Genomic DNA, 115,343 nt, shown 5'->3' on the forward strand with positions numbered 1-115,343 from the left:
ATTTAACTCCTACTAATACCCTTTACCGGTCAACTTTTGTTAACAATACACCAACAAGTTCTAATGTATTTAACCAGCCTCTCGAGCGCCAATCCCCTCAATTAACGGTAGGTCTTATGGGGGGACCGGATATCAGCACCGTTGGTGGAATTTCGGATTTCTATGATCCCGGTTATAAAATTGGATTATCTGTGGAATACCATATTTCCAAAAATTTTGCCCTCTCGGTCGGGGCAATACATTCTAAGGTACAATACACGGCCGGCGGAAATGATTATAATCCCCCCGAGGGATATTGGTCATACGGAGGGGCACCCCAAGAAACTGTTGGGCGATGTCTTCTTATCGATATCCCGATTAGCTTAAAATACAACCTTATGCACTTCCACAATTCAAAACTTTTTGTGACCGGCGGGGCTTCTTCATACATCATGCTCAATGAAGATTATCAATTCCAATATAATAGCTACTCGACCGGACAGCAGCAACGCTGGCAAGAACGCACCGGTACCCGCCACTGGATGAGTAATGCTGTTTTATCCTTGGGATATGAAATGGATCTCAGAAAAAATATCAGTTTACGCGTTGAACCATTTATCAAAGTTCCTATGCGAGAAGTCGGCTGGGGTAATGTCAAACTCTACTCAATGGGATCATTTATCTCGGTTAATTACAACATCTTTTGATGCTATAATCACCTAAATACCATGAGTCCCAAATCGGAGGTTACCAATGGAAAAACCAAACTCATTCTACATAAATGATACATGGTTCATTAATCGTATCTCAGTTCAGTCAAGATTTCTTATTATAATTTGCATCTGCTTTTTCAGCCTTGTTTTAGCTTCCTGTGGTGGAGATGGCAACAGCACTGGTCCTGCCCCCGATCAAGATCCCGACCCTGATCCGGATCGGAAAGTAAGTTTCTCTCAGGACATCTCTCCCATTTTTCAAGCCTCTTGCGCCGGAAGTGGATGTCATGATTCCGGGACTCAAGAAAGCGGTGTCAACTTGAATTCCTATGATGATGCCATGAATAGCGTAGGAACTCAATATGAGGAAAAGGTGATTAATCCCGGCAATCCCGATGAAAGTCCGCTGGTAGATAAAATTGAGCCGGATCCACAAGAAGGCCAGCGCATGCCCTATCAGCGCGACCCATTATCTCAGGCAAATATCGATTCCATCAGGGCTTGGATTGAAGACGGTGCGCCCGACAACTAATCATTTAAAATGTAATTAACAGCTAAACAATTGATGAGCAAAGCCACTTACATATTATCCGGATTCTTTTTTGCACTCGTATTTCTTACCGCTCCTATATCGGGCTCTGCGCAGAGTTATATGACTGAATCGGGACATGTGGAATTTGACTCTTCAGTCCCCCTGCATTCTTTTACGGGAGTATCGGATTACCTGGTAGGAAAAATAGCGCTAAATGACTCCATCGTAGATTTCTATGTAGATGTGAATACCCTGGAAACCGGAATCGGAAAGCGAGACAACGATATGCTAAAAACACTCGAGGCTGAAAAATATCCCTTTGCAGAATTTTATGGCAAGATAGTATCGGATTTAAACTCCATTACTGATAAACCGCAAGAAGTTACGGTAGAAGGCGAATTCACCATTCATGGAGTATCAAAACAAACAACAATTACCGGCACGCTTCAAAAAGTACCGAAAGGAATTCATGTTGAGGCTTCGTGGACCCTTAACATGAAAGATTATAATATTGAGCCTCCCGGCATTTTGTTTTATCGCGTTAGTGAAAAAATAGACGTGTCTATTTCTGCCACATTAACCCCCAACTAATTTTCAAAACTTATGAGAGTACAACTGAAAATGTTATTGGTGCCCATTATTTTACTTCTTTTCTCAATGCAGAGCATTGCTCAGATGGAAAGAAAACGTGCAGAAACTGTAGAACCGGTTGAAACATTCTGGTCGCCAACTCTTATATCACAAGCCACTACTGAACATTTACCGGCCGGAAATCTTAATGTTACTATTATGCACAGTTTTGGAATTGCTACCACCAATCCCATCCAAAACTTTTTTGGACTGGATAATGTACAGAATGTCCGTCTGGGACTCGATTATGGCCTTACTGATCACTGGTCGGTAGGCATTGGACGGTCTTCGCTCTTCAACGTAGTTGACTTGCGAACAAAATATGCCTTAATGCGACAAAATACGGATGGATCAAAACCGATCAGCATATCTTTAAAAGGAGATCTCGGAATAGTTACCCAAGAAAACAGGCAACCTTTTAAGGATGACATAAGTACATTTACATCTGCAATTATATCAAAGAAAGTTAGTGAACAGATCCGTTTACAGTTAACTCCTATGTATGGGTATTTCGGTTCTGTCAATGGCGGAGATAACAATCATCTCGTTTCTGTTGGTATGGGAACCCAAATAAATCTGTCCGAACGTTTTGCTTTTATGGCAGAATACTATCCCATGATCGGAGAAAAGAACCCAAACACAAATAATGCCTTTTCACTGGGATTAAATATCCAGACCGGCGGACATGTATTCCAGCTGTTTTTCGCCTCTACCCGATGGCATCTGGAACAGTACACGATGGCCCAAAATCGCGAGCAATTCTGGACAGGAGATTTTCGCTTTGGTTTCAACGTCAACAGAATATTTGGCTTATAACTACTATTGGATCAGCGAAACAGCTTCCCGGGCAACCTCCCTATTATGCTCAAAAGCCAGATTCTTGTAGTTGATAACATCCACTATTGTCCCAATGAAACAGAGTCCCGCAGTAAACAGATATAACAGCCCCATCCCCAGTTGGCCAACGAGAAATCGATGAATACCTGCTACACCAAAAAAGCCAATGAGTGCCGTCAACAATATCGTCTGTGGATCTTGCCTTCGAGCTCTATAAACTTTCGCAAATCTGTCGGCTGACTTTTCATCCATAGACTCCATCACTTTTGAGATATAAGCCGCTTCGTCTCCCTCAAGTTCAGGTAAATAATCTATCATATTAGCCATAATATTTTCCAGTTTTGTTATAGTTTAAATAGTTTTGAGAAAACAGATAAAAAATCCTTCCCAATAAAGTAATCAAAGCAAAAGGACCTAACATATTTGCTTGCAATGCATTACTAAAATCTCCTCGAAATATAAAAGATATCGAATGACCCAATCCATCGCCCGGACAATACGGGAAATTCATGTTTTCTAACAAGCACAGCCCCGGACCAGTGGTCGTATACGGATCCATAAACGCCATCAACAAAAGCCCCACACAAAAGGCTGTAATTTCAAAATAATTACGGTATACATATCCTATTGATTCTTTCATCACAGTAGAAGTACGAGAGTTTATCAACTGAGGTTACAATAAAGAAGTAAATAAAAGTTAAAAGTGTAAGAAATTTTTATTTGATTGGAACTCAAAACCAGGAATTACTATCTATCTCGCTTTGTTAACACCTCTGAATTATCTGACGATTAAATCTCCAATAAACAGCATGACTAATCAAACCCAACGAAACCGTTATTCTTTTCATCTTTTAAATACGTTCGCCCGTTATCTTCTTTTATGCACAGCTTTATTTGTCTCCCTTTCAATTACCACATATGCCCAAGAGGTTGATGACAGCTTAAAGGTTGATCTTGATCCTATTGAAGTTACGGCCATGCATTCGGTTGTCAGCTCATCGGATGCTCCGGTAGCCCTGAGTACCCTCTCGAGAAATTTAGAGGAAATAAATGGCACTGCTACGCTGTCGTTGGAAGATATTAGCCAGCAAATGCCCGGCATTTGGGTTAGTGATCGTCAAAATTATGCATTGGGGGAACGCCTAACGATTCGGGGTGTGGGCTGGCGTGCTGCCTTTGGGGTTCGCGGCGTCCAGGTTGTACTCAATGATATGCCTTTAACAGTAGCCGATGGGCAGACCATGCTCAATATTGTAGATCCTTCGTTTATCCGTCGCGCTGAGCTACTCCGAGGCCCTGCAGCAGCCTATTGGGGAAACAGCAGCGGTGGTGTTTTATATTTGTCTACCAAAGCACGTTCTGAACAGGGCAATAGTTTCCGCCTTAAAACAATGGGCGGCTCCTTTGGAACGCAAAAAGTTGAAGGAGAATTTTCCGTTCGTAATTCAAAACATCAAATGACGGGCTATACCAGCTACTTGAATACCGATGGATACCGGGATTACAGTGCCGCCCAGGTATTTCGATCAGGGGTTACGGGTGCTGTTAATCTTACTTCCAAGAGTCGACTTGAATATCAGACAGCTATTATAAACATGCCCAAAGCCCAGCACCCAAGTGCCCTAACCGCGCAGGATGCTGAAAATAATCCCACCAATGCAGTATCTTCTTTCGTTGATGCGGGTGCCGGCAAACAATTAACCCAACAGCAAGCAGGATTGTCATACATGCTTGAAACCGGTGCAGGCACGTTCGATATCACCGGTTATGGCATTTATCGTGATTTGAATAACCCTCTCCCCTTTGGTATTATTACTGTTAACCGTTCCGCCGGCGGATTGCGAACGACTTTCGATAAGGAGTGGGATCAGCTTAAAATTAAAATGGGGATTGAAACCAAATTCCAAAACGACGATCGAGAAGAGTTTCAAAATACGGGAGATGCCAAACGAGGTGCTACTACGGTTGACCAAGTTGAAAAAGTGTGGAACCAAGCTGTCTTTTCTACCGCAACCTATTCATTAGGGAAATTCAATATTCTGGGTGGCCTGCGGTACGATAGAATAAACTTCAGTACGGATGCCAACACCGCATCACAATCCGGAGATCGTACTTTCAAGTCGGTAAGTCCAAGTCTGGGAATTAATTACCGCCCGGGCAATCAAAATATATTTGCGAATGTGAGCACCTCATTTGAAGCTCCCACTACCACTGAACTGGTTAACAGGCCCGGCGGCGGCAACGGTTTTAACCCCAAATTAAAACCCGAGCAAACAATCGGTTTAGAAACCGGAATCAGAGGCCATATCCAATCCAGTGCCCTTACGTACGATTTAACATTCTATCGACTATGGATTGACGATCTGCTATTCCCCTACCAACTTGAAACTGACGGGCCAACCTTTTATCGAAACCAGGGAGAAACCCGCCACACCGGTATAGAAGCACAACTCGGATGGCAAATTCATCAGGATTTAAAATTATCGGCCACTACAACGGTTACAAATGCCACATTTAAAGAGGTGCAACCTGATTCACTTAAAGGCAACGAAGTGCCGGGCATTGCTCCCTTTCGGTTGAATGGAAAAGCAAGCTGGACGCCCGGGAACTTTTTACTTTCGCTCACCTATAAGCATGTAAGCAGTTATATGGCTGATAATCGAAATACTGCCGAAAATGATGCTTACCATGTGTTCGATGGTTCATTCAGCTTTCAAAAGCTTTTTAGCACGCAAGATGTTGAGGTCCAACCCTTTATAGATATTAACAATCTATTTGATACTCGTTACAATGGATCTGTTACCGTAAATGCTTTTGGTGGCCGATATTTTGAACCGGCCCCCGGCAGAAATTGGCAGGCAGGTATTTCGTTAAACTTTTAAAAATCAATAACCTACATAAATCTTTTTTAACTTGTAACAAATGGCGCTTTTACTATCTTGATTATATAAACATGATAGTAAACAGGACCCTATTATGATTAAACACATTCTTTTTGTCATTTTACTGATTGGCGGTGTCTATTACTACTGGACCACGCATCCGGTAGAACATGGACCCGGCGTGGTAGCACCTGAAGCCCCTGTTCAGGAAGTTACCTATAATGCCGATACGTTCAATTACAAAGGTTTTGATATAACCCCCAAAGCCAATATTGATCTCGAGGCGCGGATACTTTCAATAAAAAATTACTATTTTGATCAGTATTCAGATCTCGCTCCTACTGATATTGTTGTTGGTTGGGGCCCGATGTCTGATGAGCGTAATCTAAGCTCAATGATGGTTCGTCAATCTGACCGTTCCTTTTATTATGAAATGGCGAAACCTCCCATCGAGAAAACCGAGATGTGGAAAAACGCATCCAATATGCATTTAATCGGCTCAACAAAGCAGATACGAGAGAAGATAAACACACTCAGAGAGGGACATATTATTCGCATCGAAGGATACTTGGTCAATGCCTCATCAACCAAAGAGGGATGGACCCTTAAAAGTTCGTTGAAAAGAGATGATATTGGAAAAAATGCCAGTGAATTAGTTTGGATTAAAAGCCTTACTATTCTTTAATTGGATGCTATAAAATCACATCCAATTAAGAATATATTTTTCTATGTCGTGGCTCAAAGATGTTATTGTTGATATCCTGGCAACCGCTGCCATTATCGCTGCAGTGCTAACTTCCAACTTCTTCTTAAAAGGTCTTGTTTGGGGATATACGGGACTGCTGCTTTTTGTTAAACTGCTTGTCTACTTCGGTGATGGTTTTATGAATATGATGAATAAGGCTGAAACCACCGCCCCCGATTGGTTTACCCACCTCCTTTATGCCACCAATACAGGAGTGCTTTTATATTTCCAGTGGTGGTATGCCGGCGCTGGATGGGGCGTTATCTGGTGTTTATCTTATCTAACTCAGCGTAAGCTGGATCAAAAGTAAGCCCTCCTCACTCAATGGATGGGATTGTCCGTCAATCACAACCTTATATCAACTCCCGAACTTTTTGTTTTTTTTAAGACTCCAAAATCCTTAGATGTTTTAGTTTCAATATTACGTCGGATTTGTGATGTTAAAGAAGAGATTATATTCCCATATAATCCTTTACCTTTTACAAAATGAATGAGCAGCAAAATACCGTCGTTGCAACGGCCGTTGCCAGCCTGATACTTGTGATAGTCTTTCTGTGCCCCTGGCGCATCGAATCATCCAATGAACTCAGGTGGAGTCCGATATACCAGTCACCAATGACCTACGTTCAGACCTACGATACCCAGCTAAGAGATTCAAGGATCAAATCAGAAGAAGCTCATATTGCTGTTGGGTTCCTGGCGCTGGAAGTGCTGGTTGTCATTGCCGCCGCAGGTGTTCTTTTCGTATTCTTTGCGGATCCGGATTATGATGACCGGGGACCTCCTAAAGTTTAAAACTGTTTTACATGCCTGTTAAACGTGATGCCCTCCCTCATTTTTTATGATTACAATTTTATTTTCAGATAATTTCAGCACTTTGGCACCTGCAGCTGTAACGCCAACCGCTATCCAGCACTCATCATGTACATCTGTATTACCCTAACATAAATCAAGACTATAATTCTTAAGCACAATTCTTACTATGCGTTTCCTTTTAATATTATTTTCCATTTTTAGTTTAGCTTTCTCCAATTCCGTTGTTGGCCAACCTTCAGAAGAATCATCCGCTACCGGAGACAATATTGACAAAACAAAAGTCCTTGTTTTAGCCACGCATCACATTAGCCATTATGAGGACGTTTTTTCTCCAACACTTGTTGATTCTTTAGTCAATGTTTTAGAAGACTATTCACCCACTTTAATTGGCGTAGAAGTACTGCCAGGTGCCCAAATTGCCGAGATGGAACGACGGGGCGGCCCTTATGACTCATGGCTTATTTCTTTTGCAAAGGAACAACTTAAATATGGATCAGCGGCACAAGAAGCGCTTGATATTTCTTGGCGAAAAGCGAACATGACAGCTGACTCTCTGTTGGGCAAAGCTCAACGCACACAAGAAATTACTGACAGTACAAGATTAGAACTAATCAACCATCTGCTTGCTTCTTACCGTTTGCATACGGCTGCCCTGCAATGGTCTTATTTGAGTGAAGAGACTCAATCGAATCAATCGGTTATTTCCGAAAGTGCTGTAAAAGGGCTCACTGAGACCCTCAACGCTGCAGACGAAACTGCATCGATTTCACTTCGGCTTGCTCATCTGTTAAATTTACAACGGGTATATCCCATAGATGATCATTTGGAGAAAGATAGTTATTATTCAAAAAATGACACTCAACTTGATAAAGAATTAGATGATTCTACGGTACAAGCATTAAGGAATGCTCCATATTTAGTCAAACAGGGAAATCTTTTGGAACAAGGAGTCGAAGACAGTACATGGTTCCCTTTATACCAGTATATGAATTCTCCTGCCTTTATTGATAGAGACAAAGAAAGACAATGGCGTAATATTTTTCTTGAAACTTCTAACAAAACCTTACGCTCTCGGCTTGCTCTTTGGGAAGAACGCAATCTGAGACATGCTGCTCATATTCGTTCTGCAACTGCTCGCAAGCCGGGTGGTCGCGTTTTAATTACCATAGGGGCTTCTCATAAGTCATTTCTTGATTCTTATCTAAAAGAGATGATGGGAATTGAAGTGATACATCTAAGTGATCTAATAAAAGAATAGATATAAATGTCTGCCCTACGTATTAAGCGGGGGCACTTCTCTCTTTTGCATGTTACGGATTAGAAATCTACAATGGGGTTTAGAATGAATAAACTAAGGTTAGCTGCCTTTGAATTCCAGAAAAAACCATGTTCAAAAATGACCTTCTAAATTATTCTGGAATACTGGGAGCGTTTCTATTTATGATTACCACTGCCATCGGTGGCGCTCTTTTTGATGGTTATAGCCATATCTCTCAGTATATCAGTGAATCATATGCTTATGGTACTGAATACGGGCATTTGCTGCGCTGGTTAGGCTATATTCCCAGTGGTTTATTGATTGGATTTTTCCACTTTATGGTGGCAAAAAAATTAAAAGACAATAAATACATATTTATTGGTCTTATTGGTTTTGGAATTCTTTATGGAATATTCACCTCATTAGTAAGTGTATTTCCGTGTGACTTTGGGTGTAATCGTAATTATTCGGATTCGAGTGTATCCCAATTCATTCATACCGTTCTGAGTCTTTTCACATATGCGTTAACACCATTCAGTATATATTTTACAGGAGTTGGTTTTAAGAAGTTAGCCAACTTTAAAGTGCTTTTCAGGCTTTCAACACTTCTTAGCATAGCCGTATTTACTTTTGGTATGGTATTTCTTCTTAATGCTAATAGTCCGATTGCTGGTTTACTTCAAAGGATCACAGAAGCCATGTATCTTTTTTGGATAATTTATTTTTCGGTATTCTTGATAAAATATAACAAGAGATTAAAATAATGGGATTGGCAGGGAATAATTCAATCAAATCGTAGTATTAATAGATTAAAACCTAATATAGAGGGTTTAATCTATCATTGGTTATAACCTTATCCTCTGAAACCTTTATAGTAGAATTTGCGAATACCAAATAAGCAAAATTTAATTTATTCCAGTAAATGTATTGAAAAAATATCTGCCCATTGTTACTGTATTGTGTCTATTTAAGCTGGCCGTCCATTGGTATGGGAACCAAAATTACGGATTCCATCGGGATGAGTTGCTGCATTTATCAGCAAGTGAGCATTTGGATTGGGGGTTTATAGAATTTCCCCCGTTTATTGCATTGATTGGAAAGCTCCCCTACTGGTTGTTTGACTATTCTTTAATGGGTGTACGGCTTTTCCCTACCCTGGCCGGGATAGGTATCCTGATCCTGTGTTGCTACATGGCCAAAGAACTGGGTGGTAAATATTGGGCTGTTTTACTGGCCGGATTATGTGTGTTAGCGTTTGTTTCTTTTTACCGAAACCATACCCTGTTTCAGCCGGTAGCATTCAATCAATTTTTCTGGACGTTGGGCTTTTTCGTCTTAATTAAGTACCTAAAAACCAAACGGACATCATGGCTATTTCTTCTGGGTGTGGTAGGCGGTGTCGGGCTTATGAATAAATATCTGATGCTCGTTTGGGGGTTCGGGGTTGCCGTCGGCTTGTTGTTTTATAACAAAGGGCGTCTATACAAGTCGCTCGGAATCTATGGCGCAGGGCTTATCGCCCTGCTCATCTTTCTACCGAACATCATTTGGCAGTATCAGCACGATTGGCCCGAATTACTCCACCTCGCAGAACTGCAATCCGAACAGCTGGATGGACAAGGTGCTTTCGCTTTTATCTTTGGGCAACTGGATTCAATCTTCACCTTGGCCGTATCACTTATTGGGGGAATTGCCCTTTTCAGAGGTCAACGCTTAAAAATGTATCGAAGTGTGGGTATAGCTGTTGGCATCATTTTCCTCACTTTTTGGCTTTTACAAGCCAAAGTATACTATTTTTTCGGGGCTTATCCGGTGCTGTTCGCAGCCGGTTCTGTTAAACTGGAAGCTTGGTTACAGCAAACAAAACGCCACTGGAATTATGCAGTCGCAGGTTTAATTTTTCTACCAAGCCTTCCATTTATCCCGGAGGCTACCCCCTTACTGCCCATCGAGCAGTATGTAGCTTATATGGACCTGGAAGAAGAAAACGAACGGATTGAGTTGACCGGTGATTATGCGGATATGTTCGGCTGGGAGGAACAAGTGCAACTTGTGGATAGTATTTATCAGAGCCTTGATTCATTGGAACAAGAAGACATTGTACTTTGGGCTGAAAACCATGGCGAAGCCGGGGCATTGCAGATCATCGGTAACAAATACGGGTTGCCAGATCCTATAAGTCGTCACGGTAGTTTTTGGCTTTGGGGATTTGACAATCCGAATGCAAAAGTTTGGATCAGCATAGGCAATGAAAAAGAGTCGGTAGAACAGGTATTTGAAGAAGTGAAATTGGTTAAAATGATTTATCACAAATATGCGATTGGCGAAGAAAATGGGATTCCATTATATATATGTAGAAAGCCAAAAGTGAACATCGCAGAGTGGTGGGCTGAATATGAGGAGCATGTTTTTGATTAAAGCATACCAACAACCAGCAAACCCGTACATTAATGCGGACCCCTATGGATCGGGACACCTCAAGCCTCGCCATCTGCTTGCCTCCCTTCCATTTATTAGTTAATATTTTCGTTTTAAACCAATTCGATATTCAGACACCTGCAGGTTATGTGCAATATCGTTACGCCTTTTATTTATGATTAGAGAATTTGTTCTGCTTGTTTTCCTTTGCATATACATCCCCGGCTGTCAAGACACAGGCAATATAATCGTGGATACCAAGGCACCCACTCATGAGGTACAGATAAATGGAGAGATACAATTTCATGGCGAAATCTTATGGTCTGCCTCTGATAACTCACTAAATACAAAGATAAAGGCAAAAAATATCGGTACTGATACAGCCAGAATTGAAACAGGACCCTGCGCATTCAACATTATTGCTAATAATAAAAATAGTGAACCGGTTTGGTATAACCGACCTCCAGGTAAATACGTATGTCCCGATGAGTTAATCGTTTACAGGATTGCTCCGGAAGAGACAAAAGAGCTTACTGATCAAATGTATATTAGCGGGAAAAATTGGTTCTGGGATATTCCTGATGGAGATTGGCATTTTGTAGTAGAAAGCCGAACGAAATCAGGAAGAACGATCTCATTCACTGTAGATGAAACGAAAATAAATTGACTTTGGAATGAAGGTATAACCCATGAATTAACTTGGTCCCCGATGGATTGAGCCAGCGTAGGCCTCGCCATTCCCTTGCCTCCCTTCCATTTATTGAGCATAGTATTCCCTCTTTTTTTGCATCTTATGGTTTAGATATCTACCATAGGTTTTAGGATAATAAACTAAGGTTAAGTGGCTTCACAAATTAAACTTACATAACTATGAATCAATTGACTTTAAATCGACCAAAAGAAAACATTTTTAGATTACGATCCTATTCAATTGTTGTTGATGATGAACACGTTGCAAATTTACAGAATAACAGCCAACAGAAAGTGTTGCTGGACAGCAATGAAGCCACCATTCAAGCCAAAATTGGTTGGTTCGGAAAAGGAAGTCACTCTAAAAAATTACAGCTAAATGAGAAGAATGAACTTAAAGTTAATATTCAAGGCAATCAGTTTTATAATAAAGGGTTGGTAGTTTTCTTTCTATTATTGATCGCAGAGGTTGGTTCAGAATATCTTCTTGAAGGTTTTCAAACAACTACATCCATTATCCATTTATTGACATTGATAGTGGCCATCTATGTTATTTACACCTTAACCTTTGGTAAACATTCATGGATTACCATTTCTGAAGTATAATAGCATCCACCTAACCAGCGCACGATGTGGACAGGTCTCCCTATTTCCTTGCCTCCCTGCTATTTATCAGCATAGCATTCCCTCTTTTTTGGCATCTTACGGGTTAGGTATCTACCATAGTATTTACTATGATAAACTGAGGTTAGGTGTACACTATTATCTTTATCAACAAATGAATGAATCAGATATTCTTGCCAGCGCAAAAACGATTGAAGAACATTCTCTTAGTCAATTGCAATATTGGTTGCAATACGAAAAATATAGTTGCGTTGCAGGAGCAGGAATAGTTTGGATGCCTTATGGCCTGATTATGATGGGACTCTTGATATTAGCGGTTCTTTTTACTCCATTTATGCTATGGCATTTATTCAAAGCAAAATGGTATAAATCTATCGGTATATTTCTCGCTACTGTTATTATTCCTCTAATAATCTCCCAATTATTTGATATAGGAAATACTGTTGCTGACTTTCTACTAATGGTACTTCCTCTTTTTACTTTTTATGGCTATACCTGGATTCTAAGTTATGTAATAGGCAATCATTTGAACGAAATGGAAACTGTTAAAAAGTGGCAAAAAGAGCAGTTGTTAAATGACTATTAGCTTTTTCCAAAAGTTACAGTACACCTAACCCCTTTAAAAAGAAAAATGTCAAGTCGACAGTCCTCACTTATATCTTTCGGTACAGTATTACAATAAATTCTCGTTTCAAACCTATCGCTGGCAACCGGGTTCGTTGATCAAGCTCAGATTACCTCCCCTGTTTCATCTTGCGGTTTAGATATCTACCATGGTTTTTTAATATGGATAAGCTAAGGTTAGGTGGCGAAAGCTAAATTTATTTTGTAGAATTAGTTTAACTTTCATCAAATGATTAATCCATGAAGAAATTATTTACAACATCTATTGTAATTTTATCTTTCTTAAAGATATACGACATATTAATTAATCACTTAACGCCTGCCTTATTTTCAAGTGAGTCGCTTGCATATAAATTAGGCTTTATTTGTGGCGTTAGTTTAATTTTTATCTTAGCCTTCAAAGCTTGTCAGCTACTAAATTCGATTTCTCTAAGTCAACCAACTTTAAAGAAATAAGGTTCGCCTACCGAACCACGCATCAAGGAGACGCACCTCCCTCTCTTGCTTTGTTTTATTTTCTTGTTGCCAAATAGTAAACGGGAAATTAAATTAGCGTTGACCCGTGCGGCGGTTATGTACAGCCTACGTAGCTTAGCTACTTCGGCGTAGTAGGCTACAAAGTTGTTATACTACTATTGAATACAATGAAAAATTTTGAAACATGACCAGCGCGGCGACAGCTGGCTTTGTCTCTACCCTGACACAATTAATAGTCATTAAAAAAACCAAACCGGATCTAAATATGTATGGATTAATAGGGAAAATAACTGCCAAAACTGATCAGCGAGATGACCTAATCAAAATCCTGTTAGAAGGAACAGCTGACATGCCGGATTGTCTGAGTTATATCATTTCAAAAGATCCAGAAAATGAAGATACAATTTGGGTTACTGAAGTCTGGGATAGCAAAGAGAGCCATAAAGCTTCACTTTCGCTTCCTTCGGTGCAAGAAGCTATCAACAAAGGCCGACCCTTAATAGCAGAATTTGGTGAGCAAACGGAAACGGAGCCGATCGGTGGACATGGACTAATATCCGAAGAGATCTAATGAGTGGTATACCCAGCGCTTTAACGCAGGCAGGGATCGCTGATCTCTTTGCCTCCCTTCCATTTATTGATATGGCATTCTCCCCTATTGCATCTTACGGTTTAGATATATACCATGGGTTTTAGTTTGAATAAACTAAGGTTATAGAACTTTCATTGAGTTGAAATTTACTTTTAAAAACATATTCCATGGAGATTAAAGAATTCATTTCAAACTTCAGAAATCATCCAGTTCTTTTTATCGGTACCGGAATGAGTTTAAGGTATTTAAAAAATTCATATGACTGGAATGATCTTCTAAAAAAAGTATGCCGTGATTTTAAAGGAAATGATGAATATTACCTAGACATAAAATCTGAGTGTGAACATAAAGACAGTGAGGGTGAATATAACTTTCCCAAAATAGCAACTATCATCGAAGAAGATTTTAATAACTATTTAAAAAATAATAGAAGCGGCAAGTTCGAAGAAATAAATGATATTTTTTATGAAGAAATGGAAGACGGAAATAATATTAGCCGTTTTAAAATATATTTGTCAAAAATTCTTAGTGAAGTAGAATTAAAGGAGGAAAAGAAGGAAGAAATTGACAAATTGCGCCAGATCAGAAAGAATATAGCTTCGATAGTTACTACCAACTATGATTCATTTATTGAAGAGATATTCAATTTTAATCCCTTGATAGGGAATGATATTTTATTAAGTAATCCTTACGGCGCTGTATATAAGATTCATGGCTGTGTCTCTACCCCATCAAGAATTATTATTTCTGAAGAAGATTACGATTATTTTCGAGAGAAGTACGAACTAATAAGAGCGCAACTATTATCAATATTTATTCATAATCCTATCATATTCTTAGGGTATGAAATTAGTGATGCTAATATAAAACGTTTACTGAAAACGATTTTTACTTATGTTGAGCCAAACTCTGATCAAGCGAAAAAGATTAGAGAGAATTTTTTACTAGTTGAATATGATGAAGGTTCCACATCAACCAATATTGTTGAACATGATGTAGATATAGAGGGATTAACCACTATAAGGATCTATAAAATAAAGACTGATAATTTCAGTGCTATTTATGACTCTTTAGCAGATCTAACACTGCCTGTTTCTGCTATGGATGTCAGAAAAGTTCAAACAGTAGTTAAAGAAATTAATACAGGTGGAGAGATAGAAGTAAATATATCAGATGACCTAGAAAATTTAGATAATAGAGATAAAATATTAGCTATTGGGTCAAAGAAAACTATTGAATACCGTCATCAGTCACCTTCTGAAATTATTACAAACTACTTTAGCATAGTTGAGGAATCTAAAGAGAAACTCTTAGAACTAGTTAATGACCAAACTATTCAGGTAAACAGATACTTCCCAATATTTGCATTCAGTAATATTGCTGATATCGAAGAATCTGAAAGGTTAAAAGAACAACAGATAGAGAAGGTTGAAGCCGCTTTAGATCGTGTACACGATTCATGTGAATCAGACAATCAAAGTATTGATCAAATAATGGATGATGAATCCATTTCTGATAGTAATAAATATGACGCAATTCTTTGGTCGATCATAAATGAAAGAGTGGATTTAGGAGAGGCAGAACTTTTCTTGCGAGATTTTGAAGATAAAAATGCTACACCATTTAGAAAGTTGATATGTGCATATGACTTAAAGAAATATGGTGAAGAAGAATAACTAAAGAAAGTTCCATAACCAGCCTTTAAATTACTCCTGAAAAATGTCTTACTTTGATGGCATAATCCGTCACTGGTCCCGCCATCTCCTTGTCTCCTACCCCTCAAGAAAATATCCCTATAGTAATAATTCGACTATCCCTTAAGGGATAATTGTACTAACCCTATAGGGAAAATTGGATTACCCCTTAGGGGATCGTTGCACAAACCGGTAGGTATATGGTTAAAAGCACACGGAAAGCACTGTGTATCCCATAAAAAAAATGCCGGGTCCTGAGCCAAGAACCCGGCATGTGTAAGTAACGGCCTCTTCTGGGCCTAACCCTAAGCCCACAGATACATGAAGAGGCCTCTTTCTAAGTCTCCTAAATACCTTAATATCACTTGATGATATATACTTATGATTAATGTATCATTAAGCTACCGTTAGCGTGCCCGAAAGCCTGCCTGTACGGATGGATGACCCATTTAATAGTCCCGTGCGCACTTGCAGCTCGTAGTTGCCGGCCGGCAAGGCGGGATTATTAAAGATCAGCTCGCTCGGCATATTGCGGAGCAGGCTGTTATCGAGACGGGTTTCGGTACCGTCATCGGTATTCACAAAGAAAATACCCTGGTCGGTATCCCCTTCATCAAATTTGAGCATATCACCGGTAATGCGTGCGCCCTTTTCCGGGGTGATAGACTCGTCACTGCTATCGGAGCTATTGTCATAATAATGAAACAACTTCGGCTCGCGCTTTTGAGGCGTAACTTTGGTGACCTCTATCTCATTCTCTACCGAGCGCAGGCGAAGCCCCGGCGACATATTGACCACCACTTGCTGCCTGGAGGAGTCATAGGATGACTCATCTGTTTCAAAAACGCCCTTGATATCCGACCGAATATTCACCAGCGGGGTCACGACGGAGTTGCCCCGGCGCACCAGCTTCATGATGCCATCGGTTAACGACTCGAAGGTGGCCAGTGCCTCGGCTTTGGTTATGGTAGAGCCGGGATGGACGATTTCATCAAAGACGTCTTCGATAGTATAGGTTTGCGTATTACTGCTGACGGCAATAAAGTTATCACCGTTATTACTCATTTGATTGGGTACTAAGTAATAGTTTAATGACATGGTATTTATTTTTCATTAATAGGGTTTTGGTGACGATGGGATGAATAGTTTAGCCCAACAGTGCTCTCTGTAATAACTTTGCTATACAGCCCGCTCTGCCATAGCATTTACTACCCGTATTCTCATCATCTTGATGCCGAAAAGCCTTTTATTGGGATATTCCCGACGTAACCCTGTTGTAGTTATGTAATTGAAATACCTTGCGAAAGGCATCTCTTGATGCAGGCTTTTTTAAGCCCCTGCGTTTAGTAAGACCATTATACGAGCCATTCCTTACAGTTTATTTTTCTGACCCACCTTTGTTTCCTCCCTAATTATTTAGGGAGGAAGACTTTTTTAAATAGATTACAACTTCAATCAACGCGTCTTTCTCCCTGCTTGTAGGGAGAAATCAAAAGAGGGTCGGGAGGGGGCATAAAGGAACTCCTTAGTTAAAAAGTATCAGCATGATAATAAGGCTTTACGGTTTAACCCCCGGTACTTTTTTTGATTCGTTTTTTTGGTAACAATAAAAAGGAATGGGAGAAACATGTTTTTACTGAGAATTAACACACCCCGCCTCGATCCTTGGTTCCCCTATTAATAGAGCAGAGTTATCCGTGCAAAATTTGCTTGGTTATCAGACTTACATTGTTTTTATCCAGCCTCATATGTAATGGATAAGCTACCCTGCCCTTTTAAACATCTGTGTTACTGATTTCAAAAAATTATGTTATGTTTGTAACAGTTAAGCAATTTTTATCAAAATATTATTTCTTTTATGGAAAAAATGGATCGGCTCCGAGATGCTATCACAGATTACATCAATGAAAAAGGGGTTGAATATCAGCGCCTGCTTTTGTCGAGAACATTCTATACCAAGTTAAAAAAGGAAGCTGATGAACACGATGTGCCCATCGATCTTCCGAATATGGAAATCAAAGACAATGTGGACTACGATTTTAAACTTCTTCCCTAACCCGGAATTTAATTAGGAACACCCTGATCTATTTTAGCCTATAAAACAAAAAAATTATGATCTGGATTGTTTCGGGTGCCCTGATAATCATCTTTTTTAGTTTTCGAGCTTATATAAACAATCGAAACTATTATCAAAAAAAGATAATTCGTGATCAATATACACGGTTGTATTTTTATCTGCTGCAGGGAGCAAATATTGTACTCATAATTTCCGGACTCTTGTTCCTGATGCTTGCTATCGTTAGCCACGTAAATGGTTTTGAAGTCATCTTTTCATCAGAATACAATTATCATTTAAAGATGAATAGCAGGTAGCTTTTTCAGCTATCCTTTTTAACAAACTTCCGAATAATTTTTACTTTTACACGTTCAAATTTTGTAAATAGTGAATAGAATCATTATTTACATAAGTAGTTATAATTTTAAGTAAACAAAGGTAGCAAAGCGCTATGCCAAGATGTGAAATTTACCAAGATGCCAAAGGCGAATGGAGATGGAGACAAACAGCCAAGAACGGTGATATCGAAGCCTACTCCGATGGCGGATTTGAAGACAAGGAAGAATGTAAAAAAGACGGAAAAGAAAACGGTAACTGCACAAGCTATACACGAAGTAACTCCTATTAATCACTTTTTTACTTCTATAAAGCTGCTCCCCATTCCCGGAGAGCAGCTTTTTTTATTTGATAAGTTATTCCATATAAAGTACTTGGCGGGATAACTACAAGTAACTTATTATGTAAGAAAATTTATTAGTTTTAAGTAGTTAATTTTACTATACTTAATAGCTAATAAGTACGAAGGAGTTCCCCATTTGTTAAACTCCTGATGGTTTTCTACTACCAGTTTTAATCCCCTATCTATGAAAATTCGACTCTACAAAAAAGGTGATATTGAACAGGTCGCTCACCTGTTTGGCGACACGGTAAGCATTTTAAATGCTGAAGGTTTTTCCGAAACAGAAATGCACTCATCTATTCTCAACAACATTCATTTCGGTGGTTGGGAAGAAACCTGTTTGAAAAACTTTACGGTCGTTGCAGAAATAAATGATCGTGTAATTGGCATTGGCCAACTTGATTACAATGGTCATATCAGCTGTTTTTACTGCCATCCCGATAACCGGGGTCAAGGCATAGGCAAGAAACTATACGATACACTCGAAGATTTTGCTACCGCTAAGAATATTTCTACCCTTCATACCGAATCTGATGCCTTCGATCGTCCATTCTATTTCAAAATGGGCTTTTCTACTGTTCATAAGCAGAAAGTTTTAATAGATGGGGAGGTTAAATCACTCTTTATACTGGAAAAACAGCTCTCTGTTTGACATAGCATAAGGCATGTTTTAAAATTTTAACAGATATTCCTTTATCACAATGCATTAATCTTTTGTTATGATTGAAGGATTCTACCAGTCAGAATATTGGCTCAGCGCCTTCATAATTCAGCGTGGACTGGGCTTCATCTATGCTATCGCCTTCCTGGTCGCAATAAATCAATTCAGGCCGCTATTGGGAGAAAACGGGTTGCTGCCAGTCCCCCGCTTTTTAAATCGCATCCCGTTTAAGAAATCCCCGAGCATTTTTCACTGGCATTATTCTGATCGCTTTTTTGCCGTTATCGCATGGCTGGGACTTTCCCTTGCTTTAGTTGCTGCCTTCGGTATTTCCGATCTGGGACCTTTATGGGTTTCCATGCTGATCTGGTTTTTACTTTGGATACTGTACCTCTCAATTGTTAATGTTGGTCAGCTCTTTTACGGCTTCGGATGGGAATCACTACTGCTCGAAGCTGGATTTTACGCTATTTTCCTGGGTCCCATGCAGTACGAGAGTTCCATGATAATGATATTTATCCTCCGCTGGCTGGTTTTCAGAGTTGAATTTGGGGCCGGACTTATTAAGATGCGCGGTGATAAGTGCTGGCGCAACCTAACCTGCCTCAACTACCACCACGAAACGCAGCCGATGCCCAGCCCTCTAAGCAGATTCTTCCATTTACTTCCCGGTAAACTCCACAAGTTTGAAACATTTTGTAACCATATTGTCCAATTGGGAGCCGTTTGGCTGCTGTTTTTGCCTCAACCATTTGCTACTATCGGGGCGCTGTTGATCATCTTATCTCAGCTCTACCTCATCACAAGTGGCAATTACGCTTGGCTAAACTGGCTGACGCTCCTGCTGGCATTCAGTGGCATAAGCAATCAATATTTACAACTTATCATACCTGTTTCTGCACCGGCAGAACTCTTGGGCAGTTCCATACTGGGCGTACTTACTATTATTGTTGGAATTGTTGTCGCCTATTTAAGTATTGGTCCCATTAAAAATATGATCTCTCCCAAACAGCGGATGAATGCGAGCTTTAATCCACTGCATTTAGTCAATACCTACGGTGCATTTGGATCAGTAACACGAACCCGGTATGAGATTGTACTTGAAGGAACCACTGACCATAAGCTTGACTCCGAAACAACCTGGAAAGCTTATGAGTTTAAGGGTAAGCCGGGCAATCCCACAGGTATACCTATACAGTGGGCACCATACCATCTTCGTCTTGACTGGCAGATGTGGTTTGCAGCCATGACACCCGTTCGATCTAATACCTGGCTCCTCAAATTCATTTACAAATTGTTAAAAGATAATCAGGATACGTTAAAACTGTTATCAAATAATCCTTTTAACCATAAAATTCCCAATTATATACGGGCACGACTCTTTAAATACCAATTTACTAACCACAAGGAATATAAAGAAACCGGCAACTGGTGGAAGCGGAGCTTTAAACGCATGTATTTACCTCCTCAGTCAATAGACGATCTACGGCATTTTAGTAATTAAACTTCGTATATGAATCTTAAATTCTTCATTTTTTGTTGGAAACGCCTAATCATTTACAATAAAGTATTACATCATGTTTTTCCTAAAATCAGATGAACTTGGAAACCATCTACATTCTATTATCCACAAGGACACCCAGCAGCACGAAACACATTTTGATTTAACGATAGATACAATCCACAAATTCACCAAGGCCGGTTCGCTGGACTTTGGTGGCAGTGAATTTGAAGCCGCGGAAAAGGAACTGATTAATCCCCAAAAGAGTCAGGGTGATGACTACGGATGGTGGAACCTACCGCAGGGACACTACCAAGCAACGATGAATGAGACGGTTAAAGAAGCAGAAGATACCATAACATATATTAATCTACATCCCCATGCCCGTAAAGCGGGTATAATTGCCAATACCTCGATGATGCCAAACCAACATGACGGAAAGCAAATCACCCTTAACTTTTTTGCTCCCGATCCCGGCTGCAATATTAAAGAAAATGCGCGTTTTGCTGTCTTATATTTGTTGGCCAGCTAATATTTTAGGATACTAAGGCTAATTTTTTAACACCAATTATTGATGGATACCATAACCTGGGGCATACTGAGTACCGCTAAAATAGGCGTTGATAAAGTTATCCCCGCCATACAGCAAGCTGACAACTGCATTGTGAAAGGAATTGCTTCCCGATCAAAGGAAAAAGCAGTAAAGACGGCACAAAAACTTACTATTCCTGATGCATATGGTTCCTATAAAAAGCTATTGGCAGACTCCTCCGTCGACGCTATTTATAATCCCCTGCCAAACCATTTGCATGTGCCAAAAACGTTAGAAGCCCTGGAAGCAGGCAAACATGTGCTTTGCGAGAAACCCATTGCCCTGAATACTCAGGAAGCTCGAAAATTGCTGACAAAGGCAAATGAGTATCCAAAGCTAAAAGTGATGGAAGCCTTTATGTATCGCTTTCATCCACAGTGGAAAAAAGCCAAGGCGCTGGTAACTAATGGAACGATAGGCACGCTCAAGACGGTGAACTCATTTTTCTCTTATTACAATGATGATCCCGATAATATCCGAAATAAACCAGACATAGGTGGGGGCGGACTCATGGATATCGGATGCTACTGTATCTCCCTTTCGCGATTTCTTTTTGATGAAGAACCAACAGATATAACGGGATATTGGAAAATAGATCCTGACTTTTATACAGATTATTTAGCATCCGGAACGCTCAGATTTAACTCCGGAACCGCCACCTTTACTTGTGCTACACAAACTGCACCTCATCAACAAGTAACCATTGTGGGAACAGACGGTAGAATAGTAATGGAAATCCCCTTTAATGCCCCACCGGATCAAACAATAAGGATTTGGTTGTATAAGAATGGAAAAAAGGAAGAGATTACTTTTCCACCGGTAAATCAATATACTCTGCAGGCAAAAGCATTCTCGGATGCTGTTATAAAAGACGATCCCGTACCAACGCCACTTACCAATGCAGTTAACAATATGACTGCCATTGATGCTTTTAGAAAAAGTGCAAAGGCCATATCAGATTAGACTTTCAGAATCTGATAAAATTGCTATCTTCAAAAATTCAAAACGTGAATTTCCAAAGAATTTATGGGTCAAAAGACAGAAAAAATATTACAACGCGCTAAAGAAAACTTAGATAAACAAAACCATGAACACGCTCTTCGCCTGTTTAATGAAGTTTTAAACAGAGAACCCGGTCATCCCCAGGCTCTACGAAATAAAGCCCTCATCAAAGTCATGAGTGGGAATAATGAAGAAGCGGAAAAGTTTCTTCTATTTGCAATAGATCAACAGCCAGAGGACGACCAGCTTTATCAGCTGTTAGGAACACTGTATCACAATAGTGAAAAACCCCAGAAAGCACTTGCACAATTTAAAAAAGCTCTCGATATAAATGCTGATAACACAGTTGCCCAACAGGGAGCTGCCATGGTTTATGCCCACGTGTTGGGAGAACATGAGAAAGCTATTACTCACTTTACCAAAGCCCTTGAAAGCAGCCCGAAAAATGCAGAGCTCCTATTTAATCGGGGATGCAGTTACATAATATCCGAGCAAATGGGTAAAGCGGAGCAAGACTTACTAAAGGCGGCCGAATTTAATCATGAAAAAGCCAAAGAAATGGTAGAAAAATACTTCTGAAGTTATCACTCTTTTGTTTTTACTGTTTGATTAAACACCCGTTTAAGAAAGGAAAACAGTGACGATACTTCACTCCCATTACTTCTTACTTGATGTCCTATTTCAAAGGCGATTTTCCACTGTTCCATCAATATTTTCTGTCCGTCAATAAAGGAATAGCCATCATCATAAATATTTATTGATTCAGAGGTTACGCCATTTACCTCAATAATTTTTAATTCTCTACCCTCTTTCAAGTTGTCGCAACTGGGAACTTTTATATCAAACCTTCCGAAGTAAAAGCCTTTTGCTGAATGGCAGATATTATTCATCCTTTTGGTTAAGGCTTTGGTAATAAGTTCTTTGCCTTCGAAGAAGATAGCACCCTGTGCATGTGTTCCTATTTCAACTAATGTTAATTGCTCTCCTTCGTCAGGTATCTCAAACAGACGATCCTCATTTCGCTTAAGATACTCTTTGCCCATATTCACGGTCTCATCGTCCGACAAAATTAACTCCTGTACTGTTTGCTGTCCGTCCCCAACGATTTGTGGCAACTTCTTTTTTGTGAGAGAGAAAATATCCCCTTGTTCATCTTGTGGCTTTTCATAATAGAAGATCCCTACTTCATTACCGTCTATAAACTCCTGTATGATGATATCCTCCGAACATTCTGAAAGATAATCCTGTAAAATATATCGATCTTTTATAACGCTAACCCCCTTTCCTCTTTCCCCTACATCCGGCTTTAGTACGATGGGAAAGCTCAAATCATTTTCTTTCATAAACTGATCGGCACCATCAAGCATATTTTCAAACTCATCATCATAAGGAATCTTCTTATACAGGGCTACCGCTGATGAATTATCAAATAGATCCAGGATGGCACTTTTGGATTCTCCAATAAACCCGCCATCCGGAATAGCCGGATTTACGGCTGTAAATAATGTCAGGCAACGATATTTTATCCCTAAACAAATAATATAAAGCGTTACGGGCGTATAGATAACAATCGGCCACCAGTACTGCCAATGCGTTAATTTTCGATATCGGGATAGTAACAGTCGCCGACCTTTATAACTAAAGGCGGGAATAATTAACTTAACAAACATAATGATACCTATCACGGCCCCCAAAAATACCCATATCGCATAATCCTGGTAGAGTGTAAAATAGCGTAGCAACTCGTTTCCAAGAAGCTTAGAGATCCCTACAAGCATGGGGGTCCAAACAAGTCCAGCAAGAATAAAATAAAAGATAAACATCCAGAAACCGGCCCTTATTACCCCCGCGCTGAAATATGTTGGCATTCTGCTGCCCGGTAAAAACCGGGTTGCTATAATAATAGCCGGACCTTTAACTTTAAACCACTGCGCACTTTTCTCGAGATCTTTTTCTGATATAATCCATTTGAAAGGCGCCCTCTTGATAGCGGGTCTTCCCAGTACTCTTCCCGCCAAATAAAGCCCTACATCACCAATAAGAATGCCGAGAAAACAAGCCAGTGTTGCCGGCCAAAATCCAATAAGACCCCGGGCTACTAACAATCCTGCTCCAATACATGTCAAGTCTTCACTAATCAGCGTACCCAGAATGATGATCAGCATAATAATCAGAAGCGAAACACCTTTAAACTTAGCGAAATCGACATTTGAAAACGACTTCTCGGCTTCTTTTATTCGTTCTTTGGAGGCATTATCTGCCGTTGTTGCCCTACCTTCTTCAACGTCAGTAATAAATGATATAATAGTCTGACTGACCGAATCGCTATGGGTCTCCAGGAGATCGTGATCCGCATCATATAGCTGTAATTTGCTATGCGGTACAATGCGATAATGCTCCTGAGCGGCAGCCAGTGGTACCAAGGGATCTTCCTTACCATGCAATATGATCATGGGCTTACCAAGCTCTTTTAGCTGGGATCTAAGCGGTCTCTGATCAGATTCGTAGTGCCTTTTCGCATAGGAAACATCAATATCAATGGCATTAAAAAGACCAAAATGTGGAATCGTATTGTGTAGCAGCCATACTGCTCCCAACTGCATACCATGCACAGCATGATTTAAACGATAGCTACCCAACAGTTCCAGCTCTTGCACTCCTACTGAGGCAATAAGTCCTATCGAAGCTATTTTTTCAGGATGGTCATGTGCCAAATGGATGGCACTGGGACCGCCCAATCCAAAACCAAACACATGAGCTCCGGAGATATCAAGCGAATCTAAAAACTGAAATGTATATATTGATGAGGTCTTGAATGAATAGCTGGGCAGATCATCATTCCCACTTCCGTAACCCGGCAAATGAGGTACTAAGATCCTCATTTCTGAGGACAAATCCGGTATTATCTCTTGAAATACCTCAGGACCTTCGGGACCACCGGGCAACAGTAATAAAATGGGAGGATTTTCTTCTGATCCGCTGTATATATCCTCATAACCAATGGTTATTTCTTTATCAGAAAGCGACTGATCAGCTTTAACTACAGTTAATTGTACCGTCTTGTTGGGATCTTCCTGATCAGGTAGCGGATTCTGAAAAATACTTATAACAAGATGAGAAAGTGCCAGAGCAACAATATAAATAAGTACGTATCTTTTCCACCCTGTTATGTTCTTTATCATCTAATTAATCTCTGCCATTAATTCTGTGAACCAACAATCGGAACAAACAATTGTGATACTTCTTTGTGTAACTGTTTTGAGAGTTCCTTTCTGTCATTATCTATAATCTCGCCACCAAATCTGACCCTAACATCAACCTGTTTTATTTTCAGGAGCTCCCAAAAATGAGGAAAGAAATCCATGTCTCCCCACCAGCAAACGTGTGACCATGCCGGCCGTTTGGCATCCAACGAACGGTATGTAATAGCCACACTACTCACCGGCATTTCTTTTTCCGCCGGATAGTTTAACAAAGAGGAATTAAAAGGTAAAATTCTTTCCCCTTTCGAACTTGTCCCCTCGGGAAATAAAATAATACCCTGTGAATCAGAGATTGACTCCGCAATGCGATTATTCATCCGATGAACATCACCCTGTAGCTTTCTATCAATAAAAAGAACGCCAAGGGTTTGGGTTCCCCATCCAAAAAACGGCCATGACGCTACTTCACTTTTCGCAATAAATGTCCCATCCAAAAAATACCAAAGCGGCACAACATCGATATAGCTTACATGATTGGATACCAGAAAAAAAGGAGGTTTCGGCGGTGATCCTTCAGAAGAAATTTTAAGCCCCAGTATGTTAGCTGTTAATGAGGCCCAAATAGTTATTATGTTATTTTTCCATTTGACAACCATTAATGGTTTTATAAAACGAAAAACCACATTGCCCGCAGCAACCAAAATTACCGTACAAAAAGAAACTAAAAAGAAAAATACGAGACGTATAAATGCCCTTACATGATCAATTATATTTTTCATATCTATCTGAAAAACAGTTTCCTTGAGCGCTCATCAAGGTTTTCAAGATCTACCAAGATTAAAAAATCAATCGTTTTAAAGGCCTTATCTAATGCTGGTTTAGATAAAGTTTTGGCTCCTAAATCGAGATAAAGATTAAATAGTTCAGGTAATGTTACATTTTTCCACGCTTCTGTATCCCTCTCAACAGCAGGACAGCAATAATCATCTCTCGCATCTATACTTAAGGAGCTGTGAAGGTGATCATTCTCACGCAAATAATCCCATACCTCCCAACCTTCGGCGGGATCAGTACTTTTGATAGAACAGCATCCTAACAGGTAGCGCTGTCCGGTTATTTCCATATACTTTGCTATCCCCCGCCACAACAAGTAAAGCACACGTCCGTTGCGGTGTTCTTTTTGGATACAAGCTCGGCCTACCTCCACCGCCTCATTTAGAATTTCCTTAGGTAGTGTAGACAAATCAAATTCATCAGATGTATATAGTCCATGCCTCTGAATTGCTTTTTGGTACGTCTGCAATCGATAGGTACCTATCACACAGTCTGTCTTACGATCTACAACGATAAGGTGGTTACACTGCAAATCGTACCGATCAACATCGAGATGGTGCTGATGGGATTCTTCCAATCCTTCACCAAGCTCCACATTAAATACGCGATATCGCAACGATTGGGCAGCCCGCAAGTCGGCTTCTGTCTTGGCAAAACCCAACTTATACTGATTAGTGGTAAGTAGTTGTCCGGTTAGTGCTCGTTCCACAGGATTAAAACATCTTTTATAATTAGCAAACCCTTAGAATAAGCAACAAAATAGAAAAAAGAATCAAAAACTTGTTATTTCTTTGTAATCAATAATACTCGGAAAGTAATAGCAAGATATCAGTTTTTTTTAGCCATCCAGTCTTTTAGAGCAGACGTTACCAAAGCTGAGTAATACATATCGTTGTTATCAGCCATTGATTTAACTTTATCAATTAAATCAATTTCCAAATAGTAGCTTACAATTTTCTTTTTGGTCTTTTCTTCGTTTTTGGATGTCGTATTCTTGCCCCTGTCTTTCTCCTTTTCATCCCGATCTTGCTTTGTAGTTACAACAGCTGTATCTGTATCCTTTTTATTATCTGAAACCCCTCGATCAGGAATAAATCCCATAGTACTTTTTTTTGATTTAAAGGCAATAGGACTACTTCCTAAACTCTTCTTCTTTGACATAATAAGCTAATCCCTATTAATATTCTACGCGTGCTGCAACTGACCATTTCTTATTTCCTGAGCCAGCGCCTTGTAATCTTTTGCTCCATGGCTGTCAGGCGCATACTCAAAGATTGTTTTGTGATGACTCGGTGCCTCTGCCAACGCAACATTATCTCTAATGATCGTATCAAAAACTTTATCACCAAAGTAATCCTGAATATGATCCACCACTTCCTTATTCAGATTTTTCCGCCCGTCAAATAACGTGCAGATAATACCACTGATTTCTATATCAGGATTTAATCGTTCTTTAACAATCTGGATAACATCCATCAGCTTTGACAGACCGTGCAGCGCCAAATATTCGGATTGCAGTACAATAAATATTTCCTTAACAGCTGTAAAGGCATTAAGCGTTAACAACCCCAAGTTGGGTGGACAATCAATTAAGATATAATCGTAATCCTTTGATAAGCTGCTCAACGAATTTTTAAGCAACATCTCCCGAGCGGGCTCATTGGCAAACTCCATTTCAGCTCCTGAGAGGTCAATCGAAGAAGGCATTATATCAAATCCATTATGACTTATAACTGCCTCATCAGCCTGAATATCTCCTTTTAGCACCTCGTAGATGCTATTTTCTAAACGATTGGAACTAAGCCGCAACGAATAGGTAAGGTTAGCCTGTGGATCCAAATCTACCAATAAAACCTTGAATCCCTCCTGGGCAAGTCCAGCCCCCACATTAATCGTTGAGGTCGTTTTTCCCACTCCTCCTTTCTGATTGGTAAAAGCTATTGTTTTCATACGTACATACCGTTTGTTGATTCCCGAAATCAATTAATAATTATTAATCAGGGTAAAACCCCTTTATTTAATAGAGAACTTCATGGAGGGTTTGTTACAGAAATATTAAATATTTTTAATATTATTTCTTGTATGCACTTTTAGTGCTTAGAGAGGATATTTAAAAGAAAAAAAACGGATAGGAATTTCTTTAATACTATTTTAAATCAGTATCAAAGAACAATCTGTTCGAGTGGAATTATAAATTTGGGAAGAAAAAGCCAATAATAAACTGGATGGCATAAATAAGTGCAACCAGCCCGGCAGCAAATAAAATAACGGCGATAGCTATTGTTTTACCTTCAGAATCTTTCTTTTTTGAAGCCATAATCTATATTTTTTTTACCGATTCTCTGATTACCTACTTTTATAGAAATCTATCAGACCAGATGTTGAGTTGCAAGTACAAATTAATATCTTATCTGTAATTTAACTGTTAACCACAAAATTGCCTAATGGATAGATCCATAACTATTTCAGAGGAAAATCATGATTTCTGGAAAACGGGGGCCATCATATCGGCAGTGTTCTCTGTCATTACCTTTGCTGTATTTTGGAATATAGAAGACCCGTTTTGGATAAGTATTATGAGGTTAGGAGCATTTATATTTTTTGCAATTACAATTCTATGCTACCTCCAAACTATGGACGGCCCTCTTGAAATAACACTGAATATCAATGACAAAAATGTTCTTGTATCGTATCAAAAAAAGGGTGAAAGGATTCACGAAGAAGAATTCAAAAAAGAAACCATCAAAGATATATTTCCTACCACAGCGGGAGTAAACTTTTTACTACTTAAACTTAAACCAACAATTAAAGCCTTTAAAGTCAGTTTTACCGACACTGATAAAGACTTATACCTTTTTGAATTTAGTGGACGCCCGCTTCTGTTCAGCAAGGAATCCCAAAAAAAAGTTCTTCAATTATTCAAGAACTCATTATAAGAGACCTCTCCGTACTTACAGTGCAAATATCGGGTACCCAGCCAGGTTTATGTTGCCCAGAAATTCACCGTTTGAACTCCCTAATTTATAATCATCTCTTTTCCCCTCTAATGATAGACTTTAAGATATCCCCTGAATACTAAATCTTATAACATTTGACAACGGTTGAAGAAGTGCTCCCAAAGAAATTTATTAAATCATAAAGATCTTATCACCATAATGTTGTAAAATGATTTTTAATATTTGCAAAGGATCATTTTTTGACCAACATTCAACCAAACTTTCAACTAAATAAATTAAAGGATGAAGAGTATAAAAAATATCAGTGTTGTCGTTTTATTGGTACTGGTTTTTGCCAGCTGTACCCAAACCAACCAGTACCAACAACAGGCAAATGATCTTGCAGAAAAAGTGATTATAGTGGACGGACATATTGATGTCCCCTATCAGTTAAAAGACGAATGGGTAAATATTTCGAAGGCAGCGCCAGAACTGGACTTTGATTATCCCCGAGCAAAGGAAGGTGGCTTAGATGCCCCGTTCATGTCTATATATATCCCGGTAGAATATCAGGAAACCGGTGGCGCTAAAGCTGCGGCCGACAGCCTTGTCGATATGATGGAGGGTATTGCCAATGATAATCCCGATAAGTTTGCTATCGCTACGTCACCTGAAGAGATACAAAACAACTTTGAAAAAGGAGTGATTTCACTGCCAATGGGGATCGAGAACGGAGCTCCTGTAGGAGAAGATTTATCTGATGTGCAATACTTCTATGATCGTGGCGTCCGCTATATTACCCTTGCTCATGCTAAGGACAACCGTCTCAGTGACTCTTCCTATGATACAACCGCTGATACTCATAATGGGTTAAGCGATTATGGTGAGGAAGTAGTGACAGAGATGAACCGATTGGGTATGATGGTAGATGTATCCCACATTACCGACAGCGCGTTTTATGACGTCATGGATGTAACAGAAGCACCGGTTGTGGCAACGCATTCTTCTTGCAGGCACTTTACCCCCGGATTTGAACGGAATATGAGTGATGACCTTATTAAGCGGCTTGGGAAAAATAATGGTGTTATCATGATTAACTTTGGGTCTACGTTTTTAGATAGTGCTTCTCAAAATAGCCAGGAAAAGGTGCGAGAGGAAATGGCACAACTAATAGAAGAAAAAGAGTTGGATCCAGAAAGTGAAGAGGCAGATAAATTCCGATCAAAATATTTTCAAGAGAACTTTCAATTTAGTACTGTAGAGAAAGTAGCTGATCATATCGATCATGTTGTTGATCTGGTAGGCGTAGATCATGTAGGACTCGGCTCAGATTACGACGGTGTTGGTCCAACACTACCAAATGGGCTTAAAGATGTATCTACCTACCCCAACCTCTTCGCTGAGCTCTTAGAACGTGGATATACGGAAGAGGAAATTGAAAAAATTGCCTCCGGTAATATTTTCAGGGTGTGGAACAAAGTAAATGAAGTTGCTGATAACATGCAGGAATCAGATAATTAATCCTTTCGTATTATATAGTAAGCCCTGGCTGGAGAATATTCAGTCGGGGCTTTTTAAATCCCAAATAAATTTATACCCATGCAAAAGATAACTACCCCTACCCTTCTGTTGGATGAAGGTATTTGCAAGGCTAACATCAGGCGGATGGCTGAAAAAGCTCAACACCACAATTTGCGTTTTAAGCCTCATATGAAGACCCATCAATCGGCACAGGTGGGAGAATGGATAAAGGATGCTGGCGTTACAGCTATTACGGTTTCTTCTATAGATATGGCACATTATTTTGCCCAAAACGGCTGGAAAGATATAACCATCGCTTTTCCCTGTAATGTTGGCCGAACTCAAGAGTTAAACAAGCTTGCGCAAAACATTACCCTCACATTACTAATTAATAAACCAGAAACGGCCCATCAGTTAGAAACCCATCTTACGAGTACACTTAATACCTACATCGAAATTGATACCGGATCAGCCAGATCAGGGTTGGCTTCTGATGATATTAGAGCAATAAAAGAACTAATAACTGTCATCCAAAAAACGAAATTTATCAACTGGGTTGGATTCTATTCCCATGCCGGCCATTCCTACAGCTGTCGTTCAGAACAGGAAATATCAGAGGTTCAACATTCTATCGTCAAACAGTTCAATAATTTAAAAAAATGTATCAACCCTGATTTTGGGACTTTTGAAATATGCTCCGGGGATACCCCTTGTTGTTCCGTTGCTAATAATTTTGGTCCTATTGACGCTATAAGTCCGGGAAATTTTGTGTTTTATGATCTCATGCAAACCCAAATTGGTAGCTGTACACCTACTGATATTGCTGTTGCAATGGTTTGCCCTGTTGTAGATAAGTATCCCAAAAGAAATGAACTCATTATTCACGGCGGAGCGGTTCACTTCTCCAAAGAATCAATGACTAAGAATGGGCTTACTCATTATGGGGCGGTCGCACAAAAGATTGACAACCATTGGAAACCCTTGGATACTGCATCACATCTTGTAAAACTCTCCCAAGAGCATGGTGTTATTTGTTGTTCTGATGTTATATTCAAGAGTTATGACATCGGTGATGCTATAACCATCCTACCCATACATTCCTGCCTTACCGCTAATCTTATGAGCCAATATCAATTAACGGATAAAAATGGAACACAGGTAAATATGATGTAATAATAAAAGCGCCTGAAATTTATTTCGCTTTATATAACCAAGCTTCAGAATTCTGAGATTGCCGGATATCTTTCATTGCCTTCTCGGCACTACCCAAATCATCAAAACCTTGGTAGGTAACCAAGTTGATATCTGTATCCGGCATCTTAATTATTGAGGAGTTAAATCCTTTTTCTGTCAGTTCCTGTTGATGGTTTTTAGCATTTTCCAATACCTCAAATGATCCGCCAACGATATAGTAGGTAGAAAGAGTGTCACTCTTTTCTTCGGCATCATTCTCAGATTCGGATGTTTCAGATTCTGAGTTTCTCGCTTGGGTTGTGGTATCTGCTCGATCCTCTACTTCTCCCCCAAGATTGAGTTCAACTTTTTCAGTCTTTACTTCCGGATCCTTAATAGCCTGTGGTGGATTCTGCTTATCATTTTCCTCATCTACCAAATCACTTTCAGTATTATCAGATTCTTGATCATTACTTTGTTCTTTTTTCTCAGATTCCGCTTTGTCTTCTTCCTGTTCTTCCTCCGGTTCACCATCAAACATTTCCTGGAGATCTTCATCTTTTTCACGATTCATGATTTCTTGTCCTTCCGAAGCCTCTTCCTGCATTCGTTTTCGTTCGTCCCGTAGAACCTCATATTTATTCCTGAAATCATCCCTGCCATACCGATCGGGTATAGTAGGTTCTAAGGAGGCCTGGATTAATATTACAAGCTCCCTCATTTGGTAATCATGGGACTCATAGCCAAAAAGGTATCGCAATCCAAAAAACCATGGCGGCAAATCTTTTAAAATGGGAATACCCCGTCGTACATCGGCTTTTTCCGTCCTATATAAACCTGCAATTACTGTTGCTTCTCCATCCAGCAAGAGAGCCTGCGTAGTGGCTTCTTGTTTGTTAATAATTGTACTTACCGGATCGGGCTGAGCTGATGATCTTTCTGCATCAATATTAAGATGAATAAAAGTCGTATCCTGCTGGGTAATTACCTGTGGTGTAACCGTAAGAATAGTACCAACCGAGAAAAAATTTTCAACAACATTGCCGGCAATATCCCGCTGTTTAATTGAAAAGTCCTGTCCTACTTGAATATTCCCTTCCTGTCCATCCATCACTTTAACAGTGGGAGAGGCAAGAATCTCACCCAGGTTATCCGCCTCAAAAGCACTGAATAGTGCTTGTACATCAATTCCGCTATTCCCAATCTCACCAACATTGACTAATGCGCTAAATACGTCCTGAGAAACGTTCTGTGCACCTTTTGAATTTACTTGTACAAAGGGGCCGTCAAACTCTGAGCTGGGAACCTGTCCCCCGCCTTGTCCGCCTTGACCGCCAACTTGACCGCCACCTTGACCGCCACCTTGACCGCCACCTTGGGCATCAAGTACAGATTCAGGCACATTTTCTGATATCGTGGACCAATCTACACCAATTTCTTGCAGGGCACGACGGTTCCCTTCAAAAAAGATAGCATTAATTCTAACTTCATGTGTTTGAGTAGTCGCTATTGGTCCCTCACCTTCTCCACCTCCCGTTGCTGTTTGAGGCGCTGCCTGGCCTTTTTCTTCGGCTTCTAAAGATTCACGGGTTACAATCTCAAAAAACTCCTGTTTGTCTATTAAGTGGAGCTCGTTAACACGCAAAATTAGCTTTAAGGCATCCATCCAATGCATAGGTGATACCGCAATACCAATTTCCCCCTCTACATTCGTACGATTAATAATCGCTTTTCCTCTGAACTTTTGTGAAAACTCGTTGATAACATCAACAGCACGAGCAAATGAGGTAGTTCTGTCAAATCGAACGAGCTCTTCAGGATTTGTATATTCTCTATACTCTGCAGGCAGATTGTCTCGATTTTGACTATTCACACTCCCAATAGCAACAAATAGAAGTGCCAGTGTAAGAAGTATCGTTTTTTGGTATCTAAAAAGTTTCATATTAATCACTGCTTTCATTTTCATCTTCATCATTATTGACCTGCAAGGTTATTCGCTCAACGATTCCACCTTTATTAAGAGTAAAAGAAGCGGTTCCTTCATCAATATTTATTGAGGAAAGTTCTCCGAGATAAACTTCGTCCCCTTCAGAAAGTCGTTGCATCATCCCCTGTTGATCCAGTAAAAAGATCTTATTAGAACTGATCGCCAAAAGCTCACTATTTTCTATATTAACAAGATTATCCTCATTTTCTTCAACTGATCTTATTAATGGATAGAATGGATTATTTACAGATCCAAGTAAATTATTTCTAATTGCTAAGTCCGCTTCACCCAATAACTTCACACGGTCATAAAAACTTTGTAGAGAAAACTGATAATTAACTTTTCCGTAGGATTCGAGTTCATTAACAGGATTAACATTAACCCCTCCAACTTTATTTAATGGCTTGCTTAATTCGATTTGACGAATAAAATTTACAAAATTACGGTAATATCCCTGTCCGGTAACCTGCATCGAAATAACCCCATATTTATCATAGGTCGTCGAATCTGAAAAACTAAACGCAAACTCCGTATATGCTGATCCGGTACTTACCCTATCCAAAAAGTCATATACTCTGTCCTCATTACTATTGGGATATAATCCTTTCTTATAATTATTGAAAAAATTTGTAGCCTCCCTGAATTGATTTTCAAGCCTTGGCAATTGATCAGCTTTTTGCTGTTTCTGTGTTAAATTCTGACGCGTTTGTTCAACGTTTTCTTCCAACTCTTCCAGCTTTGGCTGTTGATAAAAATAAATATAGCTCCATCCACCTCCTATAAAAGTGGTTAAGACGACAAGAAGAATAATTGTATTTCGTATACCGTAGGACATATATCGTATTTTACTAAATTATTTACCTATCAGACTTTTAACTTCTTCTGGAGATGAAGGGGAATAAATAGAATCAGATTTGGCAAAAGATTGTATCAGGATTGAAAATGTATATACCTGCTGTTCACGGATTTCCTCATTATCAACACTTTGCAGTGTTGCCTCATCAAATATATTTACAATTCGGGGAATTCTATTTCTATACAAAGTATATCCTTGAATAAAGGTCCCATTTCCTGACTGGGAAAAAGAGGTTATCCAGGTATTGCCTACAGATTGAATGCCTTTATTAAGCAGATCAAGTTTGGCAGACCACTCCTTACTACCTTGAGTCAGGGTATCTAACATCGTCAGCTTTTCTTTCAATACCGACAAATCTTGCTGTAAAACATCCACTTCGTTTACAATAGGCTCTAATCGTTCGAGCTGAGAGTTCATTTGATTTAATTCACTCTCATAAGAGTCTATCTGCTGGACATTCTGATTATAGAAGTAGTTGAAAGTTATTGGAGTTAAAAATATCAGAAATAGAATAAGCATTCCGTGCCACTGCAGCTGGAATATTTTTTGGCGGTCTTCAACATATTTTGGAACAAATGATAATTTTGGAAAGACCTCATCTTTTACTCCCGATGCGGCCAATGCTGAACCAATAGCAGTTGTAAAAGATGGGATACTCGAGGGATCGACGCTCTCACTGTCAATAAACTCATCTTTCAGCAACAGATTTTCAACATGGATGTCAGGAAAGTTCTGCATAAAGAAATCTACCGCATCACTTCCCCTGGTATTATTCGCCAAAAGGATGCGATCCAAACTGGGTACTTCTCCAGTGTCAAGCTGGAAAAGTATCTTACTGAATACCGTATTCATGAAGGATTTCTTCTCAGTCCCTTCATTAATTATAGGAGAAACAAGCCAAATCTCTTCTCCCTTCATAAAAACAACGCGGCAGGTTTCTTTCCCAAACTGGATAATACCAGTCATTTCATCGGGATCGAGCTCATAATTGGCTCTTACTAATCCAACAAGTGCAATCTCATCAGGGATAACATTTTGTATCGCAAGTTTTCCCGTATAAAGCTCCCGAGCCCTGTTTACAGCTTTTAAAGTAATTGACTCATCCTCAACAGAGCCCAGTAAAAGTGATCCATCCTTACGAACTTCATAAGAATAATTATCAGGGGATTTAGGAGTGCCGTAGATAGATTCAAGCTTATCTTCAAGATCTTGTCTAAGATCTTTCTTTTTAACCTCAGAAAAATCTGTATCTCTTATAACCTGAAAAATCGTATGTCCCGCAGGTATATTTAATCCCAAATATACTTTCTCATTGCTGATATCAGAGAGAATATCATAAATTAGAAGCTCATTAGACTGAGGCACGTCGGCTTCTTCCACCATATCAAGCTCCATTTCCTCATCCTCTTCCTCATCTAACCCAGATAAATCCAGTTCTTCTTCAAGATCCTTAGACTGTTCTTCATCTTCTTCTAAACCAAATATCGAATCTGCATCCTCGTCTTCTTCAAAAACATCGGTATCATCAGATTCTGCTTCAAGGTTACGTGACTGGCCCTCGATTTTTTCTACCAGTGAAAAGCGATCTAACTTAATAACTTTAACTGAATTCCCGTCTACCCGTAGTCTTGCCACACGGATGAGATCATCCTGTACTGCTAAACCAACATATTCATTTTTTCCAAACATCCCGTAAAGTTATTGGTCGTAAATTAATATTGAGCTTCTGAAATGAGCTGCTTCACTCGCTTTTTGTTATTGGCATTATTAATGGCTTCCTCCTTCGAAATTTTTCCAGCCTCATAAAGACGCTTCAGATCCTGCTCCATCGTCATCATTCCCTGTTCGCCCCCCTCCATCAGCATCTGATAGATCTCATTAACATTATTGTTTCTGATAGCAGCTTTTACTGGGCTCGTAACCATTAAAACTTCTTTAGCCAACACACGTTTACCATCAAGGCTGGGAATCAATTTTTGACTTATCACACAGGTAAGAACATCTGCCAGACGTGTTCGCACGCGATTCTGCTCATCGGGCGGCACCTCCCCGAGAATACGCTCAATACTTTCCATTGCAGAGCTTGTATGCAGCGTACCAAATGTTTTATGACCCGAATCTGTAATTTCAAGAGCAGTCATTATGGTCTCGGGGTCCCGGAGCTCACCAATAACAATAATATCAGGATCTTGACGTAGCGCCTGTATAGCCCCCTCCTTAAAAGACTTAACATCTCGTCCCACCTCACGATGGCGTACCACCGATTTTTTGGGTTCATGAACAAGTTCAACCGGAGAAGCAATTATAACGATATGTGAATCAACCGTACGGTTATTTGCATCAATTACCGTATCGAGCGTAGAAGACTTACCAGAGCCTGTAATTCCCGTTACAAGCGTCATACCGTACTTAAAATATTTTAGGCTAAGCGCTTTTGCTATTTCTGGATGCAAATTAAGTCCCTTAAACGGACGAATTTCGTTATCGATTTTACGCATATTTAATGCCAAATGCTCCAAATCAAAATACATGTCGGCACGATAACGACGAGCACCTGATATTGAATCAGAACCCGACAAAGAATAGGAAAAGTCCAAATTCCGATGTTCCAACAGATGCTCACGCTGGCTCGGCATTATTAGGTTGTGCAACAAAAAATCGGTTTCCAAAAGAGAAAACTCAGGAACACTTTTGTCAGGCGATTTATCCCCGTGGATACGATACCAAACCTTATTAGCACAGCCGGGCCCACCCAAATCGATATCAGAAGCTTCATTCTTGTACATCTTTTTGAGCAGGTTCTCAACGACATTCTGTAATTCGGCACGAGTTTCCTCATCCTGATTATCAATAATCTTGCCAATTTCTCGATGACGCTCCAATCCCTTTAAGCTATCTCTGAGCTGAGCAGAAAGCGGCTCTATAAGTTCTTTAACTCTATCCTTTTGTACCCCTACTTCCATCTATAATCTAAATTTTCATGTTAAGTCCATTAATAATGATAGTCTACTGTTAGTTAAGAACCATTACAAAGTCTTTTGTTACGAGATATTTTCATTAATGAACATACATCTGGTTATGAATCCATAACAAATGATCGGTATTCTTAATATACACCATAAAACATTAAATATTTTTAATATTTCCAAAAATATTTTGTGGATATAAAGATTAAAGAACACAAGTTAGAACAAATAGAGTCTTACCAGCTACTATCTTCTAAAAGACGTTTTTTAAGCTGTAACAACTGCACATTCATATTACTGATCTTCTTCTGCTGAATCTCAATAATATTGCGAGTGAAAATATTGAACAGTTTTTCCGGTTTTTTACGGAAAAAGTTCAATGCTTCGTATCGTTCAAACTTGAGCAATTGTGATTCCCCCTCCGAAACCACTTTAGCCATTCTGTTATTTTTGCTAAAAAGAAAGGTTTCCCCCAAAAAACTACCTTTACTGAGTGTTGCAAGCTGGATATTATCTTTCCAAATAGAAACTTCGCCCTTTGAAATCAGATAAGCAGAATTTACATATTCCTCCTCATTAATGATTACATCATCCTGAACAAACCGTTCTTCCATTCCCAAGTTCAGGAATTCCATAATATCTTCGTAATGAAAGTTCCTTAATAATAAGGGCGGTTCTTTTAAAAACTGCCGAATATATTCGGGCGTTGCCTCTTTTTCTGCTTGATTATCAGTTGCCATAACTTATCTCCAAATTTAACTTATGCTAACCCCTTATAGACATCACAATATTAACGATTATTTAGTTCTACCCTAAACGTCTAAGAGTATTTTAATCTTCGATGGTAATTGCTGCAATTTCTTCAATTGTTGTAAATCCGTTCTTTATACGTTCCCGACCAGAACCACGCAAACTCAACATTCCCTGGCTCATTGCGTACTCCTTGATGGCCACCTCATCAATCTCATTTCCTGATTCTAAAATCATTTTTCGAATTTCTTTATCAAAATACAATGCCTCCATAATAGCGGTACGCCCCTTGTACCCATTAGTGCATTTATCGCACCCCACTGCTTTATAAAATGTGGTTTCTTCGTACTCTTCTTCTGTAAACCCAATGCCTTTTGCAGTTTCAATATGGGGTCTGTACTCTTCCTTGCAATTTTTGCAAAGCGTACGTATCAGGCGCTGGGCCATTATCAAGTTAACGGCATTTGCAATCAAAAAGGTTTCAACGCCCATCTTGTAGAGTCGAGAAATAGCACTGGGGGCATCATTCGTGTGCAGTGTTGAAAAAGTCAGGTGACCCGTATTCGCCAGTTTAATAGCAATCTCGGCCGTTTTAAGGTCGCGAATCTCACCCACGAGTACAATATCCGGATCGTGACGTAAAATCCCCCTCATCGCCAGATCAAAAGTCATGTTGGTACCAATTTTAAGCTGACGGGCACCCTCAATAAGATATTCAACCGGCTCCTCAACCGTAAGTACATTCACTTCGGGAGTAATCACATAGTAAAGAGCTGCAACAAGGGTCGTTGACTTACCACTTCCCGTAGGCCCCGTAACAATGACAATACCTGAAGGTTTTTCAATCGCTTTTACAAAATCTTCTTTGGCCTTTTTCTGTAGCCCAAGTACATCTAAATCCGTAATAACTTCGCGATCATCAAGAATACGAATTACGATAGACTCAAACTTTCGATCGAACTGCGCCCCTACCATCGGCATAATGGAAACCCGGTACCGGATGTTGTGGCCATCTACCTGTCGCTGGATAAAACCATCCTGCGAGGCATCTCGCTCAAAACGATCCACATTTCGTGTTTTATCTTTAACAACGGCCGATATGGCTTCCGGTTTTACATTATTTTGTTGATGCCAGAGCTGTAACTTGCCATCGATTCGAAATCGAATATCTGTTGAAGTTTGGCCACATGGAACAATATGAATATCACTCACCCCCTTACGAACCCCCTCAACAAGAAATCCCTCAACCAGAGAGTTAAGCATACTCTGGTTGATTTCTGCATCAATCTCCTCCTCGTCAATCTCTTCGGTATCTTCCTCTAAATCCGGCTCATCATATTCAATCTCCTCGAGCAGATCAAGGAATTCATTCTTCTGTTCATATACCTGAGTTAAAATCTGTTCAACCAACTCATACCGGCAGTAAACAATATGGTGCTGCTTGAAATTTAATTTACTAACGATGTTCGAGAGTGTGGGATCGGAAGGGTCGGCCGCAGCAATTGTTAAGGTGTTCTGGCTTTCATGAAGGGGAACTGCTTTTTGATGTACCAACTCATCAACTACTTCTGTAGGAAGATCATCTATATATGCCTTAATCTCTTCGATATCCTCCTCCTCAACAGAATCCTGATCCCCAAATACCTCTTCAAAAGCATATATTGAGGCAATTTCGCTCATTACCTCATGGCGATCAATTCCAAGATCCTGATAAAGGATCTGTCCCAGGCGTCGATTCGAAGAGTCGGGCTCTTCACGTAATATTGCCAGGGCCTCATTGAGCTCATCGTTGGTAATAACATTCCTGTTTACGAGGATATCACCAATATGTCTGCGTGTATTAACTTTTCCCATTAAAAACCAAAGGTTTGCTGAGTAGTCTAATATTCATGCAAAATACTGCCACAATATACATGTTCCTTTCAGAAATGTAAGCAAAAAATAAGGGTAATCATTATTGTGCCCACATAACTATTTTAAAACAGGATTTTAACGAATTCTTCTTTTTTGGTAAGAGAAATTAATAAAGAATAAACTTTGATATCTTGTTAGTCTAAAACTCTGTTAACACCCTATTACCTCATAACTTATTTAACCTAATAACTTTTAATAAGCCTACATAGCTCCCGAATTAGGACTAACCAGAGCAGATTCTGCCGATACAATCGTAATAGCAATAAGTGCTATCATAATAAATATATTCACGCCCAAACTAATCATATCTACAATAGTATCCATTTTATAGGTCGTCTGCGTTTCATAATATTCTGCCAACTGCTTGGCATTTTGTTTCAGTGCACCCGACTCGGCCCCGAGCTTAAACCTGCTGATCGCCGTATCCGTAAACACGCCCGTAGCTTTTAGTGATTCAATAAGTCCGGCCCCCTCTTTTAACATCATTTTAATGGCCACTTCTTTAATCTGCTTCTCCATATATTTATTACGGCATGCTTCGGACGCGACTTTAATCACCTCAATATTCTGTCCCGATCCGCTGTAAAGCGTATAAAATACGCGAGCAAATATTTCGATACTGGTTTTATGAATAAGATCACCGATAACCGGAACTTTTATAATATTCTTATCCCGCCATAATTGCCCCTTAGGAGTTTGCGTAAGCCAGTACCACGCCGCAGAAATGGGAATAACATGAGCCAGCGTTAACATTAACCAGTTATCCTGCAGCCAGTAGCTAAACTCAAGGGTGGCAGCGGTCATGGGCGGTAGTGTAATATCCATCTCCACAAATGCCTCTGCGGTTGCGGGGAATATATACCCCACGTAAAACAGTATTACTCCTATCGTTGCTAATACTGTAATGGCCGGCATCAACAGTGAACGACGCAGATTGCTTTTAAATTCAGCATCACGTTCAAGAAACTTAGCAGTACTTCTGAACACCTGCGCCATATTACCACTTGTGGAAGCTACGCTTAACATATAAGAAGCAAATTCTCCAAAGACATCCTCGTGCTTACCATAGACTTCATCACCTTCTTTCCCATCCTTTAAGTCTTTCTGAATCGTGCCAATGGTTTCTTTCATCCGAGCGTTGGTGGTATCCTCATGTAACAACTCAAGAATTTCATCAAAGCTAAGCTGCTGCTCCAACAGGTCGGCACTTAAGCTAATAAAGGTAACGACTTCACTTTGAGGAACGCCTCCCTTGAAATCAAACCACTTTTTGTTGATACGGATAACCTTGTAACCAAGCTTCACCAGGGCTTTTTCAACCTCTTCTTTAGAAAAAGCCTCCTGTTCACCGGTGACGGGATCTTTATTTCCTTTTTGAACTTTATACTGGTAGGTCTCTTTTTTATCTATCCCCTTGACCTTGAGTCCATTTTTCCGGGAGATCTTCTCGACCCGTTTTTCGGCTTCTTTTTTACTGTCCGCCTCAAACTCAGATTTGATCATCTTGCCCTGAGCCGAGATAGCACGTAATCTAAACTGCGGCATAATCCCTGTTACTTATTTTTTTGTAGATGACTTTAGTAATACAATGATCAGAATAATATAGGTTTGTTACAAATTGGATTTATATTTTTGTTTTATTTATTCAGTAAATCTTTTTCAAAGCCTTTATTCCTCATATATAGATTAAGTTTACTTTGCCAAATATTCCGGGACAATCTCTTTAATTTAGATCTTAGATCATTAGCAATATTACGGATTTGCTTAGGGATCCTGATTGTATACGATCTTATAGATAGAGCAAAATATTTAATATTACATTAAACTGATTCTGGGGTACTACCGACTAATTTACTTCAAGAATTTCTTTGGCCGCCAGGTTATTTTTCTCTCCATACCCTATCCGGATCATGCGAATGGCAACTAGTATTATTTCTATTTGCCGGAATTGCAGCACTTTTTGTACTGTTCGGATACAGAACAAAATTAGCGATAATTGTAACTTTTGTTTTACTGCTTTCACTGCACAATAAGAATCCCTGGATCCTAAACAGTGGGGATGCTTATTTAAGAATGGTCGTTTTTTGGAATATTTTCTTACCTCTCAATAAATTTTATTCTTTTGATAATCTAAATAATAAAAAGCCAAAAAATACAAAATATACCTCATTCGCATCATTTGGGTTTATTTTACAGATTTTATTGCTTTATGTGATAACAGGTTTTTTAAAGTCATCACCTGAATGGCTTTGAGAGGGCACGTCTATTTATTATGCATTAAACCTCGACCAAATCGTCAAACCATTAGTAAAGTGGTTACTTCAATTTCCATATCTTCTAAAGATTTTAACTCATGGAGTAATAGTTTTAGAAGTTATCTTCCCCTTTTTCTAATAAGCCCGTTATACAATAATAAGTTTCGAATGGCTACCATAAGTATTTTTTGGCTATTCCATATAGGATTAGGACTTACAATGGCTATTGGAATATTTGTACCTGTTTGTTTAATCGCCTTGATCCCCTTAATTCCTTCTTCAGTTATTTCTGATATTATAAATTGGGTTTCAACAATTAATGTCTTTGGTATACAACTAAATAAAATTAATTCTTACGTTTGTAAAAACTACTTTAAAATCCAGCTGATCTACTTTTAATTTTTTTATATTTTTTGAAACACCAATAATAATTATTTCGATTTTGATCGTTTTTAGCTGGAATATCTCTCCCCTATTATTTGACACTAATATCCTACCTAAGCCAATTAAAAAAGTTGCTTACACCATACGATTTGATCAACAGTGGTCAATGTTTGCTCCAAGTGTTTCAAAGGATGATGGGTGGTTTGTATTTAAAACAACATTCCGAAATGGAAAAACAATAGATCTTTATTCATAAGAATGAAGTCCAAATAACAAACCCCGTTGGTATGCCCGATTATTATATTTGCGGAATATTTATTCTGAGGATAAAAATATCCTCTTTAATACTTTCATTTCAGCGCTGATAACACAAAGTGAAATTAAACCAGAATATTTACATAGTGTAGCAATTATATTTTTTGAAGAAAAACCTCTCTACCAGGTAATAGACTATCAATCACAAAAAATATTTTGCATAAAAAAAGGTTCTCGAATTAACGAGAACCTTTTTTTAAAAATTCACCTTTAACAATTTAATTATCCAGAAGTATCTGTACCACCTGAGGTATAAGAAGTAGTAACTTCAGCATCATCTTGATAAATAGTATATACCATACTTCCACCAGCAGTAGAAGGAGCAGTCCCATAATTGTCATCACTAGCTGGATATGCTGTTATTTGAAATTGATCAGTGCTAGTAGAGGTAATTACGTATGTACCATTTTGATTATAAGCCGTATCGTCCGAATCAACAGTCCCACCAAATGTAAGATTGTTAAAATCCACACTTGAAAAATCTTGACCACCTCCACCAAGCGCTGTAGGCTTCATATAGTATCCCTGTGCAGAAGCAGCAATAGAAACTAAATCTTGCCGTACAGCATCCAGATTAGCTGAATCTGCCGCTGCTGAAAAAGTGTTAATAGCTACGACCGTAGCGATACCTACGATAATCGTTACCAAAATTACGAGTAAAAGTTGTTGTTGTCCCATGGTTGTTACCTATTTGTTAGATGATTGGTTATTTGTTAAATCATTTTTGAAAAGCTCCGAAGAACCCCGAATAACTTTTCCTCTTTCGTTCACCCATAAAGAGTTACTGAAAGCATGTTTGTTACAAGTTTTTATTTAAAAACAAGATTAAGCCTTCAATAAAGACGAAACAAGTTAATTTTTCTTAAACCTCATTTATAATACTTAGCACTAATATGACAGCTAACCAAGTTAAATGCAAACTAAATATTAAGATTTTCTAATGTTTAAATAGTTCTGCTTTCATTCTAAACAAATTTGGGAGCTATTCAAAATGCCCCCTCCCTCAACTACGCTTTTTACAAAAGCTTAGAAAAATAGATTTGTTTTTCCTCTTTCGCAGAGAAAAAAGTGCAACTATGAGGGGGCAAAACTAAATCTCTGCTTTTTTAATAAATAAAATCAAGAAAGAACTGTTTATTCATTAGGTAGCTGCCAACCACCTTCACAATTGCTTCCACTCAGAAGGAGCATCGGAATTCTCGTGGACCGTTCACATTGCTATCACTATATCTATATTTCACAAACCCCATAATCCCCCATCGATAAGACAGATCATTACTGATTAGAAAAAAAATAAAATTGTATTCTCACCAATCAGCAATTATTATTGTTGACAATACCATTTGATCGCCTTAAGATTAAGCTAAATATTAATTTTTTCTAATATTAGTAATAACGTTGTTGCTGGATACTCATTAAAGTGAACCCAAAGCTATTACCTTAATAACATAGTATAGATAGTGCAATGAAAAATCGTCTATTTCTCCTTTTTCCCATCGCAATTTTATTGATCCTACAGGCGTGCGGCACGGATGACTCTGTAATCATAGCGGGGCAAGTCATTGAATCCGGGTCCGGAAATCCCATCAATACAGCGGTAGTCGAGGTTGTACAACCTGAAAATATACAACAAACCGCTACTACCGACTCCTCCGGGAACTTCTCTTTTGATGTTGATCCCGGTAGTGAAACTCAAAATGTAACGCTCGAAACCTCAAAACAGGGATATGAAACCCAGACTACTGATTTTAAACTGGCTCCGGATACGGATGTAGATGATCTGGTAATTGAACTTTCGTCTCCCAATAATGATGGTAGTGGCGAAGGAAACGAAGACGAGGGAGTTGGAGGTGAATCGGGAGGTGCCTACAAGATTGAATTGACAAATCTATCAAATTCTAGCATTAGAATTGCAGAAACAGGGGGAGTAACCAATGCATCATTTACTTTTATCGTCCGTGATTCTGCAGGTCGTGCTATTAGCTCACAAAATGCGATAGACGTGGAGTTTAGTATCGTCGAAAATCCTAATGGAGTTGATGCTACAATTACTCCTGAAACGGTAAAGACGAATGCTAATGGTACTGTGACTTCCAATATTTCCTCAGGTAAGATAGCTGGTGTGGTTAAATTACAGGCTATCGCTACTCGCACCGATATTGATATGACTATACGCTCTAAACCTGTTGCTGTTGCTATTCATGGCGGGTTCCCTTATAAAGAACGATTTAGTATTTCTGCTGAAAAACTTAATTTTGAAGGTTTTAGCAAAGATGGTATTAGAAATCCTATTACTGTTATTGTAGGTGATGAATTTAGCAATCCAGTTAAGCCAGGGACAGCAGTATGGTTTGAATCTACGGCAGGAGTTATACAAGGATCTGAACCCCAACATACTGATGAAGATGGTTTTGTAACTGTTGATCTTATATCCGGTGGGGACAGAAATTTGCTCAATGATCATCCTACATTAGGCTACGGTTATGCGCAAGTAACTGCTCATACCTATAATGAAAATGATGAGAAAATTACGGAGAATATTGATATCCTTTTTTCAGGTCCCCCAAGTTATGCTAACATAGACTTGTCACCTGAACCATTTACCATTGATCCTGATGGTAGTGAAAACTTTACGGTAACAGCAACTGATATAAATGGCAATCCCCTACCTGCCGGAACAACTATTACAGTAGAAACCGCTGAAGGGTTAGAAAGCAGCCCTGCTGAATTTGAAGTCCCAAATGTTCTTCATAGTGGACCGGGAGCGACCTCTTTTGAACTCTCTGTTGCTGATACAGATGATGAATCCTCAAATGTGCAGGATACTAAAATCACTATAAAGATCGAGACTCCAGAAGGTGATATTGCAAGCCGTTCATTCTCAGGTACAAGAGCTAAAATAAGATAGTAGTTAATTTATTTCCTAAAAGCCCTGTCAAAGTTTTTGAACTTTGACAGGGCTTTTCATTTTTGGGAGGTCTCTTTTCAATCCATTAGTTAGTATTATTCGATCTTAATATTTTCTATTGATCTTGAACCAATTTATTTGTCCCGATTATTTCACTAAGCACGATAGTCTCATTATATTTGCCTTCAATTTTAATACAAAGGGATTATGTGTCATCCTATGAAAAACCTGTCAAAACTATTTAAACAGAATAAACAGTGGGCTGAAAAAATTACTAATCAGCAGCCCGACTTTTTCGAAGAATCAGCCAAGGGTCAAAGTCCAAATTATTTATGGATTGGTTGCTCCGACAGTCGCGTCCCACCCACTCAACTTACGGGACTCGGTCCCGGCGATCTATTTGTACATCGCAACATTGCCAATGTCATTTCCCATTCCGACGTCAACAGTCAATCGGTGATACAGTATGCTGTAAGCGTACTTAAGGTTGAGCACGTGGTTATTTGCGGCCATTACGGATGCGGAGGCGTGCAGGCAGCGTATGAAGATCCGGACCTCGGATTAATCGACAACTGGCTGGCAGATATTCAGGACGTCTATCGAAAACACAAAAATGAGATCGGAAATATCGGTTCGGAAGAAGAAAAACTTAACCGATTTTGTGAACTCAACGTATTGGCGCAAGTCCAAAATACCTGCCACTCCCCTTTTGTACAGCAGGCCTGGGAAGAGAGGCAAGAGCTAACTGTCCACGGTTTAATTTATGATCTTAAAACGGGACTGCTTAACGATTTGGATATACACATTACTTCGCCCGAAGAAGCCGAGGATCTGTAAAGTTAACTCTTCGGTCTAATAGATACGTTTCATATATTTAGTTGAAATTTCAAATCACTGTAACTGCTTACCTAATTTTCTTTAAAATTTTTTAGTCTGATGGATATTAAAACGCCCGAAAACAAGTTTCAGGATGTCTCTTATGGAGAAGAACTATATACCGAACTGTTGGATCACCTGGTAACCGATGTTGAAAAAGATCGGCATCACCTAAGCTTGTTTTTGGGACTTTATACGCCCAATAAACAGGAAGCGCTGCAGGAATTAGAACAAAAATTAAATCGTAAGACCCACATAGTAAATACATCAGATTTGTCATCTCGCATTGAATCTGAATCATTCGAAAAGCTGGATGACTTTTTTGATAATATGGATCAATCCGACGATATCCTCTATTTTAAAAACGGTGAAAAGCTCTGCGGCGTATATACCAGCTACTCCCATTCCCAAACGAAGTATGCCACCCCGCAGGAGCGCTATTTTCTGGAAAAGGTGAAAGCATTTAACGGACTTGTTATTGTTGATATTGAAGAGTTTTCGGACGCTGACAAAACGTTACGCCGTGCAGCACATTCGGTCGTCACCTTTACGTTGCCCGATTCTAAATTTAAACGAGCGTGGTGGCATATAAAAAATTATTCCGCCCACGGGTGTGAACTCAAGACCACTCGTCCCGAAGCATACGGCGAAACAGGATAATTTCTATTTAGATGCGTAAACCCATAAAACCCCTCCCCACTGACTGTTGCGGATCGGGGTGCCCAAAATGTATTTACGATATTTATGAGGAGCATTTGGAAAAATACAAAGAGTGGAAAAATAAGCAGCAGAAAAAACGTCAGAATAACAAAATTAAAAAGCTTTAAGGACTATTATGGCTATAAAAATCAAGTTGGATACCAGTGGACGACGCGGTAAAACGGTTACGATGATCTCGAATATTCAGCATAATCCGCAGGTAATTGAGAAGCTTGAAAAACAACTTAAGCAAAAATGTGGGGCCGGCGGAACCAGTTATGCCAAAACGATTGAGATCCAGGGGGACCACGTGGATAAAGTCAGGAATTTTCTCCAAAAAGAAGGTTATGATGTGAAATAATTAATAAAACCGCTCCTGTCCCCCTACTTTATTAGGAGGGAATTCCCAACCCCTGAAATCAAATTTGAATTACTATCCAATGTCCCCTTTAAAGGAGAGATGTAAGAGGGGTTAAAAGGAGATGAAACTTAATAACTGAAGCAAATCAACGATTATGAGCCTGAATATTTCAGAAGAAGAATACCAAGAGATTTTAGATCAAATTAAAGACGATGACAGTCCAGTAGGCATTGATGCCGGTAAAACGCATGTGCTCATCCTTCAAAAATTACTTCGGATCGAACGTCGATTAGAAGCACTTGAAATGCGCTTTTTTGAGGAGGAAGAGTAATTACCTAATCTTTATCCAAGAGACTTTTCAATAATCCGATGTGTTCTTCTTTTTCTTTATAAATTAGCACCGGTACCCCAAAATGATATTCCGCGAGATTATCTGCCATCTCATCGGTCAGTAATGCAGCCGCAGAAGTTTTACTTTTTGCTCCTACCATAATCAAATCAGCCCGAGTTCGCAGAGTCAAATCATAGATCTGGTCGGCCTCCTTTCCATCCTTATTGACTGTAAAAACGCAGTCGGGAATATCTCCCAAATCGTACTTCTTCTTAAACTTTTCAAATTTCTTGTTCAGATGCTCATTCATCCGCTCAGAATACTTCTCCGAGGGTATATAGGGGAAGAATTGTGTTGGATAGTTGTAAACATGCTGTAGATGGAGGTCCGCACCAACTGCTCCTGACATTTTTTGAGCTCGTTTTAATGCTCTTGCCGAAGCCTTTGAAAAGGTTATGGGAACATGCAGGTTTTCAAGTTTATACTGGGAGTTCTCGGCCACAAAAAGCAGAGAGCAGTGTGCATATTTCGTGATTTTTCGCGCCAATACCCCCTCTCCTTCATATCCCGTTTTTTTGCCCAATACCAACAGATCGGGATCAAATTCATTCAAAGCTGACAGCAACGTTTCCGATGTGTCACCGTCCCGAACGATAATGTTGACGTGGGGTCCCTCGGCATCAAAATGCTGGTCTACTTTTTTCTTGAGCTCTTCCCGGATAATACTTTCAAGTGATTTCGATTTCTCTACTTCAGGAAACAGCTCATTGAGTTCTTCCGAAATCCCCTCATCCTCGATTACATGAATAAAAGTAAGATGTTCGGGTTCATGAATACCGGATAAAAAATACAGATACCCTAACACAAGACCATCCATATTTGTTAAGTCGAGGCCAACCATCCAATGTTTAAAAGAATTCATAACCGGATACCTTATAATATTTTATTCAGTAGTTTCATCTTTTTGCTTGCGAACCAGGTTGGAAATCAACTCTTTATATGAATCGCGCTGTTTTTGCTCTTTGCGCTCTATTTTACGCTGATGTTCCTCGCTCAATCCCTTGTACAAGCTATAACACATCAACAGCAAGATAAACAGAAACGGAAGTCCTGTGGTTATTGAAGCGGTTTGCAGGGCATTCAGCCCCCCTCCAATAAGTAATACCGCAGCTACCGCTCCCTCAGTCTGGGCCCAAAAAATACGCTGACCGACGGGCGCATCCAGCTTACCACCGCTGGTTAAACTGTCAATGACCAACGATCCTGAATCTGATGAGGTTACAAAAAAGCTCATCACCAAAATGATGGCAACGATAGAGGTTATAAATCCTAACGGAAATTGCTCAAGCAGCACAAAAAGTGCGGTTGCTACATTCTCTTCCACAGCAGCACCGATATTGCCAATCCCCTGCATTTCCAGATTGATTGCCGTTCCACCGAATGCAGCAAGCCATAGGAAAGTCACAATGCTCGGAGCTATCAGTACTCCCAACACAAACTCTTTCACCGTTCTGCCTTTGGATATTCGAGCGATAAACATCCCTACATAGGGCGACCACGAGACCCACCATGCCCAGTAGAAAACAGTCCATCCGTTTTGCCACGTTGATCCCTCGTAGGTTTCCGTCCAAAAGCTGTAGGTTAAAATATTGTTAGCATAATGTCCGAGGTTTTGCACAAAGGAATCCATGATATAAATGGTGGGACCAACGATCAGCATAAAAATCAAAAACAATACTGCAATGCGGATATTTGCCTCGCTGAGTACCCGCACGCCCTTATCAATTCCCAAAATAACTGAACCCGTAGCCACCATGGTAATCCCTATAATTAATCCAACCTGCAACCAGACGGTGTCGGGGAATGCAAAAAGGTGATTTAGGCCGGCACTCACCTGTTTTACCCCCAGTCCGAGCGAGGTGGCTAATCCAAAAAGAGTAGCCAATACGGCCAGCGTATCAATAACATCGCCAATCCAGCCTTCAATTCGATCTCCCAGCACGGGATAAAAAACCGATCGGAATGAGAGCGGCAGTCCCCGGTTAAAAGCAAAAAAGGCTAATGAAAGCGCGACAATAGCATAGATACCCCAGGCGTGAAAACCCCAGTGAAGATAGGTCAAACTCATAGCCTGTCGTGCAGCTTCTACCGTTTCTCCCTCTGCCATGGGCGGACTCAAAAAATGATAGATGGGCTCGGCAACACTCCAGAACATGATCCCAATCCCCATTCCGGCACTAAAGAGCATGGCAAACCATGCCATGGTGCTAAACTCCGGTTTGGCATCGGCACCGCCCAGCCGAATACTTCCAAAGCGACTAAAAGCTATCGCAAGGGAAAATATCAGAAAGGCATTTACTGATAAAATAAAGAGCCATCCCATCTTGTTTGAAATATAACTCTGTACGCTCTCAAACATTTTTTGGGCCTGCTCTCCCATCACGAGTGTAATTACAATCATTGCGAGTATGAGAACAACGGATGACCAAAAGACAGGCTTATGTACGTCGAAATATTTTTTAATTCTCTCTTGCTCAGCTTTCTCTTCTGAATCTTCTGACCGTAAGCTCATTAAAATACTTTTAATTAAGCATTAATAAATCCGCACTGATTGCTTTTACCCTACTAAATTGGATTAATAAATAAAACGTTCAGTGTTAAACAAATCAATTAGCTGAACACCGGCAATAAAAAAGGGATATGGAACGACCCATATCCCCAAGAATAGAAAAAAAGTATTGCTTACAAATTCACTTTGCTTTCTCTTTTCGGATCTAAATCGTAAAGCGACGATACCGTAGCCTGCACAGTTTTATACCAGTCGTTGCCGTACTTATCATTGATCTCATAAAAATCAGAAAAATCAGGCTTGCGAACCTTCATCTTCCATTCCTGATTTTTGGCTTTGTATACAGGATCCACATGCAAGAGCTGATGAAATACGACCATCTCGCGGGTCTTCTGATCAAGCATATCCCACATTTCACCGGAAATTTCAATGAGGTAATTATGACCGGAATAATACTCTACTTCGCGGGATGCTTTTTTACACTTGGCAGCTTTGTATTTCGAAAGGTTTGGATATACCAAAAAATAGCCGATCGAGGCGGGACCAAAATCAAGGGTTTCCCGCTCTATCACTGTTTCTGCTATTTTTGCTATTTCTGGAGATTCCATTAATTGTTTGTTGCTATGGGCAACGGTATCTCCGGGCTTCAAAAAATCATTGTCTTTCATGGACGTACATCTTCTATTTTAAATTCAGAATTTCGTGGTGATCAAAGGTATGATTCTAAGGTGATCTTTTCATCCATAAAAGATGAAATAATTACCCCCCCCATCAGACCGCTGGTCTTGCGATCGGATGGGTAGAATGAAAGTATCTACATTGCCCTTTTAACCATCGGATGGCCTGCCTGCACGAAGCCTTCCGGTAGCATAGTCATTCGAAATACAAGTTTCGGCGTAGGCGCGCAACTACAGCCATCCGATGGGGATTTAAGCTGAAAACTGTAAGGATTTGAACCTTAAACAGTCTTACTGTTAGTATCTAACTAAAATAATTTTATGGAATTTAAGCAGGGAAAGATTTACCACACATACAATCGGGGAAATAATAAACAGCTGATATTTTGTTCAACAGAAAACTATTTATTTTTTCTAAGGAAAATGCGGAATCACATTCTTCCTGAAGCCCGAATATTGGCCTACTGTTTAATGCCCAATCATTTTCACTGGTTAGTACATATTCAAAATAAATATAACCAAGAATCCAATTCTCTTAATAAAGAGATTGGAATCCTCTTACGATCTTATACTCAGGCAATAAATAAACGCTTTAGTAGAACAGGGTCCTTATTTCAACAAGGGACTAATGCTGTTGAAATTAACAGTCAAATTTATGCTCTAACTTGTTTTCATTATATCCATCAGAATCCAGTTAAAGCAAATTTAGTGAATCAAATGGAGAAATGGCCCTTTTCTTCTTTTCCTGATTATGCAGGTATAAGGGATGGGAGCCTTGTAAATAAAAAGTTTGCTTACCAATATTTAGATATAGCACCGGAATCTTTTGTTGCAGAATCTAAAAAAGCAATTGATCCTAAGATTATCAAAAATCTATATTGAAAGTCATCCATCCGACCGCTGGTCTTGCGATCGGATGGATAAATGAAGCTATCTTTCCATCCATCGGTTGGCAACATCAGCCATCCGGTGGGGCTCGTCTCCAAACCGGTGGAGTTGTAACTGCCGATGGTACTATGTCTCCAACTGACAATTAGAACAAAAATAGATTTTTCGGCCACCGTTCTTCTCCTCCTCTATTATTGAACCACATTTGTGACAATGGTCATCCGTTCGATTATAAACAAAGTGTCGGTAGTCGCTGCGAGGAGCATTCTCGCGCTTTAGAGCTTCTACAATTTCAGGATCATTAGTTATCCCGCCTGTTTTATATGATCGTGTAGTAAGTTTAAATGTAGCTTCAGCAAGCGATGCCTTTTGTTGATCTGAATATGCGCGCAATTTCTTTCGGGGATTCACTTTGGCATAAAACATAATTTCGCTGCGCAGGTAATTGCCAATTCCACTCACAAATCCCTGGTCCAACAGTAAGGTAGTTAACTTTCTATTCTTGAACTCGTCGGACTGATACTGTCTCAGAATATCCTCATATGTAGTATCGGGATGCAGCACATCGGGACCTAATTTTTTAATATAGGAATGTTGGTTCACCTCTTCCCTGTCCAACATCTCAATTTCGGATGCCGAATATAGATAGGCCGACTTTTCGCCATTGTGGATAGCCACCCGCAACGACCGATTGGTATCGGGCTGCTCACCGGAGTCGCTCACCATCCATTTCCCATACAGCTGATTATGGCTGTACATAACTTTGTTATTATCGAAAAAAGTAAGAAGAGCTTTGCCGCGGGCTTCAACATTTTCGACAAACTGCCCTTTAAGCTTTGCCTCGTAATTCTTTAATTCATCAAAGGCAAAATAAAGATCCTCAATAGGTCGATTTTTAAGAGCATTTGTTAACGAATCGGCAGTTCTCCAAATTTCCGGTCCTTCTGGCATAAAGAATATTTTTATCTGTTAAAATTTTCATTGACCTTACAACTTTAAGCTTTAAATCGTTCGCAAACTATGGTCAGAACCATGATAGCCATCGCAGCAGGATATTTCTCGATTGCTGCGCTTAACAGCTTCATCCACATTATTACCTCTATCTATTTTAGAGGAGATATCACGCTCACGGGTATCAGTCATTTACCATCTACCCAATGGATCATCGGAGTAACATTTTTACAATTTGCATTTGGCCTTTTTGGTGGATTACTGGCCACTACCGTTGCAAAAAATGCCTCAAAAGTTATCTTGGGTTTTATTTTAGTGATGGTAGCCGTATCACTTATTAACTACTCCGTAATGGCAGAAAATGAACCGCTCTGGTATCTGATCACAGCACCTGTCTTAACCATCAGCGGCATATATATAGGATACCTCCTCCAAACGCAAGAATCAAAAACTACATCCAATGAATAACAGTAAACTATTTCTGATTATAGTACTTACAGTAATTTTTATGGGGTGTAACTCATCCCCTGAGACTACTATGCAATTTTCAAATCCGGCAGCACAAAACAGCATTTATCCCTATCTGCACAGTACCGGTGAACAATTGTATATGAGCTGGATAACGAACAATAGTGATCAAACCCATTCCCTCAATTATGCTTCATATTCCAATGACGAATGGAGTGCTCAAGAAACTATTGCTACCGATTCAACATGGTTTGTAAATTGGGCCGACTTCCCTTCCATAATTGCCGATGACGGTGGTCCCATTGCAGCCCATTGGTTGAATAAAAAACCCGGCGGACCATATGCTTATGATGTCAACATTTCAACTGCCGATGAGTCCGGTAATTGGGGTAAGGAGATAATACCTCACAACGACGACACACCTACAGAACACGGGTTTGCATCAATGGTTCCCTGGGATGATAATTCATTCTTGGTCGTTTGGTTGGACGGACGACAAACGGACGGTCGATCAGATGAGGACTACTACAACCTGGATTATGCCATGACACTACGCGGGGCGCTTATCGATCGTGATGGCAACATACAGCAACGATTTCTCATTGACGATTCGGTCTGTGACTGCTGTCCAACATCACTTGTAAAAACATCCGACGGTGCTGTAGTAGCCTATCGGAATAGAACGGATAATGAAATACGTGATATTTATACCAGTCGATTTAACGGTGAGGAATGGACTAATCCCCAAGCTGTTTATGACGATGGTTGGGAAATTGGCGCCTGTCCCGTAAACGGCCCCATGCTGGCAGCACAAGATTCATTAGTGACCATTGCATGGCATACGGGAGCAAATGATAGCCCCACTGCTAAATATGCCTATTCGGGAGATAGCGGTATGACGTTCAGCAAACCCGTCACACTTAATGATACTACTTCATTGGGACGCGTGGGCGCTGAGATGTCCAAAGGTGTTTCTTACCTGTCTTGGTTAGAAAAAGGGAAAGACACAGCACTACTAAAGGTAGCTTCTTTTGACGGAGACAAACAGCTTAACCAATCAAAAACTGTTGCGGAACTTAATGAATCTCGAAGAACCGGATTTCCACAAATGGAGCGAATGGGTAATGACTTAATTTTTGCATGGACACAATCTGATAGTATGGGGACCAAAATAGTCACAAAAAAATGGTCCCTAAATCCTTAGGACATATTATCAATATTTTCCGGTTCTTGATTCCGCCACTCAGACAGCTGATCCAAAATATCCTGCCTGACCTGAGTAGTAAGCTCCCGAATGTCAGACTTCTGCATACCTTCTGTTGATATGGGATCAAGCACCTTTAATTTGATATGCTTGGCTACACCAAACTTCCAGCTGCGTTTAGGTAAAGTATTTTGAGTCCCATCGATAACCATTGGCAAAATGGGTATCTTTTCTCTGATAGCAAGATCAAAAGCACCGGCTTTAAAGCGACTTAATTTGCCATTGCGCGATCGGGTTCCCTCTGGAAAAAATATTACAGAACAGTCGTGATTCAGATAATGCCGGGCTTGTAGTAAAGTCTGTTCTCTGCGATCCGGGGCTTTTCGATCTACCGAAATATCACCTGCAAGTTTCATCATCCACCCTATAACGGGAGTATCAAACAATTCTTTTTTGGCCACCCATTTCATTTCCCAGGGTAAGTTTGAAATCAAGGGTATATCGGCCTGTGACAAGTGGTTACAGACCATAACATATGGCCTGCGATCATCAATATGTTCATATCCCGTGATGACTATCTGCCAGTTCGGATTTATTTTGGAGATGTACTTCCCGAGTTTGCGAAATAGTTTTCCCGTTCTATACCGGGCCGGATCACGATCAAATAGTCGACTTACCGCCAGTAAGGGCAGCCATATCAATATAAGGATCACAATCCCTATCCAAATTGCAAGTGATTTAACAGTTGATAGCATAGAAGTTGTTTCTATCTATAATTACAGAACGTTGTACCAATATCTTATTCGTTAACGGGCTGGCTTTTGAGGGCAACATTTTGGGGTATCTGCCATGTAAGTAATGGATTATCAGTTTTCAACTGGTAGTGTCCAGAACTTCCGTCGAGCATATAGATTTCTATCCGGTCGGCATTTGGAAGTAACGGCACTGTTGCATAAAAATCGATCTCCGCATTACTATTATCTGTAGCGGGATATTCTATTCTCTCAAAATTAATCTTTTGTAATACATTACCCTCATCAAAAATATGCGCTTGATAACGCCCTTGTTGCCGGGACTTTACGAAAGCCTGGTCTCGCACCTGATAATCGACCACATGTAGCTGCCCATTCCTATCACTTAAAGCTAATGACAGTGTTTGGCTGGCAGATTGTTTGTCCTGAGAACATCCCAAAATAAGAAGCAGAATCGAAAGAACATATAATGACCATTTCATATTCCACTATAACTTTGGAATCAAACTTTTTATAACGCCCCAGATACCTTTCGCCGGTTTTAGAGATTTCCTGTTACGGGAAACAGCTTTCTCTATAATTTCAGGCTGAAAAATATCCTCCTCTTGTTCAGCTTCCCTAATATGTTTTGGGATACTTATATTTTTGCCTGATCGAGCTGAATCGTTTTTCTTGGGAGAACTTTTTTTATTTTTCGGTTTTTCATTCTCTGATTTTTTCTTCCTTTTGGAGTTTCCTTTTGAACTACTCGGACGAGGTTTACGCTCTTTTTTGGGTGTTGGCTTCTTCTTGGATTCTTTCTTTTTGGGTTCCTTAGTCTCTTTCTCATGTTTTTTGGCCTGCGTGTCCTTTTTCTTCTTTTCAGACTCTTTGGCAAATTTGCTTTCTGCTCTTGAGACAGGCTTCTTTTTTTTCTCTTTCTTTTCCTGTTGCTTCGGTTCTTGTTGAGATTCTTTTTTGGGAGTACGTTCCTTTTTTTCTCTCGTCTTTTCATCCGATGATTTTTCATCAGGAATATCCTTGACTGTCAGTTGGTCACCAACCACATTCTTAATAGCATGGTAATACTTTTTGTCTTTATTGCTGACAAATGTAATGGCCGTACCCTCTTTGTCATACCGCCCGGTTCGACCAATTCGGTGGATATAATCTTCGGGGTTATTGGGTACATCAAAGTTGACGATAAGCGATACATCATCGATATCAATTCCACGCGACAACACATCAGTAGCAACCATCACGGGATGTGTCTTATTTTTAAATAAGCGTAGGGCTTCATTTCGCTCCTTTTGATCACGATCTCCGTGCATACTCACCGCATTTACACCTCGCTTCTTAAGCATTCGTTCCACCTCATCAGTACCACGTTTGGTAGCACAAAATACGATAGCCGTTTTATACTTGTCGGCATCAAAAAGCTGTTCAAAGAGAGAAAGCTTTTCCTTGGGGTGCACAAAATAGATCTGCTGGTCAACGCTATCGGCCGGTTTCGATACTTCAAATTCAACCTCGACAGGATCTACCATTACCTGATCAACAACTTTCTGAACTTCCTCTACCATTGTCGCTGAAAACAGCATCGTTTGGCGCTCTTTGGGAAGCTGCTCAACAATTTTCATCACATCGGGCAAAAATCCCATATCGAGCATGCGGTCGGCTTCATCCAAAACAAGGTACTCCAGACCGCTGAAATCAAGGTTGAGCACATTCATCTGGTCAATCAAACGACCGGGCGTAGCTACAATAATATCGACACCTGCGCGAATGGCTTTCACCTGGGTTCCGTAATCACTGCCGCCGGTAACTGTGGCAGAAGTAATTCCGGTATGATATCCCAAAGCAAAAATTTGTTCTTCAATCTGCTGAGCAAGCTCACGTGTGGGCGATAAGATAAGGGCTTGCGTATCGTCGGACTTATTCTGTGTAATTTCCTGGAGCAACGGGATAACAAACGCTCCTGTTTTTCCCGTGCCTGTTTGTGCGGCCCCAATAACATCTTTTCCGTCTAATATTAATGGGATACATTCTTCCTGTATGGGCGTAGGTTCGCTGTATCGCAAATCCCTTAACCCCATCATGAGCTCATCGCTCAAATTAAACTTCTCGAAACTCAATATGCTTTCTTTTAATTTCTGATTGTGATGATATAGTATTCCTTCCAATAGGAAGCCCTAAGATACGATTTTCTAAGCAATTCACTTAACAGAGTCTGCAATTTTTTAAAAGCTAAAATTTAGATAACTTCAAACTCTATTCAGAAATTTATAACAAAAATTAACTTTACGAACATTTATGAAGTATACAACTTATTTAATCTGTTTTCTTTTAGCCGGGGCCCTTGCCTTTTCCGGCTGCAATTCCGGCTCATCGGGAGATGTCTCTCTTGAAACCGAAGCTGACAGTCTCAGCTACAGTTTAGGATTCCAAAACGGGCAATTCATGGCGGAAAGTGGCATGAATGAAGATATTGATCCGGAGCTGGTAAAAGCCGGATTAGAGCAAGCCTTAAATAAACAGGAAAGTGAATTGTCTGATATGGAAATGAAACAGGCTATTCAAAAGTTTCAGATTAAAGCACGGCAAAAAGCCCAGCAAAAGAAAATAGAGGAGAGCAAGGGAAACAAAAAAGAAGGAGAAGAATTCCTGGCCGAAAATAAAGATAAAGAAGGTGTACAGGTAACAGAAAGCGGCCTGCAATATAAAGTTCTTGAGGAAGGATCAGGACCATCACCGAGTGAAGGAGACCAAGTACGCGTTGATTACGAAGGTACACTCATTGACGGAACAGTGTTTGACAGCTCCTACGAACTTGGCGAACCAGCTACATTTCCTTTAAATCGTGTTATACCGGGATGGACAGAGGGACTACAGCTGATGAAGGAAGGAGCTAAATATAAATTCTTTATTCCCGGAGATTTAGCGTATGGACAAAATCCTCCTCCCGGAAGTTCTATAGGTACGGATGAAACACTTATTTTTGAAGTCGAACTTCTTGAAGTAAATCCCGAAGATACGTCGGGAGAATAAACTACTTTTTTTGATTTAAAGCCTGACAGTACCTAAAACTGTCAGGCTTTTCTATTTAAATCTACTCCAGCCCTGAACCAATAAGCTCAAACAGCTCTTTTTTATCAATATTAAAGCGCTTGTTATAATCATTCACACTGCGCGAAATAACTTCTTTTGCTTCTTTTCTATTATAGATATGGGTTATCTCTACTTCTCTTTTCTCATCACTAAACGGACGCTGTTTGTATGTTAAAAAATAATGAGAGAGTCGTTCTACAATATGATTGGGAACGTCTTGAATATCTTTCATTCCTCCAAAAGAAGCATCTCCTTTCATTACGGCAATAATCTTATCATCGGCCTCTTCCCCATCAATCATGCGAAATCCCCCCACAGGAATTGCATCGAGAATAATATTACCATGGGGAATATTGCGCTCGGTTATAACACAGATATCCAGCGGATCCTGGTCTCCTTCAATATCCTTTCTACCCGTTTTTTGCATGCAATATTTTCCCACAAGTTCATCACACAATGTCTGGGGGACAAATCCATACGGCATAGGGCAAATATTTGAAAAACGCTGCGGACGGTCCACTTTTAGATAACCGCTGTCTTTATCCAGCTCATATTTCATCGTATCTCCCGGAACAATCTCGATAAAAACTTTCACTACATCGGGCGTATTTTCTCCTATATCAATACCGTGCCAGGGATGTGGCTTTGAAAATAATTTTGATAGTTTTAAGAAACGGCGAATATTTGAACGCTTCATGACCTTTACTTTAAATTGATTTGAACACCTAAAGATATGAAAAATTAATAGCTAAGAAGAGCAAAAAATAAACAGGACCGGGATCAACCGGCCCTGTTTTGTACGTTGGCTTTTCGGGGTACAAATCAATGGTTACAATAGATAAGTAACCAGGGATCAGTATGTTCAATAGTTACTACTCAAAACAATTAGCTTTGTTCCGATTTTTTTTGAATTGATTATTGAGATGTGATAACGACCCGATCATCCTTTTATTAGAGCACAAATCGAGCTCTTTTATGACCAAAGGTAGTCTCTCAAACCCGACGATCGGCGAATTTTTCGTTGGATACCTTTTTTAAGTATTAACTTTTTACCCGCGACAGTAATTTTTGTTCGGGCTCTCGTAATAGCGGTATACAGAAGCTCCCTGTTCACTACTTTTGAAACTGTTCGTGGTAATACGAGCATCACTTCATCAAACTCCGATCCCTGACTTTTATGGACGGTCAGTGCATAGGCTGTATTGTGATCGGGCAACCGACTTGGGGATATTCCACGAACCTCTCCCTCACTTTCAAAATATATTTTCAAGTCTCCGGTTTGATCAGATAAACACACTCCGGTATCACCATTAAACAACTCCAGCGCATAATCATTAGTGTTTACAATAACCTTTTTCCCGGGATACCACTGTGCATATTTAGGGATTAGTGACTGCGCTTGCAGTATTTGCTCTATAAGTTTGTTTAGATGGATAATTCCCCACGGCCCTCTGCGATGAGCAGCTAAAACACCAAGCCGATTTAACTTTTTAACCGCCTCGAGGGGACTTTCCGATTCCAAAAGGTGTTGGAAATACGCTGGAATTTTCTGCTCTAAAACTGACTCCAGTTCTGAGCTATCAACTATGCTTTCAAATGTGACATCATCAGTATCAGCTGACTCAAGTAGTGATAAAGCATGACTGGCATTCCCGCTGTTAACTGCTTTACTCAATCGAGCGATACCGCTGTCAGAAGCAAATCGATAACTCTTGGTAAGTAACGTAATATTATCCGTTAACGAGTTGGACTCATTAATAACAAATTCATCCGGAATATTAAGCGATAAGGTATTTAACCAATCGGTATAATGCCCAGAATACTGATTTCCATCTACATCACAAATATCCCCAAGGACCGATCCTGCCTCCACCGAAGCCAGCTGATTTTTATCTCCCAACAATATAAGACGTGTCTCATCGAACAACGCTTCTACGAGTTTACTCATCAACGCCTGATCAACCATCGATGCTTCATCCACAACCACCAGGTCGTATGGAACAGGATTTTCAGCATGATGCTTAAACTGTGAACTGTACCGGCGGGCACCCAGCAGCTGATGAAGGGTTTGAGCCTTTTCAGGAATAGATGCTCGAATTTCTTCAGAAATATCAAGTCCCTCTTTTGCGCTTGCAATCGAGTCTTGAAGGCGAGCCGCGGCCTTACCTGTTGGAGCCGATAATGCAATATTTAGTTTTTCTTCTCTATCCTGATATTGTTCCAAGATTAAAGCCAGCACGCGGACCACGGTGGAGGTTTTACCCGTTCCGGGTCCACCCGAGATAATGGAGAGATTATTGCGAATTGAGGTTGCAGCGGCTACTTGCTGCCAGTCCGGGTTTTGTGATGAATCAGTAAAAAGACGAGTTAACCCATCGCGCAATAGTGATACATCGATGTTGTCTTCCTGCTGACGGCTTCGTTTCACCAATTCCTCACCCAGGGTGCGTTCGTAGTTCCAGAGCTTGTGCATATACAGGCGATCCGAATTATCCAGAATAAGAGGCTTATAATCTCCCGGTTTACCTACTGCAGGACATTCCTCCAATGCCAATCGCCATTGGTCAAGGGCCGGAGCCTTTAACGATATTTCTACCCGTTCATCTTCGAAAGTAGGTTGTCCGGCATACTCATCCAGCGACAAACACACGTGTCCCTGTCGGTAAAGGTGACTGACTAAACAGGCTGCCCGTAAAACTTTTGGGGAAATATCCGAATGGCGTTCTTTCAGAAAACGGCACAGTTCAAGATCAATGGGGCGGATTATTTCCTTTTGGCAAAGTTTATCTAACTTCTGCATTGTGTTATCCATCGCTCCCTCCCCTGATATAATCATCCAATGTCGTAATCACATCTTTGTCGGGCTTATCAAAGAAAACACCTTCACTGCCCTCCTCATTTATACCCCTTAAAAACAGATAAAATACTCCACCAAAATGTTTGTCATAGGAATAATCAGACTGCAAACGTGTTTTCAGAAATCGGTGTAGTGCTACCGTATAAATATGATACTGCAGATCGTAGGAAGCTTCCTTCATTTCATGGTGCAATTCGTCCTGACGATAATCACTTGGCGAATCTCCAAGATAATTCGTCTTGTAATCCAAGAGGTAATATTTTTCTTCAAACTTAAATATCAGGTCGATAAATCCTTTTAGAAAACCCGATGCTGCCCTGCCTTTATTTTCCCAATCCGGGCTGGTTCCATTTCGGATAATGGACAGCAATTTCCGGGTCTGAATCTCATCATTTTGATAGTAGAACTCCATTTCCGGAATTTGCTTATCTTTTACAGCAGATAAGCAAAGCCCTTCGATATCACTCTTGAGCGGCTTTTTAAGCACAAGAGCCAGCATATCAGAAACGGTATCTTTCCAACCTAAATCGATACCGTTTAGCTGTAACTGATTAATGATGACCTCATCCTTGTCCTTCGATTTAGAATAATAATTCTCAAAAATGTTGTGGATACAGGTCCCCGGCTGTGGACCTTTAGGAAAGGCAAACATTGTTTCTTTTTCGGGTTGGTCCTCCTGAACCTCGTAATCTCCATAATCAGTAAACTGATCATAATCCGGTACATCAGGATCATCTTCCCCCATCCAGCTGCTCAGCGACGAAAAGCTCGACACATTGTAGCTCCCTGCAAGCGGTAACCCCCGATTAAAACTTCTAACTTTAAATTCGGTTTGATCATTATCCAACCCGTTGAACTGTAACTGGTTGTGCTCCTCTGCTTTCGTTGAATGTTCAAGGGTAAATAAGTCATCATATTCCCTACAGAGTTTTTCAAGTGATTGATGCATCTCATCAGCAGACCAATCTACCGAGTCTCCATAATCTACTTTTGCTTGTAAAATAGCTTCTGCCTGCTCGGGATCCTGTAACAAATAGCCCAGGGATGAAAACTCAGTATCATTGGCAAAAGCCCACGTCAAATACAGGCAGTGTTCGGCCCGCGTCATTGCCACATAGGCTAATCGAAGGCTTTCAGCCAACTCTTCCCGTTGATGATAAAATCGTTTTTCGGGTCGATCGGGCCCCTCCTTTCCGTTTAAGTCCAGGTATGCCGTTTCAGGATGATCGGGATGATGATAAGTGAACGGAGTACCACTGTTTTGGATCCGCGGTCCATCCCAAAGAAACGGACAAAATACAATAGGATATTGCAGGCCTTTGCTTTTATGCATGGTCACAACCTTTACTAACGCCTCATCACTTTCCAGGCGCATCTGTTCTTCATCCTGCTTATTTTGACTCGTATCCTGACGTTTGCGAGCCAGCCAGTTCAGCAAACTACGCGGACCTTCATTTTGCTTCCTGGACTCTTCCTCAAGCAATTCTCCCAAATGAAGTAAGTTGGTCAGCCGACGTTCACCGTCATTATATTTAATCACATGCTCCTGAATCTCCAATGTCTTCAACAGCGAGCGATACATTGCCGAAAATCCATGCTCGATCCACATCTTATGCCAATCAGAAAAATGTTGAAGCATTTCGGGCCAGGAATCATCATCCTCTTCAACGGCAAATAGCTGTGCGGCCGAATAATCCGTCAGCGGGAGCGATAAAGCTGTTTTAATAAGCGTTTCATTACCCGGCTCGGCAACAGCCTTCAAAAGTTGTTCAAGTTGGGCAGCCTCATCACTTTCAAACACACTCTGGTCGCTGTGGCGCACGCTCTTAATCCCAAGCTCTTGTAACGCATCACTTATCAAATTGGCTTGCTTATGCTTGCGTACAAGCACAGCAATATTCTTTGCTTCAACAGGATTATCTCCAATTTGAACCTCTCCTTTCTTTCCGCCTTTTAACAGGCGAAATATTTCTTTTGCCGTATCCTCAGCTGCTTTTTTTCGAGCATCAGATTTATTTTGGGTATCCTGTCCCGGCTTTGAAAGTCTTCGGAATCGGATGGGTGGCCGCTCCTCTCCATGTTCTGTTAAGGACTCATATTTATCCTCATCTCTGCCCCACGTCACCTCTTTATATTCGATATCATCTTCTACTACAAAGGGCTTATCGTGTTGTCCCCAGAATGCATTTAACGCCTTAAGGAATTTAGGAATAGATCGAAAATTGCGATCCAGGTAATAGCGGTTTTGCTTAGGTGCATCATCCCGCGCTTTGATATACGAATATACATCAGCCCCGCGGAAACCGTAAATCGACTGTTTTGGATCCCCAATCATAAACAATACGCCATCCGAATCCTTATAAATCGTCCGGAAAATATCATATTGATTGGGATCTGTGTCCTGAAATTCATCTACGAGTGCAATGGGGTATTTCTGCCGAAGCTTTGAAGCCAATCGTGCGCCCCGCTCATCATTCATTAGGGCATTGCGCAGCCGAAGTAATAAATCGTCATACGAGAGCACCTGCAACTCTTCCTTCTTTTGATCCAATTCCTCCCGCAGAAATTTTAACAGCTGTTTTTTGAAATAAACATCATAATTCCTCATTGACTGAGAAGCATCCCAATAATCATCAGCTAACTTAAAAAATTTGTGCTGAGGCGGCTCCACCCCCTTTTTAACAGCCTTCTTTTTCAAACTTGTATCAATATAGCTTTGAATAAACCGCTCGAACTTATCAAAAACATTAACCGTAGCGGTATCCGAATAGAAAATCTCATCCATTTTGCCGAACCAGCCTGAAAGCCAACTCGATCGATAGTTGCTCATTTCATCTCTGCTCAATAAGGACAGCAGTTGAGATCGCTCACTATTCCAGATCGATTTCATTTCCTCATGCAGCTGCTGTAGCTTTACCAACCGGTCTTCTAATCCCTCGATATGCGTATTCTCAGGAAGAACTTTCAGATATGGTTTGCCAATATAGTCTTTGAGCTCACCGGCCAGCGAATCCGGATTTACGCCCTTTTCATTCAGCAGCTTTAATAGGGGCTGTTTTTGAGGATTCTCGGAGACTTCCGCCACCCAGCTCCGCCAGTAGTCGTCAACAGCCTCTTGTACCAGATCCTTGTCATCGCCAATCATCTCAGCATCGTACAGAGCGCGACTTTCAAACGCCTGCTCCTGTAGCGCCTGGTAGCAAAATCCGTGAATTGTATAAACCGAGGCCTCATCGAACATACGAACAGCATTTTCAAGTTTTGTCACTGCCTTTTCGGGATGATTGACCTCTGTCAACAGATTCCCCAGAAAATCATCGGATTCATCGTCCACTCGACCGGATTTTAAAACATCTATCGACTCACGAATTCGACGCAACAGCCGATCTTTAAGCTCTTTGGTAGCTGCTTCGGTATAGGTAACAACCAAAATTTTACCCACCGAAATATCCTGCTCAATAAGGGCTCGAATGTATAATGAGGTGATATTATACGTTTTACCTGTCCCGGCGCTGGCTTCCACCAAGTTAATACCCGACAAATCGATATCAAACGGTTTTAACAGCTTCATATCTTCCATCTTAGGCTCCCTCCTGATTTAAAAACTCAAAATACGGCGCCCATACTCTTTCAGCAATTTCTATAAACTCCTCATCAAAAGGATCCTTTCTGTCCGTCGCCAATTTATTGTAGGCATCGTCTCCTTCACCGGGAAAAGAGTTTCCTCTGAAACTGGTAGTCTCCCACTTTTTTTGTGCACTGCTAAACCCGTCTTCAATATCTTTGCCTTTTTTATAAACTTCTTCCCCGAACTTAAAAGATGACTTGCAAAACAACTTGAGCGGTTTTAATAATCCCTGCCGATAAAGATCCATAAGATCGTTGATAATAGTCTCAGCATCATCAATAGCGGGTAACTGTACTTTCTCGAAAGAGCCATCATCCCAACTAAAATACGTGCTTTTCCCGGGATGCCCGCCGGGTTTAGCTAACTGAAAGAGCAAATGACGAATCCAAAACGCCGTTAAATATTTCGGCTTGGCTTTTCCGAAGCGATAATCCATCTGTGCCCCTTGATAGATGTTCTCCAGTTTTCCTAAAATTCTAAATCCATTAATTTCAAGATCAACTTCGACATCATCCAGCGGCTGATCATCCATACGCAGTTGTATCTCTTCTCCAAACATCTCTACCTCTTTTACTTGCTGATGATACTCCTGCTCCCCGGTCCAATCTTCAGGTAACATATCGCGCGCTTGCATCACCTTACGATATTCCTCAAGCGATTGCTCTTTTAAAAAGCAGTCGAGCAACTCCTGTTTTATCTGATAACCGGTTAGGTTATCCAGCTCAAAAGGCTCCCGGTTATCGGTCAGTATCTCTTCATCTTGCAGATAAATGCCAAGGCGATTACGCAACAAATATTTGGAAGGGTGCTGGAAAAAAGAAATTAAATCTGTCACTGAAAGTTGCTTCCACTCCTCATCGGGTTCAGGAAGATGATTTTTAAAAAAGTCAGTATCAGCTTTATCGGCCGATTGTAACCGTTCGCTTATTTCTTTACGGGTTTCTGAATAACTGAAGTAATCATCGCCGGTAAAATATTGTTGACTAAATGGCTGTAAACGATGCTTAGTAATCAGATCATCGGGATTTATATCATAGCCTTCTTCGAGGTAATCGATAAATTCCCTGAGCACCACCGATGGAGGAAAATCGGTATCCTGGCGGTTACTCTGTCCCACATAACTGAAATAAAGATGAGATCGAGCCGAAAGCAGGGTTTCCAGAAACAGGTAACGATCTTGTTGTGATTCTACCGGATCTCCAACCTCAGGATCCAGATGCATCAGATCAAATTCGATAGGTATTTTCGATCGCGGAAAAGCCCCTTCATTCATCCCAATCATTCCAATTACCTCGAATGGGATACTTCGCATAGGCATCAGTGAACTAAATGTCACCCCCCGGCCAATACGTCCACCGCCTGTGGATTGTGACTTGAGTTGTTCGGCAAGCCATCGTCGTATAATTGAAAAAGAGATCGGTCTTTCAAACTCCACCAATTTCGACTGCTCGGCCAATGCTGATATTCCCTCCCTAATCTTGTTGATCTCCCAAAAATAATCACGATTATCCGGAAGAAAACCCTTTATGACCTCAAGTAAGACTTCACGCCACTCTTCCGGTTTCCGGGAGGTATCCATACGATTGGAAATATCGAACAACCGGTTGAGAAAAAATGATATTTTCCCGGCCAAATTTGCGTCATCGGAAGTCTCAACTTCGTTATACGCATAAATATTGTTGTAGAGCCGGTCATCTGATGAACGCATGGCATACCCCAGAAGAATACGCCGCAACCCCGCTCGCCACGTAAAGTGATCGCTCTCGGGCAAATCCAAGTCCTTTTTGTCCTTTCCATCAATACCCCAGCGGATTTTGTTATCTCCCACCCACCGTTCGATACGGTTTAACTCATCTTCAGTAAATCCAAACCTTTCCCGAATGGGATTGCTATCCAGCAAATCAAGCACATCGGTGACTTTAAATCGACTTTCACTGAGCTCCAGAATGTTCAAAAAGGTATCGGTAGCCGGTTGTTCTCCCCCTATCGCACGATCTGCAATAGCGTATGGAATCTTTGGCTGCCCTTCATCCGGAGTGGCAAAAACAGCTTCAATGAATGGAGCATAAGTCTCGATATCAGGAGTCATAACTAAAATTTCATCAGGACTAAGCTCCGGATTTTCATCGAGCAGGGCCAACAGCTGATCGTAAAGCACCTCTACTTCGCGCATGGGACTGTGACAGTTGTGTACCTGTATGGATTGATCAGCAGGCGGAACTTCTAACTTGTGCCCCGACAGGGAATCATCATTTCTAAAATCAAATTGAACAGCCGTAAATAAAGACTGTTTCGATGGCTTTGATCCACCAACAAGTTTAACATCTACATTCGTGTTGTCCGAAAACAGGGACATAAAATTCGCCCCTTCCTGCCCCATTGACTGTAGCAATGGATTGTTGAACTGCTCACTTTCGTTAATACCGGGATCAACAGAGAGATGATAAAAATGGACCTCTGTCAGTTTTGAAAGCTTAGTCATCGTTTTGATAAAAGCCCGAGAAACAGACGACACCCCAAATACCGAAATGCGATCGGGCAATTCATCTACAGGTAATTTATCTTCCTTTTTATCTTCTATATTTTGCCAAACGTGATTTTGTAACTTGGCTCGATGCAGATGGGACCCCTCGTAAGTTTCTTGCCAATGACTTATTAACCTTCTCCAAAGTTCAGCCTGCCATTTTTCGGCCTCCGTATTTTGTGTATTTAATTCTTCATCTGTTTCCCAGTCCAGTATCATTTGCGGGCGATAAATGAGGTACTGATCAAAGACATCGGCAATTTTGGAAGCCAGCTTCCAACTTCTCATCGCACGTTGTTCAGGATCTTTTTCATCGATATAATGGCGTAAATTCTCAAATTGATCCAAGAACTGTTCATCTTCAAAAAGCTCCATCAGCGTCCACGTCATGGGGCCACGATCAGACGGCAGGATTTGGGGAATATCCTCATCCATAAGACGAATGAGACTCCAGATACGCTCAGAAGGAAATTCAAACTCCAAATTCGCGGCAATTCCATTTCCGTTTGGATGTTCCGCCATCCGCAAGGAAAGCCACTGCCCAATACCATGATTCTGAACCACAAAAATTTCCTTATCCAGCGGATTTGAGAGCGGATTTTCATCCAGCTCCCGAAAAAGCCGGTCTGCCAGTTCTTCCAGTTCAGTACCGTAATAAAATTTGAGCATTATGCCTTGCTTGATCGGGTCACAGCATTAATTTTAAGAGGTTTCAAAAACAGAAAAAACCGAACAAAAGTAAATACAGTTCTCACAAAATTGTCGATGAAATAACTCCGAGAGATTGCAACTATAAAGTAGGTCTATTTTTGTACAGTCTCTAAATAATCCCGAATACGCTGCGCGTTAACTCCAATATCACCACGACCAATACGCGAAACGGAGCGGACATCAATTCTACTTCGATCAGCTGTCTCGGCCGTATCAATGCGAATTACCACATCATCAATAAAACCGAACCAAGGCAACTTGTCATAGGCCTCAATAATTCCTCTTTCTTTGTCCTTTGTGACGATCTCTTCCCACGGCATCTCTTCTGCAGCTGCAAGCGCGCGGTCAAAAGCCTCACCGTACCCCTGTTCCAAATACAGTGTTTCAATATCTGGATAGGCCTCCCGCTGTAAATCAGCTTTCTCCTGATCCCCATAGGTGGTATCATTGGGAGCATCAGCCCTCAACGGCACGACATTGCGGAATTCCGGCGGATTCTCAATATCGGTGCTAATATCATGAATAGGTGGATACTTCTGCGCCTCAGTAAACCAATAGCCCAGTGTTCCCATCACCGCTATACTTAACACCACTCCGACAAATGTAATACCCACTCCTTTCACCTCGGGGTTATTGTGACGCGTAAACCCAAAAAAAAGCGCCAGTGAAAATCCGATCAAGGCCAATACCCCGCTGCCCGGCAACAGCCAGGTAAATGCAGTACCAAGGCCCCACCAATTCCACTGATATCCGTAGCCCGAAAGAATTAATACCAACGCTCCTACAATTCCGAAACCCAAACTCGTCCATGCCCAGGTTGACGTTTTTTGTTCATCCATAATCTTGACAATATTTTCTGATTAGTTTTTGTACCTTTTAAAATTTATTTAATCGTATCCGTATTTTTAAACTGTATCAACACAAAGGCAGCCAGCACCAAAAGCATTCCCACAACCTGAAAAGCTGTTAATACATCATTAAATACAAAAACCCCCAACAAAGTAGCAACTAAAGGTTCTACCGTTGCTGCTATGGAGGCCCGACCACTTTCCACCATCGAAAGCCCCATCGTATACAGATAATACGCTAAGGCGGTTGGAAAAAATCCAAGTCCCAATATATTCAACCATACATGAGCAGATTGCAGATCACTCGTTGAAATCGTTATGCCGCTGAAAGGCAACATTACAACCGAAGCAAAAATAAAAGTGTATGTTATAACCGTAAGCGGATGATATTTTTTGAGGGCATGCTTTCCAAAAATGCTGTAGAGCGCATAGCCAAATCCGGACCCCAGTCCCACCAACATACCATACCACGAAATGTGCTCCACACCAATAGGAAAAACTTTAACCACAAGCACACATCCCAAAAGTGTTAGAATAAGTGCTCCTATTTTTCTGGAGGTCATCGGCTCTTTAAAGAAAATGCGGGACAATATCACCACAAAAGCAGGTCCGGTGTACAACAGTATGACTGCCACCGAAAGCGAAACTTCCTCTATAGCCGTAAAATAGGCCCAGTTGAAAAATACAACGCTAAAAATGCCAGTCCCGATAAAACTCATCGAATCTTGTAAATCAATTTTCAGCAACTCGGTATTTTTGATTGCAACAAACAAAACCAGCATCACCGAAGCACTTACAACGCGAAGTGTCACAATTTGGAACGCCGTAAAACCTGCCCGGGAAAGTTGTTCAATAAAAAAACCGATGATCCCCCATAAAGCGGCACCGAGAAAAACATAGATGTAAGGTAGACTATATCTTGAATCAGACAATAGAATCGAACAATTTTATTTCTTTATAACGTTGCACAGAGAATACACAGAGTTTTACGAAGAAACCAGATATCATTGACGCTACAATGAAAAACCCGATTTATGTATTAATAAGAAACTCATAAATCTTCCAAAAATTTGTGCAGCAAGTTGCAATTTTTGATTAACTACTGCATGTTAGGCTTTCAAAATATGAGTTGAACAGCGTAGACATTTCCCAAAATAATTAATGATTGACCCACAAAAACAAATCACTGAATCCGAAGCCCTCACTCTCTATAAAAACCTGCTTCTTCCCCGTCGTATAGAAGAACGCATGCTCAAACTCCTGAGACAAAACAAAATCAGTAAATGGTTCTCCGGTATGGGACAAGAAGCCATTTCGGTCGGAGTCACCTCCGCCCTTTCGGGGAAGGATTACCTGCTTCCTATGCACCGAAACCTGGGACTCTTTACTACCCGTGGAGTCGATCTGTACACACTGTTTTGTCAACTTTTGGGCAAGGCCAACGGTTTTACCGGCGGACGTGATCGCTCCTTCCACTTCGGGGTGCCCGAAAAGAGAATTGTAGGCATGATCTCTCACCTTGCTGCCACCATGCCCGTTGCTGATGGATTAGCTTTGGCTTCTAAACTGCGCAAGAAAAATTTTGTTGCCGCAAGTTTTTGCGGGGATGGCGGGACCAGCGAGGGCGAATTTCACGAGGCGCTGAACTTAGCTGCCGTCTGGAAACTTCCGGTCATTTTTGTGATTGAAAACAACGGCTACGGTCTCTCTACTCCCACCAGTGAGCAGTTTGTTCCACAAGATCTTGTGGATCGCGCCCGGGGCTATGGCATGCGAGGCATTAAAATTGACGGTAATGATGTTTTTGCGGTAATGGATGCGGTATCTGAGGCCAAAGAACATGCCCTGAGCGACGGTCCCACTTTTATAGAAGCCAAAACCTTCCGCATGCGGGGTCATGAAGAGGCTTCCGGTACCTTTTACGTTCCCGATGAAAAGTTCGAAAAATGGGGAGAGAAAGATCCTATCGAACGCTTTGCCCGGTGGCTTAAATCCGAAGATATTGTTTCAGGAGATGATCAATTAGCTTCTATACAGGATGAAGTTGATAATCAATTTATGCCTGACTTGGAAAAGGCCCTCAAAGCTGATGATCCTGAATTTAATCTACAGGAACAAACCAATCGTGTTTTTACCCCAGTCGATTACTCCCATACACCATCGTCTAATAGTTCAGATTCCGAAAAACGCTTTGTCGATGCTATTCAGTTTTCACTGCGGCAGGCATTTGAAGAGGATGAGGAATTCATCATCATGGGACAGGATATTGCCGAATACGGCGGGGTATTCAAAATTACGGAGGGGTTTGTTGATCAATTTGGCAAAGATCGTATTCGCAACACGCCTATCATTGAAGCCGGTGCTTTAGGATGTGCCTTGGGCTTGGCTCTTGAGGGTTTTAAACCGGTGGTAGAAATGCAGTTTGCTGATTTTATTTCTTGCGGATTCAATCAAATCATTAACAATATTGCCAAGGGACAGTATCGCTGGATGCCCCCCCTTAATATTACCATTCGTGCCCCGCATGGAGCAGGCGTTGGTGCCGGTCCTTTCCACTCAGAATCCCCTGAGGGCTGGTTTATGCAACATCCGGGTCTCAAAATTGTGGTTCCTTCATCCGTTGAAGACGCGCAAAACTTACTGTACAGTGCGCTGTATGATCCCAACCCCGTACTATTTTTCGAGCATAAAAAACTCTATCGCAGTATCCGTTCCGTAACTCCTGATCATTGTAGCCTCGAAGAACTCGGAAAAGCGAATGTAGTCCGTAACGGAACCGATGCCACCATTATCACCTACGGTATGGGCGTCCACTGGGCACAGGAGATTGCTGATGAATACTCCTCCCAAGGGACAAATATTGAAATTGTTGATCTACGCTGCCTGGCTCCACTTGATTTAGAGACTGCCAAACAATCAGTCGCCAAAACCAATAAAGTACTGCTTCTCCAAGAACCCTCAACTACGCTGGGACCTATGAGTGAGCTTTCATCTCTTATCACCGAGGAATGCTTCGAAAAGTTAGATGCCCCGGTGATGCGCTGCTCCTCGCTGGATATTCCCGTACCTTTTAGTCCTAAGTTGGAAAAGCATTACCTTGCAGATGACCGTCTAAAGGAAACCTTGGAAAAGTTATTAGCATATTAACTTTCTTATTGATGATATCATCTATTTTGAAAGGCTTCTTATCGCCTGGCTATGGGCTTATAAGTACAAAGGGATTGCTATTATAAGGCCGATGTCATTGCCCTTACTATCCCAGTGAGTCTGTCCTTATAATGCCGGAAGGAACGTATCTATAAGCCCACGAGCAGAGAGTAAAAACGGATTCTTCTGATAGAGACACACCATAAACTGCGGCGAAATGTTAAAAGTCCACCAAATAATGGTCAAAACTATGAAAAACCCCGGTGGACTATAACATCACTTAACGGCTTTCAAAAACATCAAGATAGGGCAGATATAATTTCTATATCACGGCATTCTTCAAACATTGCATCAAATTCATCAATACGCTGTGACCAATCGAGGTGCTTGTTGATGTTTTGCAGGGACGCTTTAGGCAGCGGTTTGGATTCTTCTGTCAATAGATCCTTGAGATAATGAAAAAGATCGTCTTCGGTATCATACAAAACGGGAGCATGCAGCAAGGGTTTGTGCAGGTTTTCGGGGATCAATTCCGGGTAGTGAAGTCGATTAGGCACTAACGGGTGACATCCACAATAAATAGCTTCCATGATCGCTACGCAGAAAAACTCGTAGGTTGCCGTAGAAACCACAATATCACCACTGTGAAGTAATCGGCTGTAGTTTTCACGGTCTTCAACATATCCGAAGTGCGTAATGTGTCGACCGTATCGCTCCCAGGCTTTTTCGAACTCTTCCGGCTTCTCGTGCTGGGTATCGCCCGCTAAAATTAAATCAAAAGTAAGGTCGATGTCATCAAGACGATTCAACACGCGAAAAAACATGGCGGGGTTGCGATCAAACTGCCAGCGTTGATTCCAGACAATCACCGGATTATCATTTTCCTTACGCTGATCGGGCTGAGCATCAAAGCGCTTTAAATCAAGTCCGGGATACAGTACCACACTCTTGCCGGCAATTTTATCCACCGGATAGTAGTATTTGTCATCGGGATAACCTTCCAAAAATTCCGGCAGTGCCTTCAAAAAGTCATCCCTATGGAATTCGGAGGAGAAAATAAGTCGATCCGCCGAAAGCATGCTTAAATAGTTGAGGTAGCAGTAGGTTTGATCCCGCTCCTCTCCCTCCGGCATTGGCTGAGTAAACTGATTCTCATGCATATACATTACTTTAGGCACCTCTGAAAAGCGGGGATTTGTCAAAGACAGAAAAGCCGGCAGGTTCGTCATACTGCTGACCAATAGCAGGTCGATCCCTTCTTCAACCTCCTGAGTCATTCCCGCCAGCACCACCGAATTGCCGTGCATACGCCACTTTCGCCCCTTGTAACTAAGGTTAATCGGGATGATATTATGCCGGGAGTATTCTTCCAATCCCTTTAAAAATGCTTTATGCGAACCGCTAAAAAACGGTTCAACGGCCAGAATGTTCATTGGTTAAATAATTTACAACGTTATTCAGTTCCTGAAGCAAGTTCAGGATGACACGATAACAAAAAATTTATCACTTGTTTTCAATAATTACCGGAAACGTGCTTCAATATCTTCGAGTGGAATGTACTCCAACGTAGGTTTATTAAGCGGATCTTTATACGGTTCATCACAGGCGAAAAGCTGATCCAGTAGGTTCTCCATCTCTAAATCAGTCAGTTTTTTTCCTTTAGGTATGGCCGTTTTTGAAGCAAAAGCAATAGCCAATTTTCGCCGCTCATCAAACTCAAATTTCCCGTCCAAAGCACGGTACTGCTGCAACATGGATTTCAAAACCGATTGTTCATCTCCCACGTCGATATCCGCCGGCACCCCACTGATCATAGCTGTATTACCGCTCATCAGCTGAATATTAAAACCCATTCGTTGGATAATGGGATGCAATTCCTCAAGGAGCGAAAATTCGGAAGCCGAAAAATCCATTGTCTGGGCAAAAAGAAGTTGTTGGGTACTTGGAATAGCAGCTTCAGTAGCACTTAATGCCTTTTCAAAAATTATGCGTTTATGTGCTGCATGCTGATCGATCATACACAGCCCGGAACGCGTTTGCGTTAAAATATAACGGTCGTGTAGCTGCCAAAATCCTCGGTCGCGCATACGCTGTGGACGATTGTCTTCCTCAGACTCATTTTGTTCCTTTTTCTCAGTCTTATCAAAATCGTACAGCTGTTTCGAAAAATTATTTTGGTCCCCTTTTTGTGATTTTGGTCGATCAAAGTTAATCCGTGATGGAAATTTTACCGGCTCTTTCTCTCCTCTATTTCGCTGTTTATTCTTCGATCCGCCAAAATTAAAATCAGAAGAAAATCCTTTAGAAGAAAAACTGTTTTCCTCATCATTCCTGTCAGAGACATCGGGAACCATAAATTCTTCGTGCAAGGCTTTTTTTACAACTGATTTTGTGAGTTTAATAACACTTCGCTCATCCTCAAACTTCACTTCCTCCTTGGCGGGATGCACATTCACATCTACCTGCTTGGGATCAATGTCCAAAAATATGGCATAAAAGGGGTAATCCTTTTCCCCGGTCCAGGCGTCATAAATATTGAGAATAATATGAGTGAGATAACGATGTTGTATCGGCCGTCCGTTGACGAATAGAAACTGTTCGCCACGACTTCGTTTCGTTAGCTTGGGATCTGCCAATACCCCGTAAACTGTCAAATAGCTGGTTTCCTCCCGGAAGTATATCAGGCTGGCCTTGTAGCTCTTGCCAAACATATCAGTGATACGTTCTTTAATATTTTGCTCTTTTGGCAAATCGTAAATAGTATCAGTATCGGCAATCATCTCAAATCCCAAATCAGGATTGGCAAGAGCCGCCTGCTGAACCGTTTTCAGGATATGCCGGAATTCTGTGGCATCAGTTTTCAAAAACTGTCGGCGTGCACGAACATTGTAAAAGAGATTTCGAACTGCTACAGAAGTACCACTTTCTACAGCAGCGGGCTCAAATGATTTTTCTTCTCCACCCCAGATCTCATATTTCCATCCCATCTCATCACCGGGACGTTTGGTCTTGAGCGTAACCTGTGATACCGAAGCGATAGAAGCCATAGCCTCACCGCGAAACCCAAGAGTGCGGACTTTAAACAGATCATCCACATCCTGTATCTTAGATGTGGCATGCTGCTCAAAACAAAGACGGATATCTTCCTTCCCCATTCCACTGCCGTTATCTACGACCTGAATAAGCGTGCGTCCAGCATTTTGAATAACAATCTTAAGATGATCGGCACCGGCATCAATGGCATTATCCAGTAGTTCCTTAACTACCGAGCTGGGGCGTTGGATGACCTCACCGGCGGCAATTTTATTGGAAATTTCGGGAGGAAGTTCTCGTATGATGGACTGTTCAGATTCCGTTTCCTGGCTCAAATGTCTGTACTTCTTTTATTGATTTTGGATTGGCGGGATGATACAAAATTCTGACTCTGGATGTAAGGTATATAACAAGCTTAATAATAGGATTACAGCAAATACATAATATAAATAACCAGTGATAACCCTACTGCATACATCATGACTGACCGCCCCTGGTGATATTTCTTACGAGTACGACGAATTTTAATTCGTTCCCGACGGTCCATTTCCTTTTCCGGATCGTAATACCGGTACTGATACTTAAACTTCTTATTTTTGGCTCGGTAACTGAACATGCCTCTAATCATAACAGCCTCCATTTCTTTGCTAACTTTACATTCTATAACGTAATATAATGAGAATTTCATTCAATTTTTATCACTTCCCGGAGATGACTGACTATCATGCAGATGGTATTATTTTTTGGTATACTTATTATCCCAAATTTAATCCAAAATTATTCCAAAATTCATGAGTTACGAGAAGATAACACCACCCGAATCTGGTACCAAAGTTGAAGTAAAATCTGATGGCTCGCTCGTAGTCCCTGATAATCCAATCATCCCTTTTATAGAGGGTGACGGCATTGGCATTGATATAACACCAACGATGCGCAATGTCTTGGACAGTGCTGTTGAAAAGGCCTATGACGGAGAAAAGAAAATTGAATGGTTTGAAATTTATGCCGGAGAAAAAGCTGTTGATTTTTATGGTGAAGGTGAGTGGCTTCCGGAAGATACACTACAAGCAATCGAAGACTATAAAGTGGCTATAAAAGGACCATTAACTACTCCTGTAGGCGGTGGAATTCGTTCGTTGAATGTAGCCATTCGCCAACAAAAGGATCTTTTTGCCTGTGTGCGACCGGTAAAATACTATAAAGGAACGCCAAGCCCGGTTAAACATCCCGAAAAAACGGATATGGTCATTTTCCGAGAGAATACCGAGGATATATACGCCGGTATTGAATATCAGACCGGAACACCCGAAAATGAAAAGTTGAAAAACTTTTTGATAAATGAAATGGGCGTCGATCAAATTCGTTTTCCCGATACCACATCGTTAGGCATAAAGCCTATATCTGAGGAAGGGACTAAACGATTGGTCCGTTCTGCCATTGATTACGCAATTTCTGAGGGACGTGACAACGTTACGCTCGTCCACAAAGGAAATATCATGAAGTTTACAGAAGGAAGCTTCAAAGATTGGGGATACGAAGTTGCTCGTGAAGAATACGACGCAGAAGTTATTGGCGAAGGTCCCTGGTGTAAACTACCCAACGGCATTGTGATTAAGGATGTGATCGCTGACGCATTTTTACAGCAAATTCTTACTCGTCCCGACGAATACGATGTTATTGCTACCATGAACCTTAACGGGGATTATGTCTCTGATGCCCTTGCAGCATGTGTAGGCGGTATTGGTATCGCCCCCGGTGCAAACATCAATTACAATACCGGATTAGCGGTATTTGAAGCGACGCACGGTACTGCTCCTAAATACACGGGACAGGATAAAGTAAATCCCGGGTCGCTGATCCTCTCAGGAGTTATTATGCTTCGATATATGGGATGGAGCGAAGCAGCAGACCTTATCGAAAAAGGTATTGAAGGTTCAATTATGAAAAAACGAGTCACCTATGACTTTGAGCGCCTCATGGATGATGCTACACTTCTTAAGTGCTCAGAATTTGGAGAAGAAATCATTTCCAATATGTAACTGATACTCTCCTGAAAAACTAAAGCCCTCAAGGTTTATACACCTTGGGGCTTTCTTTTTTTTATTTACTGCAGAATTCTTTAAAAGTCACTAAATGCTTTTGAATTCTTCATTGCATTCCAGGCTTTTTCATGGCCTCCCAGACGTTTTCCAATACGTTCTATAAGCTGATCTTTCGGAACACTAACCTCCACAAAGCCACGGACACTTTCGTATCCTCCAACACTTTTTGTCTCTGTATTACCTGTTTGAACCAAAGGTTCTACCGCATTTTTTGCCTTCCGAAGAGCCATAAGAAACTTTGCTTCATCCAATTCTGATCCACTGCCATGTTCTGTCAATGCCTTGGAGCGAATCTCTTCAAGCTTATCAGATATCGAGGATTTTAGTTCTTCTACGGCCCATGCTTTTGCTTTGTCAACAGAAGCTGCTGAGTCTTGGTCAATAGCCGCTGCATACGCAAAAAGATTGCTTTGTTCTGAAACGAATTCCTGTTGGGGATACCAAGATGGATAATTTGATACTGTTTCTTTTTCCTGAAACTCATCTTGTTGTTGGGTCATTTCTGCCGGACCAGAACAAGAAATAAGTACTCCCACTAAGCCCAATATCCCTACTAAAAAAATAATACGTTGCATTAAATAAATACCTATACTATTTAGATTGAATGGTTTCTGTGTTTCCATTCTGAGTTTGTATTTCAAAAGAAAAATCTTCGTTGGACTCAGAATTTTGTGCTATAAAATGCTTCAAAGATTGCAGATCTTCAACTTTATGGCCGTTAACTTTTAAAATTTGGTCTCCTTCTTCTAAGCCCAAGCTATCAGCATCCGATCCCTCTACTACATCAATAATCATTAATCTAATTTGTTCCTGATCAGAACTAAAAATCGCCATAACTCGGAATCCTAAATCAAAAGCAGCAAACTCAACTTCCCGAGTGCCCTCCTCATTGTTCATTTCCTCATCTCCTTCTTGTGGCTCAATAGATTCTCTGCGATCTTGTTGACGCTCGGCAAGTTCCTCTTCCTCTCGCTCCAGCATACCCAGTACTACCTGTTTGTTGATTTCTTTTCCATCTCGATAGATTGTAAGCTCCACGTTATCCCCGGGAGTCAACACCGCTATCTTCTGTTGCAGCTGATTAGACTCATTAACCTTTTCCCCGTTAACGCTTAAAATAACATCATCGGCGCGGAGACCATGTTTCTCGGCTGCACTTCCGGGAGATATCCCAGATATATATACTCCGCGAATACGGTCCATATTTAACTGTTCAGCCAAGCTAGCATCAATACTGACGATTGTTACGCCCAGCAGTGCTCGTCGCACGTGCCCATGCTCAATAATATCTTCGGCAACTTTTGATGCGAGGTTCGAGGGCACTGCAAATCCATAGCCCTGATAACTGCCGCTTTGGGATGCTATGGCCGTATTCACGCCAATAAGTTCTCCACTGGTGTTAACCAATGCTCCTCCGCTATTACCCTTGTTAATAGCAGCATCCGTTTGGATAAAACTCTCCACCCGCATCTGATCATCGATAATCTGTACATCGCGACTCAATGCACTTACAATTCCCGCTGTAACGGTTGAACGAAGCCGAAAAGGATTTCCAATGGCAAGAACCCATTCTCCTACCCCCAACTTATCTGAATTGCCGATCGTAATGGCCGGAAGTCCACGGGCATCAATTTTGAGAACAGCCAAATCGGTAGTAGGATCCTGCCCGACAATACGTCCTTTAAATGTTCGCTTATCATTAAGTACAACTTCTATTTCATCATTTACGGCCCCATCAACTACATGATTATTCGTCAGAATATATCCGTCACTGCTTATCAGAATTCCAGAACCAACCGTTCGAGCTCGTTTGGGCAGCATATCTCCCCAAAAACTGTCCTCATCATGAAACTCATCATCCGGCACATCATTCCTCGAAAATGGAACAGTAGTTTCTATATAAACCACCATAGGCGTTACCCGCTCGGCAATACGTTCGAAGAGGAACCGGGCATCGAGTTTCTCAAGCTGTTCGCCGGTAAACAATGGCTCAGAACTGTGTTTGACTTCCGTAACTTCAACATCGGCCCGGTCATCAACAGGACTGTAAAAACTATAAAAAGCAAACAAGGTACCTGCAATAATACCTATAAGGATGAGAAGAATACCGCTTAAATATCGATTACTAAATCTCATAACTACTCCTGCAAAATTTGTTCAAAGATGGCATCTGACTTTCGAGCCTTAAGCCCTTCAACGTGATATTTTAAATAACGATCCAGATGCTCAATCAGCTGTCGCAATTCACCGGTCGCAAAATCAATATCAAACAATTTAGAGCTTTTTGCTAATAGTGCTATCCGGATATAGGCAAACTGTTTAGGGGTTAACTTATATGAGTGCGACGAAACTTGTTTGTCAGTAACTAAACCGGATTCAAGGTTCAAATAGTTCGTTTTGTTATCCTCATCCTGTGCATCCAGCTGAAGTCCAATACCGGTTAACTCAGCCAGTCGAATTTGAATATACGGAAAAATTTGGGGGGGATGCACGTCAGCAGAATCCAACCAACTGAGCATCTTTTTTGTAAAAATAAAGAGTGGCTCGTTGATTTCATTATCGTGCAGAAGCTGGCTAATGAGCTCTATAGATGAAGTCATAGTAGCCATCTTCTCAAAATCGGATCGCAAATTCTTATTTTTTACCGAATAGCTGGCCTCTGACAGAATCTGTACCGATCGAGAAGATTTGTAGTAATAAACGACATCAAGAATATTACCAATTTCTATTAGCCCGGAAAATTTGCTTTTGGGCTTTTTAACGCCTCGAACCATCAAGGCAATTTTGCCGTGTTCAAGGGTAAAAGCAGTAACAATTTTACTGGATTCCTGGTAATCAACAGATTTGAAAATTATTGCTTCGGTATGGGTAATCATCCTCTATCCATTTAAATAATAGTACATCAGATAGAGAAGTATAGAAGCTTTAGAACTGAAAAAACAGTATTTAATTCCCCGATCCTGTTAGTTGAATAGACTTGACTCTGTTGTTTTGAATACTGGGTTCTTGAATGAGCTGTAGCCTTTCAGTAGATCTCTGTAGAATAGTTTGGAACTGTTCTTGCTGATTTGAAAACTGATCCTCAAAGCGAAGAATATCTTCGCGATCAATCCACGGCTCTATGTCACTGGTCTCCGGGGTCGTTGTTGCCGGTTGACTTGATACATTGCTGCCGGCAAATTGCGCAGAGCTTGATCCCGTATTGCCGGTACTTACCTGGTCAATATCCTGTGCCTGGGAAGCAGAAGGAGATGAAACAGATGTCGTAGCTGCTTGCTGGCGGGTTGAGTTTGTATCTTCACCACCGATAAAAAGCCATGCACCACCCGCAGAAATAGTAAGTGCCAATGTTGCAGCCACCGCATATTTAAAAGCCGGTTTAAACGTTTTATTGCGCTGCCGATTTTTCTCGGCTTGTTCAGCGGCTTTCTTCTTAATAGAATCGGTAACATGTGATGGAGGCTCAACCTCAGGCAGCTGGTCGAGCTTTTTTAGAGTCTGCCGCATGCTTTCTACTTCAATCAGCAGATCCTCATCTTCCATCATTGCTCGTTCCATCAATAGTTCCTCAGAAGGATCCATTTCCTTCATCAGATACCGAATACAGTCGTTATTATCCTCGTTGCGCATAACTATTTTCTTCTTGTTCTTTTTCTTTATCAAAAAGTTTTCGAAGATTTATTAACGCATACCGCATACGTCCCAGTGCGGTGTTAATGGAAACATCAGTAAGTTCTGCAATTTCTTTAAACGGCATTTCATAATAGTGTCTAAGCATTACCACTTGACGTTGTTCCGCAGGAAGCTCGTCAATATGACGCATCAAGCTACTTTTTGCCTCATCTTTTTCGAGCTTTTCCTGTGCGCTTACAAGATCTTCATCAGGTAAACGATCATAGAAATCAGTGTTTGATTCCTTGTCGTAGTTAGAACTAACGTCCACAAACCGTTTTTGTTTTCTTAAATAATCGATTGTTGCATTATGAGCAATACGCATAACCCAGGCGATCCATTTCCCCTGTTCATTATACGTATCGTCCATCTTGGTAATGACTTTCGTAAAAGTTTCCTGAAAAATATCATCAGCTTTTCCACCGTCTTTTACCATACTGTAGATATAGGAATAGATCTTCGTCTGATGACGATTCATTAACTCACTGAATGCCTGTTCGTCCCCGTTTTGACGGTAAAAACGAACCAAATCCTTATCATCCAGTTGTTGATACTTTTTACTTATGTGATTTGACTGCTCGAGTTTCATAATTACCTCACGTCTGATTTAAGTAAATGTAGTCATTCCCGCAAGCAATAACGAACTACTGCTTACATTTTGACCTCAACCTGTAATCAGAACAAAATTTTATTTGCAAAGAGTTCATTTTATCGTGTGATATACTTACGAACATTACAAATATATGTTCCTCATCGGTTTAAGATCATTTATCAACATCACTACAACCATTGTAGGTGCTATTGAACCGACTTTCTATCACATGTTAATGTTACATCAGTAGTGTTTGCAATATTTATGCCGAAACCTTTATTCATGACAGAACGCATAATTAAATGAAAATAATCTCCCATTTTCAATTATCTGTACGACAAAATACCAATAAAGCAGTTTTAAACCTTTTGAACAAGAGGATTAATTTAGATTAGTTATTACAACAAGGGTAAAAATTCTTGTTAGTCACTCCTCTTCCGCCGATGAATTATGAAAATACTGGTACACTTTCTGGCCGGTTTTTTTTCCTATTTCTTCCTGTAAGTCCTCGAGTGCAGCATTCTGCACGGATTTTACAGAACCAAATTTTTTGAGCAGCTGCTGAGCAGTTTTTTTGCCAATTCCACTTATCTGAGTAAGCTCTGTCTTTATTGTACGTTTTGAACGTTTATTACGATGAAAAGATACTGCAAAACGATGTGCTTCATCCCTCACTTTCTGTAACAACTTAAGTGCAGATGACTTTTTGGGTATCATTATAGGGTTATCCTTTCCCGGCACAAATACTTCTTCGAGACGCTTGGCCAATCCAACGATCTCACATTCCCCGTAAAAACCAATATCTTTCAGAGCTTGCACAGCACTGCTAAGTTGGCCTTTCCCTCCATCAACAACAATTAAATCAGGGATTTGCTGTTTTTCATCCATTACTCGTTTATATCGCCGGCTTAGTACCTCTTTCATGGATGCAAAGTCATCGGGCCCCTCTACTGTTTTTATATTGAATCGCTTGTATTCACTCTTTTTTGGGCGCGCATCCACAAAACAAACCATCGAGGCCACCGGGTCACTGCCCTGCAAATTGGAATTATCAAAACATTCAATGCGTCGGGGTAGTCGCTGCAGATTTAATTGCTCCTTTAACTCTTTTACAGAATGAGGAATATGTTTTTTAGCTGCTTTCTCTTTCTCAAGTTTTCGTTCACCCAGCAGATATTTGGCATTTGAGAGCGCCATGCGAATCATCTTGGCCTTCTCTCCGCGTTGTGGCCGATGGATTCGCACTTTCTTACCTCGTTCCTCCCAGAGGTACTGCGCCAACGGTTCTTCATTAACTAACTCATCACTTATGTAAACCTCATCAGGGATTCCCCCTGCATGCTGACCTGTGTAGTAATCCTCAACAAACGATTGCAACATCTCCCCTTTTTCAAGGTGCTTTATGTTTTTCAGGAAGCGGTGAAACTTACTGATTAGCTTACCTTCACGAACTTTGAACAGCACGCCGCAGGCTTCGTTAATCTCTTCATCCACTTTAACAGCAAACAAGTCGCGGTCCACCTTTTTATCGGCTACCATTTTCATCTTCTTACTGTATTTTTTGACGGCTTCGAGGCTATCCCGGATTTGAGCAGCCTGTTCGAACTCCAGGGCATCCGAGGCAATAGACATCTCCTCTTTAAGATCTTGAATAAGGGCGTTCGTTCGTCCATTGAGCATCCGTTCTACCTTGTCAATAGTCGCCTGGTATTTTTCCAGATCCCAGTCGCCGGAACAGCTTTCCAGGTAATCATCAAAACAGGAATGCCACTTAGGGGGTCCCTTGGTCCGATCAATATTTTTGCGGGATACGGCACAAGTGCACAAATCAAATGCTTTTCGGATGGTATCAAGCATCCGCTTCATGTGAGTTACACTGTCGTACGGACCGTAATACTTGCTGCCGTCATTAATCACCGTGCGAGTAGGATATACCCGTGGACGCTCATCATTGGTAACACAAATATAGGGATAGGTCTTATCATCCCGATACAAAATATTATATCGCGGATGATGTTTTTTGATCAGGTTGTTTTCAAGAATTAGTGCTTCGGCCTCAGAATCAGTAACAATAACTTCCAGATCATCTATCTTACGAATCATCACGCTAATACGCCCGTCGTGATCACTGGAGTCCTGAAAATACGATCGCACCCGGTTGCGGAGCCTTTTGGCCTTGCCTATATAGAGTAGACGATCTTTCTTATCCTTAAACATATATACCCCGGGTGAAAGCGGAAGATTATCAACCTTCTCCCGAACATCCACCTCGGCACTGTCATTATCACTCATTCTCTATGAAAAATCTTAAATTCTACTGATCAAAAAACACTGGTAAACTTACTGATACTGATGCTTGATTGGAAACGATTACTACTTTTTCCGAGAAAATTTGTCATTCCATTCCCACTTCGATGCTGCAATTAAAATCATTAGTTTTCTACAGCTATAAATAGCTTGCAGACAGATATAGTTCACCGTCATGAAACAGACCCAAACTGATCCCAATATTCCCATTATTTATGAAGATGAGCACCTGCTTATCATCGAAAAACCGGCCGGTGTACTCTCGCAGAAAGACCATACCGGCGACCCTGATGTTCTAACACTTTGCAAGCAATACCTCAGTAGATCTCAGAATAATCCTTTCCTGGGGCTCATTCATCGCCTCGATCGTCCCGTAAGTGGACTCATGCTTCTGGCAAAAAACCGAAATGCTGCTAACAACTTATCAAAACAGGTTCGTGACCGGACTATTCAAAAAACATATTGGGCGATAACAGCGGGATCTCCGCCTCGAAATGGAGTCCTAACGCACCGCCTCTATAAAAACAGCGATACCAATATTGTTGAAGTCGTACCCAGCAACCAAGAAAAGGGAAAACGAGCGGAACTTTCTTTCGCAAAATTAGAAGAGTCCGATAATCTACATCTCCTTTCTGTACACTTGCAAACCGGTCGTCCCCATCAAATTCGTGTGCAACTGGCACACGAGGGCTATCCCATTTGGGGTGATTACAAATACGGACAGAACCAACCCGACGGTCGTACTATGGCCTTGCGTGCAGTAGAGCTTGTTTTTAAGCATCCTCACACAGCTCAACACGTGCAGTTTGAACTGGCTCCGCCAAGTGAACATCCATGGACACAATTTTCCATCGCTCATCAATAGGAATATGAAGTCCGACCAATTAAGTAAAACAGCCGCTTTTATTGCCATAAAATTTTATGGGTTAACACGCATTCCGGCATTTCGATCTCTTTTTGAAGATTCAAAAGTTGCTTTCTATGAACGCGTAGTGGAAAGCCTCCCAACACCTCTAAATTATTATCATTACTGGCTCAAATACGATTGGGCCCGACGGCTATATACTTGGTCTGAAGAGTTGCTTTTGCCGGGTGATCTGCTCCATATCATCGCCCGAAAATATTATATACAACAGCTTGTACATGAGTTAAAAGAAGATCAGTATAAACAAATAGTTGTCTTGGGCTCGGGTTTTGATGACTTGGCATTTACCTATTCACAGCAAGGAATTTCTTGCTTTGAACTTGACGTTCCCAGGATGGCCAAACACAAACAACAGTTTTTTAATCGGTATTACCCGGACAGTAATCATCCCGATATCATCAGTTATCACCTTTCGGATGATCAACAAAAATTGCCCCTAAGTTCTCATTCCAACATTGACCCGAACAAAAAGACAATAATTATTGCTGAAGGATTTTTTGACTATCTGCGAACTGATCTTTTTGATAGCATTTTGGGTCAAATTAAATCCTTTTTTCATCAAACCCCGGCACTTATTACCACCCATTTTGCATTAAATGAGCTCCCGTTGCACCATCGGTGGTCATTTAAAACAGGCGTTAAAACGGTGGGAGAAGAACTAAAGCTCTACCAAAACATCAATGAATTTCACAAAATGCTCGCAAGAAATGAGTTTATTATAAAGAAACAGTTTAATCATCAATTCATGGCTACAGAACTCCAACAGATAACCGGTACAGAGCTTTCCATCTTACAGGGATTTTATTTATTGATAGCAAAATAGATCCCTTTTATGTAATAAAAATTAAATTTGAATTGGAACACTATATTTGTCGACTGTGTTGATTGAGTAGGTTATAAGCAAATCTTTCAAACATCTTCCGGATGAGCTCAAAATTATGAGTGGTAAATTAACAAAATCTGAGGCACTGGAGCTTTTAACGCCAGTAGTTGACAATGAAGTTAATGCCGAGGAGCGCGATGCATTTCTGGCATATATTGCTCACGATGAAGAGTTAAAGCAAGAATATGATTCGATGAAACGAATCAAAGCTCTTATGGGTAATCGATGTCCGTGTGCCAAAGCTCCCGACTCGTTAAAAGATTTCTTATCAGCATATTGCTCTTCTGAAACTTCAGCTTCCGATGGGCCCATCTATGAGATTCCCAACAAAAAATCTGTAAGTCAGCAAAATCAACCTGACATTTCGGATCCCTCTGAACAACATTCAAAATGGTGGTATTATGCCGCCGCTGCTGTTGTTGTATTTACTGTTTCTTTATGGGGCTTTTTGAATTACGGAAATTTGGTGGGTGAAAATCCTACCTACAATATCGAAAAACATGCTTACCAACACTTCATGAAACACGATGGCAAGCTGGTCCCCCCTACCATATCCACAGCCAGCCTGGGTTCGGCTGAAATTGAACTGGCACAAAATTATGATATGGCTATGACTATTCCTGAATTGGGTAAAGCCGAATTTAAAGGGGTAGTATACCAAGAGTTTGTCCCCGATTTTAAAGCACCAATGCTGGAATACCATATGCCGGCAGAAGATCAGTATATTTATATTTTCGCCTTTCAAATTGATAGGATGGAACAATTTGGTCAGCTGGTGCGCGACCAAGATGCTGTAAAAGCATGCACAAAATCACGTGACTTTCATATCCGAAATGTAAATGGCAAACACGTTGTTTCCTGGAAATGGAATAATATTTGGTATTCAGCTATTTCCAATCACGACGGCAATACCCTTGCCTCTCTTGTTAAACCACTGGAATATGAGTCGTTAGATGACTAAGCTCCTTTAAAAACGAAGACTTGCGGTAAGGACTGGAGCAACTTTATCATCAACAACAGTAGGAGCCACATTAATTGAGAAATTTCTTCCTCCCGAATTATATTCCTGAACCGAAGTATTTAAGCTCATCATATTATAAATAAATCCGGCTAAGATAAGTCCTTCCCCAATCAGCATTTTGGTGTCGGTAAGCGATACTTTTTCATTATCCACATTTAAGGTATTGGCAAAACGATGTCCAAAAACCTCACGGGTAGCATCCACCATCAGGATTGTCCCTACCGCTCTGGCACCCATTCCGATAACACCTCGCGGATAATCTTCGGCGTAAAAATTCCCGGTTGATGCCCCTCCTACAATTCCGTACAACGTAAGATAAGCACCTGTTTTTTGAATAGTATTATTATCAAAAAATGCAACAGCCGATATACCCGACCCAATAGAAAGTACCGTATTCGTTAGGGCAATACTACGAGCTTTGGAGACCGTTTTTTGTTGGCCACTGGCAAAGGGACGATTGATACTTACCTCACTTTGCGCATCTGCCGAAAATGATATTCCAAATAGGAAACAGAAAAAAAGAATTGTTTTTTGCATAAGGCAGAATATGAAAAGCTTTTCGTAAAAAGAAAACTATTAATCGCTTTCGGTCTCCGAATCATCATTCCCGATAGCATCAGGAGCATCTTCCTGATCAAGCAGATTGCTGGAAATTTTTTTACTGTTATTGGCACCTAATTTCCGCAGTTTATCAGCCTGACCAATCAAGTCACCGCGACCTGTTTTAAGCCTATTCATCGCCTGATCATAACTTTCCTGCGATTGACGTATACGCATACCAATTTCTTCCAGACTTTCTACAAAAAGCACAAACTTATCATACAGCTTGCCACCGCGTTCAGCAATTTTTTGCGCATTTTTATTCTGATATTCCTGCTTCCAAACACTGTCGATAGTCGCAAGCGTTGCCAACAGCGTAGAGGGGCTTACAATCACAATATTTTTATCAAAAGCATCATAGTAGAGGCTGGAATCGTGCTGCAGGGCTACTCCAAAGGCTGACTCTATAGGCACAAACATCAATACAAAGTCGGGACTATTTCCCCCATACAGCTGTTCGTAATTTTTGCTGCTAAGTCCCTTCACATGGCTGCGAAGTGAATTTACGTGCTGTTTTAAGGCTCGCTGGCGCTCTTCCTCATCCTCGGCAGAGCTGAACTGTTCGTACGCCTTTAGTGAAACTTTTGAATCAATAACCAGCCTTTTTTCATCAGGCAAATAGACTACCACATCGGGATACAAGTTACGTCCGTCTTCACTGCGATGGTTTTCCTGTATTTCGTACTCTCGGCCTTTCGTCAATCCCGATTTTTCGAGGATGCGCTGTAGTATTACTTCGCCCCAGCTACCCTGTGTCTTCGAATCCCCCTTTAATGCACGAGTCAAATCCTTGGCCTCCTCTGCCATCTGCTGGTTCATCTCCTTTAAATGTTCGAGATGCTGCTTCAGCGAACTGCGTCCCTCAATATCCTCTTTATGAGTCTCTTCCACTTTCTTTTTGAACTCCTCCATCTTTTCGCCCAGCGGCTTCAACAGCTGATCCAGCTTTTCTTTATTCTGCTCAGTAAACTTTTTCGATTTTTCTTCCAGAATTTTATTTGCCAGATTCTCAAACTCATCCTTGAAGCGTTCCTGCAGATTTTCCATCTCCTCCTTTTGATCAGAAAGGCGCTCTTTGAGATTACGATAATCCGCATTAAGCTCAGCCAGCTGTTTTTCAGCTTCGTTCGCCCGCTGTTCAGCCTGTTTTTCTTCCTGCCCGGTCTCCTTGAGCTGTGCCGATAAATTTTCATTGCGCTCCTCAAGCCGAGAAATAGTCTGCAGCGCTTGCTCACGCTCCTGCTCCAAGGCTTCAGCTTCTTCCCGGCTCAAAGCCCGGCTGCTTTTATACTTAAAATGAGCAATAGCGTAGCCGAGGATAAGTCCGACGATGATAAATAGTATCGAAATCAGTTCCATCTGAGTATTGGAGGTTTGAGGTTGAAAGTTGGAGGTTAGAAACTATCTATCTGAATCTGTGAAGCCAACCCTCCGAAGCTTTAGCGCAGGAGGGAATATCATGGTTCTGCCATCCAGTTTCCAGTGTGGTTTAAATAAAAAAACATGGTGACAACGTGATGGCATACAAATAACAGCGGTCTTGCTTCAACCATGTTCCACTATTATTATTGATCTATAATATTGTAATAAAAACCATTATTAAATTTCATGGCTAAGTACATTACCACCGTAAGTTGGTCACGGGATGGGCAATCCTTCACCGACAATCAATACAAACGGGTTCATCAATGGGAATTTGACAGCGGACAAACCATCAGGGCGTCTGCTTCACCTGATATTGTGCCTGTGCCCTTATCTGATCCCTCAGCCGTTGATCCTGAAGAAGCTTTTGTGGCGGCGCTTTCAAGCTGTCATATGCTCTGGTTTTTATCCATTGCCGCTGAAGCGGGTTTTGTTGTGGAGCAGTATGTAGATAAAGCAACGGGTATACTTTCTAAAGATGAGCAGGACAAACAAGCTATTACTCAAGTCACCCTGTTCCCGCATGTAAGTTATAAATATAGCGACGCTCCGAGTGTGGAAGAACATCATAACATTCATGAACTCGCAGACGAAAAATGTTTTATTGCTAACTCTGTAAAAACCAAAGTGGAGATAGAATCATCAATGAGCAATAAACCTATGTAATAACTTTCGCGATCCTATTTCCGTAATATCTCATTTTAGGAAACCGATCACATTTACATTTTAATCTTTAAATGAAGAGGTATGCAACATCGAAACTGGCAGTGCCCGAAATGTCAAAATAACAATTTTGAAACCGGTCAAGTATCCGGTACCGGTGGATTTTTCTCGAAATTCTTCAACGTTCAAACCCAAAAGTTTACAACCGTTACCTGCTCAAAATGTCAATATACTGAACTGTATAAAACGGATACCAGTACCCTGCATAATGTATTGGATTTCTTTGGGAATTGATTTCCAGAGAACGTAGGCGACTCCCAGCATTTTTACCGGTGAATTTATACCACGGAGAGCACCAAAAGTTAAATGCATCAGGAGCTTAATACTCCATCCAACCGTGAAAACCACATTTTGATGAGTTTACTATCTATATCATCGCTCCTAAATCCTCCAGTAATTTTAACGTTTTCTGTATGAATGGTTTGGGTAGCATTTTGTTTATTTTAATGTAAAAGTAATTTTAAAAGGAAGATATCATTTTTATGAAAGTCGAAATTTGGTCTGATGTAATGTGTCCCTTTTGCTATATCGGAAAGCGGCGCTTCGAAAACGCTCTGAAAAACTTCGAATATGCTGATGAAGTCAAGATAAAGTGGCGCAGCTTTCAGCTCAATCCCGATATGGAAACCGATCCCAATGCCAACATTAACGAGTACCTTGCTAAAGCCAAAGGCTGGTCTCTCGAGCAGGCACAGCAGATGAATCAACGGGTCACCGATATGGCCGCCGATGAAGGATTGGAATACAACATGGATCAGGCTGTGGTCGCCAATTCTTACGACGCCCACCGATTAGCCCAATTTTCCAAAGACCGAGGAAAAGCCGATGAAATGGAGGAAGCACTTTTTAACGCTTACTTCACTGACGGGAAAAATATTGCTGACCATCAAACACTCATTGGACTGGCCAAAGACATCGGGATTGATCCCACTGAGGCCCAAAGTATTTTAGAGAGCGACAAATATGCTAATGCTGTTGACCACGATATCCAACTGGCCCAAAATATCAATATTACAGGGGTTCCATTTTTTCTATTCGATCAAAAGTTTGGCGTGTCGGGAGCCCGTGAAACTGAAGTGTTTTTGAAGGCTCTTAAACAGTCGTGGAATGCACAGCTTCAAGAGAAGCCCCGAGAATAATTCGAATACTTATATTAGTCCATATTCTGTTAATACATTGTGGGACATTCGGAAGTCGTCATTCGGACGAAATTATAAAATAACTTCCTTTTTGGATCAGATTTGTTATTATTATAGTAGATTAGGCTATAATTATTACAGACGGACATATGATTCTATTACAACGAAACGCACTGTTGGTGTACATTTTACTCTCGCTGACAACGACACCCACCTTTGCTTCTGATACCGCTAAACCCGAGAAGCTGCCTACGCTTGTTAGCTATATGCAGGAACAGGGATTTGATATTAATCACCTGTTGGAAGACCCTCGCTTTCAAATTTATGAGGATATTGCAGAGCGATTTAAAAAATCAGCCGAAAAGAAATCGCATACTCTTGACTCATATAAAAAAATACTTGGTTTTGAGAGCAAGGCTCGTCAGTTAAATCAGTTTATTAAAGAACATTCCGAGCAGCTTAATAAAGCGGAACAACAATATGATATTTCGGCTACCGTCATTGCCGCTATTATTGGTATTGAATCTGATTTCGGGAAGAATATAGGATCATACAATCCATTCAATGCCTATGTATCAATGTATGCCAAGGGGTATCGACAAGATTTTGCCAAAGCCCAGATCGTAGAACTCCTTAAGTTTACAGAGCGTAACAACATTGATGTTTTTGAGCTAAAATCCAGTTACGCAGGAGCCATGGCCTACGCTCAGTTTATTCCCTATTCACTTAATAAATGGTTTGTGGGGGAAGATATTTTTGATATGAATAATAATATCATGTCCGTCGGCAATTACCTGGCATATTTTAAGGAACGAACAGGAAATATCGAGACGGCCGTCCTACGATACAATCCCAGCAGCTTATATACTCAGGCTGTTTTGGATCTTGCCCAACAGGCACATTTGTAACATAGAAGTATCCGGTTGGTATGCTTTATATTTTCCGGTTGATATCCGGATATTTAACGCAATCTTAAGTTGAATCCCAACATTGTGAACGCAAAATTTTATTCCACTCTTTTACTTATAACCTTCATCAGTGGATGGGTAGTATTGAGTGAGGGATTTACGTTCACTGTTACCGACCCTCCAAAGTCTGCCCCCTGCCAACAAGCACTCACCTATCAACTTGGAGATATCGATTCCCGATTTGATGTTTCAGAGCAAGAGCTTATTGAAGTACTAAAGGAAGTAGAAACACTCTGGAGTTCCGCATTAGGTAGAAATGTACTAAACTTTTCAGAATCGGGAAACGTATCTGTTAACCTGATCTACAGTAAAGAACAACAGCTAACCGATGCCGAACGCCAATTCTCCAATCGGATTAAGGCAAAAGAACAGCAAGAAGAAACTGCTCGTCGTGTATTTGATCAACTTTCAAAGCGATATAAAGAGAAAGAACAGGAAGTTCGTCAAACACTTAGTACCTATAATAAAACGGCTTCTACCTATGATGACTTAGCTAATAAATGGGATGGCAAAGAAGCAAATACAGAAATAATAGATAAATTTAACAAGCTTGAACAGCAGCTGAAAAATATCGATGAGGATCTAAAACAAGAGAAACAAAATCTGGCATCACTTAGAGAGCGAACCAATGCCAAAACAGAACAGCTGAATACTCTTATTAAGGAGCATAATAACTTAATTGAAGAGTATAACAATCGTTTTAGTAAACCCAGGAAATTTGATCAGGGACAGTATGTAAAGCGTGGGGAGAATCAGGCCGTTAATATTTACCAGTTTGGCAGTCGTGCTCAGCTCAAAACAGTGCTCGCTCATGAAATGGGACATGCTCTGGGGTTAGATCATGTCGACAACCCAAAATCCATTATGCACAAAATGATGGATGCACAAAATATGGCAAACCTTCAGCTTACAGAAGAAGATATTTCAGTGCTCAAAAAACAGTGCAACATGTAATTCCCGCATGAACATTTTCACTACGGAGCGCTTAGCATTCCAAAAATTTACGCCAGACGACATATCATTAATTTTGGATTTCCTAAATGAGCCGGCATTCCCGATTCGGTAACCCAAATAAACTCTTTGAAATCGATCTTAATTAGCCTCTTCCCTTTGCAGTTGTCTCACTGCATGTTACATTACTTGGGTTAACAGACCGACAAAGAAATCTATCAACTATGGCTCAACGAAAAATAAATCCCGCTGAAGTTATAAACCTTTATACACCGCCCAGCGATTTACCTGAAGACGCTACCCTCGCGTTGATGAAAACGCAGGATATGGAGGTGATACGAATGGTACTCCCCAAAGAAAAAGATATCACCGAACACAGCGTCGACGGACAAATATCGGTGCAATGTTTAGAGGGAAAAACCGAATTTAGCGTTGAGGGCGAAAAGCATGTGCTTACCAGTGGCGACTGGCTGTACTTGAAAAGGAATCAATCGCATTCTCTTCGGGCTATCCGAGATACTATTCTATTGGTCACCATTCTATTTATTAATAACAGTTCAGGAGAAGAATAAAAAGGGTTCGCTTCATCTGTTACCCCTTATTTGGTATCTTAGGCGTCAAAAATTTTAACCACAGATCGTAAGAATGGATCCCGTTACGCACGGACTTATTGGCGCCTCTGCATCCCAATCCGTTGTATCAAAAGAACAGTTACGACCAGCCGCTATCATTGGATTGGTATCGGCCATGCTTGCCGATTTGGATGTATTTATCACTGATCCTGCCGATCCCCTGCTCAATATTGAGCTTCACCGCCAGTTTTCCCATTCCCTAATATTTATTCCCGTGGGCGCTCTTATTGCCGCCGGACTTCTTTGGTATTTCTTTCGCAATAAGATGTCATTCAAAAAGATCTATGCGCTCAGCTTTTTGGGCTACGCCACAGCGGGTATTGTGGATACCTTTACCAGTTATGGGACAAAGCTGCTCTGGCCTTTTTTAGATACTCGTTATTCATGGGATCTCATCTCTGTTTTTGACCCGCTATTCTCAGCGGTTATTCTCGGACTTGTCTTTTTTGCACTCTACAAAAAGAAGTCTGAAATAAGCTGGTTTGTCTGGGGATGGATTATCCTATACCTATCTATTGCCGTAATACAGCAGCACCGTGGTAAATCCGTGGCAGAAACTATCGCCGAGCAACAGAATCATCAGATAGAACGGTTAGTAGTTAAGCCAACACTTGGCAATCAATTACTATGGAGCATCCGCTATGAAGCCCGGGACACGCTATATGCCGGTGGAGTGCGCCTCGGCTTGAATCCCAAAATATACCCCGGGGAATCGGCCCCCTTACTCAACTGGCAACAACAATACAACCAATTTGAAGGCACTACCATCTATAAGGATATTCAGCGATTTGACAAGCTTTCAGAGGGCTATTTGATACATCATCCCGATAAGAAAAAAGTTATTGGCGACGGACGTTATGCGATGCTCCCTACGGAGATGAGTCCGCTTTGGGGGATTAAAGTAGATACTACGCAACCCGACAAACATCCGCCCTTTAAAACATTCCGCGAAGCATCGCCCGCTGTTAAAAATGCTTATCTTGATATGCTATTGGACAGGTAAACGGCAAAATTTGTATTGGGGAATCAAACCTAAGGCCCTTATCTTACCTCATTCATTTTTTATCCCTCATTTCAACAACCTCCATGTTCAATCTCGGCACCTACCAAACGCTCAACGTAGCTCGCATTACAGAATACGGCTACTTTCTTCAGAATACATCCACACGCGGTGATGATGACGTCCTCCTGCCCAATAAACTGGCCTTTCGCGACCTGCAGGAAGGAGAGAATGTACGTGTATTTATCTATAAGGATGGTGAAGAGCGTCTAACCGCCACCATGCAAGATCCAAAAATAACGCTCAACAGTTTAGCTTTTTTGGAAGTAAAAGATGCAAACCTTCACGGGGCGTATCTCGACTGGGGATTGGATAAAGATCTTTTTGTGCCTCACCGTGAACAGGTTGGAAGTATGCGCGAGGGTCAGTCGTACTTGGTGTATATGTATCTGGATGATAAAACCGACCGACTGGCAGCCAGTGCAAAACTGGACAAGTTTTTAGATAACGAAAATATTACTGTCGAAGAGGGTGACGAAGTAGATCTTTGGATTTGGGATAAAACGGACTTGGGCTATAAAGTTGTAATCAACGAGACACATGAGGGGCTTGTTTATCATAATGAGTTCTACCATGATATCTATACCGGAGAACAAACGACGGGCTACATCAAGCAAATCAGAGAAGATAACAAGATTGATGTTACCCTTCGTCCCATCGGATATGAAAAAGTGAGTCCCAATGCTGATTTCATCTTACAGCGACTTCAACAAGTAGGAGGATTTTTGGATCTGCATGACAAAAGCGATCCTGAAGAAATTCACAACCGATTGGAGATGAGCAAAAAGACGTTTAAAAAAGCAATCGGTCGACTCTATAAAAAGAATATTATCCGCATTGAAGACGACGGTATTTACCTGGAAGAGTAATACCTGCAGAAGGTATGATTTTAATAACCCGAATATCTTTTTATTTATTTCTTAATGGCGGGAACATTTCTTAATCTGTAGACTATAATGCAGGTACTTTAAATCTCCAAATTGATCCCTGCAGTTATGATTGACAAATGGCTAAATCTACTGGAAGCTTATATTGGTAAAGGCCTTGAATTTGTTCTCACCCACCTGATGACCGTGGAAGGAATCGTTGTCCTCGTTTTTGGTATTTTTTTTGTAGGACTATTGGCTCAATTACGCTCATAATTGAGTGGGCAATTTCTGCTATTTCCTTAAGCAAAAGAGTAGGATCAGCACAACATTTACAATAATGTATAAATATTATAGTATATATTAATTATTTTGTTGGCAGGCAATAGTTTATAACACTTTACTTAATAAACAGTCATAGACGATATTTCTTGCTGACTTATTCATAAAGTTAATATTTTCATTTACTTACATGAATTTTCCAAATATCCCTTTATAAGGTACTTTTAAGGGGATTGTATTCGAAAAAAATAGAAGATCTATTCTCTCTGTTTATTCTATTTTATGTTGGTCTCCCCCCCCCCTGTTTATCTTATTGCCTATCACTTTCAGAAATGCTTTTTGAGTATTTTGTCGTCAACTTTTAGTCGTTTTTGATATCTAAAAAAACCTTCCAGCCTGGGGCCCTACCTACAACTATAGAACTACCTTTACCAAAAAAGCAATTCCCATAGCCAGGAGTGCCGAAAGCAGTGTTCCAATCAATACATACTCAGCAAAGGTGCGACTTTCAAAATCTTTGAATCGCGTAACACCTTTGGCAGCTAAAATAAATCCTATCGCCGCAAATTGATTTAAGAGTACAAAAAGAAATACAAAGGTGCGCTCAAGTAATCCAATAATCCGTCCCGTGTTGTATTCCTTTTGATCAACCTCTTCTGTCTTACCCAGTGATTTTAATCCCACCAGCTTTAATATATACCGCAATATGATATTGGTTTCATTAAGTACCATTAAAAAACCAAAAATAAATAGATAGACAGCGGTTACCGTTCCATCAGTTATAGCAATACCGGGTAAGAATACTACATTAATACCAGCTAAAAGATTGGCTGCTAACTCATTCGCTGATAACTCAAATATGGGACTACATAAGACAGCTACCGACATTATATGCAATATCAGCATCAATATGCGGTTTCGATTTAGCCTTTTTTTCCGCTTTTCAAGCATCCAAATTAAGGCCGGATTACCAACTAAATAGAAAGCGAGTAATATCCAACCCAAGCTTACCTCTAAAAATGGTAGCCCCAATAATGGAATAATGGTCATCACCCACAGGTCTGATCGAGTTATTCCATCATCCCGTAACATAAGGCGCAGCCTGGACAGCAGAATTAGATTAAGGATCCCTAAAAATATAGCGTAGTTCATGATTTTAATTTTTGATTTATTACCACCGTAATATTATCGCTCAATTCCTCCACAACATCCAGCATACCGGCATCTTTATTTTTATAAAAAGCCGGTGTTGATATTTCCAGGGCCTCCGAAATTTCTTTATAGTCATACCCTTCCTTCATCATATGTAAGATAATGAAACGTCTCTTGTTCCATCCTCTTATTCGTCCCGATAAAAGTTGTAAACTGTTGTTTATGATTTTTAATCCAGGTGATTCTTCATCCTCAAAGCCGATGTTAAATATATATCCGCTTTCTTTAAGCATTTCGATTCCATTCCGAGCCTCATGAAAAGCCGGGCCGTCCATCCCAATAGCTTGCTCGCTGTTAATGGGGGTATCTATCTCCCCCACAGCCAGCGAGAACCGTACGCCCATTGGATGTATGGCAGACATTATCTTCAACATTTGCACAAAAATGGCGTCTGCGCTGTCAAAAACGGCCTGAAATTCATCCCCGAGCGTAATTGTATAAGGAGATACAATACCCTCCTTGTACTCCTCATTAAGAGCCTGCAGATTATCCGACAATACCTCTTGCAGAGTCTCTCTATCCCCATCTTGAACCGATTTAGAATCTTCTATATCTCCAATTAATACCAGTAGTTTATCCATACGATATTCTTTTTTCTATATATAACCATAACAGTTTAAAATATCAATTTTTAACCTAAGTGGTTTAATAATAAAATTTTAAGCCATTATAGTTAAAAACATAGTTGGATAATAAATTTTAATTATCAACGAAATTCTTATTTGTATAAAATGGTTGCTATTTTACGTTTCCTAAAATAAACGGTGGCAAATAAAACCAGAGATTAACAAATACAACATGAATAAGTCGTTAGGATCATCAAAACTGTTTCGGATTATTATCCCCCTCCTGCTTATAGTAGTACTTATCGGAGTGTTTTCGGATTGGATCATTGAATGGATGTGGTTGGATAACCTGGGATACGACCAGGTATTTTGGACCATCAAGATAACTCAAGCTCTGCTTCTTATTTCTTCGCTGGTTATAGCCTTGCTATATGTACTGCCAAATATGGGCAAATTGGGCAAGAAGTTTAGTACCATGCATTTTGGTCAGTCCCCATTGGCTCAGCTAAAACTGCACGAGATTGACTCCAAAAAAATTAAAACAGTTTTTTACGGTGCCGGCGCGGCAATAAGTGTCTTCTTTTCGCTGGCGTTTTTCATGCGCTGGGATACCTATTTTCGGTTTCACTGGAGTGAAATGTTCGGGCAGATTGATCCTATCTTCGGTCACGATATTGGCTTTTATATTTTTCGGCTGCCTTTTTTAGAGCTCATTCAAAACAGTTTAACATCCCTGGTCTTTTTTATCACCTTAGGGGTAATTATCCTCTATATTTATTCAGGCGCTTTATCTTTGCAATCGATACGTAGCTTGAGCGCCAGCAAAGATGTCAAAAAACATATTTTTATTAACCTGGGTATCTGGTTTCTGTTACTTTCGTGGGGATATTATCTGGAGCGATACAATCTGCTTTACAACTCGACCGGAGCAGTTTATGGGGCCAGCTACGTAGACATAAATATTAAATTACCGGTTATCTGGCTTCTTTGTGGACTCACATTCCTAATGGGATTATTTTCCTTCTTTCAACTATATAAAGATCGATTGAAATGGATCATCTACGCCGCTGCCGGAACTATTTTAATTGGCGTAATAGGTAATGGATTATTACCGGGCATGGTTCAACAGTTTATAGTACAACCCAGTGAGCTACAGCTTGAAGAACCATATATCGAGCACAGTATTGAGCAAACCCGCAAGGCCTATGCACTCGATAAAATGAAAACACAGCCCTACAGCGCACAACCGTCCGAAGAGATGGGCTGGCCTACGATTGAAGAAAATGAAGAAACCATTGAAAATATCCGTCTCTGGGATCCACGGCTGTTGATACAAACGTATCGCCAACTGCAGGAAATCAGGCTTTATTACCAATTTTATAATGTAGATGTCGATCGCTATCAAACCAATGAAGGATACCTCCAAATGATGGTAGCCGCACGTGAGCTTTCGGAGGAAATGCCCGAAGGATCCGACACCTGGGTGAACCGAAGATTGCAATATACACACGGCTATGGCTTGGTGATGAGTCCAGTAGCACAAGAGGGTTCGCAAGGTGATCCCCGCCTTGCCATCAAGGATATTCCGCCGGTAAGTGATATAGGACTGGAGATTGATCAACCGGCCATATATTACGGAGAACACAACGACGACTATAAAATCGTCAATACGAATATACGGGAGCTCGACTATCCCCAGGGAGACCAAAATGTATATACCAATTATCAAGGAACCAGTGGCGTGCCAATCGGTAATATTTTCTCGCGCCTTCTTTTTGCTTGGAATTTCGGGGATATCAACATCCTGCTGACTGATTACATAAAAGATGACAGTAAAATTATTTTCTGGAAGCGTATTCAGGAGCGTGTCAGAAATATTGCCCCATTCTTGCGAATGGAAGATGATCCCTATATAGTATTAGATGAGGGTAAATTATACTGGATTCAGGATGCTTATACGACCTCTTCTAATTTCCCGTATGCCGAACCTTTTAACAATTCCTTTAACTATATCCGAAATTCGGTTAAAGTAGTTGTAGACGCCTATAACGGCTCGGTAGAGTTTTATGTTTCCGACGAAAACGATCCCATATTGAACATGTATGAGGATATTTTCCCAAATATGTTTCAGCCCATTGATGATATGCCGGGTACGCTTAAACAGCACGTTCGATATCCAATCTATTATTTTAAGGCTCAGTTAGATAAGTACAACAAATATCATATGACCGATCCTCAGGTATTTTACAATAATGAAGACCTGTGGACCCGACCGAATGAAAAGTATGGCGGTCGATCTATCAAAATGGAACCTTATTATGTCCTTACAAAGCTTCCGGATCAACAAGAACTGCAGTACTTGTTGATTAGTCCGCTGACGCCGAACAACCGTGACAATATGATCGGCTGGATGGCCGCAAATTCGGATTATCCCAATTATGGAGAAGTATCGGTTTATCAATTACCCAAAGATCGCCTTATCTTGGGTCCGGCCCAGATTGAGGCACGTATCGATCAGGATACCGAAATTTCACGTCAGCTGGCGCTTTGGGATCAGCGAGGATCACGGGTTATTCGTGGTAACCTGATGGTAATTCCGATCGAGGATTCCTTCATCTATGTAGAGCCGGTCTTTCTTATTGCCGAAGGAGTCGATATCCCGCAGCTGCAGCGTGTTATTGCTACAACAGGCGAAAAAATTGCCATGCAGCCCACGCTCTGGCAATCTATTGAAGCACTCTATGGCAAACGTGATGAACGCATTGCCACTGCAGAAATTGATACCACTACAGCCCCGCCCGAACAACCCACAGCAAATGTAACGCAAGATTATTCGCAGCTGCAAACCCTATGGAACGAGGCTCAAGAAGCGCTTCAAGATGGAAACTGGGAAGAGTTCGGCAGAAAAATGAAAGAAATCGAAGATCAAATTAACAAGTAGGCAGAACCTAAAATCGCCGGGAGATTTATTCTCGGCGATTTATTGTTTGGTTAACTCTCTAAAGTAAACTGTAACGCGAATTTTGTGCCTGGCTTTTCATTGCTGAATTCAGCCTCGGCATCCAATTGCTTCGAGAGTGTGCGTATTAATTTAATACCCAATGACTTTGGCTTCTCAAGGTTCACCTCTTCCGGTATCCCAATACCATCATCAAGAATAGAAAGATAAACGTCGTCACCTCTTCTATTCAAATTGATTTCAATTTTGCCTTTTTCTTTTTCGGGATAGGCATGTTTAAACGTATTCGTAATAATCTCATTTAAAATGAGTCCACACGGTATGGCCTGATTTACCGTAAGGTTGACGGAATCAACATTCATACAAACATCGATTTCAGTTTTTGATGTGCTCATCGAAGACAAAATTACATCAGTTAATTCTTCCAGATATTGTTTAAAGCCAATTTCCGATAAGTTTTTATTTTGATAAAGCTTCTCATGAATCAAGGCTATTGAATTCACCCGCATCTGGCTAATTTCAAGTACATCCTTTGCTTCTTGTGAGCTGGTATTAAACGCTTGCAGCTCGAGCAGCCCGGTAATAACTGCTAAATTATTTTTCACGCGGTGATGAATCTCTGCTAACAGCACTTCTTTCTCTTTCAGAGATTTTTTAACCTTCTCCTCAGCCTGCTTTCGTTCACTTATATCCACATAAATCCCAAAAATAGCGACTGTTTTGTCATTTACAATTACCGGAACGCCATAGATTAGTACATCAACATAGCTTCCATCCTTGCACAATCGTTTACCCGAGTGGAAGGCCGGCTTACCCTCAAAAATAGTATTTGAAATTTCAAGCGCCTCTTTTTTCTCGTGCTCAGGAACAATAAGCTGATCAATATTGAGACCTTTAATTTCATCAGTTCCATAACCAAAGGTTTCACTAAAAGCCGCATTCACCTGCCTAATCTCCTGTCGCTTATCCAATAGTGCAATAGAAATAGGAGAATTTTGAAACAGTTGACGAAACATTTCTTCATTTTTTCGCAGCTTTTCCTCGGCTTCAAAGCGTTCACTTATATCACGAGCAATAGTTATTACAGCATCTTCCCCAAAATAACTGCCTTTACTAATGACAACCTCCTGCGGAAACACTTCTCCATTTTTACGCTTTCCCCACCATTCAAAGCTTTCTGTTTTCTCATCAAGAGCTTTCTGGATATGGGTTTTCATTTTATCCATATCAACTTTCCCGGGTGCAGCCAACACCTGCGGTTTTTTACCGATAAAATAGGATTGGTCATATCCATACATCTCCACCGCACCGCAATTTGCCTCGAGAAAACGTCCCTTGCTATCTTGTATATATACGGCATCACTAATGGAATCAAAGAGGTTTTGAAACGTCTCCACACTGGAACGGTACTTGCGAAAGATCTCTTTATCTTTGGTAATATCGACCAGCGTACCTACAATCGCAGGTTTCCCCTGGTACATCGTCTTGGAACCATATATACTTGTAACTATAACACGCCCGCCCTTAGTGACTCCCTTAACTTCATACTCCTCTTCGGCCTCGGGATTTCCATTGAGGCGATCCCTCATATTAGCAATAATCAGAGCCCTATCATCAGGGTGAGTAAGATCCCGGGGATGAAATTCTTCTATTATTTCTTGTTGCTCATATCCAAAAATTTCTGCAAATCTCGGATTAACATACTTGAACTTGCCATCCTGTATAAGAAATACACCTACCAACGATTTTTCGGATAGTTTTCGGAAAAGATCTTGAGACTCTTTACGCTCAGTGATATCCGAAACAAGAGAATACACCGAGTGAAGGTCACCATTCTCATCATAAATTAAAGAATTGTGCCATTCACAGAAGATTGTTTCTCCACTTTTCGTTACCGATTTTCCCTCTACTGAATAATGCGTTTTCTGATTCGCAATAGCTTTTTGCAGATTGCTTTTTGCCTGATCTATTTCTTCATCCACAATTAGCTCATCCACAAAGTTATCCCACCCAATAACTTCATCTTCACGCCATCCAAAAAGTTCCTCGGCCTTTTCAGACCAGTCCTTAATTTTGTTGTCGGCATCCCATTCTATTCGTGCCAGCGGATAATTTGACTCGTGAGTAATAAATTTTGGAAAAGCTGTACGTCGAACCTCGTTCTCTTGAACTAACTCGCTAACGTCATGAGCAATAGCTATTTTGGCAGGCCTACCCTTATGATAGAAAGTATGATAGGTAAATTGAACATAAAGCGTATCTCCATCCTTGGTATGTTGAATCCAAATCTTATCTACGCTTTTAGTTTCATCCGATAATTCATCGATTAACTCAACTCTTTTTTTCTTGTCTCCCAGGTCATAGACATCCATCGAAAGGAATTCCTCTCGAGAATAACCATAACATTCTTTTGCCGCCTTGTTAATGTCTAAAATTGCTAACGACTTATGATCGAGAATAAATATAGGTTGATCATCAAAGAATGAAGCGTAATCCCTGTCCATCTCTATAGTACCATTTCTTTGTTAAAATATGCCATCCATACCGTTATTATCGGTGATAATCTATAATTCTATAACAATAATTAAAACCCATACTTTCATTTTATCAATTAACTTAAAATGCCTCTGTGCCTGTTTAGTAAATTTTATATCTTTAGAAGCTTCATTACAAGTATTAACTCTTTCTAAACGTATATTTTCTCTTAATGGCTGAACAGATAACCATTACTTTCCCAGACGGGAATGAAAAAAAGTATCCTAAAGGAATAACCGGACGTGAAATTGCAGAATCTATTTCGAAAGGCTTAGCGCGTGAAGCGCTCAGCATTACCCTGGACGATGATATTATGGATTTAGATCGTCCCATTAACCGCGACGGTACAATTACAATTAACACTTGGGATAGTGAAGATGGCAAATATACGTTTTGGCACTCCTCGGCCCATGTTTTGGCCGAAGCTATTCAAGAACTGTATCCGAACGCGAAGTTTGCTATCGGCCCGCCCGTAGAAAATGGCTTTTATTATGATATCGACTTTGGAGATCAAGCTGTTGGTCAGGATGATCTTGAAGAGATCGAGAATAAAATGATCGAGCTGGCACGTGAGAAAAATGAGTTCACTCGCAAGCCAATCTCTAAAGATGATGCCCTCGATTTTTATAAAGATGTTGGTAATGAATATAAAGTTGAACTTATTGAAAATCTCGAAGATGGCAATATCACCTTTTATGAACAAGGTAATTTTACCGATCTCTGTCGTGGTCCGCACATTCCTGATACCGGTCGTATTAAAGCAGTTAAATTAACCAGTTTAGCCGGAGCGTATTGGCGGGGGGATGAAAACAACGAACAGCTTACACGAATTTACGGTATCTCCTTCCCCAAGCAGAAGCTGCTCAACCAGTACATCGAACAAGTGGAAGAAGCCAAAAAACGAGATCACAAAAAGCTGGGGAAAGAGCTCGGTATTTATATGATCGACCAGATGGTGGGTCAGGGCTTACCGGTTTGGTTGCCCAACGGTACCGTTTTGCGACGTACTCTTGAAGCGTTTCTGCGTGAAGAACAAAAAAAACGGGGCTATCAAGAAGTCATCACACCCCATATTGGAAATCTGGAATTGTACCGAACTTCAGGTCACTTCCCCTATTACCGAGAGTCGCAATACAATCCCATTGAAATGGGAGAAGAAGGTGAAGGCTACCTGCTTAAGCCGATGAACTGTCCGCACCACCACCGGATATACTCGAACGAGCTGCGTAGTTATCGCGACCTCCCACTACGACTGGCGGAGTTCGGAAGTGTGTATCGCTACGAACAATCCGGTGAATTAAATGGACTCTCACGCGTTCGCGGATTCACCCAAGATGATGCTCACATCTACTGTACGCACGATCAGCTTAAAGATGAAATCATCAATGTAATTGAATTGACGGAACTTGTATTCGGTACTTTTGAAATGCCGGTGGACATCCGCCTCTCCTACCGTGATGACAATGAAGATAAATATGGCGGTGCCGAGGAGTTTTGGGACCGGGCAGAACGTGAAATTAAAGAGGTTGCCGATGAAATGGATCTGGATTACAAAGTTGCCCGGGGCGAAGCAAGCTTTTACGGACCCAAAATTGATTTCATTATCCGTGACGCCATTGGTCGAAAGTGGCAGCTGGGCACTATACAGGTAGATTATGTAATGCCCGAACGCTTTGACCTAACCTATGTGGGATCTGATAACAACAAACATCGTCCGGTCATTATTCACCGTGCGCCATTTGGTTCCATGGAACGATTTACCAGCATCCTGATAGAACATTTTGCGGGTGATTTCCCCGTGTGGTTGGCTCCTAAACAAGTACAGATTATACCTGTTTCTGATGATTTTAATGAGTATGCCTATAAATGTGCTTCGAAGTTAAAAGAGAACGATGTCCGCGTTGAGGTTGACACTCGTAGTGAGCCAATGGGTGGAAAAATTCGAGATGCTGAAACGAGCAAGATTCCATATATGTTAATAGTAGGTGGTGATGAAAAATCGGATGGAACGGTATCGGTTCGTCGCCACAAAGAAGGAGATATTGGAACTTTTGATTTTTCTAAATTTCTTTCTAATCTCACTACTGAGATTGACAACAAAGAAGTTCCCGAACATTAGATTTTAAATCGATTATTTTCAATTAAAAATAAGAGGTAACTTATCGCAAGAAGAACAAGAAGAAGACGACCACGTGGCAACGATGATCGTCCAAATGCTAACGAGGAAATCCGTGCATCAAAAGTAAGGGTTGTTCATCCTGAAGATGTCGAAAAGGAACACGAGGTTGTACCCATCGATCGTGCATTAGAGATTGCAGAATCATATGGTATGGATCTCGTCGAAGTAGCACCCAATGCCAAACCACCGGTTTGCAAAGTGCTGGATTTCGGTAAGTATATGTACAAAAAGAAAAAGAAGGAAAAGGAAGCTAAAAAGAAGCAGCACACCGTTCAGGTTAAAGAGCTTCGCTTCCGACCTAATACCGACGATCATGACCTGGAATTTAAAACACGTCATGCTCGTGAATTCCTCGAAGGTGGAGATAAAGTCAAAGCTACAGTTCAGTTTCGCGGCCGCGACATGCTTTACACCGAAAAAGGAAAAGAATTACTTCATGATTTGGCTGAAGAATTAGATGACGTTAGTGAGATCGAATCCAAGCCGAATATGGAAGGTCGCCGAATGATTATGATGTTGGCACCTACCGGCAAGGGAGGTTCATAGTTAGCCCAGACTATCTGAGCTAACCATAATTACATTCAGATATTATTTCTTAGAATCACCCTGCTGAAGAACACCTTCAGCAGGGTTTTTTAATATATTAGATATAAAGATGTATTAATTGAGTGAAGCTCTGGATTATTCCGAGAATAACTTTGGATTAAGAGTTTAATCTGTACCCTTAATTACTTATCTTCCAAGCCATAATTCTAAGAAAGTTAAAAAGGTATTTAGTTATGCCAAAAATGAAATCACATAGTGGGGCTAAAAAGCGCTTTAAGAAAACCGGTTCCGGTAAGTATATGCGTAAAAAGGCCGGAAAGGGTCATCTCCTCACAAAGAAAAAAAGCAGAAAGAAGCGTAAGCTCGGCAAATTTACTGAGGTTAACGAAACTCAGAAAAAGGATGTCGAACAAATGCTTCCCTATAGCTAATTAATTTAATACTAACTCTTAAACATTAGACAAAATGCCACGATCAAGAAATAAGGTGGCTTCCCGTCGCCGTCGCCGTAAGATTTTAAAACAGGCGAAAGGTTACTGGGGCAAGCGAAAGAATGTTTATAAGTTTGCGAAGAACACGATCGAAAAAGGGATGCTGTATCAGTATCGCGATCGTAAAGTCCGCAAACGTGAATTCAGAAAACTCTGGATCACACGCATTAATGCTGCTGCCCGTCAAAACGGTACTACCTACTCGCGACTGATGGGAGCCTTAGGACAAAAAGATATTCAGATCAATCGCAAGGTCTTGGCTGATCTTGCCGTCAATGATCCGGAGACATTCACCGCTATTGTTGAAGAAGCTCAAAGCTAATAGCGTGCAATGATTTTAAAAGCCGGTCCCCTCGTTTCTTCGGGAGGATCGGTTTTTTTTTATTTCTATTGAAGGGTTCCCCCGAATTAAATAGATTCCACTTATTATTACGCAATACGTCGTGCGCCCTATTTTTGCGTAAAGCGTATTGCGTATTTCATATATAGCTGAAATCATTTTCGACCAATATTTTTATGCTCGACGATATAAAACAATTAAAACAAGAAGTTACCGACTACAGCATAACGAACGAAGAAGAGCTTGAATCGTTCCGCCTGGAGTTTCTATCCCGAAATGGCAAGGTGCAATCGATGTTTTCGCGGATGAGCGAAGTACCCAATGAAAAGAAAGCCGAAGTAGGCCGGGCCATGAATGAGGTAAAAAATATTGCCGAACAAACGTTTAAAGAAGCTGAAAAACGATTAGAGCGTGAAGAAGCGGCCGACTTAAACGCAACGGATGACATCACCCTTCCGGCCCCACCCTTTTCATCAGGCTCATACCATCCACTTACGCAAACGATGGAAGAGATGAAAAATATTTTCTACCGGCTTGGATTTTCTATTGCCGACGGACCGGAAATTGAGGATGACTTTCATAACTTTACAGCGTTGAACTTTCCGCCGAACCATCCGGCCCGTGATGAACAAGACACCTTTTTTATTGAGAAAAATGAAGATGATCAGGACTTGGTATTACGCACACACACCTCTCCTGTTCAGATTCGCCTGATGCAGGAAAAAGAACCTCCAATTCGCTCCATCATGCCGGGCCGTGTATATCGCAATGAGGCGGTATCCCCAAAATCATACTTTTTATTCCACCAGGTAGAAGCACTCTATATAGATACGGATGTTAGTGTCGCTGAGCTCAAAGAAACTCTTATAAGCTTTGCCAAACTGATGTTTGGAAGTGATGTAAAATATCGATTACGACCGGGATTCTTTCCCTTTACAGAACCAAGCCTTGAAATGGATATCTGGTGGAATCCACCTAATTCAGATGGTGACGGAAAGTGGCTGGAAATTTTGGGGTCAGGGATGGTCGATCCCAACGTGTTGAAGGCGGTGGATATCGATCCTGAAGAATACACCGGATTTGCCTGGGGAATGGGGGTTGAACGTATTGCTATGCTTCATCATCAGATCGACGATATCCGTATTTTTTACGATAATGACGTACGATTTTTGGAACAATTTCATTAAGAACCTCTACACTGTCATCTCGATCAATGGGGGAATCTTTACATGATTAACCATAACAAAGATATCCCGCTCACACTCGTTATGACATCTTCTTTAAAAACAGCTTTAACTACATGAAGATTTCTCACAACTGGTTAAAAGAATTTGTTGATCTTGAGTTATCACCGGAAGAAACGGCTGAAAAACTTACACTCATTGGACTTGAAGTTGAAGAAGTAACAGATTTTGGCAGTAAGCTTGAGGGCGTTGTCGTTGGTGAAGTTCTGGATGTCAGCGATCACCCTAACGCCGATCGTCTCCGGATCTGCCAGGTAGATATCGGCGCCGAAAAGAATCAAATCATTTGCGGTGCAGATAATGTAGCAAAAGGACAAAAAGTACCGGTTGCCACTGTTGATACTACCCTGCCGGTTGAAACGGATAATGGTGAGCCGTTTACTATCCGTAAGGCAAAACTTCGGGGAGAAAAGTCCAACGGCATGATCTGTGCCGAAGACGAACTCGGACTCGGTGAGGGTCACAGCGGTATTATGGTTCTCGACAACAGTCTGAAGCCCGGTACCCCGATGAATGAAGCAATCGATTTGTATGAGGACTTTATTATCGATATTGAACTCACTCCAAATCGTCCCGATGCCGCTTGTCACCTGGGCGTCGCCCGTGATCTGGCAGCCGCACTAAATCTGGATCTCAACAAACCTTTTTCAACTCATTTTGAAGAGACCAAGCCGCTGGATGAAATTGAAATTGGGATTGAATCCCCTGAAAAGTGTCACCGGTATGTAGGCAAGCAGGTCACCGATGTTACTGTTGAGGAATCACCCGATTGGCTGCAGAATCGTCTTAAAGCTATCGGTGTTCGTCCGGTAAATAACATTGTAGATATTACAAACTACGTGATGTTTGAACTGGGACAACCGCTCCACGGCTTCGATGCCGATACAATCAAAGGAAATAAAATTGTAGTAAAGGATTTTGATAAGGAGATAACATTTGAAACGCTTGATCACGTAGAGAGAAACTGTTCACCGGGTACGCTATTCATTTGTGACGGCGAAGAGCCTGTCGCTATTGCCGGTGTTATGGGCGGCGTTGATTCTGAAGTAAGTGACAAAACACAAAATGTTTTGATAGAAAGCGCCTATTTTGATCCCGCGAGCATCCGAAAAACAGCCAAAGAACAGATGTTACAATCCGATGCCTCCTATCGGTTTGAACGGGGCGTAGATCCTCAACTACAGCGTATAGCAGCAGAACGAGCCGCTGAATTAATGGGCGAAATTGCAGGTGGTACAGTCGTAGATGCCTGCACGGACCGACATCCTATAAAGACAGAAGCTAAAGAACTTACCCTTCGAAAATCGTACGTTAACCGTCTGTTGGGCACTGACTTTAGTACTGATAAGATTGAGAACATATTGCATGGGCTGGAGTTTGAACTGCTTGATAAAGATGAAAATACACTTACTTATTCTATTCCAACCTTTCGACCTGACTTGGAGCGCGAAGTGGATCTTATAGAAGAAGTGGGACGCCTGTTCGATTACAATAATATTCCCACGCCCAAGCACGGAAAGTTCACCTCTCCCGAACCGCTAACCGACTGGGAGCAGTTGTTGAGCAAGGCCAAGGAAACGGCTAAAGGCATGCAGTTTCGGGAAATCTACTCTAATTCATTGATGCCTGAAGAAGATGCTAAGTTATTGGGTGATCTGGACGAAATGATTCATACACTCAACCCAATATCTACGGATATGACGACTCTACGTCCTTCCCTGTTGTACGGTTTTTTGTCATCGGTGGCCTATAACTTCAACCGGAAGGTTAAACAGGTACGTTTCTTTGAAGTCGGTAATGTTTTTGAGAAAACAGATGATGGAACCTATCATCCGAATATAAAAGAACAAACCAATATTTTATTTGGTTTGGCCGGATTTAAAACTATCGAACACTGGAAAACCGATCCGGAGCACTACGACGTTTTTGACTTAAAAGGACCCGTTGAAAACTTCTTGAAACAGTTTGATACATTTGATGTTTTGAGCTTGGAGGCTGATGATGAAAATGTTCTCCACTATGAATTTGATGAACAAGAAGTTGGAAGAATTTTTGAAGTTCCTACAGATCTCACAGAAAATTACGATATCGAACTACCTGTTTTTGTGGCCGAAATCTCCTTAACACAAATACAGCATGTTCTCGAACAAGTTGGAGAAACGCAATACGAGCCGGTATCTAAATACCCTGCATTTGATTTCGATTTTGGAGTTGTAGTTGATTCCCATATCAAGGCTGGTGACCTGTTGAAAACCATTGAAGACACAGCCGGAGATTCACTCAAAGAACTGGACGTTTTTGATGTTTTCGAGGGAGAATCACTTGGAGAAAACAAAAAAAGTATCGCATTCAGACTATCTTTCCTTGATAAAGAAAAGACATTGACTATCAAGGATGTAGAACCTATAATTAATAAAGTTCTAAAGGTGCTTGAAAATAAGTATTCAGCAAAACTCCGACAATAATTCCAAATAGTGTTATCAAATAAAAATCCATATCAGGAGCAGTTCCACGAGTTACTTGATGAGATTCGTGAGGAGGTACAATCTCTGAATGATGAAATAAAGGAGCTCAAAAAAGAAAACAGTGATCTGCGGTCAAAATTAAAAGAAATTCAGGATGGACAAACTGATATCTATTCTGCTATCTCGGAATCCGAGCGGCTTTCCCTTCGTCACCAGGTACTGGGTTTAATATCAAAAATTGATAACCATCTGGAGGACAATCAATGAAATCGATAAAAATTACCATACTTGGCAAACAGTATCCGCTCAAAGTTGAAGAATCCGAAGAGGAGTCGATGCAACGTATTGCCGGATATGTTGACGATAAATTTCGGCAATATAAAAAGGAACTCAACAAGCAGCCCGATACCACCATTATGACCCTTGCTGCTCTTAGTATTGCTGAAGAACTCTTCGAAGAGCGTAAACGCAATCGAGAGCTCAACCAGCAAGAGGATAAAGTACTCCAAAATGTCAACGAATCTCTTGAAAATTTTATTGAGGAAATTCGTGAGTAGTCCGGTAATTCAATTCTGATAAGGTCATTATTTTCCTTACTTTTACAGCTTCATTTTGAAAGCTATTTTGGGATTTAATTATCTGTGGCATGTCTAAAAATCTGATAAATATACTTTTTGTTGGTGATATTGTAGGTGAGCCAGGCCTGAGTCTACTTGAAACAGTGCTACCCGGTTTTATTGACAAATATGATGCTGATTTTGTGATCGCCAATGGCGAAAATTCGCACGAAGGAAAAGGTATTAACCGATCTATTATTAAACGCCTTTACGATCTGGGGGTGCATGTCATTACCGGTGGGAATCACTCTTTTGCCAAGTGGAAAGTGTTCGATTACATGAAAGAGGACGGAAATATTTTGCGTCCCATGAACTATCCCAAAGGTAATCCCGGTTACGGTTTTGGGATATATGACATCCCCCATTTCGATCATAAAATCGGTGTACTCAATCTGCAGGGACGTACGTTTATGCCGGATATTGACTGCCCCTTCAATACAGCCGACTGGGTTATCGAGCGCCTGAACGAAGAAACCGATCTCGTTTTTATTGATTTTCATGCCGAGGCGACTGCTGAAAAGCTTGCCCTGGCCTGGCACCTCGATGGCGACATTTCGGTGATGGTAGGTACACACACGCATGTCCCCACCAATGACGCTCGCATATTTCCACAGGGAACCGGTTACATCAGTGATGTGGGAATGACCGGCTCTTTTGACTCGGTATTAGGCATGGATAAAAATGTATCCATGAATCGGTTTAAGTTAGCAACGCCCCATCGTTACCGGTTGGCAAACGGTAATAATCACCTTTGTGCTATTCTTGCCAAAGTTGATACCGAAACGGCCAAATGCGAATATATTGAACCTATTGTCTATCCCGGATTTAATAGAAGTAATCTTGAAGAGTAAGATCCTCCAATGTCGATAATTCTAGAAGGAAAAAATATCACCAAACAGTATAAAACAGAGTCCGGCAATGGTACCTTAACCGTACTTGATGATACCTCTATAAGTATCGAGAAGGGATCTATTTCAACAGTGATCGGTGTCAGCGGAAGTGGTAAGAGTACGTTGCTTCACATTCTCGGTGGACTTGATAAACCCAATACCGGAACAGTGCTATGGAAAAACGATTCTATTTATGATATGAACCGGGAATCACTGGCAAGTTTTAGAAACAACAAGTTAGGATTTGTTTTCCAGTTTCATCATCTGCTCCCTGAGTTTACAGCTCTTGAAAACATTATGATGCCTGCCCTTATTCGGGGGAAAACCCCTGAAAAGGCCGGCCAGAGAGCCAACTACCTATTAGAGGAGTTCGGTATACCTGATCGGGCCGAACATCGTCCTACACAGCTATCAGGCGGCGAGCAGCAACGTGTGGCCATGGCCCGGGCGCTGATGAATAGCCCCGACCTGATACTTGCCGATGAACCAACTGGCAATCTTGATGAAGATAATACCTCAGTGATTTTAGACTACCTTTTTAATCTCAGGGAGATTGAGGAAGTAAGTATTCTCCTCATTACCCATGAAAAAGAAATTGCCAACAGATCTGATACTATCTATCAACTTTCTAAAGGTAAGTTGGAAATTCTTTAAATTTTACTATCAAAGAAAACAATCATATTTTCAGCTACTCCTGAAATTAACAGACAACAAGTTTAAACCATGAGTAAGAAACAAGTAAAAGAAGAATTAGAACAAGACGTACTCCTTGAAACTTTTTCAAAGGCACAGAGTTTTTATGACCAAAATAAAAACACGGTCATCGGTGCGGCTATAGCGGCAATTATTCTCATCGGTGGATCGGTAGGATATTATTACTATGCCGAAGCCCAAGAAAATGAGGCGCAAGAATTGATGGGACAGGCTTCACAGGCCTATCTGCAAGGGAATTACGAAGAAGCTCTAACAGGATCTGACGCCAATTTTACTGTGGGATTTAAACAGATCATCAACAATTATGGCATGACGGATGCTGCAAACCTTGCCCGATATTATGCGGCAGTAAGTTCCTTCAAACTTGGGAATAATCAGGAAGCTTTAAAATATATAGAAAATTATGAGGTCCCTGAAGGAATTATGGGCGTTGGTCCCCTCTCCTTTCATGCTGTAATACACACCGAACTCGGTAACCATGCCAAAGCAGCAAAACTGTATGTAAAAGCAGCCGAATGGGATGTTAATGATTCTACAACGCCCTATAATTATCTGGAAGCTGCCAACGCTTTTCACGATGCCGGCAATGCTGAAAAAGCTCAACAGTATGCTCAAAAAATTGTCGATGAATATGATGACAGCGACCAAGCAACAGAAGCACAACAGCTATTGGGTATGTTGGCAACTAAGTAATTTTTTATCTTTATCACTGTAATTCTTTAAGGTAATCAATCAGCAATAATATTGGTTATCTTTTGTATTTGAAAAAATTACTTCTTTTATAAGTAGGATCCCCTTGCTCTATGATTGGTCTAAATCCAGATGTTCAAGTGCCTCATCCGAACATCCCTGCCAATTGTAAGGCTGATTACCCCTATAGCCAATATCCCGAATCCCCATTTTACTGGACCAAAATCCGGTAGCAACCAGATCTCGAAATTGATTAAAGAAATTCACGCCAGCTTGCATTTCGGGCTTTGCACTATCAGGATAAGCAATCTTATCAAGTATTTTTCGCTTCTGCTGATCACTACAATTAATGAAACGATCTTCAAACATTTTCTGACACTGCACATCTAACCAACTGAGTCCTCCACGCATAGGCGTTTGGTTTTCAGGACGATCGAGCATCATAAAGTCAATAAATTCAGGAACTCCCGCATCCTCGGCATTACCGGAATGCTCATCAGCAGGAATTACCATGTTGGCTAACTGTCGTACAGTTTCGAACTCGTGATCAGTAAAAAATTGCGTTTCCCATTTTTCCAGATCTTCCTCAGTTACGTGTTTCCAAAACTTATGTTCCTTGGCCGTCTCCTCGGGACTAATTTTACACCCTGTCATAGCAAAACCGGCGGCCAACGTTCCCAGCGAAAGCGTTTTTAAGAGTTCTCGTCTATCCATTATTCATTAGTTGGTTTTATAAATTTCCTTTATTCATTTGATCTGCAATATAATCTGAGGTTCTCATCGAAAGAGCCAGAATGGTCCACGTAGGATTTTTATGGGGCTGTGACACAAAAGAACCACCATCCGCTACAAACAAATTATCAACATCGTGGGCTTGGCAATATTTGTTGAGCACCGAACGATCAGGATCATTCCCCATTCTCGTAGTACCGACTTCGTGTATAATCTGCCCCGGATTAGTGATCCCATACCCCTCCTCTTTCGATGGCATATCGCCCAGTGGCTCACCGCCCATCTCATCAATAATATTACGAAACGTCTCTTGCATATGCTTCACTTGTTTATACTCATGATCTCCCCATTCATAATTAAAGCGAAGGACAGGTATACCCCATTCATCAACAACATTGGGATCAATTTCGCAGTAATTATCTTCATAGGCAATACTCTCTCCTCGACCGGAAAATCCCACAACAGAACCATAGTATCGCCGATAATCCTCTTTGAGCTGTTTGCCATATCCACCGCCACCTCTGGGACGATCCTGTAAAAGATCATTATAATTTTGGATACCTCCCATAAATCCATAGCTGGGCATCCCACGTCCTCCCCACAATTCTACGTGATAACCGCGCGCAAAATCCAGATCGCTGTTATCTTTCCACCAAGGGATATACAAATGAGCTCCTCCTGTGCCATCCTCATTGTGGGCCGGCATATCCATCAAATCGGGAATTATCCCCGCAACCGATGTCCCGGTCGAATCCATCAGATATTTGCCAACTATTCCACTCGAGTTTGCCAGCCCGTTGGGAAAGTCCGAAGATTTTGAATTCAATAACAGTCGGGCCGACTCGCAGGCACTGGCAGCAAGTACCACAACCCGTGATTTTACCTTGTATTCTTTGCCATTTTCTTTATTAACGTAAGAGACTCCCGTTGCTTTTCCATCGCTATAGGTTACTTCGCGTACCATCGCGTTGTTAATAATCTCCAGATTGCCGGTTTCGAGGGCCGGTGGTAACAACACAGAAGGACTAGAAAAATTGGAATGCGTCGAACAACTTCGATTGCACTGTCCACAGTAGTGACAGGCAGCCCGGCCATTATGAGGTTCCGTTATTATCGAAAGTCGAGATGGGATAGCCGGAATACCCATATCATCGCAGGCACCTTTTATCAAATGCTCGTAACAACGTGGTTCCGGGGGATCCATATAAATGCCCCCCGGCTCATTAGGTATACCCTCATTGGTTCCGAACACGCCAATTAGCCGATCAACACGATCATAATAGGGCTTGATATCTTGATAACTTATGGGCCAATCATGTCCAAGGCCATCCTTACTTCTCACCCGAAAATCATCCGGACCAAAACGCAGTGATATACGTCCCCAATGATTCGTTCGACCGCCC

At 40.9% G+C, this 115,343-nt stretch carries 109 protein-coding genes and 1 pseudogene (2 of these 110 cut by a window edge); 64 read left to right on the plus strand and 46 right to left on the minus strand.

Annotation, left to right across the window (positions count from 1 at the left end; genetic code table 11):
- The 4 genes in view from CK503_RS09130 to CK503_RS09145 are tightly spaced (at most 46 nt apart) and all read left to right on the plus strand, a layout consistent with a single transcriptional unit that may run on beyond the window.
- A protein-coding gene (locus CK503_RS09130) for an outer membrane beta-barrel protein (protein WP_095606504.1) crosses the window boundary here: on the plus strand, positions 1–686 show its 3' portion. The gene continues 586 nt to the left of window position 1, outside the view; only the last 686 of its 1,272 coding nucleotides appear in the window; its start codon lies off the left edge, out of view; its stop codon occupies positions 684–686.
- Between the two features lie 46 nt (positions 687–732).
- Positions 733–1,224, plus strand: coding sequence for a c-type cytochrome domain-containing protein (locus CK503_RS09135; protein ID WP_095606505.1), 492 nt, complete (start codon positions 733–735; stop codon positions 1,222–1,224).
- A gap of 33 nt (positions 1,225–1,257) precedes the next feature.
- On the plus strand, positions 1,258–1,815 hold the full coding sequence (locus tag CK503_RS09140) for a YceI family protein (RefSeq protein ID WP_095606506.1): 558 nt from the start codon (positions 1,258–1,260) through the stop codon (positions 1,813–1,815).
- Positions 1,816–1,827: 12 nt separating this feature from the next.
- Positions 1,828–2,670 carry a DUF5777 family beta-barrel protein gene (locus CK503_RS09145; protein WP_141239910.1) on the plus strand — a complete coding sequence of 281 codons (843 nt, stop codon included), beginning with the start codon at positions 1,828–1,830 and terminating at the stop codon, positions 2,668–2,670.
- Positions 2,671–2,673: 3 nt separating this feature from the next.
- On the opposite strand, the gene CK503_RS09150 is transcribed toward CK503_RS09145, so the two are convergent.
- Together CK503_RS09150 and CK503_RS09155 are read right to left on the minus strand one after the other, a co-directional pair.
- Complete coding sequence (locus CK503_RS09150; RefSeq protein ID WP_095606508.1) at positions 2,674–3,018, minus strand: TM2 domain-containing protein; 345 nt, start codon at positions 3,016–3,018, stop codon at positions 2,674–2,676.
- Positions 3,011–3,331 (minus strand): DUF2752 domain-containing protein, encoded by a 321-nt coding sequence (locus tag CK503_RS09155; protein ID WP_095606509.1) that lies wholly within the window; start codon positions 3,329–3,331, stop codon positions 3,011–3,013. The genes CK503_RS09150 and CK503_RS09155 overlap by 8 nt, the downstream gene beginning before the upstream one ends.
- 169 nt (positions 3,332–3,500) lie before the next feature.
- Here CK503_RS09155 and CK503_RS09160 point away from each other — a divergent pair, with 169 nt between their 5' ends.
- The 12 genes from CK503_RS09160 to CK503_RS09215 all read left to right on the plus strand — a co-directional run bounded on the left by CK503_RS09160 (position 3,501) and on the right by CK503_RS09215 (position 15,493).
- Positions 3,501–5,573 carry a TonB-dependent receptor family protein gene (locus CK503_RS09160; protein WP_095606510.1) on the plus strand — a complete coding sequence of 691 codons (2,073 nt, stop codon included), beginning with the start codon at positions 3,501–3,503 and terminating at the stop codon, positions 5,571–5,573.
- 94 nt (positions 5,574–5,667) lie between these two features.
- Positions 5,668–6,258: a flagellar basal body-associated FliL family protein gene (locus CK503_RS09165; protein ID WP_095606511.1), complete on the plus strand. Its 591-nt coding sequence runs from the start codon at positions 5,668–5,670 to the stop codon at positions 6,256–6,258.
- 43 nt (positions 6,259–6,301) lie between these two features.
- Positions 6,302–6,628 (plus strand): hypothetical protein, encoded by a 327-nt coding sequence (locus tag CK503_RS09170; RefSeq protein WP_095606512.1) that lies wholly within the window; start codon positions 6,302–6,304, stop codon positions 6,626–6,628.
- 305 nt (positions 6,629–6,933) lie between these two features.
- Complete coding sequence (locus CK503_RS15995) at positions 6,934–7,113, plus strand: hypothetical protein (protein ID WP_141239911.1); 180 nt, start codon at positions 6,934–6,936, stop codon at positions 7,111–7,113.
- 187 nt (positions 7,114–7,300) lie between these two features.
- The gene (locus CK503_RS09180; RefSeq protein WP_095606514.1) at positions 7,301–8,392 is read left to right on the plus strand and encodes a DUF5694 domain-containing protein; all 1,092 of its coding nucleotides are present in this window, start codon (positions 7,301–7,303) and stop codon (positions 8,390–8,392) included.
- A gap of 128 nt (positions 8,393–8,520) precedes the next feature.
- Positions 8,521–9,156, plus strand: a complete 636-nt coding sequence (locus CK503_RS09185; protein ID WP_095606515.1) for a DUF998 domain-containing protein — start codon at positions 8,521–8,523, stop codon at positions 9,154–9,156.
- 163 nt (positions 9,157–9,319) lie between these two features.
- Complete coding sequence (locus CK503_RS09190; RefSeq protein WP_095606516.1) at positions 9,320–10,810, plus strand: ArnT family glycosyltransferase; 1,491 nt, start codon at positions 9,320–9,322, stop codon at positions 10,808–10,810.
- 250 nt (positions 10,811–11,060) lie between these two features.
- Positions 11,061–11,477: a hypothetical protein gene (locus tag CK503_RS09195; RefSeq protein WP_141239912.1), complete on the plus strand. Its 417-nt coding sequence runs from the start codon at positions 11,061–11,063 to the stop codon at positions 11,475–11,477.
- A gap of 203 nt (positions 11,478–11,680) precedes the next feature.
- On the plus strand, positions 11,681–12,106 hold the full coding sequence (locus CK503_RS09200) for a hypothetical protein (protein WP_095606518.1): 426 nt from the start codon (positions 11,681–11,683) through the stop codon (positions 12,104–12,106).
- 172 nt (positions 12,107–12,278) lie between these two features.
- Positions 12,279–12,710 (plus strand): hypothetical protein, encoded by a 432-nt coding sequence (locus CK503_RS09205; protein ID WP_095606519.1) that lies wholly within the window; start codon positions 12,279–12,281, stop codon positions 12,708–12,710.
- Positions 12,711–13,490: 780 nt separating this feature from the next.
- The gene (locus CK503_RS09210; protein WP_095606710.1) at positions 13,491–13,796 is read left to right on the plus strand and encodes a putative quinol monooxygenase; all 306 of its coding nucleotides are present in this window, start codon (positions 13,491–13,493) and stop codon (positions 13,794–13,796) included.
- A 188-nt stretch (positions 13,797–13,984) separates the two neighbouring features.
- A complete protein-coding gene (locus CK503_RS09215) occupies positions 13,985–15,493 on the plus strand; it encodes an SIR2 family protein (RefSeq protein ID WP_095606520.1) in 1,509 nt (502 codons plus the stop codon).
- 414 nt (positions 15,494–15,907) lie between these two features.
- Here CK503_RS09215 and CK503_RS09220 read toward each other — a convergent pair whose 3' ends face one another.
- A complete protein-coding gene (locus CK503_RS09220; protein WP_095606521.1) occupies positions 15,908–16,609 on the minus strand; it encodes a DNA-binding domain-containing protein in 702 nt (233 codons plus the stop codon).
- A 760-nt stretch (positions 16,610–17,369) separates the two neighbouring features.
- Between CK503_RS09220 and CK503_RS09225 the strand changes: the two genes are divergently transcribed.
- From CK503_RS09225 to CK503_RS09255, 8 genes are all read left to right on the plus strand, one after another.
- Entirely contained in the window at positions 17,370–17,567 is a 198-nt protein-coding gene (locus tag CK503_RS09225) for a hypothetical protein (protein WP_095606522.1), read from the plus strand.
- A 56-nt stretch (positions 17,568–17,623) separates the two neighbouring features.
- Complete coding sequence (locus tag CK503_RS09230) at positions 17,624–17,884, plus strand: hypothetical protein (RefSeq protein ID WP_095606523.1); 261 nt, start codon at positions 17,624–17,626, stop codon at positions 17,882–17,884.
- 134 nt (positions 17,885–18,018) lie between these two features.
- A complete protein-coding gene (locus tag CK503_RS16125) occupies positions 18,019–18,195 on the plus strand; it encodes a YegP family protein (protein ID WP_176466270.1) in 177 nt (58 codons plus the stop codon).
- A gap of 235 nt (positions 18,196–18,430) precedes the next feature.
- Positions 18,431–18,898 (plus strand): GNAT family N-acetyltransferase, encoded by a 468-nt coding sequence (locus CK503_RS09235; protein WP_095606524.1) that lies wholly within the window; start codon positions 18,431–18,433, stop codon positions 18,896–18,898.
- Positions 18,899–18,968: 70 nt separating this feature from the next.
- Entirely contained in the window at positions 18,969–20,411 is a 1,443-nt protein-coding gene (locus CK503_RS09240; RefSeq protein WP_095606711.1) for a lipase maturation factor family protein, read from the plus strand.
- Positions 20,412–20,484: 73 nt separating this feature from the next.
- On the plus strand, positions 20,485–20,940 hold the full coding sequence (locus tag CK503_RS09245; protein ID WP_095606525.1) for a dCTP deaminase/dUTPase family protein: 456 nt from the start codon (positions 20,485–20,487) through the stop codon (positions 20,938–20,940).
- A gap of 42 nt (positions 20,941–20,982) precedes the next feature.
- A complete protein-coding gene (locus CK503_RS09250) occupies positions 20,983–21,963 on the plus strand; it encodes a Gfo/Idh/MocA family protein (protein WP_095606526.1) in 981 nt (326 codons plus the stop codon).
- Between the two features lie 63 nt (positions 21,964–22,026).
- On the plus strand, positions 22,027–22,581 hold the full coding sequence (locus tag CK503_RS09255) for a tetratricopeptide repeat protein (RefSeq protein WP_095606527.1): 555 nt from the start codon (positions 22,027–22,029) through the stop codon (positions 22,579–22,581).
- Positions 22,582–22,586: 5 nt separating this feature from the next.
- On the opposite strand, the gene CK503_RS09260 is transcribed toward CK503_RS09255, so the two are convergent.
- From CK503_RS09260 to CK503_RS16335, 6 genes are all read right to left on the minus strand, one after another.
- Positions 22,587–25,184, minus strand: coding sequence for an alpha/beta fold hydrolase (locus CK503_RS09260; RefSeq protein WP_095606528.1), 2,598 nt, complete (start codon positions 25,182–25,184; stop codon positions 22,587–22,589).
- Positions 25,185–25,201: 17 nt separating this feature from the next.
- Positions 25,202–25,984 (minus strand): lysophospholipid acyltransferase family protein, encoded by a 783-nt coding sequence (locus CK503_RS09265; protein ID WP_095606529.1) that lies wholly within the window; start codon positions 25,982–25,984, stop codon positions 25,202–25,204.
- A 2-nt stretch (positions 25,985–25,986) separates the two neighbouring features.
- Positions 25,987–26,748 (minus strand): GNAT family N-acetyltransferase, encoded by a 762-nt coding sequence (locus CK503_RS09270; protein ID WP_095606530.1) that lies wholly within the window; start codon positions 26,746–26,748, stop codon positions 25,987–25,989.
- 119 nt (positions 26,749–26,867) lie between these two features.
- On the minus strand, positions 26,868–27,200 hold the full coding sequence (locus tag CK503_RS09275; RefSeq protein ID WP_095606531.1) for a hypothetical protein: 333 nt from the start codon (positions 27,198–27,200) through the stop codon (positions 26,868–26,870).
- A gap of 24 nt (positions 27,201–27,224) precedes the next feature.
- Positions 27,225–27,989, minus strand: coding sequence for a ParA family protein (locus CK503_RS09280; RefSeq protein WP_095606532.1), 765 nt, complete (start codon positions 27,987–27,989; stop codon positions 27,225–27,227).
- Between the two features lie 238 nt (positions 27,990–28,227).
- Entirely contained in the window at positions 28,228–28,356 is a 129-nt protein-coding gene (locus CK503_RS16335) for a hypothetical protein (protein ID WP_255233374.1), read from the minus strand.
- 127 nt (positions 28,357–28,483) lie between these two features.
- On the opposite strand from CK503_RS16335, the gene CK503_RS09285 reads away from it, so the two are divergent.
- From CK503_RS09285 to CK503_RS09295, 3 genes are all read left to right on the plus strand, one after another.
- On the plus strand, positions 28,484–28,975 hold the full coding sequence (locus CK503_RS09285) for a hypothetical protein (RefSeq protein WP_095606533.1): 492 nt from the start codon (positions 28,484–28,486) through the stop codon (positions 28,973–28,975).
- 303 nt (positions 28,976–29,278) lie between these two features.
- A complete protein-coding gene (locus CK503_RS09290; RefSeq protein ID WP_095606534.1) occupies positions 29,279–30,496 on the plus strand; it encodes a dipeptidase in 1,218 nt (405 codons plus the stop codon).
- A 78-nt stretch (positions 30,497–30,574) separates the two neighbouring features.
- The gene (locus tag CK503_RS09295) at positions 30,575–31,669 is read left to right on the plus strand and encodes an alanine racemase (RefSeq protein WP_095606535.1); all 1,095 of its coding nucleotides are present in this window, start codon (positions 30,575–30,577) and stop codon (positions 31,667–31,669) included.
- 19 nt (positions 31,670–31,688) lie between these two features.
- Here the strand turns inward: CK503_RS09295 and CK503_RS09300 are convergent, their stop codons facing one another.
- The 7 genes from CK503_RS09300 to CK503_RS09330 all read right to left on the minus strand — a co-directional run bounded on the left by CK503_RS09300 (position 31,689) and on the right by CK503_RS09330 (position 41,687).
- Positions 31,689–33,611, minus strand: a complete 1,923-nt coding sequence (locus CK503_RS09300; protein ID WP_176466272.1) for a secretin GspD/PilQ domain-containing protein — start codon at positions 33,609–33,611, stop codon at positions 31,689–31,691.
- A 1-nt stretch (position 33,612) separates the two neighbouring features.
- Positions 33,613–34,491 (minus strand): type 4a pilus biogenesis protein PilO, encoded by an 879-nt coding sequence (locus CK503_RS09305; RefSeq protein WP_095606537.1) that lies wholly within the window; start codon positions 34,489–34,491, stop codon positions 33,613–33,615.
- Between the two features lie 18 nt (positions 34,492–34,509).
- Complete coding sequence (locus CK503_RS09310) at positions 34,510–36,201, minus strand: PilN domain-containing protein (RefSeq protein ID WP_095606538.1); 1,692 nt, start codon at positions 36,199–36,201, stop codon at positions 34,510–34,512.
- 23 nt (positions 36,202–36,224) lie between these two features.
- The gene (locus CK503_RS09315) at positions 36,225–37,475 is read right to left on the minus strand and encodes a type IV pilus twitching motility protein PilT (protein WP_095606539.1); all 1,251 of its coding nucleotides are present in this window, start codon (positions 37,473–37,475) and stop codon (positions 36,225–36,227) included.
- A gap of 239 nt (positions 37,476–37,714) precedes the next feature.
- Positions 37,715–38,218, minus strand: a complete 504-nt coding sequence (locus tag CK503_RS09320) for a cyclic nucleotide-binding domain-containing protein (protein WP_095606540.1) — start codon at positions 38,216–38,218, stop codon at positions 37,715–37,717.
- A gap of 91 nt (positions 38,219–38,309) precedes the next feature.
- On the minus strand, positions 38,310–40,082 hold the full coding sequence (locus CK503_RS09325) for a GspE/PulE family protein (protein ID WP_095606541.1): 1,773 nt from the start codon (positions 40,080–40,082) through the stop codon (positions 38,310–38,312).
- 261 nt (positions 40,083–40,343) lie between these two features.
- Positions 40,344–41,687, minus strand: a complete 1,344-nt coding sequence (locus CK503_RS09330; RefSeq protein WP_095606542.1) for a type II secretion system F family protein — start codon at positions 41,685–41,687, stop codon at positions 40,344–40,346.
- Positions 41,688–42,062: 375 nt separating this feature from the next.
- Between CK503_RS09330 and CK503_RS16455 the strand changes: the two are divergent.
- Positions 42,063–42,395, plus strand: a pseudogene (locus CK503_RS16455) (HTTM domain-containing protein); the annotation flags it as partial.
- 923 nt (positions 42,396–43,318) lie between these two features.
- Here the strand turns inward: CK503_RS16455 and CK503_RS09345 are convergent.
- Entirely contained in the window at positions 43,319–43,774 is a 456-nt protein-coding gene (locus CK503_RS09345) for a hypothetical protein (RefSeq protein WP_095606545.1), read from the minus strand.
- A 787-nt stretch (positions 43,775–44,561) separates the two neighbouring features.
- Here CK503_RS09345 and CK503_RS09350 point away from each other — a divergent pair.
- The 6 genes from CK503_RS09350 (at position 44,562) to CK503_RS16130 (ending at position 48,271) form a co-directional block, all read left to right on the plus strand.
- On the plus strand, positions 44,562–46,004 hold the full coding sequence (locus CK503_RS09350; RefSeq protein WP_095606546.1) for a carboxypeptidase regulatory-like domain-containing protein: 1,443 nt from the start codon (positions 44,562–44,564) through the stop codon (positions 46,002–46,004).
- 219 nt (positions 46,005–46,223) lie between these two features.
- The gene (gene can / locus CK503_RS09355) at positions 46,224–46,841 is read left to right on the plus strand and encodes a carbonate dehydratase (protein WP_095606547.1); all 618 of its coding nucleotides are present in this window, start codon (positions 46,224–46,226) and stop codon (positions 46,839–46,841) included.
- A 99-nt stretch (positions 46,842–46,940) separates the two neighbouring features.
- Positions 46,941–47,540 (plus strand): hypothetical protein, encoded by a 600-nt coding sequence (locus CK503_RS09360; protein ID WP_095606548.1) that lies wholly within the window; start codon positions 46,941–46,943, stop codon positions 47,538–47,540.
- Positions 47,541–47,551: 11 nt separating this feature from the next.
- Positions 47,552–47,707: an oxidoreductase-like domain-containing protein gene (locus tag CK503_RS16460; RefSeq protein WP_095606549.1), complete on the plus strand. Its 156-nt coding sequence runs from the start codon at positions 47,552–47,554 to the stop codon at positions 47,705–47,707.
- A gap of 8 nt (positions 47,708–47,715) precedes the next feature.
- On the plus strand, positions 47,716–47,940 hold the full coding sequence (locus CK503_RS09370; RefSeq protein ID WP_095606550.1) for a translation initiation factor: 225 nt from the start codon (positions 47,716–47,718) through the stop codon (positions 47,938–47,940).
- A 154-nt stretch (positions 47,941–48,094) separates the two neighbouring features.
- On the plus strand, positions 48,095–48,271 hold the full coding sequence (locus CK503_RS16130) for a hypothetical protein (protein ID WP_176466273.1): 177 nt from the start codon (positions 48,095–48,097) through the stop codon (positions 48,269–48,271).
- A 4-nt stretch (positions 48,272–48,275) separates the two neighbouring features.
- Here CK503_RS16130 and CK503_RS09375 read toward each other — a convergent pair whose 3' ends face one another.
- The 3 genes from CK503_RS09375 to CK503_RS09385 form a co-directional block, all read right to left on the minus strand.
- Positions 48,276–49,193 (minus strand): universal stress protein, encoded by a 918-nt coding sequence (locus CK503_RS09375; RefSeq protein ID WP_095606551.1) that lies wholly within the window; start codon positions 49,191–49,193, stop codon positions 48,276–48,278.
- A gap of 21 nt (positions 49,194–49,214) precedes the next feature.
- Positions 49,215–50,843: a BCCT family transporter gene (locus CK503_RS09380; protein ID WP_095606552.1), complete on the minus strand. Its 1,629-nt coding sequence runs from the start codon at positions 50,841–50,843 to the stop codon at positions 49,215–49,217.
- A 170-nt stretch (positions 50,844–51,013) separates the two neighbouring features.
- Positions 51,014–51,508 (minus strand): putative metallopeptidase, encoded by a 495-nt coding sequence (locus CK503_RS09385; protein ID WP_095606553.1) that lies wholly within the window; start codon positions 51,506–51,508, stop codon positions 51,014–51,016.
- Between the two features lie 330 nt (positions 51,509–51,838).
- Here CK503_RS09385 and CK503_RS09390 point away from each other — a divergent pair, with 330 nt between their 5' ends.
- Positions 51,839–52,399: a transposase gene (locus CK503_RS09390; protein WP_095606554.1), complete on the plus strand. Its 561-nt coding sequence runs from the start codon at positions 51,839–51,841 to the stop codon at positions 52,397–52,399.
- Complete coding sequence (locus CK503_RS16135; protein ID WP_176466274.1) at positions 52,396–52,554, plus strand: hypothetical protein; 159 nt, start codon at positions 52,396–52,398, stop codon at positions 52,552–52,554. The genes CK503_RS09390 and CK503_RS16135 overlap by 4 nt, the downstream gene beginning before the upstream one ends.
- On the opposite strand, the gene nei is transcribed toward CK503_RS16135, so the two are convergent.
- Positions 52,532–53,356, minus strand: a complete 825-nt coding sequence (gene nei / locus CK503_RS09395) for an endonuclease VIII (protein WP_095606555.1) — start codon at positions 53,354–53,356, stop codon at positions 52,532–52,534. The genes CK503_RS16135 and nei overlap by 23 nt on opposite strands.
- Before the next feature lie 69 nt (positions 53,357–53,425).
- Here nei and CK503_RS09400 point away from each other — a divergent pair, with 69 nt between their 5' ends.
- Together CK503_RS09400 and CK503_RS09405 are read left to right on the plus strand one after the other, a co-directional pair.
- The gene (locus tag CK503_RS09400) at positions 53,426–53,824 is read left to right on the plus strand and encodes a hypothetical protein (RefSeq protein WP_141239913.1); all 399 of its coding nucleotides are present in this window, start codon (positions 53,426–53,428) and stop codon (positions 53,822–53,824) included.
- The gene (locus CK503_RS09405; protein WP_095606557.1) at positions 53,817–55,028 is read left to right on the plus strand and encodes a sialidase family protein; all 1,212 of its coding nucleotides are present in this window, start codon (positions 53,817–53,819) and stop codon (positions 55,026–55,028) included. The genes CK503_RS09400 and CK503_RS09405 overlap by 8 nt, the downstream gene beginning before the upstream one ends.
- Here CK503_RS09405 and CK503_RS09410 read toward each other — a convergent pair.
- From CK503_RS09410 to CK503_RS09420, 3 genes are read right to left on the minus strand one after another with little or no spacing between them, the layout of a single operon-like run.
- Positions 55,025–55,783: a lysophospholipid acyltransferase family protein gene (locus CK503_RS09410; RefSeq protein ID WP_095606558.1), complete on the minus strand. Its 759-nt coding sequence runs from the start codon at positions 55,781–55,783 to the stop codon at positions 55,025–55,027. The genes CK503_RS09405 and CK503_RS09410 overlap by 4 nt on opposite strands.
- A 44-nt stretch (positions 55,784–55,827) precedes the next feature.
- Positions 55,828–56,262, minus strand: a complete 435-nt coding sequence (locus CK503_RS09415) for a hypothetical protein (protein WP_095606559.1) — start codon at positions 56,260–56,262, stop codon at positions 55,828–55,830.
- A 6-nt stretch (positions 56,263–56,268) separates the two neighbouring features.
- Positions 56,269–57,894, minus strand: coding sequence for a DEAD/DEAH box helicase (locus CK503_RS09420; protein WP_255233375.1), 1,626 nt, complete (start codon positions 57,892–57,894; stop codon positions 56,269–56,271).
- Positions 57,895–58,072: 178 nt separating this feature from the next.
- Between CK503_RS09420 and CK503_RS09425 the strand changes: the two genes are divergently transcribed.
- Complete coding sequence (locus CK503_RS09425) at positions 58,073–58,807, plus strand: FKBP-type peptidyl-prolyl cis-trans isomerase (protein ID WP_095606560.1); 735 nt, start codon at positions 58,073–58,075, stop codon at positions 58,805–58,807.
- 61 nt (positions 58,808–58,868) lie between these two features.
- Here the strand turns inward: CK503_RS09425 and CK503_RS09430 are convergent, their stop codons facing one another.
- The 6 genes from CK503_RS09430 to CK503_RS09455 all read right to left on the minus strand — a co-directional run bounded on the left by CK503_RS09430 (position 58,869) and on the right by CK503_RS09455 (position 70,367).
- Complete coding sequence (locus CK503_RS09430) at positions 58,869–59,564, minus strand: inorganic pyrophosphatase (RefSeq protein WP_095606561.1); 696 nt, start codon at positions 59,562–59,564, stop codon at positions 58,869–58,871.
- Positions 59,565–59,840: 276 nt separating this feature from the next.
- Positions 59,841–61,679: an exodeoxyribonuclease V subunit alpha gene (gene recD / locus CK503_RS09435; RefSeq protein ID WP_217988391.1), complete on the minus strand. Its 1,839-nt coding sequence runs from the start codon at positions 61,677–61,679 to the stop codon at positions 59,841–59,843.
- On the minus strand, positions 61,672–65,295 hold the full coding sequence (gene recB / locus CK503_RS09440; protein WP_176466275.1) for an exodeoxyribonuclease V subunit beta: 3,624 nt from the start codon (positions 65,293–65,295) through the stop codon (positions 61,672–61,674). The genes recD and recB overlap by 8 nt, the downstream gene beginning before the upstream one ends.
- Positions 65,296–65,305: 10 nt before the next feature.
- Positions 65,306–68,545 (minus strand): exodeoxyribonuclease V subunit gamma, encoded by a 3,240-nt coding sequence (gene recC / locus CK503_RS09445; protein ID WP_095606564.1) that lies wholly within the window; start codon positions 68,543–68,545, stop codon positions 65,306–65,308.
- Between the two features lie 134 nt (positions 68,546–68,679).
- Positions 68,680–69,426, minus strand: a complete 747-nt coding sequence (locus CK503_RS09450; protein WP_095606565.1) for a DUF1499 domain-containing protein — start codon at positions 69,424–69,426, stop codon at positions 68,680–68,682.
- Positions 69,427–69,470: 44 nt separating this feature from the next.
- Positions 69,471–70,367 (minus strand): DMT family transporter, encoded by an 897-nt coding sequence (locus tag CK503_RS09455; RefSeq protein WP_095606566.1) that lies wholly within the window; start codon positions 70,365–70,367, stop codon positions 69,471–69,473.
- Between the two features lie 229 nt (positions 70,368–70,596).
- Here CK503_RS09455 and CK503_RS09460 point away from each other — a divergent pair, with 229 nt between their 5' ends.
- Positions 70,597–72,582 (plus strand): alpha-ketoacid dehydrogenase subunit alpha/beta, encoded by a 1,986-nt coding sequence (locus CK503_RS09460; RefSeq protein ID WP_095606567.1) that lies wholly within the window; start codon positions 70,597–70,599, stop codon positions 72,580–72,582.
- A gap of 299 nt (positions 72,583–72,881) precedes the next feature.
- On the opposite strand, the gene CK503_RS09465 is transcribed toward CK503_RS09460, so the two are convergent.
- The 3 genes from CK503_RS09465 to CK503_RS09475 all read right to left on the minus strand — a co-directional run bounded on the left by CK503_RS09465 (position 72,882) and on the right by CK503_RS09475 (position 76,303).
- On the minus strand, positions 72,882–74,015 hold the full coding sequence (locus tag CK503_RS09465) for a tRNA-queuosine alpha-mannosyltransferase domain-containing protein (protein WP_095606568.1): 1,134 nt from the start codon (positions 74,013–74,015) through the stop codon (positions 72,882–72,884).
- A gap of 87 nt (positions 74,016–74,102) precedes the next feature.
- Positions 74,103–75,950: a DNA mismatch repair endonuclease MutL gene (gene mutL / locus CK503_RS09470; RefSeq protein WP_095606569.1), complete on the minus strand. Its 1,848-nt coding sequence runs from the start codon at positions 75,948–75,950 to the stop codon at positions 74,103–74,105.
- Positions 75,951–76,042: 92 nt separating this feature from the next.
- Positions 76,043–76,303 carry a hypothetical protein gene (locus CK503_RS09475; RefSeq protein WP_095606570.1) on the minus strand — a complete coding sequence of 87 codons (261 nt, stop codon included), beginning with the start codon at positions 76,301–76,303 and terminating at the stop codon, positions 76,043–76,045.
- Between the two features lie 103 nt (positions 76,304–76,406).
- Here CK503_RS09475 and icd point away from each other — a divergent pair, with 103 nt between their 5' ends.
- Positions 76,407–77,654, plus strand: a complete 1,248-nt coding sequence (gene icd / locus CK503_RS09480; RefSeq protein ID WP_095606571.1) for an NADP-dependent isocitrate dehydrogenase — start codon at positions 76,407–76,409, stop codon at positions 77,652–77,654.
- 80 nt (positions 77,655–77,734) lie between these two features.
- On the opposite strand, the gene CK503_RS09485 is transcribed toward icd, so the two are convergent.
- From CK503_RS09485 to uvrC, 6 genes are all read right to left on the minus strand, one after another.
- Positions 77,735–78,292, minus strand: a complete 558-nt coding sequence (locus tag CK503_RS09485; RefSeq protein ID WP_141239914.1) for a hypothetical protein — start codon at positions 78,290–78,292, stop codon at positions 77,735–77,737.
- A gap of 16 nt (positions 78,293–78,308) precedes the next feature.
- Positions 78,309–79,853 carry a Do family serine endopeptidase gene (locus CK503_RS09490; protein ID WP_095606573.1) on the minus strand — a complete coding sequence of 515 codons (1,545 nt, stop codon included), beginning with the start codon at positions 79,851–79,853 and terminating at the stop codon, positions 78,309–78,311.
- 2 nt (positions 79,854–79,855) lie between these two features.
- Positions 79,856–80,593, minus strand: a complete 738-nt coding sequence (recO, locus tag CK503_RS09495) for a DNA repair protein RecO (RefSeq protein WP_095606574.1) — start codon at positions 80,591–80,593, stop codon at positions 79,856–79,858.
- Positions 80,594–80,663: 70 nt separating this feature from the next.
- The gene (locus tag CK503_RS09500; protein ID WP_095606575.1) at positions 80,664–81,347 is read right to left on the minus strand and encodes a hypothetical protein; all 684 of its coding nucleotides are present in this window, start codon (positions 81,345–81,347) and stop codon (positions 80,664–80,666) included.
- Entirely contained in the window at positions 81,331–81,978 is a 648-nt protein-coding gene (locus CK503_RS09505) for an RNA polymerase sigma factor (RefSeq protein WP_095606576.1), read from the minus strand. The genes CK503_RS09500 and CK503_RS09505 overlap by 17 nt, the downstream gene beginning before the upstream one ends.
- A 429-nt stretch (positions 81,979–82,407) precedes the next feature.
- Positions 82,408–84,273: an excinuclease ABC subunit UvrC gene (gene uvrC / locus CK503_RS09510; RefSeq protein ID WP_095606577.1), complete on the minus strand. Its 1,866-nt coding sequence runs from the start codon at positions 84,271–84,273 to the stop codon at positions 82,408–82,410.
- Positions 84,274–84,463: 190 nt separating this feature from the next.
- On the opposite strand from uvrC, the gene CK503_RS09515 reads away from it, so the two are divergent.
- The 3 genes from CK503_RS09515 to CK503_RS09525 all read left to right on the plus strand — a co-directional run bounded on the left by CK503_RS09515 (position 84,464) and on the right by CK503_RS09525 (position 87,057).
- Positions 84,464–85,153: an RluA family pseudouridine synthase gene (locus CK503_RS09515; protein ID WP_095606578.1), complete on the plus strand. Its 690-nt coding sequence runs from the start codon at positions 84,464–84,466 to the stop codon at positions 85,151–85,153.
- A gap of 4 nt (positions 85,154–85,157) precedes the next feature.
- Positions 85,158–86,036 carry a class I SAM-dependent methyltransferase gene (locus CK503_RS09520; protein WP_095606579.1) on the plus strand — a complete coding sequence of 293 codons (879 nt, stop codon included), beginning with the start codon at positions 85,158–85,160 and terminating at the stop codon, positions 86,034–86,036.
- A gap of 115 nt (positions 86,037–86,151) precedes the next feature.
- Positions 86,152–87,057 (plus strand): anti-sigma factor family protein, encoded by a 906-nt coding sequence (locus CK503_RS09525; protein ID WP_095606580.1) that lies wholly within the window; start codon positions 86,152–86,154, stop codon positions 87,055–87,057.
- A gap of 6 nt (positions 87,058–87,063) precedes the next feature.
- Here the strand turns inward: CK503_RS09525 and CK503_RS09530 are convergent, their stop codons facing one another.
- Together CK503_RS09530 and CK503_RS09535 are read right to left on the minus strand one after the other, a co-directional pair.
- Complete coding sequence (locus CK503_RS09530; RefSeq protein WP_095606581.1) at positions 87,064–87,654, minus strand: hypothetical protein; 591 nt, start codon at positions 87,652–87,654, stop codon at positions 87,064–87,066.
- Between the two features lie 39 nt (positions 87,655–87,693).
- The gene (locus tag CK503_RS09535) at positions 87,694–89,076 is read right to left on the minus strand and encodes a DNA recombination protein RmuC (RefSeq protein WP_095606582.1); all 1,383 of its coding nucleotides are present in this window, start codon (positions 89,074–89,076) and stop codon (positions 87,694–87,696) included.
- Positions 89,077–89,325: 249 nt separating this feature from the next.
- Between CK503_RS09535 and CK503_RS09540 the strand changes: the two genes are divergently transcribed.
- The 8 genes from CK503_RS09540 (at position 89,326) to CK503_RS09575 (ending at position 95,481) form a co-directional block, all read left to right on the plus strand.
- Complete coding sequence (locus CK503_RS09540) at positions 89,326–89,805, plus strand: OsmC family protein (protein WP_095606583.1); 480 nt, start codon at positions 89,326–89,328, stop codon at positions 89,803–89,805.
- 81 nt (positions 89,806–89,886) lie between these two features.
- Positions 89,887–90,096, plus strand: a complete 210-nt coding sequence (locus tag CK503_RS09545; RefSeq protein WP_095606584.1) for a zinc ribbon domain-containing protein — start codon at positions 89,887–89,889, stop codon at positions 90,094–90,096.
- Positions 90,097–90,344: 248 nt separating this feature from the next.
- A complete protein-coding gene (locus CK503_RS09550; protein ID WP_095606585.1) occupies positions 90,345–91,001 on the plus strand; it encodes a DsbA family oxidoreductase in 657 nt (218 codons plus the stop codon).
- A 149-nt stretch (positions 91,002–91,150) separates the two neighbouring features.
- A complete protein-coding gene (locus CK503_RS09555) occupies positions 91,151–91,909 on the plus strand; it encodes a lytic murein transglycosylase (RefSeq protein WP_095606586.1) in 759 nt (252 codons plus the stop codon).
- Positions 91,910–91,993: 84 nt separating this feature from the next.
- On the plus strand, positions 91,994–92,923 hold the full coding sequence (locus CK503_RS09560; protein ID WP_176466276.1) for a matrixin family metalloprotease: 930 nt from the start codon (positions 91,994–91,996) through the stop codon (positions 92,921–92,923).
- A 221-nt stretch (positions 92,924–93,144) separates the two neighbouring features.
- Complete coding sequence (locus tag CK503_RS09565) at positions 93,145–93,492, plus strand: cupin domain-containing protein (RefSeq protein ID WP_095606588.1); 348 nt, start codon at positions 93,145–93,147, stop codon at positions 93,490–93,492.
- Positions 93,493–93,565: 73 nt separating this feature from the next.
- A complete protein-coding gene (locus CK503_RS09570) occupies positions 93,566–94,555 on the plus strand; it encodes a metal-dependent hydrolase (RefSeq protein WP_095606589.1) in 990 nt (329 codons plus the stop codon).
- Positions 94,556–94,638: 83 nt separating this feature from the next.
- Positions 94,639–95,481, plus strand: a complete 843-nt coding sequence (locus tag CK503_RS09575) for a CvfB family protein (RefSeq protein ID WP_095606590.1) — start codon at positions 94,639–94,641, stop codon at positions 95,479–95,481.
- Between the two features lie 693 nt (positions 95,482–96,174).
- Here CK503_RS09575 and CK503_RS09580 read toward each other — a convergent pair.
- Entirely contained in the window at positions 96,175–96,912 is a 738-nt protein-coding gene (locus CK503_RS09580) for a hypothetical protein (protein WP_095606591.1), read from the minus strand.
- Positions 96,909–97,553 carry a SatD family protein gene (locus CK503_RS09585; protein ID WP_095606592.1) on the minus strand — a complete coding sequence of 215 codons (645 nt, stop codon included), beginning with the start codon at positions 97,551–97,553 and terminating at the stop codon, positions 96,909–96,911. The genes CK503_RS09580 and CK503_RS09585 overlap by 4 nt, the downstream gene beginning before the upstream one ends.
- Positions 97,554–97,770: 217 nt before the next feature.
- Between CK503_RS09585 and CK503_RS09590 the strand changes: the two genes are divergently transcribed.
- Positions 97,771–100,479, plus strand: coding sequence for a UPF0182 family membrane protein (locus CK503_RS09590; protein WP_095606593.1), 2,709 nt, complete (start codon positions 97,771–97,773; stop codon positions 100,477–100,479).
- 50 nt (positions 100,480–100,529) lie between these two features.
- On the opposite strand, the gene CK503_RS09595 is transcribed toward CK503_RS09590, so the two are convergent.
- Positions 100,530–103,001, minus strand: a complete 2,472-nt coding sequence (locus CK503_RS09595) for a PAS domain-containing sensor histidine kinase (protein ID WP_095606594.1) — start codon at positions 102,999–103,001, stop codon at positions 100,530–100,532.
- 203 nt (positions 103,002–103,204) lie between these two features.
- Between CK503_RS09595 and thrS the strand changes: the two genes are divergently transcribed.
- The 11 genes from thrS to CK503_RS09650 all read left to right on the plus strand — a co-directional run bounded on the left by thrS (position 103,205) and on the right by CK503_RS09650 (position 113,211).
- Positions 103,205–105,151 carry a threonine--tRNA ligase gene (thrS, locus tag CK503_RS09600; RefSeq protein WP_095606595.1) on the plus strand — a complete coding sequence of 649 codons (1,947 nt, stop codon included), beginning with the start codon at positions 103,205–103,207 and terminating at the stop codon, positions 105,149–105,151.
- 42 nt (positions 105,152–105,193) lie between these two features.
- Positions 105,194–105,757 carry a translation initiation factor IF-3 gene (infC, locus tag CK503_RS09605; protein ID WP_095606596.1) on the plus strand — a complete coding sequence of 188 codons (564 nt, stop codon included), beginning with the start codon at positions 105,194–105,196 and terminating at the stop codon, positions 105,755–105,757.
- Positions 105,758–105,990: 233 nt separating this feature from the next.
- Positions 105,991–106,188 (plus strand): 50S ribosomal protein L35, encoded by a 198-nt coding sequence (gene rpmI, locus CK503_RS09610; RefSeq protein WP_095606597.1) that lies wholly within the window; start codon positions 105,991–105,993, stop codon positions 106,186–106,188.
- 34 nt (positions 106,189–106,222) lie between these two features.
- Positions 106,223–106,570, plus strand: a complete 348-nt coding sequence (gene rplT, locus CK503_RS09615) for a 50S ribosomal protein L20 (protein WP_095606598.1) — start codon at positions 106,223–106,225, stop codon at positions 106,568–106,570.
- Between the two features lie 194 nt (positions 106,571–106,764).
- Positions 106,765–107,775 (plus strand): phenylalanine--tRNA ligase subunit alpha, encoded by a 1,011-nt coding sequence (pheS, locus tag CK503_RS09620; RefSeq protein WP_095606599.1) that lies wholly within the window; start codon positions 106,765–106,767, stop codon positions 107,773–107,775.
- Positions 107,776–107,888: 113 nt separating this feature from the next.
- Positions 107,889–110,297 carry a phenylalanine--tRNA ligase subunit beta gene (gene pheT / locus CK503_RS09625; protein ID WP_095606600.1) on the plus strand — a complete coding sequence of 803 codons (2,409 nt, stop codon included), beginning with the start codon at positions 107,889–107,891 and terminating at the stop codon, positions 110,295–110,297.
- Between the two features lie 9 nt (positions 110,298–110,306).
- Positions 110,307–110,564: a hypothetical protein gene (locus CK503_RS09630; RefSeq protein ID WP_095606601.1), complete on the plus strand. Its 258-nt coding sequence runs from the start codon at positions 110,307–110,309 to the stop codon at positions 110,562–110,564.
- Complete coding sequence (locus CK503_RS09635; RefSeq protein WP_095606602.1) at positions 110,561–110,854, plus strand: cell division protein ZapA; 294 nt, start codon at positions 110,561–110,563, stop codon at positions 110,852–110,854. Before CK503_RS09630 ends, CK503_RS09635 begins: the two co-directional genes overlap by 4 nt.
- Positions 110,855–110,943: 89 nt before the next feature.
- Complete coding sequence (locus tag CK503_RS09640) at positions 110,944–111,765, plus strand: TIGR00282 family metallophosphoesterase (RefSeq protein ID WP_095606603.1); 822 nt, start codon at positions 110,944–110,946, stop codon at positions 111,763–111,765.
- A gap of 9 nt (positions 111,766–111,774) precedes the next feature.
- Positions 111,775–112,458, plus strand: a complete 684-nt coding sequence (locus tag CK503_RS09645; RefSeq protein ID WP_176466277.1) for an ABC transporter ATP-binding protein — start codon at positions 111,775–111,777, stop codon at positions 112,456–112,458.
- Positions 112,459–112,527: 69 nt separating this feature from the next.
- A complete protein-coding gene (locus CK503_RS09650) occupies positions 112,528–113,211 on the plus strand; it encodes a tetratricopeptide repeat protein (RefSeq protein WP_095606604.1) in 684 nt (227 codons plus the stop codon).
- 108 nt (positions 113,212–113,319) lie between these two features.
- Here the strand turns inward: CK503_RS09650 and CK503_RS09655 are convergent, their stop codons facing one another.
- Complete coding sequence (locus tag CK503_RS09655; RefSeq protein WP_095606605.1) at positions 113,320–113,922, minus strand: gluconate 2-dehydrogenase subunit 3 family protein; 603 nt, start codon at positions 113,920–113,922, stop codon at positions 113,320–113,322.
- A gap of 16 nt (positions 113,923–113,938) precedes the next feature.
- Positions 113,939–115,343, minus strand: the 3' portion of a protein-coding gene (locus tag CK503_RS09660; RefSeq protein ID WP_095606606.1) for a GMC family oxidoreductase. 308 nt of this gene lie beyond the right edge of the window; the window shows 1,405 of its 1,713 coding nt (coding positions 309–1,713); its start codon lies off the right edge, out of view — the gene reads right to left on this strand; it ends in the stop codon at positions 113,939–113,941.

It is taken from the genome of Fodinibius salipaludis (assembly GCF_002287075.1).
GTDB classification, from domain to species: Bacteria; Bacteroidota; Rhodothermia; order Balneolales; family Balneolaceae; genus Fodinibius; species Fodinibius salipaludis.

What these genes read in the sequence shown, in the direction of transcription:
- CK503_RS09410 (WP_095606558.1), bottom strand. Translation starts at nt 55,783, where the DNA reads ATGCTATCAACTGTTAAATCACTTGCAATTTGGATAGGGATTGTGATC.
- CK503_RS09535 (WP_095606582.1), bottom strand. Translation starts at nt 89,076, where the DNA reads ATGGAACTGATTTCGATACTATTTATCATCGTCGGACTTATCCTCGGC.
- CK503_RS09285 (WP_095606533.1), top strand. Translation starts at nt 28,484, where the DNA reads ATGGATAGATCCATAACTATTTCAGAGGAAAATCATGATTTCTGGAAA.
- CK503_RS09290 (WP_095606534.1), top strand. Translation starts at nt 29,279, where the DNA reads ATGAAGAGTATAAAAAATATCAGTGTTGTCGTTTTATTGGTACTGGTT.
- CK503_RS09185 (WP_095606515.1), top strand. Translation starts at nt 8,521, where the DNA reads ATGTTCAAAAATGACCTTCTAAATTATTCTGGAATACTGGGAGCGTTT.
- CK503_RS09300 (WP_176466272.1), bottom strand. Translation starts at nt 33,611, where the DNA reads ATGAAACTTTTTAGATACCAAAAAACGATACTTCTTACACTGGCACTT.
- CK503_RS09490 (WP_095606573.1), bottom strand. Translation starts at nt 79,853, where the DNA reads ATGAGATTTAGTAATCGATATTTAAGCGGTATTCTTCTCATCCTTATA.
- thrS (WP_095606595.1), top strand. Translation starts at nt 103,205, where the DNA reads ATGGCTGAACAGATAACCATTACTTTCCCAGACGGGAATGAAAAAAAG.
- CK503_RS09200 (WP_095606518.1), top strand. Translation starts at nt 11,681, where the DNA reads ATGAATCAATTGACTTTAAATCGACCAAAAGAAAACATTTTTAGATTA.
- CK503_RS09640 (WP_095606603.1), top strand. Translation starts at nt 110,944, where the DNA reads ATGTCTAAAAATCTGATAAATATACTTTTTGTTGGTGATATTGTAGGT.
- CK503_RS09525 (WP_095606580.1), top strand. Translation starts at nt 86,152, where the DNA reads ATGAGTGGTAAATTAACAAAATCTGAGGCACTGGAGCTTTTAACGCCA.
- CK503_RS09390 (WP_095606554.1), top strand. Translation starts at nt 51,839, where the DNA reads ATGGAATTTAAGCAGGGAAAGATTTACCACACATACAATCGGGGAAAT.
- CK503_RS09145 (WP_141239910.1), top strand. Translation starts at nt 1,828, where the DNA reads ATGAGAGTACAACTGAAAATGTTATTGGTGCCCATTATTTTACTTCTT.
- CK503_RS09180 (WP_095606514.1), top strand. Translation starts at nt 7,301, where the DNA reads ATGCGTTTCCTTTTAATATTATTTTCCATTTTTAGTTTAGCTTTCTCC.
- CK503_RS09305 (WP_095606537.1), bottom strand. Translation starts at nt 34,491, where the DNA reads ATGTCCTACGGTATACGAAATACAATTATTCTTCTTGTCGTCTTAACC.
- CK503_RS09520 (WP_095606579.1), top strand. Translation starts at nt 85,158, where the DNA reads ATGAAGTCCGACCAATTAAGTAAAACAGCCGCTTTTATTGCCATAAAA.
- CK503_RS09225 (WP_095606522.1), top strand. Translation starts at nt 17,370, where the DNA reads ATGGAAAAAATGGATCGGCTCCGAGATGCTATCACAGATTACATCAAT.
- CK503_RS09220 (WP_095606521.1), bottom strand. Translation starts at nt 16,609, where the DNA reads ATGTCATTAAACTATTACTTAGTACCCAATCAAATGAGTAATAACGGT.
- CK503_RS09405 (WP_095606557.1), top strand. Translation starts at nt 53,817, where the DNA reads ATGAATAACAGTAAACTATTTCTGATTATAGTACTTACAGTAATTTTT.
- CK503_RS09280 (WP_095606532.1), bottom strand. Translation starts at nt 27,989, where the DNA reads ATGAAAACAATAGCTTTTACCAATCAGAAAGGAGGAGTGGGAAAAACG.
- CK503_RS09555 (WP_095606586.1), top strand. Translation starts at nt 91,151, where the DNA reads ATGATTCTATTACAACGAAACGCACTGTTGGTGTACATTTTACTCTCG.
- CK503_RS09565 (WP_095606588.1), top strand. Translation starts at nt 93,145, where the DNA reads ATGGCTCAACGAAAAATAAATCCCGCTGAAGTTATAAACCTTTATACA.
- CK503_RS09550 (WP_095606585.1), top strand. Translation starts at nt 90,345, where the DNA reads ATGAAAGTCGAAATTTGGTCTGATGTAATGTGTCCCTTTTGCTATATC.
- rplT (WP_095606598.1), top strand. Translation starts at nt 106,223, where the DNA reads ATGCCACGATCAAGAAATAAGGTGGCTTCCCGTCGCCGTCGCCGTAAG.
- CK503_RS09530 (WP_095606581.1), bottom strand. Translation starts at nt 87,654, where the DNA reads ATGCAAAAAACAATTCTTTTTTTCTGTTTCCTATTTGGAATATCATTT.
- nei (WP_095606555.1), bottom strand. Translation starts at nt 53,356, where the DNA reads ATGCCAGAAGGACCGGAAATTTGGAGAACTGCCGATTCGTTAACAAAT.
- CK503_RS09350 (WP_095606546.1), top strand. Translation starts at nt 44,562, where the DNA reads ATGAAAAATCGTCTATTTCTCCTTTTTCCCATCGCAATTTTATTGATC.
- CK503_RS09245 (WP_095606525.1), top strand. Translation starts at nt 20,485, where the DNA reads ATGTTTTTCCTAAAATCAGATGAACTTGGAAACCATCTACATTCTATT.
- CK503_RS09385 (WP_095606553.1), bottom strand. Translation starts at nt 51,508, where the DNA reads ATGAAAGACAATGATTTTTTGAAGCCCGGAGATACCGTTGCCCATAGC.
- pheT (WP_095606600.1), top strand. Translation starts at nt 107,889, where the DNA reads ATGAAGATTTCTCACAACTGGTTAAAAGAATTTGTTGATCTTGAGTTA.
- CK503_RS09575 (WP_095606590.1), top strand. Translation starts at nt 94,639, where the DNA reads ATGTTCAATCTCGGCACCTACCAAACGCTCAACGTAGCTCGCATTACA.
- CK503_RS09380 (WP_095606552.1), bottom strand. Translation starts at nt 50,843, where the DNA reads ATGAGCTTACGGTCAGAAGATTCAGAAGAGAAAGCTGAGCAAGAGAGA.
- CK503_RS15995 (WP_141239911.1), top strand. Translation starts at nt 6,934, where the DNA reads ATGACCTACGTTCAGACCTACGATACCCAGCTAAGAGATTCAAGGATC.
- CK503_RS09360 (WP_095606548.1), top strand. Translation starts at nt 46,941, where the DNA reads ATGGATATTAAAACGCCCGAAAACAAGTTTCAGGATGTCTCTTATGGA.
- CK503_RS09255 (WP_095606527.1), top strand. Translation starts at nt 22,027, where the DNA reads ATGGGTCAAAAGACAGAAAAAATATTACAACGCGCTAAAGAAAACTTA.
- CK503_RS09150 (WP_095606508.1), bottom strand. Translation starts at nt 3,018, where the DNA reads ATGGCTAATATGATAGATTATTTACCTGAACTTGAGGGAGACGAAGCG.
- CK503_RS09450 (WP_095606565.1), bottom strand. Translation starts at nt 69,426, where the DNA reads ATGGATGAACAAAAAACGTCAACCTGGGCATGGACGAGTTTGGGTTTC.
- CK503_RS09375 (WP_095606551.1), bottom strand. Translation starts at nt 49,193, where the DNA reads ATGAATTCTTTTAAACATTGGATGGTTGGCCTCGACTTAACAAATATG.
- CK503_RS09425 (WP_095606560.1), top strand. Translation starts at nt 58,073, where the DNA reads ATGAAGTATACAACTTATTTAATCTGTTTTCTTTTAGCCGGGGCCCTT.
- recO (WP_095606574.1), bottom strand. Translation starts at nt 80,593, where the DNA reads ATGATTACCCATACCGAAGCAATAATTTTCAAATCTGTTGATTACCAG.
- uvrC (WP_095606577.1), bottom strand. Translation starts at nt 84,273, where the DNA reads ATGAGTGATAATGACAGTGCCGAGGTGGATGTTCGGGAGAAGGTTGAT.
- CK503_RS09400 (WP_141239913.1), top strand. Translation starts at nt 53,426, where the DNA reads ATGGTCAGAACCATGATAGCCATCGCAGCAGGATATTTCTCGATTGCT.
- CK503_RS09645 (WP_176466277.1), top strand. Translation starts at nt 111,775, where the DNA reads ATGTCGATAATTCTAGAAGGAAAAAATATCACCAAACAGTATAAAACA.
- CK503_RS09250 (WP_095606526.1), top strand. Translation starts at nt 20,983, where the DNA reads ATGGATACCATAACCTGGGGCATACTGAGTACCGCTAAAATAGGCGTT.
- CK503_RS16130 (WP_176466273.1), top strand. Translation starts at nt 48,095, where the DNA reads ATGAGCCTGAATATTTCAGAAGAAGAATACCAAGAGATTTTAGATCAA.
- CK503_RS09165 (WP_095606511.1), top strand. Translation starts at nt 5,668, where the DNA reads ATGATTAAACACATTCTTTTTGTCATTTTACTGATTGGCGGTGTCTAT.
- CK503_RS09265 (WP_095606529.1), bottom strand. Translation starts at nt 25,984, where the DNA reads ATGAAAAATATAATTGATCATGTAAGGGCATTTATACGTCTCGTATTT.
- can (WP_095606547.1), top strand. Translation starts at nt 46,224, where the DNA reads ATGAAAAACCTGTCAAAACTATTTAAACAGAATAAACAGTGGGCTGAA.
- CK503_RS09135 (WP_095606505.1), top strand. Translation starts at nt 733, where the DNA reads ATGGAAAAACCAAACTCATTCTACATAAATGATACATGGTTCATTAAT.
- CK503_RS09595 (WP_095606594.1), bottom strand. Translation starts at nt 103,001, where the DNA reads ATGGACAGGGATTACGCTTCATTCTTTGATGATCAACCTATATTTATT.
- CK503_RS09590 (WP_095606593.1), top strand. Translation starts at nt 97,771, where the DNA reads ATGAATAAGTCGTTAGGATCATCAAAACTGTTTCGGATTATTATCCCC.
- recC (WP_095606564.1), bottom strand. Translation starts at nt 68,545, where the DNA reads ATGCTCAAATTTTATTACGGTACTGAACTGGAAGAACTGGCAGACCGG.
- recB (WP_176466275.1), bottom strand. Translation starts at nt 65,295, where the DNA reads ATGAAGCTGTTAAAACCGTTTGATATCGATTTGTCGGGTATTAACTTG.
- CK503_RS09215 (WP_095606520.1), top strand. Translation starts at nt 13,985, where the DNA reads ATGGAGATTAAAGAATTCATTTCAAACTTCAGAAATCATCCAGTTCTT.
- CK503_RS09515 (WP_095606578.1), top strand. Translation starts at nt 84,464, where the DNA reads ATGAAACAGACCCAAACTGATCCCAATATTCCCATTATTTATGAAGAT.
- CK503_RS09485 (WP_141239914.1), bottom strand. Translation starts at nt 78,292, where the DNA reads ATGCAACGTATTATTTTTTTAGTAGGGATATTGGGCTTAGTGGGAGTA.
- CK503_RS09325 (WP_095606541.1), bottom strand. Translation starts at nt 40,082, where the DNA reads ATGGGAAAAGTTAATACACGCAGACATATTGGTGATATCCTCGTAAAC.
- CK503_RS09315 (WP_095606539.1), bottom strand. Translation starts at nt 37,475, where the DNA reads ATGGAAGTAGGGGTACAAAAGGATAGAGTTAAAGAACTTATAGAGCCG.
- CK503_RS09345 (WP_095606545.1), bottom strand. Translation starts at nt 43,774, where the DNA reads ATGGGACAACAACAACTTTTACTCGTAATTTTGGTAACGATTATCGTA.
- CK503_RS09330 (WP_095606542.1), bottom strand. Translation starts at nt 41,687, where the DNA reads ATGCCGCAGTTTAGATTACGTGCTATCTCGGCTCAGGGCAAGATGATC.
- CK503_RS09475 (WP_095606570.1), bottom strand. Translation starts at nt 76,303, where the DNA reads ATGAAATTCTCATTATATTACGTTATAGAATGTAAAGTTAGCAAAGAA.
- CK503_RS09430 (WP_095606561.1), bottom strand. Translation starts at nt 59,564, where the DNA reads ATGAAGCGTTCAAATATTCGCCGTTTCTTAAAACTATCAAAATTATTT.
- CK503_RS09160 (WP_095606510.1), top strand. Translation starts at nt 3,501, where the DNA reads ATGACTAATCAAACCCAACGAAACCGTTATTCTTTTCATCTTTTAAAT.
- CK503_RS09505 (WP_095606576.1), bottom strand. Translation starts at nt 81,978, where the DNA reads ATGAAACTCGAGCAGTCAAATCACATAAGTAAAAAGTATCAACAACTG.
- CK503_RS09650 (WP_095606604.1), top strand. Translation starts at nt 112,528, where the DNA reads ATGAGTAAGAAACAAGTAAAAGAAGAATTAGAACAAGACGTACTCCTT.
- CK503_RS09170 (WP_095606512.1), top strand. Translation starts at nt 6,302, where the DNA reads ATGTCGTGGCTCAAAGATGTTATTGTTGATATCCTGGCAACCGCTGCC.
- CK503_RS09295 (WP_095606535.1), top strand. Translation starts at nt 30,575, where the DNA reads ATGCAAAAGATAACTACCCCTACCCTTCTGTTGGATGAAGGTATTTGC.
- CK503_RS09545 (WP_095606584.1), top strand. Translation starts at nt 89,887, where the DNA reads ATGCAACATCGAAACTGGCAGTGCCCGAAATGTCAAAATAACAATTTT.
- CK503_RS09415 (WP_095606559.1), bottom strand. Translation starts at nt 56,262, where the DNA reads ATGAAATGGTCATTATATGTTCTTTCGATTCTGCTTCTTATTTTGGGA.
- CK503_RS09570 (WP_095606589.1), top strand. Translation starts at nt 93,566, where the DNA reads ATGGATCCCGTTACGCACGGACTTATTGGCGCCTCTGCATCCCAATCC.
- CK503_RS09155 (WP_095606509.1), bottom strand. Translation starts at nt 3,331, where the DNA reads ATGAAAGAATCAATAGGATATGTATACCGTAATTATTTTGAAATTACA.
- recD (WP_217988391.1), bottom strand. Translation starts at nt 61,679, where the DNA reads ATGGATAACACAATGCAGAAGTTAGATAAACTTTGCCAAAAGGAAATA.
- CK503_RS09230 (WP_095606523.1), top strand. Translation starts at nt 17,624, where the DNA reads ATGATCTGGATTGTTTCGGGTGCCCTGATAATCATCTTTTTTAGTTTT.
- CK503_RS09540 (WP_095606583.1), top strand. Translation starts at nt 89,326, where the DNA reads ATGGCTAAGTACATTACCACCGTAAGTTGGTCACGGGATGGGCAATCC.
- CK503_RS09460 (WP_095606567.1), top strand. Translation starts at nt 70,597, where the DNA reads ATGATTGACCCACAAAAACAAATCACTGAATCCGAAGCCCTCACTCTC.
- CK503_RS09310 (WP_095606538.1), bottom strand. Translation starts at nt 36,201, where the DNA reads ATGTTTGGAAAAAATGAATATGTTGGTTTAGCAGTACAGGATGATCTC.
- CK503_RS09465 (WP_095606568.1), bottom strand. Translation starts at nt 74,015, where the DNA reads ATGAACATTCTGGCCGTTGAACCGTTTTTTAGCGGTTCGCATAAAGCA.
- CK503_RS09275 (WP_095606531.1), bottom strand. Translation starts at nt 27,200, where the DNA reads ATGTCAAAGAAGAAGAGTTTAGGAAGTAGTCCTATTGCCTTTAAATCA.
- CK503_RS16335 (WP_255233374.1), bottom strand. Translation starts at nt 28,356, where the DNA reads ATGGCTTCAAAAAAGAAAGATTCTGAAGGTAAAACAATAGCTATCGCC.
- icd (WP_095606571.1), top strand. Translation starts at nt 76,407, where the DNA reads ATGAGTTACGAGAAGATAACACCACCCGAATCTGGTACCAAAGTTGAA.
- CK503_RS09205 (WP_095606519.1), top strand. Translation starts at nt 12,279, where the DNA reads ATGAATGAATCAGATATTCTTGCCAGCGCAAAAACGATTGAAGAACAT.
- CK503_RS09635 (WP_095606602.1), top strand. Translation starts at nt 110,561, where the DNA reads ATGAAATCGATAAAAATTACCATACTTGGCAAACAGTATCCGCTCAAA.
- CK503_RS09140 (WP_095606506.1), top strand. Translation starts at nt 1,258, where the DNA reads ATGAGCAAAGCCACTTACATATTATCCGGATTCTTTTTTGCACTCGTA.
- CK503_RS09210 (WP_095606710.1), top strand. Translation starts at nt 13,491, where the DNA reads ATGTATGGATTAATAGGGAAAATAACTGCCAAAACTGATCAGCGAGAT.
- CK503_RS09585 (WP_095606592.1), bottom strand. Translation starts at nt 97,553, where the DNA reads ATGGATAAACTACTGGTATTAATTGGAGATATAGAAGATTCTAAATCG.
- rpmI (WP_095606597.1), top strand. Translation starts at nt 105,991, where the DNA reads ATGCCAAAAATGAAATCACATAGTGGGGCTAAAAAGCGCTTTAAGAAA.
- CK503_RS16460 (WP_095606549.1), top strand. Translation starts at nt 47,552, where the DNA reads ATGCGTAAACCCATAAAACCCCTCCCCACTGACTGTTGCGGATCGGGG.
- CK503_RS09370 (WP_095606550.1), top strand. Translation starts at nt 47,716, where the DNA reads ATGGCTATAAAAATCAAGTTGGATACCAGTGGACGACGCGGTAAAACG.
- CK503_RS09500 (WP_095606575.1), bottom strand. Translation starts at nt 81,347, where the DNA reads ATGCGCAACGAGGATAATAACGACTGTATTCGGTATCTGATGAAGGAA.
- CK503_RS09235 (WP_095606524.1), top strand. Translation starts at nt 18,431, where the DNA reads ATGAAAATTCGACTCTACAAAAAAGGTGATATTGAACAGGTCGCTCAC.
- CK503_RS09580 (WP_095606591.1), bottom strand. Translation starts at nt 96,912, where the DNA reads ATGAACTACGCTATATTTTTAGGGATCCTTAATCTAATTCTGCTGTCC.
- CK503_RS16125 (WP_176466270.1), top strand. Translation starts at nt 18,019, where the DNA reads ATGCCAAGATGTGAAATTTACCAAGATGCCAAAGGCGAATGGAGATGG.
- CK503_RS09260 (WP_095606528.1), bottom strand. Translation starts at nt 25,184, where the DNA reads ATGATAAAGAACATAACAGGGTGGAAAAGATACGTACTTATTTATATT.
- pheS (WP_095606599.1), top strand. Translation starts at nt 106,765, where the DNA reads ATGCTCGACGATATAAAACAATTAAAACAAGAAGTTACCGACTACAGC.
- CK503_RS09655 (WP_095606605.1), bottom strand. Translation starts at nt 113,922, where the DNA reads ATGGATAGACGAGAACTCTTAAAAACGCTTTCGCTGGGAACGTTGGCC.
- CK503_RS09320 (WP_095606540.1), bottom strand. Translation starts at nt 38,218, where the DNA reads ATGGCAACTGATAATCAAGCAGAAAAAGAGGCAACGCCCGAATATATT.